Raw genomic sequence first — 92,477 nt, forward strand, 5'->3', positions numbered from 1 at the left:
GGCCGGAGCGGTAGTTGGGGGCCTGGCGCTCGTCGCTGTGGAAGGTGGAGCTCCACCGTACGTCGTGCAGGCCGTAGTCCTCGCCCTGGGTGGCCAGCACGATCGCGGTGAGCTGCTCGGGCGTGGGGGTGGCGCCGTCGGTCCAGTGCTCGTTGCGGTCCCAGGCGATGACCCGGTACCAGCCGTCGCCGAACGGGACGACGAAGGAGAAGCCGCTCTTGTTGGCGCCGACGGCGATCGCGTCGGCGGGCTCGCGCTCCAGCCGGACGTCGGCGAGCAGCACGGAGTCGACCACCGCCTCGCCGGGGAAGGGGATGCCGAGCAGGTCGCGGACGGCGGAGCGGACGCCGTCGGTGCCGACCGCGTACCGGGCGCGGTGGGCCTGCCCGTCGCGGGTCTCCAGGGTGACGCCCTCGGCGTCCTGGCGCAGGCCGGTGACCTCGGCGCCGCGCACGATCACGGCGCCGGCCTTCTCGGCGCGCTCCTGGAGCAGCCGTTCGACGTTGTACTGCGGGGTGATCAGGACGAACGGGAACCGGGTGGGCATCGCGCTGAGGTCGATCACGGCGCGGTTGAACATCCTCAGCGAGCCGAGCGGGCGGCCGGTGGCGATGAGTTCGTCGGCCAGGCCCCGGGCGTCCAGCAGCTCCAGGCTGCGGGCGTGCACGGCGAAGGCCCGGGTGAGGTTGGACTCGGCGGTGCGCTTCTCCAGGACGGTGACGCCGACTCCGGCGGCGGCGAGGTCGCCGGCCAGCAGCAGTCCGGTCGGTCCGGCGCCGACGATGATGACGTCGGTTTCGGTCGTCGGCTTCACGGCCATGTATCAGCTCCCGTTGTTCGGAGGGCGGTTGGACGCCGTTCCAGGCGTTCTCCCAGCCTCCATCATCGCGGGCCGCACGGGAGCTGTGAACCGCCGGTCCCCCGGTGGCCGATGACCACCGGGGGACCGGGACGCGCGGGGGGTGCCTCAGCTGTGCCGGCGGATCTCCACCGTGCGGAACCGGTTGGCGACGAAGGCGCCGTCGCAGTAGGCCGAGTTGGCGGCCGGGTTGGCGCCGGTGCCGTGCAGGTCGGAGAAGGCGGCGGTCTGGTTGGGGTAGACGCCGCCGGTGAGGTTGAGCGAGAGGGAGACGCCGGAGTCCAGCGCCGCCTCGACCAGCAGGGCCTCCACCTCGGGCGAGGTGGTGTAGCCGGAGGCCGTCATCGCGCCCTTCTCCCGGACGGTGGTGCGCAGCAGCTCCACGGCGGCGGGGGTGGACTCGACGGCGACGGCGAAGGAGACCGGGCCGAAGCACTCGCTGCGGAACACCGAGCGGTCGTCCGGCTTGTCGGCGTTGAGCTTGACCAGCGCCGGGGTGCGCACGGTCGCGCCGGGGAAGTCGGGCGAGGTCACCGCGCGCGGGGCGAGGGCGAGTTCGCCGTACTCGCCGCCGGCCGCGGCGGCCGAGCGCTGCAGCACGCCCGGGTTGACCACGGCGCCGAGGATGGCGGCGGCGCGGGCGTCGTCGGAGAGCAGGCCCTCGATGGCGGTGGCGAGGTCGGCGACCACCTGGTCGAAGGACTTGTCGCCCTGGTCGGTGCTGATGCCGCCGCGCGGGATCAGCAGGTTCTGCGGGGTGGTGCACATCTGGCCGCTGTAGAGCGAGAGCGCGAAGGCCAGGTTGCCGAGCATGCCCTTGTAGTCGTCGGTGGAGTCGATCACCACCGCGTTGACACCGGCCTTCTCGGTGTAGACCTGCGCCTGCTTGGCGTGCTCCTCCAGCCAGTCGCCGAAGGTGGTCGAGCCGGTGTAGTCGATCATCTTGATCTCGGGCCGCACGGCGAGGCCCTGGGCGACGGTGCCGCCCTCGTGCTCGGCGGCCAGGCAGACCAGGTTGGGGTCGAAACCGGCCTCGGCGAGCACCTCGCGGGCGATCGCGACGGTCAGCGCGAGCGGCAGCACGGCCCGCGGGTGCGGCTTGACCAGCACCGGGTTGCCGGTGGCCAGCGAGGCGAACAGGCCCGGGTAGCCGTTCCAGGTGGGGAAGGTGTTGCAGCCGATCAGCAGCGCGAGGCCGCGCGGGACGACGGTGAACTCCTTGGTCATCACCAGCGGCTCGCGCTTGCCCTGCGGCTTGGTCCAGCCGGCCTGCCGGGGCAGCCGGGTCTGCTCGGCGTACGCGTAGGTGACGGCCTCCAGGCCGCGGTCCTGGGCGTGCGGGCCGCCGGCCTGGAAGGCCATGCCGTAGGCCTGGCCGGTGGTGTGCATGACGGCCTGGGCGAACTCGTGGGAGCGGGCGTTGATCCGGTGCAGGATCTCCAGGCAGACGGCGGCGCGCTCCAGCGGGGAGGCGGCGGCCCAGCCGGGCCGGGCGGTGCTCATCGCGGCGATCAGCGCGTCCGGGTCGGCGTGCGGGTAGGTGATGCCCAGCTCGATGCCGTACGGGGAGGCCTCGCCGCCGACCTGGTCGCCGTCGGTGGGGTGGCCGTCGAGGGTGAACGGCTTGCCGAGCAGGGCGTCGAAGGCGGCCTTGCCGTCGGCCGGGCCGCTCTCGCCGTAGGCCTTCGGGAACTCGGGGTATGCGGACCAGTAGTCGCGCTTCGCGGCGGCGGCGAGCGCGGCGTCCAGGGTGGCCTGGTGGCGCTCGACCAGTTCGCTGACGAGGGGGTGGGTGACCGCTGCGGACATCTGTGCGCTCCTCAGAGGGGAGGACGGGACACGTCACAGAGTAACCGAACGATCGGTCGGCTCAAGAGGGTGCAGGGATCGTATTGCGGCAAAAAAACACGGGGGCGCGTCCTCGCCGGACGCGCCCCCGTGGGGGTTGCGGAACGCGGGGGTTACGGCACGCCCAGCTCGAAGATCACGTACCCGGCGTACCAGCCCGAGGCGACCGCACCGGTGCCCAGCACCGCGGCCAGCACCGGCCAGCTGAGCTTGCGCATCCCCACCGCGAGCGCGATGAACAGCGGGAACGCCGGCAGCAGGTACCGCGAGACGTTGCCGAAGATGCCCAGGCTCCCGAGCACCGACACGATCGTGGCCAGCGTGTAGGCGGTCAGCACCAGCGGCGGGCGCAGCCGGACCAGCAGCACGATCAGCACCGGCAGGCTGAACACGATCAGGGTGGCCAGCAGGTCCGGCACCGGGAAGGCGAAGGGGTAGTCGCTGCGGCCCAGCAGCACCCCGCGGATCGAGTGCCAGGTGCCCTGGCCCCAGTCGAAGTAGTGCAGCCAGGCGTCGTGCTGCAGCCGGAAGTAGCCGCCCCAATCGCCGGTCCGCCAGCCCACCCAGGCCACGTATCCGAGCAGGCCGACCGGGGCCAGCGCCATCGCCGCCAGCGGGCGCAGCACGCCGCTCTCCCGCCGGTACAGCTCCACCAGCGCGGCCAGGCCGACCGCGCCGATCAGCGCCGCCGAGGTCGGCCGGTTGAGCCCGGCGACCAGGGTGATCGCCCCTGCCGTGACCCACTGCTTGGTCATCGTGAAGTAGCAGGCCCAGGCGGCCAGCGCGACGAACAGGGAGTCCGAGTAGAGCGCCCACTCGGCGCCCGAGCCCGGGGCGATCGCCCAGATCCCGGCTGCGATCACGCCCGCCCGGGGGCCGGACGTCTTCTCCACCACCGCGTAGATCCCGGCGGCGGCGAACAGCGAGGCCACCACCGAGACCAGCATCCCGGCGCCGTACAGGCCGAGCCCGGTGACGTCCGAGGTCAACCGCATCAGGCCCGGGTAGAGCGGGAAGAAGGCGGCCGAGTTCTGCTCGATGGTGAAGCCGGGCTGTCCGCCCGGGACCGGGATCAGCGCCGGGTGGTAGCCGAACTGCGCGACCTGCTGGTACCACCAGCCGTCCCAGCTGGCCAGCACGTCCCAGGTGTTGGCGCCGCCGCCGAACCGGGCCGGCTTCTTGGCGTAGTCGCCGGCGAAGGAGAGCAGCTTCATGAACACGGTGAAGCCGATCAGCTTCAGCACCGCGTAGCACCACACGGCCGGGCCGAACCGGACCACCAGCGCGCGTGCGCGGTCCTGCCAGGTGCTCGGGACGCCCTCCGGCTCCTCGCTGCCCTGTTCGGGCACGTCGGAGGAGACTGCCGGTATTGCGTTCATCAGCGGTGGACCCCAGCCTGCTGGACGTGGACGATCGTCCGCCGAATTCTAGGCGGTTCGCGAACTCCCGCCCGCGTGGCGACGCCGGGTCCGGTACGGACCGAGCGTTCCGGCACGGACCGGCCGACCCGACCGCGTGCGGCCCGAGGCGGCCGGGGATACTCGGAGGATGGCCGATCACACCACGCGCACCGCCTACACCGTCGAGTCGCTGCTCGCGGTGACCGTCGACGTGTTCAACGAGCGCGGCTACGACGGCACCTCGATGGAGGACCTGTCCCGGGCGGCCGGGATCTCCAAGTCCTCCATCTACCACCACGTCCGCGGCAAGGAGGAGCTGCTGCGGCTGGCCGTCGGGCGGGCGCTGGACGGGTTGTTCGCGATCCTGGCCGAGCCGGCCGCGGTCGAGGGCCCTGCGGTGAAGCGGCTGGAGCACGTGGTGCGGCGCACCGCCGAGGTGCTGCTGGAGGAGCTGCCGTACGTGACGCTGCTGCTGCGGGTGCGCGGCAACACGGCCACCGAGCAGTGGGCGCTGGAGCGCCGGCGGGACTTCGACCACCAGGTCGCCGAGCTGCTGCGGGCGGCCGTCGCGGACGGCTCGCTGCGCGCGGACGTGGAGCCCCGGCTGGCCACCCGGCTGCTGTTCGGGATGATCAACTCGATCGTGGAGTGGTATCGGCCGGGGCTGAAGGCCGCCGACGGGGTCGGGGACGCGGTGGTGCACCTGGCCTTCGACGGGCTGCGGGCGCGCACCTGACGGCTCGCGCGCCCTGAGAGCGCCCCGGAGGCGAAGGGCGCCTAATCCGGAGGCACCTGGTCGGTCTCCTCGAACACCAGCATGGTTCGTGTACCGAGCACCTGTGGGATGGACTGGATCCGGTTGAGCACCAGCTCCCGCAGGGCGTGGTTGTCCGCGGTGTGCACCAGCAGCAGGACGTCGAAGTCGCCGCCGACCAGCGCGATGTGGGCGACCCCGGGCAGCGCCAGCAGCTGCTCGCGTACGGTGCGCCAGGAATTCTGGACGATCTTCAGGGTGATGTACGCGGACGCGCCCTGACCGGCCCGTTCGTGGTCGACCCTGGCGGTGAAGCCGCGAATGATGCCGTCCTCGACCATCCTGGAGATCCGGGCGTACGCATTGGCCCGGGACACGTGGACCCGCTCGGCCACCGAGCGGATCGAGGCGCGACCGTCCTGCTGCAGCAGCCGCAGGATCGACCGGTCGACCCGGTCGAGTCTGGACATCTGTTCAGCCGACATGACCCCCCACCCTCACCGATTGGACGCACTGCCACCAGTCGACCGCCGTACAGGCCGAATGTCCACCACCTTGTCACGCTTCTGGTCAAGATGAACAGACGACCGAACAATCGGTAGGGAGCCCCCGCCACCCATGGAGGTGCCCCGAGATGACCGTTCTCGACCACAGACACCACACGGCGGTGCCCGGCTGGCTGCCCGGGGCCACCGCCCCCCGCACCGATCCGGCCCCCCTTCTCCCGGACGTCTCCCCCGTCCGGGTGCTCGGCACCCCCGCGCTGGAGAAGTACGACCCGGCGCTGCTGCGCGAGCTCTACCGCCGCCTGGTGGTCGGCCGCCGCTACAACCAGCAGGCCACCACCCTCACCAAACAGGGCCGACTCGCCGTCTACCCCGCCTCCACCGGCCAGGAGGCCTGCCAGGTCGCCGCCGCGCTGGTGCTCGGCGAACGCGACTGGCTCTTCCCCAGCTACCGCGACACCCTCGCGGTGGTATCCCGGGGTGTCGACCCGCTGGAGGCGCTGACCCTGCTGCGCGGCAACGCCCACACCGGCTACGACCCGCGCGCCAGCCGCACCGCCCCGCTCTGCACCCCGCTCGGCACCCAGGCCCCGCACGCGGTCGGGCTGGCGCACGCCGCCCGGCTGCGCGGCGAGCCGGTGGTCGCGATGGCCATGCTCGGCGACGGCGGCACCAGCGAGGGCGACTTCCACGAGGCGCTGAACTTCGCGGCCGTGCTCCGGGCCCCGGTGGTCTTCCTGGTGCAGAACAACGGCTACGCCATCTCCGTCCCGCTCAGCGCGCAGTCCGCCGCGCCCAGCCTGGCCCACAAGGCCGTCGGCTACGGCATGCCGGGCCGGCTGGTGGACGGCAACGACGCGCCCGCGCTGCACTCCGTGCTCACCGAGGCGGTCGAGCGGGCCCGCAGCGGCGAGGGCCCGACCCTGATCGAGGCGCTGACCTACCGGATCGAGGCCCACACCAACGCCGACGACGCCACCCGCTACCGCACCGAGCCCGAGGTGGACGCCTGGCGGGAGCACGACCCGATCCTGCTGATGGAGCGCGCACTGCGCGAACTCGACGTTCTGGACGACCGGTTGGTGCAGGAGGCGGCGGACGAGGCGGAGGCGCTGGCGGCCCGGATGCGGGCCGAGTTCCACGCCGACCCGGAGCTCGACCCGATGGCGCTGTTCGCCCACGTCTACGCCGAGCCGACCCCGCAACTGCGGGAGCAGGCCGCCCAGTTGTCCGCCGAGCTGGCCGCCGAGGCCGAGGTGCAGCAGTAATGTCCCACCCGTCCCCCACCCCCACCCTTGGCGGAGCCGCTTCGCGGCACACCTCCAGTGTTTCCGCGCGCACGGCCAGCATGGCCCAGGCGCTCAACTCCGCGCTGCGGGACGCCATGCGCGAGGACCCGACGGTGCACGTGCTCGGCGAGGACGTCGGCCGGCTCGGCGGCGTCTTCCGGATCACCGACGGGCTGACCGCAGAGTTCGGCCCCGAGCGCTGCCTGGACACCCCGCTGGCCGAGGCCGGCATCCTCGGCACCGCGATCGGCATGGCGATGTACGGGCTGCGCCCGGTGGTCGAGATGCAGTTCGACGCCTTCGCCTACCCGGCGCTGGAACAGCTGTTCTCGCACGTCGCCAAGATGCGCAACCGCACGGCGGGCAAGCTGCCGCTGCCGATCACCGTGCGCATCCCGTACGGCGGCGGCATCGGCGGCGTCGAGCACCACAGCGACGCCTCCGAGGCGTACTACACCAGCACCCCGGGCCTGCACGTGGTCACCCCGGGGACGGTGGCGGACGCCTACGGGCTGCTGCGCGCCTCGATCGCCTCCGACGACCCGGTGGTCTTCCTGGAGCCCAAGCGGCTCTACTGGGGCAAGGCCGAGTTCGACCCGACCGCACCGGTCGAGCCGATCGGCCGGGCCGTGCTGCGGCGCACCGGCACCTCTGCCGTACTGATCACCTACGGCCCCTCGCTGCCGGTCTGCCTGGAGGCGGCCGAGGCGGCGAAGGCCGAGGGCTGGGACCTCGCGGTGCTGGACCTGCGCACCCTGGTGCCCTTCGACGACGAGACGGTCGCCCGGGTGGTGCGCTCGATCGGCCGGGCCGTGGTGGTGCACGAGGCGAGCGGCTTCGGCGGCACCGGCGCGGAGATCGCCGCACGGGTCACCGAGCGCTGCTTCCACCACCTGGCCGCGCCCGTGCTGCGGGTCACCGGCTTCGACATCCCGTACCCGCCGCCGATGCTGGAGCACCACCACCTCCCCGGGGTGGACCGGATCCTGGACGCGGTCGCCCGGCTGCAGTGGGAGGACTGAGGATGATGCCCGTCGTACGGGAGTTCCGGCTGCCCGACCTCGGTGAGGGACTCACCGGGGCCGAGGTGGTGCGCTGGATGGTCGAGGTCGGCGAGGTGATCGCCGTCGACCAGCCGGTGGTGGAGGTGGAGACGGCCAAAGCCGTGGTGGAGGTGCCCTGCCCGTACGGCGGGGTGGTCACCGCGCGGTACGGCGAGGTCGGCGAGGAGATCGCCGTGGGCGCTCCGCTGGTGACGGTCGCGGGGGCGACGGCGGAGGGGGCTGTTCCCGAGGCTCCGGCCGCTGCTCCCACCGCTGAAGTCGAGCGGCCGCTGGTGGGGTACGGGGTCGTCGAGAGCAAGGGTGGGCGGCGGCGCCGGGTGGGGGTGGCTTCGGCTGTGGCCGCTCCGATCGCTCCTGCTGCCCCGGCTGCTCCCGCTGCTCCCGCTGCTCCGGCCGCTCCGGTCGCTCCGGTCGCTCCGGTCGTGGTGTCGGTGATCTCGCCGCTGGTGCGGCGGCTGGCTCGGGAGCAGGGGGTCGATCTGGCCGCGCTCACCGGGAGCGGTCCGGACGGGCTGATCATGCGCGCGGACGTCGAACGGGCGGTCGCGGCCAAGGTGGCCACTGCGGCGCCTGCCGTGCCCGCTGCCGCGACCGCGGTTCAGGAGGGTGTCGTCCCGCTGCGCGGGCTGCGCAAGGCAGTGGCCGAGAAGCTCAGCCGCAGCCACCGGGAGATCCCCGCCGCGACCTGCTGGGTGGACGCCGACGCCACCGAACTGATGGCACTGAGGCGGCAGTTGAACGCCACGCCGGGGCCGAAGGTGAGCGTGCTGGCGCTGCTGGCCCGGATCTGCACGGTCGCGTTGGCGCGCTTCCCCGAGCTCAACTCCAGCGTGACGGAGGATGGTTCGGGCATCATCCGGCACTCGGCGGTGCACCTGGGCTTCGCCGCGCAGGGTGAACGCGGCCTGGTGGTGCCGGTGGTGCGCGACGCGCACATCCGCAGCACCGAGCAACTCGGCGAGGAGCTTGGCCGGTTGACCGATTCGGCGCGCAAGGGCTCGCTGACCCCGGCCGAACTGACCGGCGGCACCTTCACGTTGAACAACTACGGGGTGTTCGGTGTGGACGGCTCCACCCCGATCCTCAACCACCCCGAGGCGGCGATGCTCGGGGTCGGCCGGATCGTGGCCAAACCCTGGGTGTTCGGGGGGGAGTTGGCGGTCCGCGAGGTGACGCAGCTGTCGTTCACCTTCGACCATCGGGTCTGCGACGGCGGGACGGCGGGCGGTTTCCTGCGCTTCGTCGCGGACTGCGTCGAGCAGCCGGGGATGCTGCTGCGGCAACTGTGAGCGGGCGGCTGTGAGCGGGCCGGTCTGAGCAGGGCGCGGTCGCCCTGGGTGTGCTGCTCGGCACTCAGGGCGACCGCCGGTCGAGCGAGAGTAGCGCGTTCCGGGGCCGGGTGTCCGGGCTTCGCGCGATTTTTCGGATGAGCAGTTCGGGCGTGCCACGCTGCCTAGGCGTCAGCAGAGACAAGCCAGGTGGTGGCGCAGGCCGGCCGGAGGCGAAACGATTCTCTTGGGTACTCGAAACGTAGCGGTGAAGTCCCGCAGAACACTCCTGATCCGCTCCGGGCACGGCTCGGCGGGGGCCGCCTCCGTTCCGGGCCTGCCCGAGCTGTCGCCCGAACCGGTGGCGGCGGAGGCCCCGGTCGAGGCGCGGTCCGTCCGGCCGCCGATGCCGCTGGACCCGCCGGACCTCCCGACGCTGGTGGCGGCGGACGCGCCGACGGCCGTCCTGCCGCCGGTGCTGGAGGACGCCTCCCGGCCGAGCCCCGCGCCCGTCGTCAGCCCCGCGCCCGTCCCCCTGGTGATCCCCGATCCGCCGGCCCAGCCTCCGGCCATCCCCGCACCGAGCTACCCCGAGCCGCCCTCGACCACCGGCACGGCCCCCGCCTTCCAGCCCCTGTTCGCCGACGCTCCCAGCCTCAACTGGGCAGGGGTCGAGGACAGTTGGAGTGGCACCTGGGCCACTCGGTCGCCCGCCCGACACCTCCCGGCCGAACTGCCCGCCGCCGTGCAGACCAGCACAGTGCAGGCCAGTGCCGTGCAGACCAGTGCCGTGCAGGGCAGCGCCGTGCAGACCAGTGTCGTGCAGGGCGACACCGCCCAGGGCGGCGTCGCCGCCGAACTCCCGGAACTCCCGCTGACCGCACGGGACATCGAGCTGATCCGGACCAGCCTCGCCCTGGTCGAGCCGGTCGCCGACCGGGCCACCGCACACTTCTACGCGCTGCTCTTCCTGCACCACCCCGAGGTCCGCTCGCTCTTCCCGGCCGCCATGGACGTCCAGCGGGACCGGCTGTTCCGCGCCCTGCTGTCCGCCGCCCGCGGCGCCGAGGACCCGGTGGCGCTGCGCGCCCGGCTGAGCGCGCTCGGCTGCGGCCACCGCCGCTACGGCACCCTGACCGGCCACTACGCCCCGGTGGGGGAGTGCCTGGTGCAGGCGCTGGCCAAGTACGCGGGCAGCCGCTGGGACGCCGACACCGAGCTGGCCTGGCGCCGGGCCTACCGGCTGATCTCCACCATCATGATCGAGGCCGCCGAGCAGGCCGCCCGCACCTCGCCGCCCTGGTGGCAGGGTGAGGTGGTCCGGCACGAGCGCCGCACCCGGGACGTCGCGGTGATCACCGTCCGTCCCGACCAGGCCTACCCGTTCCGGGCCGGCCAGTACTGCAGCCTGGAGACGCCCTGGTGGCCGCGGGTCTGGCGGCACTACTCCTTCGCCGCCGCGCCCCGCCCGGACGGGCTGCTGACCTTCCACGTCAAGGCCGTTCAGGCGGGCTGGGTGAGCAGCGCGCTGGTGCACCGGGCCGCCCCCGGGGACGTGCTGCGGTTGGGCCCGGCGTCCGGGGCGATGACCGTCGACCACGCCGCCGGCACCGACCTGCTCTGCCTCGGCGGCGGCACCGGTATCGCGCCGATCCGCGCCCTGGTCGAGGAGGCGGCCGAGTACGGCCTGCCCGGTCGCAGCGTCGAGGTGTTCTACGGCGCCCGCGGCGCCGCCGAGTTGTACGAGCTGGACGGGCTGCGTGAGCTGGCCGCGCGCCACCCCTGGCTGACCGTATGGCCGGTGCTGTCCGACACCGGCCCGGCCGAGGGCATGCTGACCGGTGAACTGCCGGAGGTGGTGGGACGGTTCGGCTCCTGGGCCGGCCGGGACGCGGTGCTCAGCGGCCCGCCGGCGATGGTCCGCCGCGGCGTCGAGGCGCTGCTGCGCGCGGGCGTGCCGGCCGACCGGATCCGGCATGACCTGGTGGGCGACCTGGCGGCGGGCTGAAGGTCAGCCGAGGTCGGGAGCGAGGAGCGCGCGGATGCCCTCGATGTTGGCCGCCAGGTACGCCCGCAGCTTGGGCGGGACGACGTTCACCGAGGTCACGCCCTCGCGGGTGAACGGCAGTCGGACCACCTCGTACTCGCCGTTCGGGTCCGACACCTCGGGCCCGTGCCGTCGGCTGAGGTCCATCGAGGCCAGCCGGCAGGCGAAGAAGTGCTGCACCTTGACCCCGTGCGGGTGCAGCAGGGTGCCGTCGTCGTGGTGTGTGTGGCTGATGGTGTCGACGAAGGCGGGCACCACGTCCACGATCTTGCCGCCGAGTTCCTCGTCCACCTCGCGGTGCAGCGCCTCGACCACCGTGCGGTCCTCGCGCTCGACCCCGCCGCCGGGGGTGATCCAGTACGGATGCGGCGCCCCGGGCCGGACCCGCCGGATCAGCACGATCGAGGCCGGGCCGTACGGATCGTCCGGGTCCAGCTCCAGCAGGATCGCCCGGGCCGTGCGCTTGACGACCGGGCGCGGTGGCGGGGTTCGGTTGTCGGGGCCCATGGCGACCTCCGGGGCTGGAGCGTTGTGCGGGAGTCTCCCGCACCGGGAGGGGGTCGAAACGCCGACCCGGTCGGGTGCGTCCGTTTGGGATTCCGCTGTGCTCCAATGGTCAGCCATCGGGCGAACCGGAGCTTTCCCCCCACATGTCCATTCCGGGTGTGAACCGGACACGGACCTGTGCGAGGGACTCGGGCTCGGGGGCCGGGTGCGCCATGGATCACGTGGATTGCTTGCATAAAACCGTCGAAAGCAGGTACTGGCGCCATGCAGCACAGCACAGTCCAGGGGCACCTGGTGATGAACCTCGTGGTCTCGCCCGAGCTGTCCTTCAGCATCGTGGCGGACCTGGCGTACGAGCCCGGTGATCCGTACGCGGTCCGGTTCACCTTCCATCCGCCCGGCGACGCACCGGTCACCTGGGTCTTCGCACGCGAGCTGCTGCTCGACGGCCTCGGCGAACCGTCCGGCGAGGGCGACGTGCACATCCACCCGGTCGGCGGGGAACCCGCCGAGGTCCGCATCGTGCTGCACTCCCCCGGCGGGGACGCCGTGCTGCACGCCTCGGCGGCGCCGCTGATCGCTTTCCTGGCGCGCACCGACCGGCTGGTGCCGATGGGGCAGGAGATCATCGGGCGGGAGCTGGACGCCCGGCTCGCGGACATCCTCAGAGGGTGTGAGAACGCGGGGTGAGCGGCCCACGGGCGGCCGCCCGAGGACCGGAGGAACCGGAAGAAGGGCAGACGAAGAGGCCCGTACCGGGTGCAGCACCCGGGCACGGGCCCCTTTCGCGTCCGCGCACGGCGCCGCTCAGTCGTCGTCCAGGGCCAGGTGCAGGCCCCACGAGACCAGGCTGATGATCAGCGAACCGACCAGCGCGGAGCCGAAGTTGACCACGTGGAAGTCCAACGACAGCCTGGTGGACGCCCAGGAGGTCAGCATCAGCATCAGGGCGTTGATCACGAAGGTGATCAGGCCGAGCGTGAGGATGAACAGCGGGAGCGAGAACAGCTTCACCACCGGCTTGATCAGCCAGTTGATGACACCGAAGACCACGGCGACGGCGAGCACCGTCAGGGCCTTGTGCTGCCAGTCGGCCTTGCCCTCGCCGAGCTGGATGCCGCTGACGATCCAGGCGGCGACCCAGATGGCCGCCGCGTTGATCAGTGTTTTGATGACGAAACCCTTCATGCCGCCCAAGCCTGGCAGGCGCCCAGCCCGGGGGGAAGGTCCTGCCCGAGGAGTTGGTGTTGAATGCAGCTGGTCCACGCGGTGGACGGACGAGGGAGGACGTCAGCGGTGAAGCTGTTCCGGCTGGACGAACTGGACGCCGAGCGGGCGGCCAACGACGGCGCGTACCTGCGGTTCCTGCGCGAACCGCGGATGTCCGCCGGGCTGTACGCGCTCTCCCCCGGCGACACCGACCCGCAGACCGCGCACGACCAGGACGAGATCTACCAGGTGATCAGCGGCCGCGCCGAGTTGACCGTCGGCGCCGAGACCGCGACCGTCGCGCGCGGCACCGTGGTGTACGTCCCGGCCGGCACCCCGCACGCGTTCCACCACATCACCGAGGAGCTGCGGGTGCTGGTGGTGTTCTCCCCGCCGGAGGACTGACGCCGGGCGGCTAGGGTCGTTCGTATGACCCGTAGTCTCACCGACGAGCTCTGGGCGTCGATCGAGCCGATCTACGCCGAGATCCTCGCCCACCCCTTCATCGGCGGCCTCACCGACGGCACCCTGCCGCGCGAGGCCTTCCGCCACTTCGTCGTCCAGGACTCGCACTACCTGCGCGACTACGCCCGCGCTCTCGCCGTCTGCGCCGCCAAGGCACCCGGCGAGGAGGACGTCCGGGCCTTCGCCGACGACGCGGTCGGCGCGCTGGCCGCCGAGCAGGGCATGCACGCCGAGTTCCTCACCGCCTTCGGCGGCACCGCCGAGGAGGCCGCCGCCGAACCGGTGCTGCCCACCACCCGGGCCTACACCAGCTACCTGCTGGCCACCGTCTACGGCGGGTCCTTCGCCGAGGCGCTCGGCGCGGTGCTGCCCTGCTACTGGATCTACGCCCGGGTCGGCGAGGCGCTGCTCGCCCAGGGCTCTCCCGACCCGCTGTACGCCAAGTGGATCGCCACCTACGGCGACGAGGCCTTCCAGTCCGTGGTGCGCCGGGTGCTGGCGCTCACCGACCGGCTCGGCGAGGAGCTCTCCACGGCCGAACGCCGCAAGGTGGTCGAGCACTTCAGGACCACCTCGCGCTACGAGTGGATGTTCTGGGACGCCGCCTGGCGCGGGGAGCGCTGGCCGGTCTGACCCCCGTCCGGGGGGTGTCCGACCCCGACCTCTCGGGGGTTGTCCCGGGGGTCGGGGTCGGGGTGATCTCGGGGTTCTCTCCGGGCCGTTGGGCCTCGTTCCGGCGCTGCGGCCACCGTACGATCGAAGCATCGAAAGCAAGCGGGATGCGGCACCGGACGGCAGCCGGCCCGAGGGGAGAAGAGGAACCGACATGGCTGAGCTCTGGAAGTCGCTGCCCTCCTGGGTGCGCAACATCGTCATCCCGGTGCTGGTCCTGGTGCTGGCCTGGAACATCATCGCCTTCGTCTTCGGTGTGGTCGGCGCCCTGCTGAGCATCCTGATCAAGCTGCTGGTCGTGGTGGGCATCGCGGCGGCCGTGGTGATCCTGGTGAAGAAGGCCGCGAAGCACTGAACCCGCTCCGCCGCCCCGTCCGGGGAGCACGGCGGAGCACCTCCGGAGGCCCGGCACCCCGTCCGCGGGGGCCGGGCCTCGGCCTTTTCGGCCGCCGGCCGGGCCGCGCCGGCCGCGGTGCCGGATTTCCCTCCGAAGGCCGTCTGGACCTGCGGCGATCGGCTCGCTACCGTGTTGGGCGTCATGTGCAGGCAACACCGCCTGCGACGCGGGAGCTCGGAGCACCGGGCTGAGAGGGCGCTGACCGGGACGTCGACGGACGGACCGACGGCTGCGTCGACCGCAGGAACCTGACCGGGTAATGCCGGCGTAGGGAGTAGAGGTCAGATGACCACGTTCGAAGCACAGCCGCAGTCTGCCCAGGGCGCCCCCAGCAGCGAGCGCACCGGCTACCCCACCCCGGCCTGGCGCAAGGCCTACCGGGACGGGTCCCGCCCGGACCTGCGGGTGCCGTACCGCGAGGTGCAGCTCACCAACGGCAGGACCGTGCCGCTGTACGACACCTCCGGCCCGTACACCGACCCGTCGTACGAGCCCGACGTGCGGCGCGGTCTGCCCGCCCTGCGCGACCCCTGGATCCGCCAGCGCGGCGACGTCGAGGAGTACGACGGCCGCGAGGCGCGCCCCGAGGACGACGGGATCAAGCACACCTCGCCGCGCGGCGGCAACCTGCGCAACCTGGACGCGGTCTTCCCCGGCCGCCCGCGCCGCCCGCTGCGCGGTCGCGGTGGCGTTGCCGTCACCCAACTTGCCTACGCCAAGCGGGGCGTGGTGACGCCGGAGATGGAGTTCGTGGCGCTGCGCGAGGGCCTGGAGCCCGAGTTCGTGCGCGACGAGGTGGCCCGCGGCCGTGCCGTCATCCCGGTCAACGTGAACCACCCCGAGGTGGAGCCGGCCATCATCGGCACCAACTTCCTGGTGAAGATCAACGCCAACATCGGCAACTCCGCCGTCACCTCCTCGATCGAGGAGGAGGTGGAGAAGATGACCTGGGCCACCCGCTGGGGCGCCGACACCGTCATGGACCTCTCCACCGGCCGCAACATCCACACCACCCGCGAGTGGATCCTGCGCAACTCCCCCGTGCCGATCGGCACCGTGCCGCTCTACCAGGCCCTGGAGAAGGTCGACGGCAGGGCCGAGGACCTGAGCTGGGAGGTCTACCGGGACACCATCATCGAGCAGTGCGAGCAGGGCGTCGACTACATGACCGTCCACGCCGGCGTGCTGCTGCGGTACGTCCCGCTCACCGCGCGCCGCAAGACCGGCATCGTCTCGCGCGGCGGCTCGATCATGGCCGCGTGGTGCCTGGCGCACCACAAGGAGAACTTCCTCTACACCAACTTCGAGGAACTCTGCGACATCCTGGCCTCCTACGACGTCACCTTCTCGCTCGGTGACGGCCTGCGCCCCGGCTCGATCGCGGACGCCAACGACGAGGCGCAGTTCGCCGAGCTGCAGACCCTCGGCGAGCTGGGCCGGATCGCCCGCGAGCGCGACGTCCAGGTGATGATCGAGGGCCCGGGTCACGTCCCGATGAACAAGATCAAGGAGAACATGGATCTCCAGAAGGAAATCTGCGACGAGGCGCCGTTCTACACCCTCGGCCCCCTCACCACCGACGTCGCCCCCGGCTACGACCACATCACCTCGGGCATCGGCGCCGCGATGATCGCCTGGTGGGGCACCGCGATGCTCTGCTACGTCACGCCCAAGGAGCACCTGGGCCTGCCCAACCGGGACGACGTCAAGACCGGCGTGATCACTTACAAGATCGCCGCCCACGCCGCCGACCTCGCCAAGGGCCACCCCGGCGCCCAGGCCTGGGACGACGCCCTCTCCGACGCCCGCTTCGAGTTCCGCTGGGAGGACCAGTTCAACCTGGCCCTCGACCCGGAGACCGCTCGCGACTTCCACGACGAGACCCTCCCCGCCGAACCCGCCAAGACGGCCCACTTCTGTTCGATGTGCGGCCCGAAGTTCTGCTCGATGAAGATCTCCCAGAAGATCCGCGACGAGCACGGCGACGGTTCGACGGCGGTCTCCAGCGAGTTCGACGCCGACGCCGAGGCCGGCATGCAGGCCATGTCCGAGGAGTTCAAGGCCCAGGGCAGCCGGGTCTACCTGCCGCTGGCGGACTGACATCCGAGGGTGCCGTTCCGGGTCGGTCCACGTGCCCGGAGCGGCACCCTCGTGCGGTGGAACCGTTGCGACGATGCCCGGTGCCCCGCCCCTCGGCGGCGCGTGCGCACCGGCCCCGGGAAACTCGTCGAAGAAACCTCCGCGAACAGCGATGAGTTCTTCACGCGGTCCCGGTCTACCTCTGTGAAAGCGACAACGCGACCACGGAGGAGACACCGAGATGACCGAGAACCTGGGCGAGCTGACCATCACCCGTGAGCTGCCGGGCACCCCGGCCGCGGCGTTCCAGGCCTACATCGACCCCGAGCAGTTCGTCCGCTTCTGGGGCCCGGTCGGCACCCATGTTCCGCTGGAGACCGTGACCATCGAGCCGGAGGTCGGCGGGCGCTACGACAGCACCATGGTCATCGATGCCACCGGCGACCGATACCCCCTGAAGGCCGAGATCACCGACATCCGGCCCGGCGAGTTCTTCGCGATGGCGGTGGAGGGCACGGGCATGCGCTCCACCCTCACCTTCACCGACCTCGGCGACAGCCGTACGAGGGTGGTGCTGCACCAGACCGACGTGCCGGCGATGTTCCGCGGCCCGGAGGCCGAAGCGGGCCTCAACTCCAGCTTCGACCGCCTGGTCGAGCACCTCGCGGCCCGGCACTGACCCTCGACGCCGCACCGGAGACCCCGGCCGCGTCCAAGGCCCGGGGCGGCCGGGTCCACCTGCCGCCGGCGGGCCGACCCCGCCGCTCTGTCGGGTGCCGTCCCGGTCCTCCCCCGTGAGTCCGGGACAGCACCCTTGTCGGTGGGCGGCTGTCGGTGGGCGGCTTTTCAGTCGGTGGCGTCCTGGGGGTACCAGCGGAGTTCGACGGTGTTGCCGTCCGGGTCCTGGACGTAGAGGGAGGTGGCGGTGCCGCGGGCGCCGTAGCGGGGGCCGGGGCCGTCGAGGACGGTGAAGACGCCCGAGTCGACGACCTCCTGCCAGTCGAGGGGCTCCACGGTGAGGCAGATGTGGTCGACGTTGGACTCGTGCCGGGGGCGGTGGAACAGGTCGATGATCGTCTCGGGGCTGACCCGGACGGACGGGAACGAGACCTTGCCCGCCCGCCACTCGTCGACCCGCACCGGCTCCAGGCCGAGGAGGCCGGAGTAGAAGGCGAGGGACCGCTCGATGTCGGCGACGTTGAGGACCAGGTGGTCGAGGGCGACGACGCGCATGGTGATCGGCTCCGGTGTGCTGGGTTCGCTGTGGACGGGTTCAACGATCCTCCGGGCGGGCGTGATCATCAATGCCGGATCCCCGTACGATCGTTGAGCCGGATTAAACGATTTCGGGTTCAACGACGGGGCGGGTGGCGGCATGCTGGAACGGTTGGAGATCGAGGTCTTCCTCGCGCTGACCGAGGAACTGCACTTCGGACGGACCGCCGAGCGGCTGCGCCTCACCACCGGGCGGGTCAGCCAGGTGGTCAAGACGCTGGAGCGCCGGATCGGCGGGCAGCTGTTCGAGCGCACCAGCCGGTCCGTCCGACTCACCGCGGTCGGGCGGCAGTTGGCCGAGGACCTCGCCCCGGTGGTGGCCGCGTTGGAGGAGGCGCTGCGCCGGGCCGTGGACGCCAGCCGGGGGGTGACCGGCGAGCTGCGGGTCGCGTTCCTCGGGGAGTGGACGGCGCCGGTGCTGCTCAAGGCGGTCGCGCTGTTCGGTGAGCGGCACCCCGAATGCCGGGTGGACGTACGGGAGGTCCAGCTCTCCAACTCCCGATCCAGCCTGGAGGACGGTTCGATCGACGTCCTGGTCGCCTCCTACCCCTTCGACGGCATGGTCCTCGGCCCGGTCCTGCTCACCGAGCGGCGCGCCCTGGCGGTCCCGGTCGGGCACCCGCTGGCCGCCGAGGCCTCGGTGTCGCTCGAAGTGCTCGCAGACCACCCGGTGGTGCAGTACCCGGCCGTGACCTCGATCGGGTTCAAGCGCGACCGCACCCCTGACCGAACCCCGTCCGGCCGTCCCGTCCCCGAGGGGCCGTCCGGCGGGACCTTCTCCGAGATGCTCAGCCTGGTCGCCATGGGCCGGGGCGTCCTCCCGGTCGGCGAGCACTGCCGCCAGTACTACCCGCGCCCCGACCTCGCCTACGTCCCGATCCAGGACGCCCCGCCGATCGAACGCGGCCTGGTCTGGCGGCCGGGCAACACCACCGCGCGCGTCCGCGAGTTCGTCCGGGCCGCGGCCGAGGTGGCGGCCGCCGGTGCTGCCTCCGGTGCCGGCGCCGTTCGGTAGCTTGCCGGCAGGCCGAGCGCGGACCCGAAGGTGCTCAACCGGCCCTGCGGCGGCGGTAGTAGTGCACCGTGAGGACGGCGAGCACCGGGCCCCAGGCGGCGAGGGGGAGGTAGCTGACCCAGAATGCGGCGGTCTGCCAGCCGTGGGTGACGAGGCCGAATCCACGGTCGCCTCGGATGGTGAGGCCGCAGGCGAACATCGCCATCGCGTACGGGAAGACCATCAGGACGGTCGCGCCGAGGCCGGCCGGGATGACGGCGGCGAGGACCGGGATACGGCGGCCGCGTAGGGCGGGGATCCAGCGCGGCCACACCTCGCCCCAGCGGGAGACCAGGCCGGTGCAGAGCAGGGCCAGGGCCTCGCTGAGCACGCTGAGCGTGAGGATGTAGGCCCAGCCGTCCAAGGAGGCCGGGTCCCGGTCCGGTGGGATCGGGCCGTGTTCGAGCAGCGGCAGGTCGAGGATGAAGCCGCCGATCCGCCAGAGGCAGGACGGGAGCACCAGGAGGGAGATCGCGTAGGCGGCGCGGACCGCCCAGCGCGGTACGCCCTCGGCGGGTGCCCCGTGCAGTCGTAGGTTCATGGTTCTGCCTCCCGGCCGGGGCGGACGCCGGTCGTCCGCCGTTGGTCCGAGGATCGCGGGAGGGCGGGGTGCGGGGCGTCCGCAGCCGGGGTGAACCGGGTCCCCCTGGCGGGGGATGGGCGGGGAGGCGGAACCGGACGGACTGCCGTCGGCCGCGCCGGCGCCGGTCGTCCTCGGTGCCGCGCCGTTCGACGACGGCCGGCGGGCACTGGCGGCACGGCTGTTGGACGGTGGGGCGGTGCGGGCGCCGACGGTGCGGGCCGCGTCGTGCGGTCCGGGCGGGCTCAGCCCACGTCGTCCGGTCCGGTGAAGGACGGCGGGCTGTAGCCGGGCCCGGTGAAGTCGGGCGGGGTGAAGGCGGCGGGCCGGGGGGTGCGTCCCTCGGGGCCGGTGGGGCCGTCCGGTCCGGGGCTGGTGAAGGCGGGCGGGGTGTAGCCGGGGCTGGTGAAGTCGGGGCTGCTGAAGCCGGGGGCGGGGCGGCCGGGGACGGCGGGCAGGTGGGTGTGCAGGTAGGGCAGCAGCCCGCGCTCGCGCAGGGCGGTGCGCCATTCGCCGCGGGCGGCGGCGAGTTCGGCGGCCAGCTCCCGGTCGGTGCCGGGCGGGACGGCGGCGGCGCCGTCGCGTATGGCGGTGAGGAGCAGCCCGATGGTGCCGACGGCCATCGCGGCGACCCCGGCGGCGAGCGCCACCCAGCCGGCGGTGACCAGGGAGCGGGCGAGGGTGAGCCTGGAGTCGGCGGCGCGCAGCAGGTAGCCGATCAGCAGCAGGACCAGCGCGGCGGTCCAGGCGAGGATCGGGGTGAGCACGGTGAGGACGGGGAACAGCCCGGCGCCGCCGTTGGCGGAGCGCAGCTGGCTGAGCAGGCCGGGGGCGTAGGGCTCGGTGCCGGGCGGCGGCGGGGGCGTGCTGCGCAGGCTCTCGCGCAGTGCGGTGTAGTGGGCGTACTCGGTGGCGGCCGCGGCGTTGATGCCGTCGGCGTCGCGCAGCGCGCGGATGCGCAGCTGGTCGGCGGTGAGCGCGCCGGGGGCGCGCAGGGCGGTGAGAACGGTGCGGTCGCGCAGGGCTTCGTCGAGGAGGCGCTCGTACTCCGGGCGGTCATCGGCGAGCAGCGGCGGGGGGTTGGACATGGGGACCCCGTTCATGCGGACCCCGATCGGCATCGAGGAAGGACGCGCATCGAGGACGCGGGGACCCTCAGGACGCCGAAACGGGCGCGGAGGCTGGCCGCCGGACGGGCGGCCGGGTGTGGTGTGCCTCATGGTAGGGGCGGGTGCGGCTGTGCTGACAGTCGGTTTCCGGAATTTCGCGCCCCGGGCCGCGCGCGTTCGGCGGCCCGGGCGCCGGGAACAACTGTTCGACGCTAAAGCTCGGTTGACGGACGGTCGGATGGTCAGATCGGCAGCCGGGCGACCAGCAGTCGCCCTTCCATGGTGACCCCGCCGTCCATCGCCACCGCCAGGTCGTCCGCGTACACGTACGGCCCGGGGATGTGCGGCGGCTGCCCGTCGTCGGCGTGCACCGCGCCGGTGAGGTACGGGATCGGGCTGTGCCCGTGCACGATCCGGGTGCCGCCGTAGGTGTCGAGCAGCTCGTGGACGGCCATCGGCCCGGCGTCGCCGCGGAAGGCGAAGCGCTTGGTGAAGCGGCGGAAGCAGTCCCACCACTCGTCCACGCTGCCGTCGGAGAGCAGGCTGTGCACCGCGTCGTTGACGTCGGGGATGGACTCGCCGTACTCCAGGTAGGCGGTGGTGTCGGAGTGCAGCAGCAGGTGCCCGTCCTCCAGCGCGATGGCGGGCAGTCGGGAGAGCCAGCTGATGTGGTGCGCCTCCAGCCGGTCCAGGTCGGTCTGCTGGCCGCCGTTGAGCCGCCAGGCGGCGAGGAAGGAGGCGGTGCCCGCGGTGGACTGGACGGGCTCGTCACCGTACTTGGCGGCGCCGAGGAAGAGCAGTTCGTGATTGCCCATCAGGGCGCGGCAGTAGCCGCCGGCCGCGGCGGCCTCGGCGGCGAGTTGCATGACCAGGTCGATGACGCCGATGCCGTCCGGGCCGCGGTCGGTGAAGTCGCCGAGGAACCAGATCCGGGCCCGGCCGGCCGACCAGTGGCCGTCGGCGTCGATCAGGCCCTGGTTGCGCAGCTCGGCGCGCAGTTCCTCCAGGTAGCCGTGCACGTCGCCGACGACGTAGACCGGGCCCGGCGGCTCGTCGGGGCCGGGGGCCGGGTACGGGTAGGTCGGTGCGGAGGGGTCGGGCAGCGGCGGGCCGAGTTCGATGGTCGGCGGGTCGTCGCGGCCGGGGAGCTGGAGGGCGGGGGAGGGCTGGTCGGGGAGGGTGGGCTCGTAGCCGGCGCGGTCGTCGTAGCCGCTCCGGTCCTCGTAGGCGCCCTGTGCCTCGTAGCCGCTCTGCTCCTCGTAGGCGTCGACGCCGCCGTACCCGCTCTGTCCCTGGTGCGGGAACACCGGGGCTTGGTCCGTGCTGAGCCCCTGGGCGTGCACGGTGTGGCCGTGTCCCTGGCCGTCCGCCCAGTGCTGCTCCAGGTACCGCGCGCCGCCGTAGCCGCTGTAGGTCTCCGCTTCGTACGGCGTGCCCTGGTAGCCCGCGGCGGGCTCCGGTTCGTAGTAGGTGCCGTACGGCAGCACGTCGAGGTCCGGCTGGTGGCGGGGGCCTGAGTGGGGGTGCTCAGGTCCGGGGAAGCGGTCCTCGGGTGTCATTCGCCCATCATAGGAAGACCACTCTCCCGCCGTCGTCACCTGGTGGGTATCCAATCCTCCGGAGCGTCAGCCGGGCGGTCCCGCAGGGTCCGTTTTGTCCCGGCTCGGTATGGTCTCGTCAGCGCCTCGACAGGGTGTCGGCCCGGTTCGAGCAAGGTCTGGACCTTTGCTCGGGGGCGGGGGCTAGACCTCGCCCGGGGGCCGGGGCGGGCTGACGGTGGTGCGCGGACTCCGCCGCTGGGAGGAGGCGCGGACGATCAGCTCGGTGGGCATCAGGGTGCCCGGTGGCGGGCCGGTCCCGGCGGTGCGGAAGCGCGGCGGGAAGAGCCGGGCGATGTCCACGCCCGTCCCGGAGTCGACACCCTCGATGGCATCGATGAGCAGGTTGACCACGGTGGTGCCGATCTTGCGCGGCTTGAGCGAGAGTGTCGTGATCGGCGGTTCGGTGGCCGCGTAGACGTCGCTCTCGCTGCAGCAGACCAGCAGCAGGTCGTCCGGTACCCGCAGGCCGTAACGGCGGGCGGCGGCGAGCAGGTCGGTGCCGTTGGGGTCGAACAGTCCGTAGACGGCGTCCGGCCGGTCCGGGCGGGCGAGCAGCCGGTCGGCGGCGACCGCGCCGGCTGCCGGGTCGTGTGCCGGGTAGGCCTCGTACACCGGCTCCTGGCCGACCTTGGCGCACCAGCCGAGGTAGGCCTCGGTGGAGAGCCGGGTGTAGGTGTCGGTGCTGGTGCCGGTGAGCAGGCCGATCCGGCGGGCGCCGGCCTCGGAGAGGTGGTCCAGGATGCCGAGCACGGCGGCCTCGTGGTCGTTGTCGACCCAGGCGGTGACCGGGCAGTTGCCGGGCTTGCCGTCGCTGACCACCGGGACGCCGGACCGGTACAGCTCGCTGACCAGCGGGTCCTGGTCGGGCGGGTCGATCACCACGGTGCCGTCCAGGGCGATGTTGCCCCAGACGTCGTGCCGGGAGGAGGCGGGCAGCACCACCAGCGCGTAGCCGCGGCCCAGGGCGGCGCTGGTGGCGGCCCGGGCCATCTCGGCGAAGTACGCGAACTCGGTGAAGGTGAAGGGCTCTTCGCCGTAGGTCGTGACGGTCAGCCCGATCAGGCCGGACCGTCCGGTGCGCAGGGTGCGGGCGGCCGCCGAGGGGCGGTAGCCGAGGCGCTCGGCGACCTCGCGCACCCGGCTGCGGGTCTCGTCGGGCAGGCGGCCCTTTCCGTTCAGCGCGTCGGAGACGGTGGTGATCGACACTCCGGCGGCTGCTGCCACATCCCGGATGCCGGCCCGCTCCAGACGCCGTGAGGTGGTGGGACGCCGACCGCTCTGGTTGGCTGCTGCTGTCATGGCGGACCGATCGTATGGCTCCTGACAAGGGTCTGTGACCGGCGCATCGGGAGCCTTTGGAGATACGTTTCTCCACGAGTGAGCCGGGGTGCGCCCCTTCGATACCCGCCCGAAACCAGCCGTCTTACCTCTGACATGTGCCGTATGAACCGGGCAGAATGGCTGATCTGCGCCTGTAACCCGTCCGGGCATCTCACTCCTACGGGTGAGGGCCGGTCGGTATCGTGCAAGACACCCGACCGGGGTGGTCCGGGCGCGTTCCGAGAACCCGGAGCACGGCGGTGATCCCGACCGTGGCACGGCGGGCGGACCGGAGAGACACGAAGGAGTACGACCGTGAGCAGTGGTACGTCAGCGCAGGGCCCGCGCCTGCGGCCGACCCTGGACGGCATCCCCACCTACAAGCCCGGCAAGCCGGCCGGCGCCGACGCGTACAAGCTGTCCTCGAACGAGAACCCCAGCAGCCCGCTTCCGGGTGTGCTGGAGGCGGCCGTCGCGGCGGCCGGCTCGTTCAACCGCTACCCCGACATGGGCGTCAGCGAGCTCACCGCGGAGCTGGCCGCGCGCTTCGGCGTCCCGGCCGAGCACATCGCCACCGGCACCGGCTCGGTCGGCGTCGCCCAGTCGCTGATCCTCGCCACCGCCGGCCCGGGCGACGAGGTGATGTTCGCCTGGCGCTCCTTCGAGGCCTATCCGATCATCACCCAGGTCGCCGGTGCCACGCCCGTCCCGGTGCCGCTCACCGGGGGCGGCGACCACGACCTGGACGCGATGCTGGCCGCGATCACGCCGAGCACCCGGCTGATCTTCGTCTGCAACCCCAACAACCCCACCGGCAACGTGATCCACCGCGCAGAGCTGGAGCGCTTCATCGACGCCGTGCCGAGCGACGTCCTGGTGGTCGTCGACGAGGCGTACATCGAGTTCATCCGCGACCCCGAGGTGCCCAACGGCATCGACCTCTACCGCGACCGCCCGAACGTCTGCGTGCTGCGCACCTTCTCCAAGGCGTACGGCCTGGCGGGCCTGCGGGTCGGCTTCGCGATCGCGCACGAGCCGGTGGCGAACGCGCTGCGCAAGACCGCGGTCCCGTTCGGCGTCAGCCAGCTCGCCCAGGACGCCGCCGTCGCCTCGCTGCGCTCGGAGCAGGCGCTGCTGGAGCGGGTGGAGGCGCTGGTCGAGGAGCGCAACCGGGTGGTGGCCGGGCTGCGCGCCCAGGGCTGGGAGATCCCGGACTCGCAGGCCAACTTCGTCTGGCTCTGGCTCGGCGAGCGCTCGGCGGACTTCGCCGCGGCCTGCGCCGAGGCCGGCGTGATCGTCCGGCCGTTCCCGGAGGGTGTGCGGGTGTCGATCGGGGAGACCGAGGGCAACTCGATCTTCCTGTCGGTGGCGGAGGCCTTCCGCAAGGAGATCAACGGCTGACGTCCTCCGGTTCTCCGGTTCGCAGGGGCGCACTCCACAGGGGTGCGCCCCTGCGGCGTCTCCGGGCCCGGCCGTGTGAGGGCGCCCTGCCAGCCGTGTGAGGGCGCCCTGCCGGATGGCTGGGGATCGCTGGGAGGGTGCTGGGAGTTCGGCCAACGGCTGGCCACGCCCGGGCCAAGGTGCTCGTGCGGGGCAGGTGATATGTCCGTAATGCCCGGATCCGGCCGGTCAGTCTTCTCCCAGCCCGTGCCCAGGGCTCCGCAAGAGCGCCCGGCGAAGCTGTCCGGCATGAAGGTGCTCCCACGGCGGCGAGGTGCCGTCCTCGTCAACTCCGCGCTCGGCGTGGCCCTGCTGGGCGGTGCGGCCCTGGCGTACGCCACGGTCAACGGCAGCGGCGGCACGGCTGCGGCCAAGCCCGTCACCCGTACCGCGACCGTTACCAAGGGCACGGTCCTGGCCACCGTGTCCGGAACCGGCACCCTGGTCTCGCCGACCGACGCGGCCCAGGACTTCACCACCGGCGGGCGGCTCACGGCCGTCAAGGTCGCGGTGGGGGATGCCGTCAAGAAGGGGCAGATACTGGCGACCGTCGACACCACGGCGGCCCAGCAGCAGGTGGACGCCGCTCAGGCGGCCCTCACCACGGCCAACGCCAACCTCACCAAGGCGCAGGCCGGGGTCACCACGACGACCACCGAGCCGCTGCCCCAGGCCTCCGCCCCCTCTCCCGCACCCTCGGGTGCGGCCTCGGGCGGTGGCGGCGGTCGCGGGGCGGGCGGGAGCAGTGTGCCCGCCCCGCAGACCACCACCATCACCACCACCAAGGTCGACGACGCGGCCGTCGCCCAGGCCCAGCAGCAGGTCGCCACCGCGCAGACCAACCTCACCAACGCCCAGGCGGCGCTGGCCGGAACCACCCTGACCGCGACGATGAACGGAACGGTCGCCTCGATCTCGGCGAAGGTCGGCGACACCGTCGGGGCCCCCGCCTCCGGGTCCTCGTCCACTGCGTCCAAGTCGACCGGCACGAGCGCGGGTTCCAGCTCCCCCAGCGGCTTCATCGTGCTGACCAACCCGACCGGGATGCAGGTCACCGCCAACTTCTCCGAGCTGGACTCGCTCAAGCTGAAGAAGGGCGAGGCGGCCTCCGTCGCCCTGAACGCGCAGTCCGACACCAAGCTCAACGCGACCGTCCTGTCGGTCAGTTCGCTGCCGTCGAGCAGCGGAAGCGGTGCGGCGGGTTCGTCCGCCGTCCAGTACGCGGCCACGCTGCAGCTCAGCGGCGACACCAGCACCCTGCGCACCGGCCTCAGTGCGACCGTCCAGGTGATCACCGGCGAGGCGGACAGCGCGCTCTCGCTGCCGACGTCGGCGCTGTCCGGCACGGGCTCCAGCCGGACCGCGACCGTGGTGCACGAGGACGGCAGCACCGAGCGGGTCACCGTCGGCGTCGGCGTCGAGGGCGACAGCACCGTGCAGGTCGTCTCAGGCCTGAAGGAGGGCGACAAGGTCGAACTCCCCACCACCAGTGGCAGCAACGGCTTCCCGAACGGGTCCTTCCCGGGCCTCGGCGGCGGGGGCCAGGGCGGTCGGGGCGGCAACGGCGGTGCCGTCGGCATCCCGGGCGGTGGCGGCGCCGGCGGTGGCGGCGGCGGCCGGGGCGGCAAGGGCTGAGCATGCGTCACGTCATCGACAAGCGCGTCCCCGCGCATCCCGTACCGGTGATCCGGATCAGCCGGCTCACCAAGTCGTACGGGCACGGCGACGCCACCGTGCACGCCCTGCGCGGCCCGGACGACCCGGCGACCGGCGGCCCGATGGGCGTCAGCCTGGACATCGAGCAGGGCGACTACGTCGCGGTGATGGGCAGCTCGGGCTCCGGCAAGTCCACCCTGATGAACATCCTCGGCTGCCTGGACGTGCCGACCTCCGGCCGCTACCTGCTGGACGGCATCGACGTCGGCCACCTCGACGAGCAGCAGCTCTCGCTGGTCCGCAACCGCAAGATCGGCTTCGTCTTCCAGTCCTTCAACCTGGTGCCCCGCACCATCGCCCTCGCCCAGGTCGAGCTGCCGCTCGCCTACGCGGGTGTGCGCGCCGCCGAGCGGCGGCGCCGGGCGCTGGCCGCGCTGTCCCTGGTCGGGCTGGGTGAGCGCGGTGGGCACAAGCCCAACCAGCTCTCCGGCGGCCAGCAGCAGCGCGTCGCGGTGGCGCGCGCCCTGGTCACGGCCCCCGCGCTGCTGCTCGCCGACGAGCCCACCGGCAACCTCGACAGCCGTTCGACGGACGAGGTGCTGGCCCTGATCGACGGGCTCAACGCCACCGGCCGTACGGTCGTGCTGATCACCCACGAGGACGAGGTCGCCCGGCACGCCAAGCGGGTGCTGCGGCTGGTCGACGGGCAGATCGTGAGCGACGTCCGGCAGGCGCCCGCGGACGGGCCGCCGCCCTTCCTGCACCAGATGGGAGTGCCGGCGTGATCCTCTGGCAGACGCTCCGCTTCGCGGTCGGCGGCCTGGCCGCCAACAAGGTGCGCTCGGCGCTCACCATGCTGGGGGTGCTGATCGGTGTCGCCTCGGTGATCCTGCTGCTGGCGGTCGGCAACGGCTCGTCCCAGGCGGTGAAGGACTCCATCACCTCGCTCGGGACCAACTCGCTGACGGTCAGCGCGGGTTCGGCGGCCGGCGGCGCGCGGGCCACGTCCTCGGTGAAGAAGCTGACGATCGCCGACGCCAAGGCGCTGGCGAGCGACGGCGACTCCTCGGCGATCAAGTCGGTCGCACCGGTGGTCACCACGAGCGGGACGGCGCTGTACGGCAACATCTCGTACAGTCCCGGCTCGATCGTCGGCACGTACCCGGCGTACTTCGAGACCTCCAACCAGAAGGTCGCGCACGGCGAGTACTTCACCGATGACGACGTCCTGGGGTCGCGCAAGGTCGCGGTGCTCGGTGCCACGACGGCCAAGCAGCTGTTCGACACCGAGGACCCGGTCGGGAAGAAGATCGTGCTCGGTGGCACGCCGTTCACGGTGGTGGGCGTGCTGCAGGCCAAGGGCGGCAGCGGCTTCACCGACCCGGATGACGTGGTGATCGCGCCGCTGCCGACGGTGCAGAACGCGTTCACGGGCTTCGGGCCGGTCAACCAGATCCTGGTGCAGGCCTCGTCGGCCGACACGACGACGGCGGCGCAGTCGGAGATCACCCGGGTGCTGCTCGGGACGCACGCGATCACCGACCCGACCAAGGCCGACTTCCGGATCACCAACCAGGCGTCCCTGTTGACCGCCCGGGAGAGCACGACGAAGACCTTCACCGTGCTGCTGGGCGCGGTGGCGGCGATCTCGCTGCTCGTCGGCGGGATCGGGATCACCAACATCATGCTGGTGACGGTGACGGAACGTACGCGTGAGATCGGCATCCGCAAGGCGCTGGGGGCGCCCAGGGCCGTGATCCTCGGGCAGTTCCTGACCGAGTCGACGCTGCTGTCGGTGATCGGCGCGGGGTTGGGCGTGGCGGCGGGGATCGCCGGCTCGCACTTCAACATCGTCGGCATCAAGCCGGTGGTGATCCCCGAGTCGGTGTTCGGCGCGTTCGGCATCGCCGTCGCCATCGGGCTGTTCTTCGGCAGCTACCCCGCCAACCGGGCCGCCTCGCTGCGGCCGATCGACGCCCTTCGGCACGAGTAGGAGCACTCTTCGATGAATCACGACGATCAGGTTGCGCTCCTTGCCACTCCGCCGGACGCGCGGGACGTCAGCGGTGAGCTGGCCGCTCCGCCGCGTCGGAAGCTGCCTTGGCTGAGCCTGGTGCTGGCGGGCGGTGTGATCGCCACGGGTGCGTTCGCCGGTGGGGTCTGGTACCAGCAGGGGCAGGCGCCGAGCGGGAAGTCCTCCTCTCCTCGGGCTGCGGCTGCGGGCGCCCCTGCGGCGGGCGGCTACGGCGGGCAGGGCGGGCAGGGCGCTGGGCGCCGAGGTGGCCAGGGCCAGGGCGGGCAAGGGCAGGGCGGGCAGGGGCAGGGCGGACAGCCCGGCTTCGCGCGTGGCACGGTCAAGGCCGTGGACGGCTCGACCGTCTACCTGACCGACGCCAGCGGCAACACCATCAAGGTCACGACGGCGGACTCGACCAAGGTCCAGCTCAACAAGGAGGGCAAGGTCGCCGACCTCCAGCCCGGCCAGAGCGTGACCGTCGTCGGCACGCCCGACTCCAGCGGCGGCTACAACGCCAGCCAGCTCGTCGAAGGCGCCGCCGGCGGCGGTGGCTTCGGCGGTGGCGGCGGTGGTGGCGGTGGCTTCGGAGGGGGGAACCGGAACCCGTCCGGCGGCTAACCCGGAGCCGACGGACGCCCGCGAGGCCCTCGCCCTTCTTGGGCGAGGGCCTCCGCGTGTTCAGCTGCGCTCGTCGCTGTCGTTCGGGCGCGGCATCCTCAGGGTCGCGATCACGCCCAGGGCCACGGTGGCGATCGCGAGGGCCAGGAGGGCGACGAGGGCGGCGCCGACGAAGAACTTCACCGGGTCCACGCCTCGTTCCGGTCCAGGTCGCGGAGCAGGTGGAGGAGGTTGAGCAGAGTGCTCACGGGGGCGTTGCCGAAGTCGACCAGGATGCGGCCGTCGAGGGTGGTTTCGCGGGTGGAGGCGGAGCCCCAGAGGAGTCCGTACGGTCGGCCGCGCCTGTGCAGTTCACCCAGGAGGGCGGCGAGTTGGGGCTCGGTGTAGTCCCGCATCCGGGGGTCGTCCGGCGCGATGGGGTCGCGGGTCACGAGGCGAAGTCCAGCTCGTACCAGACGCTCTTGCCTCGCTTCTGCAGGTCGACACCCCAGCGGTGGGTGAGGCCCTCCACCAGCTGGAGGCCCCGGCCGGTCTCGGCGAGGTCTGCGGGGGTGCGCTGGTGGGGGAGGGCGTCGGACTCGTCGGAGACGGAGACGTGGAGGGTGCAGCCGAGGATGGAGAAGTAGACGACGGGGGCGGTGATGTCGCCGTGCCGCCAGGCGTTGACGATCAGCTCCGAGAGGGCGAGTTCGGCGTTGAAGATGGTCTCGGCGTCGCAGTTGTTGCGGGTCAAGGCGGCTCGGAGAGCCTGCTTGGAGAGCGTGAGCGAGGGGGTGTTACGGGTGCACACGGGAACCTCCGTGAGGAGATGCGGTGGGAGAGGCGGCGGATGCGTCGCCGTGAGCCAGGCCGGGCCAGGGCTGCTCTGCGGTGCGCGGGCAGCAGGCGCCTACTGCCCGAAATAGAGGCATTACTGACGATCCGTCGGATCGAGCGGAGGACGACGATAGCGCGGACCGCCACAGATTTGTGGCGGTCCGCGAGAAGTTCCCTCTAACGTGGCGCCGGCTGTCAGGCAGACTGGTCCTACGACCTGCAGAGAGGACGTCATGGCGCTTCGATCGAACCCGACTCTCCGCCAGCGGCGGCTGGGTGCCGAGCTGCGCAGGATGCGGGAGCAAGCCGGCCTCGGCGGCAGTCAGCTCGCCCGCGAGCTGGGCATCAACCCTGCCCACGTGACGCAGATGGAGAGCGGGAAGACCGGTATCAGTGTCGAACGCCTGCGCACGATCGCCGCGCTGTGCATGTGCGTCAACGAGCCCTTGATCGACGCTCTGGCCGACATCATCACAGAGCGGGAGAAGGGTGGTTGGTGGGAGGAGTATCGCGGAACTCTGTCAGAGGACTTTCGCGAGGTTGCGGAGCTTGAGAGCTATGCGCGAAGTCTTTCGACCTACTCAATCACCTTCATCCCCGGGTTGCTTCAGACCCGCACCTATGCATCAGCGATCTTCTCTCGATCGCATGCGCTGCTGCCCCAGCGCGAGGTCGATCTCAGGACGGCTTTCCGCCTGCGGAGGCAGGGCGTAGTCAAGGATGGGAAGGTGCCGTACACGGCATTCATCCACGAGGCCGCACTCCGCATGCAGTTCAGCGGTCCGGCAGTGCGCTCGGAGCAGTTGTCTGCTCTCATCGAGGATTCGGCGGCGCCGCACATCTCAGTCCGAATTCTCCCGTTCAATGTTGATTCCCTGCCGAGCCCTTTTGGGAACTTTACCTACGCCGAAGGTTCTATTCCTGACCTGAGCACAGTCCAGACGGACACCGGCCTCGGTAATCAGCTCATCGACGCGCCAGCCCATGTTGCGAGGTTCCGAGCGATCCTCGCGCAGATGGATGCTTCTGCCCTCTCGACAGATGAGAGTCGGGAGTTCATCCGATGCGTCAAGAAGGAAATGGAAGATGTCTAACCCCACATGGCAAAAGTCAAGCTACTCCGCCGCAAACGACGACTGCGTTGAGGTGCGTGGCGTTGCCGGAGCGATCGAACTCCGTGAGTCGGACGAGGGCGACGTCATCGTCCGTACTTCGTCCCTCAAGTTCGGCGCGTTCCTCCAGGGTGCCAAGGCTGGCGAGTTCGACCACCTGGTCCCCAACGCCTAGCCGTTCCGGCGGCCCCTTGCTCCTCGCAAGAGGCCGCCGGCGGCAGGCGCGGTTGTTCCGGCCGTTTCCCTGGGGTGGGTCTGGGCCCACCCCAGGTGTGGGGCCAGACCGGTGTTGGCCCGATCGTCTGCTCCGTAACGTCGTTACCACCACGACACGGAGGACAGAATCATGACGATGACCGCGACGGCGAACCTCGGCAACTCCCGCACCCAGCACGCCTTCACCACCGCGAAGAAGTGCATCACGCTCTTCGGAGCCGTCGGCGTCATCACCCTCGCGACCGTCGCCGTGATGGCCTCGCTCGGCCACGAGACGACGCCGTTCATGTGGATCCGAGGCGTCATCTTCCCCGCCCTCGCCCCGGTGCTCCTGCGCGTGACCGCCCACGCGGAGAACGGCTCCCCCAAGGCCTTCGGTCGTATCCGGACCATCTCCACCGTGATGCCGATCGCCATCATCGGCGTTGATCTGATCCCCGGCATCTGCCCGGCCTGGTACGCGGTCCTCCAGGGACTCTCCGCCCTCGCCCTGATCCCCGTCGCGATCCTCCTTCGTTCCTCCGCCTTCCCGAAGGCGAAGTGAGCACAGGAAGTCGGTCCACCCGACTTCCTCATGCTGTGACCGAGAAGGTTCACCGGGTCGGCGGTGGTGGGAGCCCGGCCCGCTGCCGCAGACGCCAGCCGTGTACCGGTTCCTGCGGGATCGGAGGGCTCGCCGCAACATCACGCCGCCCGAAGAGCCATGACATCACGTCAGTCGCACAGGACTGCCAGTTGCGCCTTCTTCAAGCCCTTGCTCTGCGGGAAGGGCAGCTCGCCCTTCAGGTCGGCCCCGAGGTCGTAGACATTGACGGCGAGGACCAGCTGTCGCTCACCGTCGGCGGTGGCGAGCGCAAGGCTGGTGAAACCGGGTCCGCCACCATCGGTCTCCCAGACGCTGATCGGTTTGGTGTTCGGCTCCGAGCCGCATGTGACGTCCTTGTGCTGCACGCCGAGTCCGTACGCCGGCGCGTCGGGGAAGTGCACCGTGGTCAGGAGTTCGCGCTGCTGGGCGGGGTGCAGCAGCTTGCCGGCGAACAGGGCCCGGTGGAAGTGGGCCAGGTCGTTGACCGTGGAGATCATGGCGCCGGCGGTCCAGTCGTACGACGGGCTGAATCGGGTCACGTCCTGTCCCTTGAGGTCGTAACCGTGCAGGTGAGGGCCGTGAATGGTCGGGTCGGTCAGCGCGAAGGAGGTGTCCTTCAGGCCGAGCGGGGCGAGAATCCGCCGATGGATTTCGGAGGGCGCGCTGTGATGTGTGACTGCCTCGATCACCAGACCGGCGAGTAGGTAGTTGGTGTTGGAGTACGACCAGCCGGCGCCGGGCGCGAACAGCGGCTTGTGCCGGACGGCGCGGGCGATCACCTCCCGCGGGGTGTAGACGTGGTCCCAGTCGTGGCGCTCCAGGTAGGGGGCGAAGAACTCCGGCTCGATGGCGGGGTCGTAGATGCCCGAGGTGTGGTTGAGCATCTGCCGGACGGTGATGGCCCGGCCATCGTTGCCGTTTCCCTGGACCACGCCGGGCAGCCACTTCTCCACGCTGTCGTCCAGCGAGAGCCGCCCTTCGCCCTCCAGCTGCAGGAGCACCGTCGACACAAATGACTTGGTGTTACTGGCAATTCGGAACCGCTGGTCCGGCCGGGCTCGCTCGTCGCTCGCCGTGTCGGCGAGCCCGGCCGCCATCCGTGACTCCCGCTCTCCGTACCTGGCGTACGCCACGACTCCCGGGAATCCGTCCGCGACCGTCTGCTCGATGCCCTCCATGAGGCTCGCGGGCGGCGGTGCCGGCATCTGCTCCGCAACGGCGGCCGTCGGGAGGAACCCTGACACCGCCACCGCGCACATTCCCACCCACAGTGCCGCAGGCCCCGTACGTGCCCTCATCGATCTCTCCTGTTTCCGGCGCCCGTCCCCGTTCATGCCCAGCGTGCCGGGCCGTCGCACCGGTCGCCCATCCTGCTGACACCCGGCTTGATGCGGGGGGTGTCCCCATGCCTCAAAGGACACCTCCGCCACACCCAATTGCTCCGCGACGGTTGGCGTGACTCCCTGGTCTTCGGCATCCTCGAAGACGAATGGCGACACGCCGCGCAGAAAGCCCCAGCACGAGTGACCCGGCCCGACGACAACGGCTGACGCCGTCCCGGTGGTTCATTCGGGCCCTGACCACTTCGCCCCGCCGAGATTGTGCTCGGCGGGGCGAAGTGCTGCGGAGCGCGGCGGAGTGGTTGACGTTGCATTGCCGAAAATGGGGCAGGAACTCCCATAGAACGGAAATCTAGCCGCATAACCGACAGGACAGGTGTCGTCATCGGCCGGGCGGGGAGGGCGGGGGCGCCCCACCGCTCCTGGGGCGAGCCGGGCGTCCCGGTGGAGCGAGTGGGTGACGGCCGCCCGTGCTGGGGCCGGATTGCCCGGACCGGCCGGACGCATGCAACGTTTCGCCCGCTCGCGGCATCAAAGAGATGACAGGGTCGCGGGAGGGGAGCGGCGCGCACGCGGGGTGGGTTGATCTGGTTCGGTCTGCCGAATTCCGTCATATTCGTCCAGTTCGTACACGACTCGACGTGTCGGAGTTGATTCCTGTGCCTGTTGCACAGCCGTGACAGTTGCGCGCGAAAAACCGTTCGACCGGCGAGGTTCAAGGGTTAGCATTCCGGAATGGAATCGAAGCTCCCTCCGATACGGAATTCGTCCGATGACGCGGATCTCCGCCCGCCCCGCAACGGGCCGCTTCGGCTGGCCCGCTTCGGTGCGACCTTCCTGGGTGTGAGTGTCGTGTCCGGTGTGCTGCTGGCGGGCCTCGCCCTGCCCGTCGCCGGCGGCATCGGGCTGACCGCCAAGAGCGCGGCTGAGGGCTTCGACGACATCCCCGACGACTTCAAGACCCCGCCGCTCACCCAGGCCACCCAGATCTTCGACGCCAAGGGCGGCCTGATCGCCAAGGTCTACGAGCGCGACCGCACCGTCCTGACCGCCGACCAGATGTCGCCCCTCATGCGGCATGCCCAGGTCGACATCGAGGACGCCCGCTTCTACGAGCACGGCGCCGTCGACCTCAAGGGCGTCCTGCGCGCGCTCGGCAAGAACGCGGAGAGCGGCACCGCCTCCCAGGGCGCCTCCACGCTGACCCAGCAGTACGTGAAGAACGTCAACGTGGAGAAGGCCGGCGACGACAAGGACGCCGTGCAGGAGGCCCAGCGCAAGACCCTGGGCCGCAAGATCCAGGAGCTCAAGGTCGCGATCAAGCTGGACGAGGAGCTGTCGAAGGATCAGATCCTCACCAACTACCTCAACATCACCTTCTACGGCCACCAGGCCTACGGGGTCGAGGCCGCGTCCCAGCGCTACTTCAGCAAGAGCAACAAGGACCTGACCGTCGCCGAGGCCGCCACCCTCGCCGGGATCGTGCAGAACCCGTCCCAGTACGACCCGGTGCGCTACCCCGACAACACGGTCAAGCGTCGCAACGTCGTCATCGACAAGATGGTGGAGAACAAGCACATCACCGCCGACCAGGCGAAGGAGGCGAAGGCCGCCCCGCTGGGTCTGAAGGTCAAGGACCCGCAGAACGGCTGCATCACCGCCAAGGCCGGCATGGGCTTCTTCTGCGACTACGTCCGCCACGTGGTCAAGCAGGACCCGGCCTTCGGCAAGAGCGCCGAGGAGCGCAAGAAGCTCTGGGACACCGGCGGTCTGAACATCTACACCACGCTGGACCCGGACAAGCAGGCCGCCGCCCAGAACGCGGTGAGCACCAACGTGAAGGTCACCGACACCGTCTCCGCCGCCGCCACCATGGTCGAGCCCGGCACCGGCAAGATCCTCGCCATGGCCCAGACCCGCCCCTACGGTCTGGTGACGGAGAAGAACCAGACCGTCGTGAACCTGAACGTCGACTTGGCGATGGGCGGCGGCAACGGCTTCCAGCCCGGTTCGACCTTCAAGCCGATCGTCGCGGCCGCGGCACTGGAGGCGGGCCTGTCGCCGACCCAGGAGTACAAGTCCCCGAACAAGCTCGAGTACCCGACGATGAAGACCTGCGAGGGGACCTGGAAGAACGAGGCCCGGCCCAAGACGGTGGTGCCCAACGAGTCCGCCGACGAGAAGGGCCCCTACCAGCTCAAGGAGGCCATGGCCCGCTCGGTCAACACCTACTTCGTGCAGATGGAGCAGGAGATCGGCCTCTGCGCGGTCAAGCAGATGGCCAACAAGCTCGGCATCACCACCAAGGCCAGCGGCAAGCCCCTGGAGGAGGTCCCCGCGATGGCCCTGGGCGTCGAGGAGATGAGCCCGCTGACCATGGCCAACGTGTACGCGACCTTCGCCGCCGAAGGCACGCACTGCGCCCCGGTCGCCATCAGCAAGATCACCACTGTGGAGGGCAAGGACGTCCCCGTCCCGGCCGGCCACTGCGAGAAGGTGTTCTCCGAGGACACGGCAGAAGCGCTGAACACCGTTCTGAACGGCGTGACCGAGAACAAGGGCACCGGCGCGGCGCTCCACCTGAAGGACGACCGGCAGATCGCCGGCAAGACCGGCACCTCGGACCACAAGAAGGCCGCCTGGTTCAGCGGCTACACCCCGCAGCTCGCCACCTCCGTCTGGCTCGGCGGCCCCGCCGGCGGCGTCGAGATGCGCGACATCACCATCAACGGGCAGTACTACCCCGAGGTGTTCGGCGCGACGGGCCCCGGACCGATCTGGCGGGACGCCATGGACCAGGCCCTGCGCGGCACGCCCGAGCAGTCCCTGCCGATGGCCGACATCCCCGACCCGGTAGTCAAGCCCGATCCGAGCAGCACCGGGACCGGCACGGGCACGCCGACCACCGCCCCGTCCGGCCCGCAGCACTGATCGCCCCTTTCCCCAAGCAGTGACCCCAGCACAGGAAGTCGGAGCAACCGACTTCCTGTGCACCTCTACCCGAACTGGGACCTCCCGGAGGACCTCTCCGACGCGCTCGAAGCCAGGTTCGACCAGGTGGAGGAGGAGACCGGCTGGTCGTACTGGTCCCACCGCTCGGTTGCCCCCGGCAGCAAGGTCGGCGGCCCCGACCTGGACCCAGGACCCGGATCCAGTGCCCGCCCGGCCTGATGCTCGGTGACACGGGCGGCATCTACCTCTTCGAATGCCCGAGCTGCCCCGACCGTCCTTTCGCCCACCGCTCCGACTGCAGCTGTCCGCGCCTCCTAGACTCCCGCCATGACCGCCATGACCGCCATGACCGCCATGACAGCCATTGACGCAGTGATCCGCCCAGCCGTCCCCGCCGACCTGGGTGCTGTGGCCGAGATCTACGGGCACTACGTCCGTGACACCGTGGCCACCTTCGACGAGACGCCTCCCCCGCCCGCCGTCTGGCAGCAGCGGTTCGAGGACCTCGCCGCCCAGGGCCTGCCCTTCCTGGTCGCCGAGGCGTCCGGCGAGGTCGTGGGCTACGCGTATGCCGCCCCCTGGCGGCCCAAGCCCGCCTACCGGCACTCCGCCGAGAACTCGATCTACCTGGCCCCCACCCACACCGGCCGAGGCCTCGGCGGCGCCCTGCTGGAAGCCCTGCTGGCCGCCTGCGCCGAGACCCACCTGCGGCAGGTGATCGCCGTCATCGCCGACTTCGGTACGGACGCCTCGGTCGCGCTCCACCGCCGGTACGGCTTCACCGACGCGGGCCGGCTGACCGCCGTCGGCTTCAAGCACGGCCGCTGGATCGACACCGTCCTGATGCAGCGGGCCCTCGGCTGAGCTCGGGCGGTCAGCCTGCGTCCACGGTGATGGCCTGCACCGGGCAGGCCAGCGCCGCTTCCCGGACCAGCGGATCGTCCGCCCGGGCCGCGCCGCCCGGGAGCAGCTCGACGACACCCTCGTCGTCCTGGGTGAACACCTCGGGTGCGTGCCGCGTGCACATGGCGGCGCCGATGCACCTGCCGGTGTCGATCTCGATCTCGATGTCCACCGGGCCTCCTACCAGGCGACCGGCAGCGTGGACATGCTGCCCTGCAGTACGTACGGGAGGTTGGCCCGCACCTGGTCGGCGGGTACGGCGAGCCGCAGGGTCGGGACGCGGCGGAGCAGGACGGTCAGCGCCGTCTCGATCACGGCCCGGGCGAGGTTCTGGCCGACGCACTGGTGGATGCCGTACCCGAAGGCGACGTGCCGGCCGGCCTTGCGGTCGATGTCCAGGGCGTCGGGCTGCTGCCAGGTGTCGAGGTCCCGGTTCATCAGCATCAGCGAGACGAGGATCCCGTCGCCGTCCCGGATGGTGTGCCCGGCGATCTCGATGTCCGCGGTGGCGACGCGGGGCAGTACGTCCGCGACGGTGGTGAGCCGGGTGAGTTCGTCGACCGCGCCGGCCATCAACTCCGGCTCACGACGTAGTCGTCGGAGCTGTTCCGGGTGTTCGAGCAGCGCGAGGGTGGAGGCGGCGATGGTGCTGGAGGTGGTGTCGTCGCCGCCGGTCAGGAGGATCGCGCAGAGTGCCACCAGCTGGTCGCGGTCCATCCCGCCCTCGTCCGGCTGTGCCGCCAGGAGGTCGTCGATCAGCCCGGTGCCGGGCTCCTGCTCCTTGCCCGCGATGAGCCGGCGCAGGCGGTCGAGGATCTCGCCGAAGGTCCGCTCGGCCTCCCCGGGGGCCTCCCCGCCGGTGGGGGCGAGGACCCGCCGGGTGCGCTCCGCGATGTAGCGGCCGTCGTCCTCGGGGACGCCCAGCAGGGCGAAGTTCGCCGCGCAGGCCAGCGGCAGCGAGTACGCGGAGACCAGGTCGGCCCGGTCGCCCCCGGCGAGCATCGCGTCGACCAGCCGCTCGGCGATCTCCTCGATGTGCGGGCGCAGCGCGGCGATCCGCCGGATGCCGAACGCGGGGATCACCATCCGCCGCTGGTGGGCGTGTTCGGGGTCGTCGACGCCGCTGAGCGGGGGCGAGAACCCGGCGTCCGCCTGTTCGGCGAGCTGCGGGGCCAGGGCGGGGAAGGACGGGTGCCGGACACTGACGGAGATCCGGGGATCGAGCAGCAGGGCGCGGCCCTCCTCGCCCCCCGAGACCAGCCAGACCTTCCGGCCGTCGTACAGCGTCACCCGCGACAACGGGCCGTCCGCGCGCAGCTGTTCGTAGCCGTCGGGCATCCGGAAGGGGCAGGTGCGCGCCATCGGATAGGCGGGGGCCTCGATCGAGCGGCTGCCGGTAGCTGTCACGATCACCAATCATGCCAGATGCTCCGTCTGCGAATGGCGGCATCGAGGTGACTCAAATGGTAGGTGAATCAATATGTTTGATGTTTCATCAGTTAATCCCACTCCCCTTCTCGGACGCTTCGAGCGGCCCAACTGACCTGCCCCGCCTCGCGGATGGCCGGTCCGCGCCCGCGGCACCCGGCCATCCGGCGTTTCCGGCGCGATGCTTACGCCGGGTGCTCGTGCCCGATCGCCCGCAGGACATCGGCGAGCCACACCAGGTGGTGGCCCAGCGCCCGGTCCTCGTCGGCCAGCACATCCTGCAGGTGCCCCCAGGACTCGGAGACCTGGCCGACCGTCGGCTCGCTCGCTGCCTTCACCATGTCGTAGGCCTCGTCGGGCGCCACCGCCCGGAAGTAGTCCCTCTCCAGGGTGATGCCTTCGTCCCCCGCGGCCGCCTCCACGTGCCGCAGCACCACATCGAACGCCCTGCGCAACTCATCGACGGACACCCGCAACGCTTCATCGCCCATGAGCCCCATCCTCGCCTGCCCTGAGCCCCAGGCATAGCGTTCACTTCACATTCATTGCAACAAACCCCATGTGTGTCGTTGCATTTGAATCACACCAGCTGCAACGATTTCCCTGCATTGACCTGTGCTGATGCTGCTTTGGCGCAACGGACCTGTTGCCAGATGCCTGAACGCAACGTAGCTTTTCCGTTGTCAGAAACGACGGGCCGACAGGGGCCCGCCGCCGGATGAAGGAGAAGCAACCATGTACGAGTTCGCCACCGCCGCTCCGATCGCCGCCGTCCTGGACGTCCCCGCCGGCCGCATCCAGGTCATCGCCGCCGACCGCGCCGACACCACCGTCGACATCCGCCCCGCCGACCCCGGCAAGAACCGCGACGTCCAGACCGCGGAGCAGACCGTCGTCAGCTACACCGACGGCGTCCTGCGGATCCACACCGGCGAGCCCCACAGCAAGCTGCTCGGCCCCGGCGCGATCGAGGTCACCGTCCAACTGCCCGCCGGCTCCCGCATCGAGGCCCGCACCGCAAGCTGCGAACTGCGCGCCGTCGGGCGCCTGGGCGACATCGACTTCGAAGGCGCCTACCGCCGGATCGAGATCGACGAAGCCGCCGCCCTGCGTCTGAGCGCCGTCGACGGCGACGTCAAGGTCGGCCGCCTCACCGGACCCGGCCGCATCACCACCACCCGCGGCGACATCCACGTCACCGAAGCCGTCCGCGGCACCCTCACCCTGCGCACCGAGGCCGGCCACATCACCGTCGCCGCCGCCACCTCCGCCACCCTCGACGCCGCCACCAGCCACGGCCGCATCACCAACACCCTGCGCAACACCGGCACCCCCGAACTCGACATCCACGCCACCACCAACCACGGCGACATCACCGCCAACAGCCTCTGAGCTCGCGAGAACGGGACCGGCGCACTGCCGACGACCGCACGACCGAGCCGTCATCCTCCGATTCGACCGCCTCCGGGCCGCGCACGGGCCACCCGCCCTCGCGCGGCCCGGAGGCGTTCCAGTGGGGACCGCACGGGTCGAAATGGAGCGGCTCGGTCGTGGCTCCGCCACTAGACTGCGGCGGCATTCCGCAGCCTTGCCGAGAGGACGGTGTCCGGCCCATGCGTTGGTCCCAGCTGTACGTGCCCACCCTCCGGGAGGACCCGGCGGACGCGGATGCGGTGAGCCACCGCCTGCTGGTGCGGGGAGGGTTCGTCCGACAGCTGATGGCCGGTCACTACTCCCTGCTGCCGCTGGCGGTCCGGGTGCGCGCCAAGATCATGGACATCATCCGCGAGGAGATGGCCGCGATCGGCGCCCAGGAGTTCGTCCTTCCGGCGATGCACCCGGCGGAGATCTGGCAGCGCAGCGGTCGCTGGGAGGTGATGGGCGAGGAGATGTTCCGGCTCAAGGACCGCAAGGGCGCGGACCTGGCGCTCGGCATGACGCACGAGGAGATCTTCACCGTGCTGTCGCAGGAGCTGCGTTCGTACCGGGACCTGCCGCAGCTCTGGTACCAGTTCCAGACCAAGTTCCGTGACGAGGCCCGCCCGAAGAGCGGGCTGTTGCGGGTGCGCGAGTTCACGATGAAGGACTCGTACAGCTTCGACGTGGAGCCCGCCGGCCTGGACCGCTCCTTCGATCTGCACCGGGCCGCCTACGAGCGGATCTTCGCCCGCCTCGGACTGCCCGCGATCGCCGTCCAGGCGTCCAGTGGCAGCATGGGCGGCAGTGCGTCGGTGGAGTTCATGAGCCCCTCGGAGGCGGGCGAGGACCTGGTGGTCCGCTGCCCCGGCTGTGACTACGCGGCGAACACCGAGAAGGCGACGTCCGCCCTGCCCGCCGTCGTGGACGGCCCGGGACCGGGCGCGCCCGAGCGGTTCGACACCCCCGAGGCCCGGACGATCGACGAGCTGACCCGTCGTCATGGCGTCCCGGCGGAGCGGCAGATCAAGACCCTGGTGTACGTGGTCGACGGCCGGCTGACGCTCGTCCTGGTCCGTGGCGACCACAGCCTGGTGGAGCAGAAGCTCATCGACACCCTCGCCGCCACGGCGGTGCGTCCCGCGACCGCCGAGGAGATCCGGGCGGCGCTCGGGGCCTCCCCCGGCAGTCTGGGCGCCGTCGGCGTCGCCGAACTGCCCGTCCTCGCGGACGAGGCCCTGCGCGGCCGTACCGACATGACCACAGGGGCCAACGCGGACGGCGTCCACCTGCGCGGGGTGTCGGTCGAGCGGGACATCGCCGTGCAGCGCTGGGCGGACCTGCGGGAGGTGACCGCGGGCGAGCCCTGCCCCCGGTGCGGTACGCCGCTGGAGGTGGTGGTCACCATCGAGGTGGGCCACATCTTCAAGCTCGGCCGCAAGTACACCGAGACCCTCGGCGTCTCCGTGCTGGGCCCGGACGGCGGGCGCGTCGTCCCGATCATGGGAAGCTACGGGATCGGCGTGGAACGGGCGTTGGCCTCGATCGTGGAGACCCACCACGACGACAAGGGCATCGTCTGGCCCGTCGCCGTGGCCCCCTTCGAGGTGGCGGTCGTGGTCCTCGGCGGCAGTGACGAGCGGGTGACGGAGACCGCGGAGGCCCTGTACCGGGAACTGCGCGGCGAGCGGGTCGACGTGCTGTTGGACGACCGCGACGAGCGGCCCGGGGTGAAGTTCCGCGACGTCGAGCTGATCGGCATCCCCTACCGGATCACGGTCGGAGCCCGCGGCCTCGCCGAGGGGACGGTCGAGGTCACCGCCCGGGCCACCGGCGAGACCCGGTCCGTCTCGGTGGTGGCGGCGGTGGAACACCTCCGGAAGCTGCTGACCGCCACGGTGTGAGCCACGGACGCGGCGGCCCCTCGCTCTTCGCGAAGGACCGCCGGCGGGAGGGGGTGACGGGGGACCGACCCGGCGTACGGGCCGACCGGGCGGGCGGCCTCACGCGGCCTGCCGGCCACGGGTGACGGCCAGGTCGCGGATGGCGTCGGCGACGGCGGGGGAGTCCTTGCGCGGGATCTTGGAGTGGTTGCTGGAGACCCTGGCGTGGACGCTGATGTGGGGGTTGCGGGCGAGGACGGGGGTGAGGTCGGCGCGCAGCTTCTCCATGGTCTTGGCGTCGGCGCCGAGGTTGCCGCCGCTGGCCATGACGTAGCGGGTGGGGACGCTCACGCGGTCGAGGACGGGGCCCAGGGCGTCGGGGGCGCACAGGTCGATGAGTTCGAGGTTGATCTCGGCGTGCTGGGCGGCGCTCATCCGGGCGGCCATGCCGAGGCGGCGGGCGACGGGGAAGATCGGGCTGAGGCGGCGGAAGAGCCCGCGGACCTGGGCGCGGGTGGCGTCGTCGATCGGGTCGGTGAGGTAGGCGCCGTCGACGGAGACCGCGCCGAGGGTGCGGTGGGGGTTGCGGTCGGCCCAGTGGACGGCGAGCAGGGCGCCGTAGGACCAGCCGACCAGGATCGGGCGCTCGACGCCGCGGGCGGTCAGGACGGCGTCGAGGTCGCGCAGACAGGCCTCGAAGGAGTAGTCGACGGCGGTGCGGGACTTGCCGCGGGCGCGCTCGTCGAAGGTGATGTGGCGGTAGCCGGGGCCGAGGTCGGCGATGACGCGGCGCCAGTGGGACTGGTCGGCGTAGGAGCCGTTGAGGTAGCCGACCGGGGTGCCGTCCCCGCCGGTGTCGGTGACGGCCAGGGCGGTGTCGTCGACCTCGACCGTGCCGGTCCAGGCGGGGGCGGAGTGCTGGGTGCTGGTCATGGCGGGGGCTCCTTCGCGATCACGGATGAGGGGTGGGGCGGGGGTTTCAGAGGCTGTTGGCGGCGTCGAGGGTGTCGGCGCGGTCGGCGGCGATGATCGGGATGCGGCCGGCGGGCCCCTGTCGGCCCGCTGTTTCCGATAGTGGAAAAGCTACGTTGCGTTCAGAGATATGGCAACATGTTTGTTGCGCCAAAACAGCATCAGCGCAGGTTGGTGCGGGGAAATCGTTGCAACTGGTCTGAATTGAATGCAACAAAGGCCAGGTAGCTCGTTGCAATGAATGAAGAATGAACGCTATGCTGAAGCCATCCGCCGATGCCACAGAGGAGGCCGCGATGCCGGGAGGCAGACTCACCCAGCAGGAACGCCAGCAGATCGCGCTGGGACTGGCCGACGGCCTCGCCTACGCGGAGATCGCCCGACGCCTGGAGCGTCCGACCTCGACCGTCACGCGCGAGGTGATGCGCAACGGCGGTCCCACCGCCTACCGCGCCGAACTCGCCCACCGCGCCACCGAACACCGGGCCCAGCGCCGGCGGCAGCCCGCGGCCCGGGGAGCGGGTGCGACACCGTCGGCCGACGGGCGCGATGTCGAGGCCGTGCGCGAGTACGAGGAGATGTTCGCCTCCGTCTTCATCCAAACGGGCCTGCCCAAGATGACGGCCCGGGTGCTGGCCTGCTTCTTCACGACCGACGAGGGCAGCCTCACCGCGTCCGAGCTCGTCCAGCGCCTCCAGATCAGCCCGGCGTCCGTCTCCAAGGCGATCGCGTTCCTGGAGACCCAGAGCCTGGTCCGCCGGGAGCGCGACGAGCGCCGCCGCGAGCGCTACGTCGTCGACGACGACGTCTGGTACCAGTCGATGATGGCCACCGCCCGCGCCAACGCCCACTTCGTCCAGATCGCCCGGCAGGGCGCCGGTGTCCTCGGCCCCGGCACCCCGGCCGGCGCCCGCCTGGAGAACGTCGCCCGCTTCATGGACTTCGTCTCCGAGAGCATCGCCCGGGCCGCCGAGCAGGCCCGTGAAATCCTCCACACGAAGCCCGAAGCGGCTTCTGATCGCACCGAGGGCAGCGCCGGCTGAGCGCGCCGCCGGATCCGCGCGGCGCAGGCGCCGGCCGCCCCGACGAGCACCCAGGCCGGCATCGTCCGCCGGCACTGCGGGGGCTCTGCGGGGGTACGGCGGGGACATCGCGTCGACGGCCGGGGAGCCCCTCCCCGGCCGTCGGCGTTCCCGGCGTACGCCCGGCGCCCGTACGCACACCACCGAGCCCGCCCCCGCAGGCTTGTCGCCCAAAAACCGGCCGATAAGGTGTTAATCCAACATTCATCCATGCCGCGTAGCCTGCGCGAGCTAGCCTCATGCTGAACGTCATCGTCCGACCGGGAGGCGAAACCCCCGTGCAAGGCACTGTCACCACACCGGGCGGCTCCGCCGTGGCCGGGGGCCAGGGCGAGGCCTTCCTCCTCGTCGTGGACGACGAGCCGAACATCCGCGAGCTGCTCGCCGCCTCGCTGCGCTTCTCCGGATTCCGGGTGGCCTCCGCCGCGAGCGGGACCGAGGCGCTGGAGCTGATCGCCGCCGAACGCCCGGACCTGGTGGTCCTCGACGTGATGCTGCCCGACCTCGACGGCTTCACCGTCGTCGCGAAGCTGCGCGAGCGCACCACCCGGGGCCAGATCGCCGGACCCGTGCACGGGCACCCCGGCGACCACCTGCCGGTGCTCTTCCTCACCGCCAAGGACGGCGTGGGCGACAAGGTGCAGGGCCTCGCCGCGGGCGCCGACGACTACGTCACCAAGCCGTTCAGCCTGGAGGAGCTGATCGCCCGCATCCGCGCGATCCTGCGCCGGGCCGGCGGGCCCGCCGAGGACGGCCGACTGGTCGTCGCCGACCTCAGCCTCGACCCGGTCGCCCACGAGGTCACCCGCGCCGGCACCCCCGTCTCGCTCTCCCCGACCGAGTTCAAGCTGCTGCACTACCTGATGGCCAACGTCGGCCGGGTGGTCTCCAAGGCGCAGATCCTCGACCACGTCTGGGCCTACGACTTCGGCGGCGACCTCTCCATCGTCGAGTCCTACATCTCCTACCTGCGCCGCAAGCTCGACTCCGGCCCGGCCCACGGCCCCAAGCTGATCCACACCGTGCGCGGCATCGGCTACGCGCTGCGCCGCCCCCCGCAGGGCTGACCGGACCCGCTCGTGTTCGCCCGCTTCTCCTCCAGGCTGTCGCTGCGCGCCCGGCTGCTGGTGCTCGCGCTCGCGCTGGTCACCACCGGGCTCGCGGTGAGCGACACCCTCGTGCTGGGCGCCGTACGGGCGCAGCTGGTGGAGCAGCTGGACGAACAGCTCCAGCGGTACGGGCCGCCGCTGTCCCGCAAGCCCCCCGGCCGGCTCACCACGCCGGACAGCGGCAAGCCCGCCGTCACCGGGCGGCGGATCAGCCTGCCCAGCCAGTACCTGGTGCAGTACCTGTCCTCCGACGGCAAGGTCCAGGCGTTCATGATCCAGCCCGTCTCGGACAGCGACCCGGCGCCCCAACTGGCCGGGCTGGACCCGACCCGGACCGCACCGGACGTCCCCTTCGACCTGCCCGACCAGCGCGGCCACCACAGCTGGCGGGTGCTGGTGCTGCCGCTCCAGGCCCCCCGCACGCCCACTCCGGGGATCGGCCCGTACGCCTCGCCGGCCACCACCCCGACCTACGTCATGGTGGCCGTCTCCCGCGAGGACATCGACGCCACCACCGGCAAACTGCGCACTTCCTTCCTTGCCATCGGCGGAGCCGTCCTGGTGCTGATCGCCGCGCTCGGCTTCTTCGCGGTACGGGCCGGGCTGCGGCCGCTGCGCCGGATCGAGGCGGACGCCGCGCGGATCGCGGCCGGGGAGCTGTCGCACCGCATGCCCGAGCTCTCCCCGGGCACCGAGGTCGGACGGATGTCGATCGCGCTCAACGGCATGCTCACCCAGATCGAGGCGGCCTTCGCCGCCCGCGCCGAGTCCGAGGCCCGGATGCGGAGCTTCGTCGCGGACGCCTCGCACGAGCTGCGCACCCCGCTGGCCGGCATCCGCGGCTTCGCCGAGCTGTACCGGATGGGCGCGCTGCCCACCGAGGCGGACGTCAAGCGGACCATGACCCGGATCGAGAGCGAGGCGGTCCGGATGGGCGCCCTGGTCGAGGACCTGCTGGTGCTCGCCCGGCTGGACGAGGAGCGCCCGCTCGACCTCGCCCCGATGGACCTGCGCACCCTCGCCGCCGACGCGCTGCACGACCTCACCGCCCTCGACCCGAGCCGCCCGGTCGCGCTCACCGGCCCCTCCGGCACCGGGGCGCCGGCCGCCGCGCCCGTCCTCGGTGACGAGGCGCGGCTGCGGCAGGTGGTCACCAACCTGGTCGGCAACGCGGTCAAGCACACCCCGCCCGGCACCCCGGTCCGGATCGGGGTCGGCGCCGGGGCCGACGGGGTCTGCCTGCTGGAGGTCGCCGACTCCGGGCCCGGCCTCACCGAGGAACAGGCCCAGCGGGTCTTCGACCGCTTCTACCGGGTCGACGCCTCGCGCAGCCGCGACAACGGCGGCGGAGGCGGCCTCGGCCTCGCCATCGCCACCGCCCTCACCCGCGCGCACGGCGGCACCCTCACCCTGGACACCGCACCGGGCGAGGGCGCCACGTTCCGAGTCGAACTGCCCACGAATGGCGACCGGGTTTCCTGAGGGTCAGTCGTCTCACCAAACCCCTCGATCGAGTGAACCGAGCGGCCTTCACCCGGTCAGCCCCTCGGCCGTGTGCGACCGTGCCTTGTGTCGGTGGCGTGCGGCTTGATCACGCGTCAGTTAGTCCGGTCCGATCGTTGAGGGGGGTGTCGGTGTCTTCGGAGGATTCGGGGTATGCGCGGTACACCTTCCGCCTGCGTGTGTCGTCCACCGCCCTCGCGCTGCTGAATGCCGAGTGGGGCCGGTGCCGGTGGATTTGGAACGAGTCCGTTGCCAAGTCCCGGCAGCGCCACCGGGAGAACCTCGCGCGGCCTGATGGTGCGCCGAAGGTGACCTGCGGTCCGGCGGAGCTGGACAGGATGCTGACCGAGGCCCGCGCCGCGAACACCTGGCTGCGGGAAGGTTCCTGCGTTCCGCAGCAGCAGATCATCCGGGACTTCGCGAAGTCCCGGGCGAAGGCGCACAAGGACATCAAGGCGAAGCCGTCCGTCAGGCAGCGTGCCGGGATGCCGAAGCACAAGAAGCTCAAGGAGTGCCGGCCGTCCCTGAACTACACGCGGCGCGGGTTCCGGATCACGGGCGGCCGCTTGCACCTCGCGGGCGGCATCGTCCTGACCGTCGTGTGGTCGCGGGACCTTCCCGCGGACCCGTCCTCGGCGCGGGTGTATCGAGACAGCCTCGGGCACTGGTATGTGTCGTTCGTCGTCCCCGCGCAGGCCGAGCCGCTGGCTCACTCGTGCCGGTCGATCGGCATCGACTGGGGCGTCAAGGAGATCGCGACCACCACGAGCGATGAACATGATCTCCCGCACGCGCGGTACGGGAAGAACGCCGCCGCCGCGCTCGCGAAGTACCAGCGGCGCATGGCCCGGCGCAAGCCCGCGAAGGGCAAGCCCGCGTCCAAGGGATACCAGCGGGCGCAGCGGCAGGCCGCGAAGGCGCACAAGAAGGTCGCCCGGCAGCGCCAGGACACCGGCCGCAAGTGGGCCAAGAGCGTTGTCCGTGACCATCAGCACATGGCGGTGGAGGACTTCCTCCCGAAGTTCCTTGCGAAGACCACCATGGCCGAGAAGGCGGCCGACGGGGCGATCTGCGCCACGAAGACGGCGCTGCTGGAGATGGCCCGCAAGCATGGCCGAACCGTGCATCTGATCAACCCCGCGCACACCACGATGGACTGCGCCAACTGCGGGGCGAGAGCCAAGCACCGCATGCCGCTGTCCGTGCGCATCTACACCTGCACCGCGTGCGGAGCCACGTCCGCCAGGGACAAGAACTCCGCCCGCGTCATGCTCATCCGGGCAGGTCTGAACCCGGCTGGCGTTGAGTGCGTAGGACGCGGCTGCCCGTAGGGCAGCCACGCAGCACGAGTCAGAAATCCCCCAGACGAAGGCGGAATCCCCCGCCCTTCAGGAGGGGGAGCTTTCAAACTGGACGGGAAAGGGGTGTCCGAATGAGCGCGTTTGCTGTTGAGGGGACCGACGTGAACCTGGACCAGGCACTTTGGGAAATGTGGAAGTCCATGGACGTACCCGAGGTCGTCCATGTGGAGATCATCGAGGGGTCGTTCGAGGTGTCACCCATCGGCGGCAGCCGCCACTTCAGCATCAACAGGCAGGTGCTCAGGGGCTTGTTCGACTACCTGCGCGAGAGTGCCTGGGAGCCGGGAAACGACTGCAATGTCATTCACGGGCTCAAGGTGCTCATTCCGGACGCATTCGTTGCCCCGAAGGACATCGAGGAGGTTGAGCACCCTGAGGGCCTGGGGCTGCTCGCGTCCGGAGTCCCCCTGGTCGTCGAAACCGTCTCGCCCGGAGCCGAAGCCCGCAAGCGCGACCACGTCCTGAAACACCGTGCTTATGCTGCCGCCGGTATCCCGGTGTACGTGATCATCGACGACTACGACGACGGTGGCGCTGTCACCATCCTCACCAGCCCTGACCCCGAGCGCCGGGCGTACGCCTCCTCGATCAGGGTCCCGTACGGCAAGGAGGCCGTGATCCCGGAGGGCCCGGCCAAGGGCTTCGTGATCGGCCCCGAGATCACCGGGGAGCGCCGTGGCTGACCCGACGGCCGTGTCCTTCAAGCGCGACCTGTCCGACTGGCGGATCGCCCTCGTCGCCTGGCGTCTGCTGGTGCTGCAGGCCGCCGACCCGGTGGTGGGGGCCGGTATGACGGAGCACTCCACGTACCGGGCGCATCCGTGGCGGCGGATCGAGCACACGCTGGGGAGCGGGCGGCGGCTGTTCTACCAGGACGCGGAGGCGTTGCGGCGGGAGGTCGCGCGGCTGGACCGGGCGCACAAGCGGGTCCGGGGGACGACGCCGGACGGGCGCCCGTACGACGCGCGGGACGCGGCGACCAGGGTGTGGGTCCTGCTGACGCTGTTCGAGTGCGTGGTCGCGATGCGGAGCCTGGGCGGGGACCGGTACGACGCCGAGCAACTGGAGCTGGTGTACGGGGAGTTCAGGGAGGCGATCGCGGCCTTCGGCCTGCCGGAAGAGGAACTGCCCAAGAGCGCAGTGGACTTGCCCTCCTACTTCGCCCGCTACGCCCGCGAGAAGCTGGAGTTCAACGAAGCGGCCCGCTACCTGCTGGACGGCATCCTGCGCGAGGCACCCCGCCCCGGCCGGCTCTGGTTCCTCGGGGACGCCGGGTGGCGGGTCACCCGCGGGCTGGTCGCCCGGGTGATCCGGGAGCTGACCGTGGCGGATCTGCCGCCGGTGGTGCGGGAGCGGTTCGGGCTGGTCGCCACCCGGCGGGGCGCGCTGCTGTCCGTCCTGCTGCACCGCGGCGCCGGTGCCGTCGTACCCCTGCTCCCGGACCGGCTGCGCTACCGCTCCCCCGAGGGGCAGCGCCCGCCGCGCCGCTACCGCCCGATGCGCCGGGACGCGCGCGGGCCCCGGGTGGACCGGTTCTTCCGCGAGGTGCTCGACCAGACCGGCGACGGCTACATCACCGCGCACGACCTGCGGGCGATGGCGCACAACGTGTGCTGGCAGCTCGACTTGGACGAGGCCGCCGAGGCCCGGGTGTACGAGGCGTTCGACGGCTGGTGGGAGCAGCTGCGCGCGGTGATGGACGCCGACGGGGACGGCCGGGTCGGTCGGGAGGAGTTCACGGCGGCCACCCTGGCGGGCTGCGACCGGGGCGAGGCCTACCTGGAGCAGGGGTTGCTGCCCGCGCTGCGGGCGGTGTTCACCGCGGCCGACACCGACGGCAGCGGCTTCCTGGAGTTCGACGAGTACCGCGCGGTGTTCGGCGGGCCGCGGGTCCATCCGGCCGAGTTGTCGCACGGTTTCCGCCAGTTGGACACCGACGGGGACGGGCGGATCACGGTGGAGGAGTTCCTGCGCGGCTTCACCGAGTTCTTCACCGCCCGCGCCGACTCCACCTCGGGCGCCCAGCTCCTGGGCCGACCGTAGTCACGGGCCTGTACCCGAAGCCCGGCACGCCCGCTTAGCACGCCCCGCTCGCCGAAGCGAGCGGGGCGCGCGCCTGTCAAGCGCCGGTTCGGCCAAGAGGCGCGCGCGGTCCGCCCGGTCGTTCGTTGCCCCGGCCCCCGCCGGATCCGCAGACTGTGCGGACCGCAGCGCAAACCGTGACGCATGGCACACGACTGTCAACCCCACCCCACCTGCAGTTCCGCCGTAAGGATGATGGATACTGAGGCTTGTGAACGTGTTCACGTTCACAAGCGGACAAGCTTGCGCGGTTGAGCAGCGGTCTACGGCTATGGACGAAGTTTGTCCGAAAACGCCCTGAGAGGGGCCGTTGGAGAGAGGGCGACGTGGAACTGGCAATCGCTCACGAGACCATTGCGCGATGGCAATTCGGCATCACCACCGTCTACCACTTCCTCTTCGTACCGCTCACCATCAGCCTCGCCGCGATCGTGGCCGGGTTGGAGACCGCCTGGGTGCGCACGAACAAGGAGAAGTACTTCCACGCGACCAAGTTCTGGGGAAAGCTCTTCCTCATCAACATGGCGATGGGTGTCGTCACCGGAATCGTGCAGGAATTCCAGTTCGGCATGAACTGGTCCGACTACTCCCGCTTCGTCGGTGACGTCTTCGGCGCCCCGCTCGCGATGGAGGCGCTGATCGCCTTCTTCTTCGAGTCCACCTTCATCGGCCTGTGGATCTTCGGCTGGGACAAGCTGCCGAAGAAGATCCACTGCGCCTGCATGTGGATGGTCTCGCTGGGCACCGTGCTCTCCGCCTACTTCATCCTGGCGGCCAACAGCTGGATGCAGCACCCGGTCGGCTACTCGATCGACAAGGCCACCGGCAAGGCGCAGCTCACCGACATCGCCAGGGTGTTGTTCCAGAACACCACTCTGACCGTGGTCTTCCACACCCTGACCGCCGCCTTCCTCACCGGCGCCGCCTTCATGGTCGGTATCGCCTCCTTCCACCTCTGGAAGGCCAAGCGCAGGCCGGAGACCGCCGACCCCAAGAAGACCGCCGTGATGCGCACCTCGCTGCGGCTCGGCCTGGTCATCGCGGTCGTCTTCGGCGCCGGCACCGCGCTCAGCGGCGACACCCTCGGCAAGGTCATGTTCGAGCAGCAGCCGATGAAGATGGCCGCCGCCGAGGCCCTGTGGGACACCCAGGCGCCCGCGCCGTTCTCGATCTTCGCGGTCGGCGACGTCGGCAAGGGCCACAACTCGGTCGAGCTGGAGGTGCCCGGGGTGCTGTCCTTCCTCGCCAAGAACGACTTCAGCTCCGCCGTCCCCGGCATCAACGACACCGCCGCCGCCGAGGCCGCCGCGCACGGCGGCAACCCCAAGGACTACATCCCGAGCGTCTTCATGACCTACTGGGGCTTCCGCTTCATGATCGGCTTCGGGATGACCTCCTTCATGGCCGGCCTGGTCGGCCTCTGGACGACCCGACGGAAGCTCTTCCTGCGCCCCGAGTTCCGCACCGGCGAGTCCGAGGTGCCCCGGCTGATGCTCACCCCGAAGCGGGAACTGGGCCCGCTGCTCACCAAGTGGAGCTGGCGGATCGGCATCCTGACCATGGGCTTCCCGTTGATCGCCAACAGCTTCGGCTGGATCTTCACCGAGATGGGCCGTCAGCCCTGGGCCGTCTTCGGCCTGATGACCACGGCGAGCGCCGTCTCCCCCAACGTCGGCGTCGGCACCCAGATCGGCGCGCTGGTCACCTTCACCGTGCTGTACGCGATCCTCGCCGTGGTCGAGGTCCGGCTGCTGGTCAAGTACGCCAAGGCCGGCCCGGTGGTGACCGAGCAGCCCCCGACCGGGGACCCGTCGCTGCGCGGCCCGTCCGCGGACGAGGACGCCGACAAGCCGCTCGCCTTCGCGTACTGACGTACCCCACCGTGGAACTGAGGATCTGACATGCAACTCCACGACGTCTGGTTCGTGCTGATCGCGGTCCTGTGGATCGGCTACTTCTTCCTGGAGGGCTTCGACTTCGGGATCGGCGTCCTCACCAAGCCGCTCGCCCGCGACACCGCCGAGCGCCGGGTGCTGATCAACACCATCGGCCCCGTCTGGGACGGCAACGAGGTCTGGTTGCTGACCGCCGGCGGCGCCACCTTCGCCGCCTTCCCGGACTGGTACGCGACCCTCTTCAGCGGCTTCTACATCCCGCTGCTGGTCATCCTGGTCTGCCTGATCGTCCGCGGCGTGGCCTTCGAGTACCGGGCCAAGCGCGACGGCGCCCGCTGGCAGCGCAACTGGGAGGAGGCCATCTTCTGGACCTCCCTCCTCCCGGCCTTCCTGTGGGGCGTGGCCTTCGCCAACATCGTGCGCGGCGTCGACATCGACGCGCAGAAGAACTACGTCGGCACCCTCTGGGACCTGCTCAACCCGTACGCCCTGCTCGGCGGCCTGGTGACGCTCGCCCTGTTCACTTTCCACGGCGCGGTCTTCGCGGCGCTCAAGACGGTCGGCGAGATCCGTGTGCGCGCTCGCAAGGCCGCCCTGCAGGCGGGCCTGGCGACCGCCGTCCTCGCCCTCGGCTTCCTGACCTGGACGCAAGTCCACAGCGGCAACGCCAGGAGTCTGGTCGCGATGGTGATCGCCGTGCTGGCCCTGCTCGGCGCGCTGGCGGCCAACCAGCGCGGCCGTGAGGGCTGGGCGTTCGTCCTCTCCGGGGCGACCGTCGTGGCCTCGGTCGCGATGCTCTTCCTGGCGCTCTTCCCGAACGTCATGCCGTCCACCCTGAACGACGGCTGGAGCCTGACCGTCAGCAACGCGGCCTCCTCGCCGTACACGCTCAAGCTGATGACCGTCGTGGCGGCCGTGTTCACCCCGCTGGTGCTGCTCTACCAGGGCTGGACCTACTGGGTGTTCCGCAAGCGGATCGGTGTCCAGCACATCCCCGGGCACCACCCGGCCGCCCCGCTCGACCAGGTCTGACGCCGTGAAGCCGGTCGACCCCCGACTCCTCGGGTACGCCCGCACCACCCGTGCCTTCCTCGCCGGATCCGTGCTCCTCGGCGGGGCGGGCGCGGCCCTGGTGGTCGCCCAGGCGAGCCTGATCGCCGAGATCGTCGTCCGCGGCTTCCAGCGCGGCGCCACCCTCGGCGAACTGACCACCCCGCTGGTGCTGCTCGCCCTGACGGCCGTCGGGCGCGGGCTGGTCGGCTGGCTCACCGAGCTCACCGCGCACCGCTCCGTCGCCCGGGTGAAGTCCACCCTGCGACTGGGGCTGCTCGACCACGCCACCGCGCTCGGCCCGTCCTACCTGGCGGGCCGGCGCACCGGCGAACTCACCACCCTCGCCACCCGCGGCATCGACGCCCTCGACGACTACTTCGCCCGCTACCTGCCGCAGCTGGCCCTCGCCGTGGTCGTCCCGGTGATCGTGCTGCTGCGGATCGCCGGCGCCGACTTCACCTCGGCCGCGATCATCGCCGGGACGCTGCCGCTGATCCCGCTGTTCATGGTGCTGATCGGGATGGCCACCCAGTCCCGGATGGACCGCCAGTGGGACACCCTGGCCCGGCTCTCCCACCACTTCCTCGACGTGGTCGCCGGGCTGCCCACCCTCAAGGTGTTCAACCGGGCCCGCGCCCAGGCCGCCACCATCGCCCGGATCACCGCCGACTACCGCCGCGCCACCCTGCGCACCCTGCGGATCGCCTTCATCTCCTCCTTCGCGCTGGAGCTGCTCTCCACCCTGTCCGTCGCGCTGGTCGCGGTCACCATCGGCTTCCGGCTGGTGGACGGCTCGCTCGACCTGGAGACCGGGCTGCTGATCCTCGTCCTCGCCCCCGAGGTGTACTTCCCGATCCGCCAGGTCGGCGCGCTCTACCACTCCAGCGTCGAGGGCCTGACGGCCGCCGACGAGATCTTCCGGGTGCTGGAGACCCCGCTGCCCGCCGCGGGTACCCGCCCCGCCCCCGAGCTCACCGGCGCCGTGATCACCGCCGAGGGCCTGACCGTACGCCACCCCGGGCGCGCCGTGCCCGCGCTGGACGGCGCCGCGCTGACCCTGCGTCCCGGCTCCAGCACCGCCCTCACCGGCCCGAGCGGGGCCGGCAAGTCCACCCTGCTGTCCGTGCTGCTCGGCCTCACCACCCCCGAGGCCGGCACCGTCCGGATCACCACCGCCGACGGGCGCGCGTACGACCTCGCCGAGCTGGAGCCGGAGAGCTGGCGGCGGCAGATCGCCTGGGTGCCGCAGCACCCCCACCTGTTCGCCGGGACGGTCGCCGAGAACCTGAGGCTCTACCGCCCGGCGGCGACCGACGGCCAGCTGTGGACGGTGCTGCGGGCCGCCCACGCCCTCGACTTCGTCACCGACCTGGACGCCCGGCTGGGGGAGGACGGTGCCGGGCTCTCCGCCGGACAGCGCCAGCGCCTCGCGCTCGCCCGGGTGCTGCTCGCCGACGACCGGCCGCTGGTGCTGCTGGACGAGCCCACCGCCAACCTGGACGGCGGCTCCGAGGCCGCCGTCGTGGACACCGTCCGGACCCTCGCCGAGGACCCGGCGCGCACCGTGCTGGTCGTCGCCCACCGGCCGGCGCTGCTGGCGGTCGCGGACGAGCGGGTCCGGCTGGCGGGGCCCGCTGCCGCCGCGGCCCCGGAGCCGGTCGCCCTGCTCGGCCACCCGGCCCCGCCCCGAACCGAAGGGCACGCCGGTGTCGGAGCGAAGAGCGTCGGCGCCGGGTCCGAGCGCCCGGAGGCGAGCGGGCGAGTGACAGTCCGGCCCACGCCCGCCCCCGCCGAGCCCGAGGAGCCCGGGACCGAGCCCGCCGCCCCCCGGCTGGCGCTGTCCGTCCTGCTCGGCTCGCTCGCCCTCGGCTGCGCCGTCGCCCTGATGGCCACCTCCGGCTACCTCATCTCCCGGGCCTCCCAGATGCCCCCCGTGCTCTACCTGATGATGGCCGTCACCGCGGTCCGCGCCTTCGGCATCGGCCGCAGCTTCTTCCGCTACACCGAGCGGCTGGTCTCGCACGACGCCGTGCTGCGCACCCTCGGCACCCTGCGGGCAGCCGTCTACCGGCGGCTGACCGTGCTCGCCCCGGCCGGGCTGCCCGCCTTCCGACGCGGCGACCTGCTCTCCAGGCTGGTCGCCGACGTCGACGCGATCCAGGACCACTACCTGCGCTGGCGGCTGCCCGCCGCCGTCGCCGCCGTGGTGGCGCTGGCCTCGGCAGTGGCGATGGGTGCCTTCCTGCCCGCCGCCGGACTGGTGCTCGGCCTCGGCCTGCTGCTCGCCGGCGTGCTGGTGCCCGCGCTGGCCGCCCGCTGGTCGGCCGGCGCCGAGCGGCGCCAGGCCCCGGCCCGCGGACAGCTGGCCACCACCGTGGTGGACGCCTTCACCGGCACCGCCGAGCTCACCGTGGCCGGCGCCCTGCCCGGCCGGCTGTCCGCCGTCCGCGCCGCCGACACCGCGCTGACCCGGCTGGCCGCCCGCTCGGCCGCCACCACCGCGCTCGGCACCGGGCTGATCGCGCTGCTCACCGGCCTGACGGTGGTGGGCGCGGCGGCCGTCGGCATCCAGGGGGTGCGTGACGGGGCGCTGGCGCCGGTCTGCCTGGCGCTGGTGGTGCTGACCCCGCTGGCCGCCTTCGAGGCCGTCACCGGGATGCCGCTCGCCGTCCAGGCCCGCCAGCGCAGCCGCGCCGCGCAGGCCCGGTTGGACGAGCTGCTGGACGCTCCCGCCCCGGTCACCACCCCCGCCGAGCCCGTCGCCCTGCCCGAGCAGCCGCTGCCCGTCGCGGTGCGCGGGCTGACCGTACGGCACCCCGGGCAGGCCGTGGACGCGCTCGCCGGGGTGGACCTCGACCTCGCCCCCGGCCGCCGGATCGCCGTGGTCGGTCCGTCCGGCTCCGGCAAGACCACCCTCGCCCAGGCGCTGCTGCGCTTCCTGGAGCCCGGCGCCGGGTCCGTCACCTTCGCCGCCGGTCGTCCACAGGCTGTGGACAGTCGCGCGCTCGCGGACGAGGACGTCCGCCGGGTGATCGGCCTCTGCGCCCAGGACGCCCACGTCTTCGACAGCTCCCTGCGGGAGAACCTGCGGCTGGCCCGCCCCGGCGCGGACGAGACCGAGCTGCGCGCCGCGCTCGCCGCCGCCCGGCTGCTGGACTGGACGGAGGGCCTCCCGGACGGCCTGGACACCATGGTCGGTGAGCACGGCGCCCGGCTCTCCGGCGGCCAGCGCCAGCGGCTCGCCCTCGCCCGGGCGCTGCTCGCGGACTTCCCCGTACTCGTCCTGGACGAGCCCGCCGAGCACCTCGACCTGCCCACCGCCGACGCCCTCACCGCCGACCTGCTGGCCGCCACCGAGGGCCGCACCACCGTGCTGATCACCCACCGGCTCGCCGGGCTGGACGACGCCACCGTGGACGAGGTGCTGGTGCTGGACGGCGGCCGGGTGGCCGAGCGCGGCCGCTGGTCCGAGCTGGTCGCCGACCCGGACGGGCGGCTGCACGCGATGTGGCGGCGGGAGCGGGAGGCGGACGGCCTGCTGGAGCCGGCGGGTCTCTGAAAGCTGCGTCTTCCTTCGGCTGAAAACCGTACAAACTAGGCTTTCTTCATGGACCCCACGCCAGACCTCCCCGAGGACGCTTCCGAGCCGACACCCCATCGGGTGCCCGAGATCGCCTCACTCGGGCTGGACACCCTGGTCACCGAGGTCGCGGAGCGCCTCCAGTCCGCCGCCGCGGTCACCGACCGGATGCAGCGCCTGCTGGAGGCGGTGGTCTCCATCGGCGCGGGGCTCGACCTGCACGCCACCCTGCACCGGATCGCCACCGGCGCCGCCGAACTGGTCGACGCCCGGTACGCGGCGCTCGGCGTGATCGCCCCCGGCGGGCACGGCCTGGCCGACTTCATCCACGTCGGCATCGACGACGAGACCGCCGCCGGGATCGGCGAACTGCCCGCCGGACGCGGCATCCTCGGCGCGCTCATCGACCGCCCCGAGCCGCTGCGGCTGGCCGACCTCGGAGCCGATCCGCGCTCCTCCGGATTCCCGCCGCACCACCCGCAGATGAGGACCTTCCTGGGCGTGCCGATCCGGATCCGCGACGAGGTCTTCGGCAACCTCTACCTCACCGAGAAGAAGGGCGGCGGCGCCTTCACCCCCGAGGACGAGCAGGTGGTGCACGCCCTCGCCGCGGCCGCCGGCGTGGCGATCGAGAACTCCCGGCTGTACGAGGAGGGGCGCCGTCGCGAACGCTGGATCGCCGGCGCCGCCGCCGTCACCACCGCGCTGCTCTCCACCGAGCAGGCCGAGGGCGCGCTGACCGTCGCGGCCGAGCAGGTGCGGGAGTTGGCGGACGCCGCGCTCGGCATGATCCTGCTGCCCACCGGTCCGGCCGGCGAGGGCGATGGCCAGATGCGGGTCGCCCACGCCTCCGGCGAGGCCGCCGAGTTCGTCCGCGGCGAGCTGCTGCCCGAGGACAGCTTCGCGTCCCGGCTGCTCGCGGGGGAGAGCGTCCACCTGGACGACATGTCCAGCGACCCGACCGTGGTGATCCGGCTCGCCCGCAGCTTCGGCCCGTCCATGGCCGTCCCGATGGTCGCCGCCGGGCGGGTGCTCGGCGGGCTCTGCGTCTGGCGCCCGCGCGGCGCGCTGCCGTTCACCGACTCCGAGAAGCAGCTCGCCGAGACCTTCGCCTCGCAGGCCGCCCTCGCCCTGCGGCTCGCCGAGGGCCAGCGCGACCAGCAGCGCCTCGCCGTCTTCCAGGACCGCGACCGGATCGCCCGCGACCTCCACGACCTGGTGATCCAGCGGCTGTTCGCCACCGGGATGATGCTGGAGAGCGCCGCCCGGCGCTCCGTCGTCCCCGAGGTGAAGGTCGGCATCGGCAACGCGGTGGACGAACTGGACGCCACCATCCAGGAGGTCCGCACCACCATCTACGCCCTCCAGCACGACAACCACGGCGACGCCCCCGACACCCTGCGCACCCGGGTGCTGCGGGAGGCCAGCCAGGCCGCGGCCGCGCTGGGCTTCAAACCCTCGGTGAGCTTCGTCGGGCCGGTCGAGAGCCTGGTCGGCGAGAACACCGGGCGTCAACTCCTGGCCGCGCTACGGGAGATGCTCTCCAACACGGCCCGGCACGCGCGGGCCTCCCGGGTCGGCGTGGAGATCGACGCGACCGTCCACCTGGACGACGGCGGCCGGCCGGTCGGCGGTGACCCCGAGTCGCTGGACCGGGGCGGGCGGCCCGGCGTGCTGCTCACCGTGACCGACGACGGGGTGGGCATTCCGGCGGGCGGGCGGCGCAGCGGACTGCTCAACCTGACCCGGCGGGCGGAGGCGCTCGGCGGGGCCGCCTGGCACGAGAGCGGGCCCTACCGGAAAGGGGCGACGGTGCGCTGGACGGCCCGGCTGTAGGCGCGCAACAAGCGTTAGGTGAAAGCTGAACGAGGGAGAACTTCCCGACCAACAGCGCAAGTTGTGAACGTTCTGGGCTTTCGGTGGTTCCGTGTGCACACATAGCTTGTCATCCGTCTCGGAGGGGAAACCGGACGGAGGGGGCAGTGAACGCTTCCGGCCGCGGTAATACCGCAGCAGGGGCAAGTCGAGGGGGGTTCCGGACCGAGCGCGCTCCGGACGGGCGCTACCGCTGGCAGCTGAAGGCGCCCAACGGCCGGGTGGTGGCGATCACCGCCGCGCTGTTCGATACGCCCGGCGAGGCCGAGCGGGGCTTCGACGGTCTGCGTGCCGGGGCCGCCGAACTGACCGCGCGGATCACCCATGTCCGCGACGGCATCGGATGGATCTGGGTCATCCCCGGATCGCGCAGCCTCCCCGAGGTGCGGTCCAGCCGCGCCTACGAGCGGTACGCGACGTGCCAGAACGCCTTCCGGCGCTTCGTGGTGCTGCTCGCCAAGCAGCCGGCCCGTGAACTGCCCGAGAGAGCCGTGCCGTCGAGACGCCCCGATGGCCGCTGAGCGGCGCGGACCGCGGCTGCTGATCCTGCCCGCGGCCGACCACTGTGTGGGCTGGGCACTGCGTGCTGCCAACGGGCGGCCGCTCGGGGTCGGCGTACGCGTGTACCGGAACGAGGAGGAACTCACCGATGCCGTGCGGGAGTTACTCATCGAGCGGGCCGCCCTTCGGTGTTCCGTCGCGCAGTCCGAGGGGCGGCAGTGGGTGTGGTCCGCCTACCTGCCGGTGCGCAGTACCCGGCCGGGCTCCCCCGGCGCCCTCCCGGTGGCCCGGAGCGCGCGCGGCTACCTGCGGCGCGACCAGTGCCAGGCGGGCGTCGAGGGCTTCCTGGCCGGACTGCAGTGGGTGGGCCAGGAGTTGCGGCGGGGCGGGCGGGACGGCCGCCGGTCGCTGTGATCGGCGGTGATCCGACGGCCGTCCGTGCGGTTCCGGTGAAGCGCAGGTTTCCGGCAACACCCCGAGCAGTCTCCTGGAGAAGAACGTCGGCGGCGCTCGGAGAGTCCGTTCCCGCCCTGTCGCGTCCACGCTGACCAGTGCCTAAACCTCGTCGAACCGATGAGCCGACACTACCGGGCCGAGCTCCACCGCCCTTCCGACGGAACCTCCGGGCCGGACAGGATCAGCACTGCCGGACGGGCCGCAGCGGACGCGGCCACCGGCCCCGAACTCCCCCCTCGGAGCACGGGTTCACGCGATGTACGTCTCTCCCATCGGAGGAACAGGAACATGCGCAAGACCGCTGCCAAGCTGCTCACCGCCGCCGCCCTGGCGACCTCCCTGGTCGCCATCGCCGGCGGCTCGGCCCTGGCCGACCCGACCGTCACCCCGGCCGCTCAGGACATCGTGGGCGTCGGCTCGGACACCATCCAGTCCGTCCTGAACCAGTTCTCGACCGACTACAACGCCTCCCTGGGCTCCGGCTCCACCGCGCCGCACCTGTACAGCTGGGACGCGACCGGCTCCTCGCCGATCACCACCAAGACCGGTGCCACCTCGATCGCCCGCCCGAACGGCTCCGGCGCAGGCATCAAGGCCCTGGTCGCCAACACCAGCGCGACCGTCGACTTCGCCCGCTCCTCGCGTGCCCCGCAGCCGACCGACGCCCACGGCCTGGACTTCGTCGTGCTGGCGAAGGACGCGGTGACCTGGTCCGCCCAGTCGGGCGGCAACGCCCCGGCGCAGCTGACCGCGGCCCAGCTCAACGGGATCTACACCTGCTCCATCACCAACTGGCAGCAGATCGACCCGAGCCTGGCGAACGCCACCATCAAGCCGTACCTGCCGCAGACCGACTCCGGCACGCGCGCCTTCTTCCTGAGCGCGATCGGCGTGACCACCCCGAACACCCAGTGCGTCGTCAGCGGCCCGGAGGAGAACGAGGGCACCGACACCGCACTCCAGGACGCGAACGTCGTCTTCCCGTACTCCGTCGCCCACTACATCGGCCAGACCGTCGGTGGCCACACCACGTCGACCGACGCTCCCAGCAACCTGACCCTGCGCAACGTCGTGCTCAACGGCGTCTCCGTGCCGCCGGTCGTCAACAACCAGATCAACATCGACATCGCCAACTCGCAGTTCGGCCGCGTGGTCTACAACGTCTTCCGGGACGCCGAGTGGAACGCGACCGACGCCCACGGCCAGGCCCTCCAGAACATCTTCGGCTCCACCGGCTGGATCTGCAACGACTCGGTCGCCGCCGCCGACCTGGCGAGCTACGGCTTCCTGGCCACCCCGGCCTGCGGTGTCGCCACCCTCACCTGATTCACCCCGCACCATCCGGTGGTCACGGGCTCCGCGTCCGTGGCCACCGGCCCAACGGCAGGTCTTCTCGAGGGGACCGGGGCATGCCGACCGGTCCTCGGACCGGTGTCCCACCCCCAGCGCGGAACCTTCCTCTCCCAAGGAGACTCGTATGTCCCGTACCACCGCCCGGTTCCTCGCCGGCGGCGTCGCGGTCGTTCTCGCCGTGACCGGCTTCAGCGGCCTTGCCGCAGCCGACACCGCGCCCGCCGCCATCCCCACCGGCAGCGCCGTAGTGATCGAGAACAACACGTTCCTGCAGAGCGCGGCCGGCAGCGGCGTGTTCATCGTTCCGCTGCCGAACGCCAGTGTTTCCTACGACACCACCAAGGGCCTGTCGACGACCCTTCCGGTGACCGGCGGCAGCATCAACCTGCGCGGCTACTACGGCAACGCGACACTGGACGGCAGCCTGCTCTTCGTCGACATCCAGACCGGCAAGAGCGTGCTCTTCAAGCAGCTCGCGTTCAGTGCCGACCGCTGGCGCCTCACCGGCGTGCCGGACGGCGCCACCGCGCCGGTCTCGCTGCTGCGGCCGGCCGGCGTTCAGGAGAGCGCCCAGAGCGGCACCACCCAGACCCTGGCCGCGAGCAACCTCACGCTGGACACCACCGGCGCGCAGTTCCTCGACGCCCAGCTGAACACCACCTTCTTCACCGGTGGTCAGTCGGTCGGTTCGTTCTCGCTCACCTTCAACGGCTGAGCACCAGCGCGACGTGATCGACGGGCCCGGGCCGGGTGGCACGGGCCCGTTCTCCATGGAGGCGCCAACTCCACCACAGGGGCGCCGCGTTGTGGTCCCGTACACGTGCGCGACCGGAGTCGGCCACCTATGGCTGGCCGAATGGATGCGTACCGGAATCGTTGGCCGCTCGCAGCCCGATCTCCCTGCGCCGCGCGTCTCGGCGGCGCGCAACCGCACGGAGGTGCCCGCCATGAGAGTCCGCCTGCCCGACCGGAGACATCCGGAGCGGTGGCGTCGCCGGATTCCGGCGATCGCGCTGGTGTGGTCGGTGGTAGTGGCGATCGGTGTGGTGCCGATCAGCCTCGGCGCTGTGCCGCAAGCCGCGGCGGAGGACTCCGCGGTCACCGTCGCGGGGCCCAAGCTCCTGCATCCGAAGGACGGCAAGACCGGCCCTGAGGTGGGGAGCGTCACTGTCGCCCAGACGAAGAACCTGGTCAACCAGGTGGTCCACGTCAGCTGGAAGGGGTTCACCCCGTCGACCGCCAAGAACGGGGACCTCTGGTCGAACGGGCCGGGCAGCCGACTCGAACTCCAGCCGTACTACCAGGTCCGGGTGTACCAGTGCCGGGGAACGGACCCGAAGGTCACGGACTGCTACGACAGCACCCTGTACAACGCCGACCCGGCGTCAGGCTTCGATCAGAAGACGCCGGTCGGCTATTCGACGGCGCCCGACTTCCCGACCAACATGGTCCTCGCGGTCACCGGGGCGGACGGCTCGGGCTTCGCGGACATCGAGCTCTTCACCGCGGACCAGAGTCCCACACTGGGCTGCGACGACAAGCACCCGTGCTCGTTGGTGGTGGAGCCGAACTACGGCGGCGACACACTCGGCTTCACCGACACGACGAGGAAGGGTGTGGTCAACTGCGAGAACCACACCCTGGACAGCGCCCTTGACATGCCCTCCAACGGCCGTCTTGAGGGTGCACTCAACAAGTGGACGAAGTTCAAGACGGGCGAGGAGTGCTCCTGGGGGCGTCGTGCCGTCGTACCCCTGGAGTTCGCGCCGACGGCGAAGGCCTGCCCGGACCAGCACGCCGCCTTCCGGGTGTCCGGCCTTGAGCCGGCGAAGCGGGCGATGGAGCAGTGGCAGGCCGGGTTGTGCCAGGGCAACGAGCCGATGTCACTGACGTACGGCTTCGCGAACGGTGACGCGCAGGCGCGGTCGGACTTCCTGTCCGGTGCCCAGGACATGGCGCTGACCGCCCGGCCGGACACCCAGGCACCGCCGCGGCCGTATGTGTACGCCCCGGTGGCGGCGTCGGGGATCTCCGTGGCGTTCCTGGTGGACGACCCGGCGGCAGGCCGACAGATCACCGACATGCGGCTCAACGCGCGGCTGATGGCCAAGCTGCTCACGCAGTCCTACTCCGGCGGAGGCGGTGTCGCCTCGGTCAGGGGCAACCCCAACTGCATCTTCGCCGACCCGGAGTTCCTGAAACTCAACCCGCTTCCCCCGGAGAGCAAGCTCTCCTGGCCGGCATCGTGCACCTACCAGGACTTCAGCCCCACGGTGTTCGGCGGCATCTCCGACCTGACGTACCAGTTGACGTCGTGGATCGCGTCGGATCCGGACGCCGTCCGCTTCCTGGACGGCGAGCCGGACCCGTGGGGAATGCACGTGGACACCTACTACCTGCGCCCGACGTTCTCCGGGTACCCGGTCGACTCCTTCGTCCGGCAGGACTCCTCCGGGATCGACGGCGCGAAGGAGGACTTCAACCAGCACGTGAAGCAGTACGAGTGGAACCCGATCGCCACCGGGCTGAAGGACGTGCTGCGAAGGATGTTGTGGCGCCAGCCCAACTGCATCAACTCCCAGCCGGAGAGCGACGGAAGCCACCTGGCGTGCCTTCCGCAGGCGCTCGGACACCGCAAGCTGATCTCGATCATGGACTCCGGCCAGGCCAAGGCCTACTCACTCCCCGAGGCCCAACTGCTCAATCCCGCCGGTGGTTTCGCCCCGCCGGACGGCCCGGGGTTCCAGGCCGCCGTCGCCGACATGACCGTCGACCAGGCCAGCGGTGTCCAGTCCCTGCCGTACGGCACGTCCGACACGGCCTTCTCCCGGGACCAGAAGGCCTACCCGCTGACCAGCGTTCAGTACGCGATGCTCCCGACCAGGGACGTCGCGGCCGACAAGGTGGCCGCGATGAGCACGTTCATGCGCGCGGTCACCACCACCGGGCAGGTGTACGGCCACGAGCCCGGCCACCTCGCCCCCGGCTTCCTCGCCCTGACCGCCGCCCAGCGGACCCAGGCGGCCGACGCCATCAGCCACCTGGAGGCGCAGGACGCCAAGTTGCCCGGCAACCAGGCCGCGCCGCCGAACCCGCCCGCGACCGGCGGCGACGGCTCGACCCCGGCCGCCGGCGGCCGGGGCGGCGGCGCCCCGAACGTCGCCTCGGTCACCCGGGTGGGCGAGGGCGCGGGCCCGGCCGGGGGCTCCGGGGACTCCTCGACCGGCGGCTCCGGCCTCGGCTCCACCGGCGGTCCGTCCGGCGGCGGCACGGGCGCCGGTGGCGCTGCCGGTACCGCGGCCGGCGGTGCCGGCGCCCCTGCTGCGGCCGCCCCGGCGGCCAAGCCCGGTGCGACCCCGAGCGTGCCCGGCAAGTCGCTGTCCGCCGCGCCCGTCGCCGCCGGTACTCCGGCGTCCGACCGCTCCGGCATGGCCCGGCTGCTCCTGCCCATCGCGCTGATCGGGGGCGGGGTGCTGCTGGTCGGTGGTCCGGCGGCCCTGGTCCTGGGCGGTACGCCCACCGGGGCGCGGGCGGTGGCCGGGGTGTGGCGGGGCTGGGCCCGGGTGCGCCGCCGCCCGTGACGTAGCACCGCACTGACCGCACCGCCGAACGACTCGGCGGGGCCGCCGGTCCGGCCCCGCCGAGTCTTCTTCGCGTGCGCCGAGTGGCCCTGTGTCGAAGCGCGTTGATCTCTGGAATGGAACGAGCCGGCGGTCGGACCGTGCCTGATGTGACTCAAGTCACGCTTCATTCAAGTGAGTTGATGTCAAGGACCACCGCGGCCGTGTCATTCGCCGGCCGTCCCGAGCCATCTGGAGTTCCCAACTCCACTACGCAGTCGCGGCGTTGGGCCCTCGTACACACGGTCGACCCGATCCGGCCACCTCCGGCTGGCCGAATGGGTGCGCACCGGATCCGCCCCCGCAGCCGAGCACGGAGAGCAGACCATGACATCCGCCGCCGAGCCCGCGGCACCGTACGCCGGGGCGCCAGGCCAACCCGACCACGGGCCGGACCGGGACGTCCCGCGCGTCATCACCGCCCCCGCGACCCCGGGCGACCGGGTGTTCCGGGGGGTGCTGCGGATCGCGGGGCTCTCGGTCTTCGCGATCATGGGGCTGATCGCGTTCTTCCTGATCCTCCGGGGCGCGGACGCGCTGCGCGCCGTCGGCCCGTCCTTCCTGACCGAACAGAAGTGGCAGACCGCCGCCCACAACTTCGGCATCGCCGCCGTCCTGCCGAACGGCCTGCTGATCGCGGTGATCGCGCTGGCGATCGCCGTGCCGGTCGCCCTCTTCACCGCGATCTTCATCTCCGAGTACGCGCCGGTCCGGCTGCGCGCGGCGCTGATCTCGCTGATCGACCTGATGGCGGCGATCCCCAGCATCATCTACGGCCTGTGGGGGCTCTTCTTCCTCCAGCCGCGCATCATCGGCTTCGTCCGCTGGCTCACCAATCACCTCGGCGACGCGATCCCCTTCCTGAAGGTGCGCACCGGCGACATCGGCACCTCCTACACCTCGTCCACCTTCATCGCGGGCGTGGTCGTCGCGCTGATGATCATCCCGATCGTGACCTCGCTCAGTCGGGAGGTCTTCTCCCAGGCCCCGCAGGGTGAGCGGGAGGGCGCCTACGCGCTGGGGTCGACCCGCTGGGGGATGGTGCGCACGGTGGTGCTGCCGTTCGGCAAGGGCGGCGTGATCGGTGCGATCATGCTGGGCTTCGGGCGGGCGATGGGCGAGACGATCGCGGTCGCGCTGATCATCTCGCCGAGCTTCAAGACCATCACGCACATCCTGGAGAACGGCGCCAACTCGATCTCGGCGCTCATCGCGCTGCGCTTCGGCGAGTCGGACGCGCTCTCGCTCTCCGCGCTGATGGCGGCCGGCCTGGTGCTGTTCGCGCTGACCCTGCTGGTCAACGTGGCGGCCGGCTTCGTGATCAACCGGTCCCGCTCCGGGGCCTCCACCGCGGACTGAGGCGGCGTACCGCCATGGCCGGCCCCGCCCCGACCCCGTCGAAGGGAACCACCCGATGACCACGCTCGACCTGCCACCGGTCGCCGCGGCCGAGCCCCCCGGCTCCCCCGACGCGCCCGCCGAGGCCGCGCCGTCGTGCCCCGAGACCAAGGTGCGGCTCGGCGGCGTCACCCGCGAGGACGTGTTCACCGTGGCCGGCTCGCTGGTCGGCTCGCTGGCGCTGAACTGGATGCTGTACGAGCGGGTGCTGCCGTTCAGCGGCGTGTTCGGCTTCCTGGTCTGCTGGTACGTCCTGTTCCTGGCGGGCTACTTCACGCTCGGCCGGCTGCAGTGGGGCAGGCTCATGGTGCGCGACCGGCTGGTGTCGGTGGTCGCCTGGAGCTCCGGGCTGCTGGTGGTCGCGCTGATCGGTGACCAGATCGGTTACGTGGCGAGCCGCGGCTACGAGGCGGCCCAGCACCTCAACTTCTTCACCGAGTCGATGGAGCGGACCGCCGCGCTCTCCCCGATCACCTCCGGCGGCGCGCTCAGCGCGATCGTCGGCTCGCTCGAACAGCTGGGCCTGGCCACGCTGTTCGCGGTGCCGCTGGGCATCGCGGCGGCGATCTTCATGTCCGAGGTCGGCGGCCGGCTGGCCAAGCCGGTGCGGACGCTGGTCGAGGCGATGACCGCGCTGCCGTCCATCGTAGCCGGGCTGTTCATCCTCGGCGTCTTCATCATCACCTTCGGTGCCGAGAAGAGCGGCTTCGCGGCCTCGCTCGCGCTGACCGTGATGATGATGCCGATCGTCACCCGGGCCTCCGAGGTGGTCATCCGGCTGGTGCCCGGCACCCTGCGCGAGGCCTCGTACGCGCTCGGCGGCAGCCAGTGGCGCACGGTGTGGAACGTGGTGCTGCCGACCGCCCGGCCCGGCCTGGTGACGGCCGTGGTGCTCGGCATGGCGCGCGGCATCGGCGAGACCTCCCCGGTGCTGCTGACCTCGGGATTCACCTCGCAGTTCAACGCCGACCCGTTCCACGAGCACCAGGTGTCGCTGCCGCTGTACATCTGGAACTACGTCAAGCAGCCCTACCCCGAGATGGTCGCCCGCGCCTTCGCGGCCGGACTGACCCTGATGGCACTGGTGCTGATCCTGTTCGTCACCGCGCGCGTGCTCGGCGGGCGCAAGCCGGGCGAGTTGACGCGGCGCCGGAAGCGCCGGATCGACCGGGAGGCGCGCCGCGTCGAGGCCGGCGCGCGGGCCGCCGGCCCGTCCGGCTCCGTCCGCCCGGCCGTGGCCCGCACCGCCCCGGTGCCCGGGCCGGTCGCGACGCGGCCGGGGAACAGCTGATGACTCACCCGACCCCCTTCCGCCCCAGAGGAGTTCCCATGTCGTGGGAGGCTGCCGGCCGCCCCGTGGCCCGCTGGCTCGCCCTGCTGATGTCCCTGTTCCTGCTCGCGGCCGCCCCGCTGCTGGGGCCCGGTTCGAAGGCCTACGCGGCGTCCGTCGCGCTGAGCGCCGACGGCTCCAGCTGGGCCGGTCCGGCGATCGACCAGTGGCGCCAGGACGTCGGACCGCAGGGCATCCAGATCAGCTTCAATCCGATCGGCTCGGCGGCCGGCCGCAACTCGTGGCTGCTCGGGCAGGACGACTTCACCGCCTCCGACGTGCCGTTCCGCACCACCCAGGACTCCGGTGTGAACTCGGCGGGCCAGCGCACCGGCACCGGTGGCGTGGAGACGATGACGTACGGCTTCTCGTACATCCCGATCACCGCCGGTGGCACGACCTTCATGTACAACCTGGTGGTCGGCGGCAAGCAGGTCCGCGACCTGCGGCTGTCCCCGCAGACCATCGTGGACATCTTCACCAGCAAGATCACCAACTGGAACGACCCGAAGATCACCGCGGACTACGGCAGGACGCTGCCCAACCTGCCGATCACCCCGGTGGTCCGCTCCGACGGCTCCGGCGCCACCGCGCAGTTCACCCGTTGGATGGAGCACACCCACAAGGACCAGTGGGACGCGTACTGCGCGTCCGTCAACGGCGTCTCCTGCGGTGATTACACCGAGTTCTTCCCGCCGTCCGGCCGGATGGTCGCCCAGAACGGCTCGGACGTCGTGGCCGGCTACATCAAGGCGCCCTCCGGCCTCGGCACCATCGGCTACGACGAGTACGCCTTCGCCAAGCGCAGCAACTGGCCGGTCGTGAAGGTGCTCAACCAGGCCGGCTACTACTCGCTGCCGACCGCCTCCAACGTCGCCGTGGCGCTCACCGCCGCCAAGATCCGCGGTGTGGACGACAACACCCCGTCCACCGACCCGAACTACCTGCAGCAGAACCTCGACGGCGTCTACACCATGGACGACCCGCGCTCGTACCCGATCTCCAGCTACAGCTACGTGATCGTGCCGCGCGCGGGTGCCGCGCTGCCCCCGCCGGGCCGCTTCAACGACGGCAAGGGCGCCGCGCTCAGCCGCTTCCTCGCGTACGTGCTCTGCGAGGGCCAGGGTGAGGCCGACGGCCTCGGGTACTCGCCGATCCCGCGCGGCCTGGTCCGCGGTGGGCTGCTGCAGACCAAGTCGATCCCCGGCAACGCCAGCCCGGTCGACCCGGACACGCTGTCCCACTGTGCGAACCCGACCATCGACTCGGCCGGTGCGCTGACCGTCCTCAAGAACGCGCCGATGCCCAGCCCCTGCGACAAGCAGGGCCAGCCGCTGGACTGCACCGTGCAGAACGGCCAGCCGGTCAAGGGCGGTTCGGGCGGCTCCGGCGGTTCGGGCGGTGGCGGCGCGGCCGGCGGGACCGGTGGCACGGGTGGCACCGGAGGGTCCGGCGGCAACGGTCACGGCGGCACCGGCGGCTCCTCCGCGGGCGCGGCCGGCGGCGGGGGCGGTGGCGGTGACGCGGGCGGCGCCGGGGGCGCCGGGGGCGCCGCGGCGGGCGGCGACCCGAACGCGGCGGGCGGCGCGGCGGCCGGGGATCCGAACGCGGCCGGCGGCGCGGGTGGCGACCTTGCCGAGAACGTGGTCGACCCGCAGACCGGGCAGGTGGTCGCCCGCAGCCGCGGCGGCTCCACGGAGGTCGCCGCCAACGTGGTCGAGGTGAGCGGCAAGCCCGAGGACTGGACGCTCTCCACCCTCACCGCGGTGGAACTGCTCGCCGTGGTGCTCGTCCCGCCGCTGCTGGGCCGTCGGCTGCTGCGTCGGCACAAGGGCTCCGGCGGTGGTTCGTGACGGCCCCGGTCCTGGAGGAGCCGGCCGTCCAGCCGCCGGCGCCCGTGGTCGAGGAGCCCCCCGCCCGGCCCGCCGTCACGCCCGCGCGGCGGCGGTTCCTCCAGGGCGCCTGGGCGGTCAGCCTGTTGGCCGCGCTGGTGCTGGGCTTCGTCGGCTACCTGTTCACGCTCTCGCACGTCCAGGAGCGGCACTACCAGTCGGCCGCGTACAAGACCTTCCGGGACCAGCTCGCCCGGGCCGTCGCCCCGACCGGCTCGGCCGACGACGGTGACCCGGTGGCGCTGCTGGACATCCCGGCGATCGGTCTGCACCAGGCCGTGGTGGTCGAGGGCACCACCGGCCGGGATCTGATGCGCGGCCCCGGCCACCGGCGGGACACCGCGCTGCCCGGCCAGGGCGGGGTCGCGGTGGTGTTCGGGCGCGGCGCCACCTTCGGCGCGCCCTTCGCCGAGCTGTCCAAGCTGCGGGTCGGCGACAGGATCGAGGCCACCACCGGGCAGGGAAAGTACACCTACACCGTCAACGTGTACGGCGACGGCGACCACCCGATCACCGACCCGGTCCGCAACCGGCTGGTGCTGGTCACCGGCGACTCCGACTGGATCCCCGGCTCCACCGTGATGATCGGCGCCCGCCTGGAGGGCGACCCCGAGCAGAACCCCGGCGGCCGCCCCGCCACCGTCGCGTACGACAAGGCGCTGGCCGCGGACAAGGGTGCGCTCGCCACGCTGCAGCTGTGGTCGCTCGCGCTGCTGGGCGCGGTGGTCGGCGCGCTGCTGCTGGCCCGGTACTGGCGGCCGTCGGCCGTCTACCTGAGCTTCGCGCCGGTGGTCGGCGCGCTGCTCTGGGCGGTCTACGAGAACGCCGCCGCCCTGCTACCCAACCTCTACTGACGCGCGCCCGGAGGACCGTACCGATGACCGACACCACCCAGCAGCCGTACGACGCGGCGGCCGACCGGGCCGCCGACACCCTCACCCTCCCGTCGGTCACCCCAGTGGCGGGCCCCGGCGACGGCCCGCTGGCCGGGCTGGAGACCCGGGACGTCTCCGCCTGGTTCGGCAGCCGCAAGGTGCTGGAACGGGTCTCGCTGGCGATGCCGGCCGGCGGGGTCACCGCGCTGATCGGCCCCTCCGGCTGCGGCAAGTCCACCTACCTGCGGATCCTCAACCGGATGCACGAGATGGTGCGCGGCGCCGCCCTGGCCGGCGAGGTGCTGCTGGACGGGGACGACGTCTACCGGCCCGGCCGGCGCCCCGCCGAGGTGCGGCGCCGGATCGGCATGGTGTTCCAGCGGCCCAACCCGTTCCCGGCGATGTCCATCCAGGACAACGTCTCCAGCGGGCTCAAGCTGGCCGGGATCAAGGTGTCCAAGGAGGAGCGCCGACACCTGGTGGAGACCAGCCTGCGCCGGGCCGGGCTCTGGGACGAGGTGGCCACCCGGCTGCAGACCCCGGGCGGCGCGCTCTCCGGTGGCCAGCAGCAACGCCTGTGCATCGCACGGTCGTTGGCCGTCTCGCCGGACATCCTGCTGATGGACGAGCCGTGCTCCGCGCTCGACCCGACCTCCACCCGCCGGGTCGAGGAGACCATCGCCGAACTGCGCGGGCGGCTGACCATCGTGATCGTCACCCACAACATGCAGCAGGCTCAGCGCGTCTCGCAGAGCTGCGCGTTCTTCCTGGCCACCCACGACACCCCGGGCCGGATCGTCGAGGCCGGGCCGACCGGGCAGATCTTCGGGAACCCGCGCGACCAGCGGACCTCCGACTACGTCAACGGCCGCTTCGGTTAAGGGAGTTGCCGGGCTACTGGGTCCTACCGGGGCAGGAACCCCTCCAGCACGGCCGCGACGCCGTCCTGCTCATTGCTCACGGTGTGCAGCGACACCGCCGCCAGCACCTGCGGGTGCGCGTTGGCGACGGCGTACGCGGTCCCGGCCCAGGCCAGCATCTCCAGGTCGTTCGGCATGTCACCGAAGGCCACCACCTCACTGCGGTCGATCCCGTGCTCGGCGCACCAGCGGGCCAGCGTGCTGGCCTTGGTGACGCCGGACGCGCTGATCTCCAGCAGCGGGATCGGCGCGGAGCGGGTGATCTCCGCCAGGTGCCCGGCGGCCGTCCTGGCCTCGGCGAGGAAGGTGTCCGGGTCGAGGTCCGGGTGCTTGGCCAGCAGCTTGAACAGGCCCCGCACCGGGCCGCCGTCCGCCAGCAGCTCCTCGGCCGGGCCGATCGCGCGGACCACGTCGTCGCCCCACATCAGCACCTCGTACTCGGGCTCGCGGGCCCACCCGTCCGCGTACTCGAAGGCGAAGGCGGTGCCGGGCAGCTTGGTCCGCAGCGCCTCGACCACCGCCAGCGTGGTCCCGGCCGACATCGGGAAGTACTCCACCAGCTCGCCGCGCCGGACGTCCACGATCGCGCCGCCGTTCGAGCAGATCGCCACCCCGTGGCCGCCGATGTGCGGGCTCACCTGCTGCATCCAGCGCGGCGGCCGCCCGGTCACGAACACCACCTGGATCCCGGCCGCCTCGGCCGCAGCCAGGGCCGCGGCGGTGCGATCGCTGACGGTGCCGGCAGCGCAGAGCAGGGTGCCGTCCAGGTCGGTGGCGATGAGGCGGGGGGTGGTGCGGGGTTCGGTCACCGGTCCATCTTGACCCATGGGCGCCGCCGGGTCACCGCCCGGGGCGGCGGCCGGAACCCGTGACCGTACGGGCGGGTTCCGGCCCTCCAAGCGCCGTTTCCGGCCGATTCGCCCCTGTCCGGGGTGTCGGTGCGGGTCGAACGGGCAGGAATGATCACGGTCACCCCGTCGGCAGGAAGAGCCATGCCCACAAGCCAGCTCCGAGACGAGCCGCCCCCGACCCGCCGCCCCACCACCGCCTACCCGGACGAGCCGGACGAGCCGGACGCGCCCGCCGCCTCCCGCGAACCGGTCCTGCTCGGTGAGGTCCTCTTCCACACCCTCGCCGAACTCGCCCGCCGCACCCCGGCCCCGGTCCCCGCCCTTCCCGCCCAGCGCACCCGCCCGCACCCGTGACCGCCCTGCGTCACCGCTCGGTGCGCCGCACCCAGCGCACAACGCGAGTGCTCCTGGTGAAGCACAGCGACGAGTGCATCGCCATGCCGCACGGCGGCGAGGGTCTCGGGCTCGGGCGCACCGGACTGTACCCAGGCGTACAGCGCTCGCCCTGGCATGACTGCCGTCGCGGTGGCCCTTGACCCGACAAGATGAACTGGCACGACAGCGGCAGATCTTGATGTTGTGGTCAGCCGCGATGCAGGGCTGCGGGCGGGCCCGCTCCGGCGGTAGGCGTCAACTCAGCTGGGCGAGGCCCTCGGTGGCGATCTTCTCGAAGACGGCGAGGTCGTTCTCGAAGATGGAGTCCGGGACGGGCCAGTGGATCACCAGCTCGGTGATGCCCAGCTCCTTGTACGTGCCCGCCCAGTCGACGAAGGCGTCCAGGGAGGCCAGCGGCTGCTCCGCCGTCGAGCCCTGGAGCAGCATCTTCTCCAGCTCACGGACGTCCCGGCCGCGGGCCTCGCAGGCGGCCGTCAGCTTCTCGATCTGTGCGGCGATCACCCCGGACGCCTGCTCCACCGGCACGTCCGCGGGCCCCTTCGGGTCCCCGTACGTCACCCAGCCCTGCCCGTACTCGGCGGCCAGCCGCATCCCGCGCGGGCCGGCGGCCGCCACGTAGAACGGCACCCGCGGCGTCTGCACGCATCCGGGGACATTCCGCGCCTCGACCGCCGAGTAGTACGCACCCTCCCGCGTCGTCGCGTCGCTGCGCAGCAGCTCGTCCAGCAGCGGCAGGAACTCCCCGAACCGGTCCGCCCGCTCCCGCGGCGACCAGGCCTGCTGCCCCAGCGCGGTGGCGTCGAAGCCCGTCCCGCCGGCCCCGATCCCTAGCGTGACCCGCCCGCCGGACACGTCGTCCAGCGTGATCAACTCCTTCGCCAGCGTCACCGGGTGGCGAAAGTTCGGCGAGGTCACCAGCGTGCCCAAGCGCAACCGCTCGGTCGCCGTGGCAGCCGCCGTGAGGGTCGGCACCGACCCGAACCACGGCTCCTCGCGGAACGACCGCCAGCTCAGGTGGTCATACGTGTACGCCGCATGGAACCCCAGCTCCTCGGCCCGCCGCCAGATCTTCTGCCCCTCGCCCCACCGGTGGATGGGAAGGATCACCGTACTCAGTCGCATGCCCCGACCCTACGCGTCGACGCAGGTGCACCAGAGCGGAACATCGGCCAGCCGGGAGCCGTAGCCGCCCGGCCGGCCACGCCGTCACAGGAGGCAGCCTGCGTGTTCTGTTCCGCGTCTATCGGGAGAGCCTCCGGAAATCCGCAATGGCACACGCCAGGTCGTCCCGGACGGGATCAACCTCCGAAAGCCTGCTCAGTTCACCTTCCGAAAATGAACTCACGGCAGCGAGGAGGGCGCCGATGAAGTCCGGCACCGACATTCGCCCGATCTCTCCTTGCTCGCCGACGGCGGTGACAACTCCCTTCGCCACCGTGAATTTCACCTGGAACGACGAGTCGACGCCGCAGAATTCGACGGTCCCCCGGCCGGACGAGACTGGCTGGCGGACCTGGTCCAGCAGAAGGCTCAGGGAGGGAAAGATCATCATCCCTTGGTCCGGGAGTTTCCCGACGGAACTCACGGATGAGCCGTCTCCGGAGATCTCGATGTCTCCGAGATCGAAGCCACTCGGCGTCCCCTGGGACGGCCTCCGGGAGAAGTTGAATGTGATCACGGCCGGTAGCTCTTTCCAACCGGGAAGAAAGTGACGACTCGGTTGCCATCATGCGAGTCGACCAGTACTCGATACCTTGCGCTCATGCCGTTCACGGTCATCCTCTTCTCGTACAGCTGCATACGTCGGCCCGGGTCGGATATTCGTTGCCCTCGCTTCACCACTTTCTCCACGGCGGCCTGGACGTGAGCCCGTGTTGTGGTGGGTGGCATCAGGTCGCCGTGGCCCTGGGCGCTGGTGCCTGAGATGTGGCGTTCATCGATGTGCTGCCACCCCTCCCTCTCGTTACCGTTCTCGATCCTGGGCCTGGTGCGGTGTGGGGACAGCCCCAACGGGTCCGTCCAGGTCAGCGGGTTGTGGACGTAGGTATCCGGGTTCGGGGCGGGAACCAGGCCGAGGGGGTCGGGGGTGATGTAGCGGGCGGTCTCGGGATCGTAGTAGCGGTGGACGTTGTAGTGGAGGCGGGTCTCGGCATCGAAGTACTGGCCGGGAAAGCGCAGCGGAGTGTAGGTCGCGCTGTCCCTGGGCCAGGTCGTGTGTCCCCAGAGGGTGGACACGGCGCGCCAGGCAACGGTCGCGGTGGCCGGGTCGACGAGTTCGGTCGGCGTGCCGACGAGATCGGTGACGATCGCGAAGAACCTGCGATCCACACACTGCTGTGCTACGCCGCCGGGGTCGATCGCTTCGGACTGGGCTATCGGTTGGACTCCGTTGTGGTCCCAGGTCAGGGTGTGCGGTCCAGGAAGATAGGGCGCACGGGTGGTCTGCTCGGTCAGGTTGGAGCCGTCCCAGGCGAAGTCGCTCTGCTCGACCACGGTGGTTCTGTCGGAAGCGAGCCGCTGTTTGGCGATGCGACGACCGAGAGGATCGTAGAGGTAGTGCCAGCGCGTGCCATCGGGTGTGATGACATCCGTGAGGCGGTCGCCGGCGTCCCACCTGTAGTGCCAGGTGTCAGGCTTCCTTGAGAGCCGGGTTACCTGGCGGAGCGTGGTGCGTCCGGCGGCGTCGTGCTCGTAGCGGACGCGGCCGGCGGCCGCGAGTTGGGTGCCGTCGAAGACCCGCGACCCCAGGGATGCCCGGGTGGCCCCGGTCGCCGGCCAGTCGGCCTCCACCAGGTCGCCACTCGCGTTGTACCGGTAGGTCTCGCCCCGTCCGACGGCCTGCACACCGGTGATGCGGCCTACGGAGTCCAGGTTGAAGGTGCGAGGACCTGCCAGGTGGTCATCGATGCCCACCAGGTGGCCGTCGGCTCGGTAGGAGTAGGCGCGGCCTTGCACGACTGCCTCCAGGCCACGGAGGGTCTGGCTTGTGAGGCGGTGTCGGACGTCCCAGGTGCTCGTCAGCTCGAGGCGACCACCGACGGTTCGGGTGAGCTCCCGACCGAGTGCATCGTAGGCGAAGGAGAGGCTGCCTGAAGTCGTTTCGAGGGAGATGGGCTGGCCACTGGCGGCGTAGTGCCATGAGCTGACGTGTCCGCTTGGAGTGGTTCGCCGGGTGACGCGGCCGAGGGAATCCCGTTCACGGGTGACAGCGTGTCCGTTGACGCTCTCGGTCAGGACATTTCCGAGAGCATCAACCGTACGGATGAGCACGGCATCCTGGTTCGAGGCCTGGATCAGATGCCCGGCGTCGTCGTAGGAGTAGGTGGACACGAGGCCATTCGCATCCAGCGTCGTGGTCCTGCCCAGCACGTCGTAGGTGTAGTGGGTCTCCTGTCCGAGCGGGTTGACATGGCAGATCAGTTGACCGGCGCCGTCGAGCCGGTAACTGATGGTGCGTCCGTGGAAATCACGCTCCTCCACCAGCCGTCCCGCTGCGTCGTATGCATAGCTCCAACTGTGGCCCAGCGCATCGGTGACGGTTGTGAGCTGCATGTCGGCGTCGTAGGCGAAGGCGAGGCGGGCGCCATCGGGCCCGGTTCGGGCAGCAAGGCTCTCGAAGTGCGTGTACTCGAACGTGGTGATCCGACCGAGCTCGTCGGTGTGGCTGAGGAGGTTGCCTTCACCGTCGTACGCCCACGCCTCCGCACTGCCGTCTGCGGACACGCGCGACGCCATGAAGCCTTCGACCGTCCACGTCGTACGGGTGGCCGATCCGAGAGCGTCGGTAACGGTCACTCTGCGGCCGAAGGCGTCGTACTCAAGGTGTGTGGTGCCGCCGGTGGGGTCGGTGATCTCCAAAGGGAGGCCTGCGGCGCTACAACGGACGAGGGTTGTCTGGCCGAGGGCATCGGTGACGGTGGCCAGGTGGCCGTGCTCGTCGTAGGCGAAGTGGGTGGTAGCGCCCAGCGGGTCGGTGAGGCTGCTCCTGAGACCGTTGTCGTCGTACGCCTGCAGCCAGGTGGCGCCACCCGGTTCGATGATGGATTCCAGCAGGCTGAGCCGGTCATGGTAGGTGGCGGTGCTCCTCCTCCCGTCCGGGCGCGTGATGCGCACGAGGTCACCGGCGCCGTCGTACTCGTAGTGGGTGGTGCGACCGAGCGGGTCGGTTTCGGTGAGTAGACGGTCGTACTCGTCGCGTTCGTAGGTGGTGGTGTTGCCGAGGGGGTCTGTCTGGGCGGTGATCTGGGCGTCGTCGTTGACCAGGTAGGCCGTGGTGTGGCCGAGGGCGTTGGTTTCGGTGTGGGTGCGCAGGCCGGTTTCGGGGTCGGGGGAGCCGTAGGTGAAGTGGAAGCGCAGGGCGCCGTCGGCTCCGCCTTCGTCGACCACGCGGTCGAGGTGGTCGTAGGTGTAGAGGTAGCGGGAGTCGTTGCGGTCGGTCCAGGAGAGGATGCGGCCGGTGACGTCGTTGGCGAAGCGCATGGGCTTGCCGCTGGAGTTGTAGACGGCGCTGAGGTGGCCGTCGGTGTAGCTGTAGCGCAGCAGGAGGGCTTCGCCGCCGGTTTCGGTGGCGTTGGCGAGGCGCAGGGCGGTGATGCGGTCGGCATCGACGGTGACGCGCAGTTCGTAGCCGCCTGAGTGAGTGATGGACTGCGGGACGCCGTCCTCGTCGTAGGCGAGGGTGTAGTGGCGGCCGTGGCGGTCGCGGACGCGGGTGAGCAGGGCTTCGGTGCCGCCGGCGGCGATGGTGAACTCGCGGGTGAGGCCGGTGGAGTGGTCGCGGAGGTGGTACCCGCCTGTGGCCAACCGCAGTTGGCGGCGCTCGCCGGCGCTGGCTTCGACGGTCTCGCCGGGGTTGGGGTGGGGGTATGCCTGGGTGATGCGGTCGGCGCGTATGTGGACGACGCCCTCGGCGTCGATCTCCAGGCGTTCGTCGAAGGTGCAGACCCACTTGGGGCCCATCCACCGACCCGCGATGTAGCCGGATTCGAAGTTGCGGGTGAAGAGCAGCGGGAGGGAGCCGGGGAGGGAGGCGTCGACCTGGTCGATGTACATCCGGCCGGTGGCCATGTCGACGGGCTCGCCCCCGCCGCAGCGGGAGTCGTGAGCCCGGCCTTCGGTGCGGGGGTCGCTGGCCTGGTCCCGGCCGCGGCCCTTCGGATGGGAGTCACCGCTGCGGGCGCCGCTGCCGGAGCCGGGGTGGGGCATGTCCTTGCCGCCGCCCTTGAGGAGCTTGTCCATCTCGGCGGCGTGCCTGGCCTCGGCCTGGCGGGTGTTGTGGGCGACCTGCTTCAGGTTGTTGCCGGTCTTGTGGTAGAAGCCCTTCATCGCCTTGCCGGCGTCGTCGGCGAGGGTCTTGCCGAGCTTCTGGGCGCTGTGCTGGAGGGCTTTGACGATCGGGTTGCTCATTCGAAGCTGACCCCCGCGACCTTGGTCTGGAACGTTTGGGCGTGCCCGGCGACGGCCTGTGCGTGCTCGTGCATGGTGCGGGCGTGGGCCTCCAGGGCTGCCGGGTCGATCTTGTAGCCGCTGCCGGCGCTGTTCGCGCCTGCGGCGGCCGCCTCGAAGACCAGCCCGGTGACGGCCTCGGAGACCGTGTCGATCAGCGGGCTGATCGCCGCCTCGATGACCTCGGCGATGATGTGCTGCTCCAGTTGCTGCACCAGGGCGTTGACCAGGCGCTTGCCGGCCTCCTCGATCGCGATCACGCCGGCCTCGGCCAGGCCGAGCGTCGCCACGGCGGCGGCCTGGTCGGCGATGAACGCAGCTGCGAGGACGGTGAGTTCGGCGATCGTCGCGATCTTCGCCGCCACGATCGTGTCCGCTGCGACGTCCAGCGCGGTCGCCACCGTGTGGCACGCCTGCACGATCTCGTCGAAGTGGTCGTTCGAGGCCGCGGCCCACTTCTTCGCCAGCGCTTCGTACGACTCGCCCTCGTACGAGTCGCCGACCTGCTTGACCGTCGCGCTGGAGTGCCCGTGGGTGGCCTCCACGTCCTTGGCGAACTGCCGGACATGGTGCGCGAAGTCGCGGACCTTGTCCTCGTTCACCGTCGGCCACTTGATCCCGATGAAATTCAGGAGCGTCACTACGTCATGCGGTAGCTCGATCGCCATGCCATGCCCCCGTTATTGCATGCGTATGCGTCATTGAAGGACAGCAGCATGGCTCAACAGGTTCCCGTTCACGCAAGGGAGGTCGAGAGGAACAGGAGCTTCCCCTTCTGGCATCCTGCCCGCCGTAAGGGTCCGTCTCGGTACCACCACAGGTCAGACGCGGGCTGGGGCTTGCGACGTGGCATCGCATCGTGAGTCGGAACGAGGGCTGAGGGTGAGGCATGTCACCTCGGGTGGCGAGGGGGCGCCCCCTCTTCCCGATGACGGAACGTCGATTGGATGTGGATCCGTCCGCAGGTCGGCTGCGGTGGGTGAACGATGATTGACCGAAGTCACGAGCGTGCCGAGCCGGATCCGCTCGGTCGCCGTCGCGGCGGCGGTCAGCGTCGGGACCGACCCGAACCACGCCTCCTCCCGGAAGCTCCGCCAGCTCAGGTGGTCATAGGTGTACGCGGCGTGGAACCCGAGGTCCTCGGCCCGCCGCCAGATCTTCTGTCCCTCGCTCCACCGGTGGATGGGGAGGATCACCGTGCTCAGACGCATACCACCGACCCTACGGTAGCGGTCAGCGGCCGGCGCCCTCTGACGTGACGAGGCACTACCGGGGGCCGCTCACCCAGTTCCTGCCGGATCTGTCCACCTGGCGGATCGAGTACCCGGTGTTCGCCGTTGACCGGCCCGACCCGCCGGTGCGGACCGGCTCCCTGTCGGATTCAACGCTGCAGCCAGCTCAGTAGGGTCGTCGCCGTGAACACCGTGCCCGACGCCAGACAGACCGCGCGCGGGGTCAGCCACCCGGGGCCTTCCAGGACAGGCCCCGGGGGTTGGGACTGCGGGACCGGAGCCAGCAGCGCGTCTGCGAAGGCCTGGGCGGTCGGCGGTCGGTCCGCCGGCTCGACGGACATCGCGGCCCGTAGCAGCAGGGCGACGTTCGGTGGGAGCTCCGTTCCGGCTGGGAGCGTCGGCAGCGTCGAGGCGGTCGGCTGGTCGGTCATCAGGGCTGTGGCGCGTCCGCCCGGGCCGAACGGCTTCTGCCCGGTCAGCAGCTCGTAGGCCACGACGGCCAGCGCGTACACGTCGGCCCTCCCGTCGAACCCGCCGGTCTGGAAGGCTTGTTCCGGTGCCATGTACGCGGGCGTGCCCGTGGTCACCGTCAGCCCGGATGCGTCGGCCAGTTGCTTCGCGCTGCCCAGATCCGCCACCAGCACCGCGGCGGGCGCAGGGCCGGTGGCGAGCAGCAGGTTGGACGGCTTGACGTCGCGGTGCACCACGCCCGCCTCGTGCAGGACCTGGACCGCGTAGCCCGCCTCCGCGGCCAGCCGCAGCGCCTCCTGCGGGTCGCACCGCCCGACCCGGTCCGCCAGGGTGCCGCCGCGTACGTAGTCCATGACGAAGTAGGGCCGGTCCTCCTGCACCCCGACGTCGTGCACCCGGACCACCCGCGGGCTGGCGATCCGGCGCAGCAACCTCGCCTCCACCAGAAACCGCTCGCGCACATCGGCGTTGGCGGCCCAGTTCTCGGCCAGCACCTTCACCGCGACCTCGGTGTCGAGCTCCGGATCGTAGGCCTTCCAGACCGTCGCGAAGGAGCCGGCTCCGAGCCGCTCCAGGAGGAGGTAACGGCCGAGCTTGCGCATGTGGCAGCATTCTGCCGGAGTCGGGGGGAGTGCGGAACTCCCGTTGACGGGTGGGATGCCGGGCGGGACGGAACGGGGGATCCGGGTGTTCGAGGAAGGCGAGCTGGAACGGCTCGTGGCGGCTGCTCAGGCGGGGGACCCGGGGTCGACGGAGTACCTGCTGGCCAAGCTGCGGCCGGTGGTGCTGCGCCGCTGCTCGCGCTTCCTGCCCCACCACGCCGACGCGGAGGAGGCCGCGCAGGACGCACTACTGTCCATCAGCACGCACCTGGGCGAGTACGGCGGCCACGGCTCCTTCCTGGGCTGGGTGACGGTGATCGCCTCGAACGCCGCCCGGTCCACGTACCGCTCGATGCGCCGGCGCGCCGAGGACAGCCACGCCGACCTCCCCGAGTCCGTCGACCCGCGCACCACCAGCGTCATCGCCGGGACCAGGCTCGACCTGATGGAGGCACTGGCCGCGCTGGAGCAGCAGCACCCCACCCTGGTGGAGTCCTTCGTGCTGCGCGACCTGGGCGACCTGACCTACGTCCAGGTGGCCGAGGCGCTGGACGCCCCGTTGGGCACGGTCAAGGACCGTATCCACCAGGCCCGCCGCTTCATGCGCGAGCGCCTGGTCACCGGTCTGTGAACGGCGGTCCCGCGGCGGGCGGCGGCCACGCCGTCGTCCGGCGCCGGTCCGCCGTCGCCGCCCTGGTGGCAGCCGCCGCGCTCGGGCTGGCGACCGGCCGGTTCGTCCTGCCACCGCCGCCCGGCGTGTCCGTCCCGCCGCCCGCGGCCTCGGCCTCCGCCTCCGCCTCGCCGACCGGTGCGACCGGTGCGACCGGTGTGACCGGTGCGACCGGGCCGGTGACGACCGCGAACCTTCTGGAACCCGCGGCGTTCAGCCCGGACGTCGGCGCCGGGCAGATCCGCGTCACCGACCGGTACGGCGACGGGGTTTACGCCAACCCGGCCTGTACCGGCGAGAAAACCCTCACGCAGACCCTGGGCGGGCCCGGTGCCCACTTCCGCGGACTGATGACCAGCTCCCGCACCGGCCCGGGCGACCCCACGCCGGCCGCCGACCACGTCGACCAGGTCGCCCGCGAGGTCGCCGCCGAGGCCCTGAGCCCTTCCCTGGCGCAGAACTTCACCGATCGCCTACTGCTGGAGGAGGTGCCCTGCCAGGAGGAACCGCCGGGGCACTGGGTCTACGGAAGGACCACGACGCTGCAGCTCGCCCCGGATGTCACCGCGAGCTGGATGGGCGCCTACCAGGGATCCCTCAACACCACCGGCGCAGCGCCCGTGGGCAAGGAGCCCTGCGGCGGCATCGCCGTGCTGCGCAGCGGCAACCACTACGGGGTGCTGGAGGTCGATGCCTGCCTGGGGACGGCCGCGATGGACCGCGTCGTCAGGACCGCTCTGTCACAGCTGTGAAACAGCCGGTCAGGGCTCCAACTTTCCCTCCGCCGGCGGCATCTCCCCGGTTGTACGAGGACGCAGCAGGCGTCCCGACCAGCAGGGGGACCAGATGACCGAGAACCAGACCGTCCAGCAGAAGTCCGTTCGCCGCAACCGACTCGCCGCCGCGGCCTGCTTCGCCGCCTCACTGATCACGGTCAGCGTCGTCGGCACCCAGTCGGCCACCGCCGACGGGGCCGCGCACAACGCCGCCCACCCGGCTGCGGTCGCGGTCGCCGCACCCGGACTCGGCTCCGCCGACCTCGTCCAGAGCGAGGACTTCCAGCAGGGCCTGAACCCGGTCGGCGCGACCGTTTCGCTGACCGGACGCCAGGCGCTGTCCGCGTGCTCCGGCGAGGAGACGATGCGCGACCTGGCCAAGGACAAGGCCACCGCGTACGCCTCCGCGACCTGGACCCTCGACACCGACGGCCGACTGACCGAGTCGGTCGCGAGCGCCCCCACCGGGGCCGAGGCCGCCACCTGGGAGAAGCAGCTCGTCGCGCTCGTTCAGGACTGCCAGGACGAGCCCGCCGGCCACTGGCACTACGGCGCGGCCCACACCCTGACCGTCACCGGCGGCACCGCCCGCTGGTACCCGGCCTACAACGGCGACGGCACCGTCAGCGGCGGGGCCGCGGTCCTGCGCAGCGGCACCAAGGTCGCCATCGTCGAGCTTGTCGGCCAGCCCACCGACGCCCCGACCTACGTCGAAGGCATCGCCACCGCAGCGCTGAACCGCCTCTCCTCCTGAACGGCAGCCCGGCTCCGCCCTCGCCGCCGGGCGGAGCCGGCCCCGAACATCGAAGAGGCTCGCACGCCCAGTGGCCGTGCACCCCCACCTACCAGGAGCTGGGCATCGACGAGGTCGTGCTGCACTGGCCGGTGCCCGGCCTGCCGCCAGATCTTCTGTCCCTCGCTCCACCGGTGGATGGGGGGGATCACCGTACTCAAGCGCATGCCATCGACCTTACGTGCCCGAACTCGCTGAGCGACGTCTCAGACCTGCGGGACCGGCGGCCGACCGGCGTCCTCCCAGCCCACCGCGGACCGGGCGCGGCAGCTGCCGAACACCCTGAGCCGCTCGTTGTAGTAGGTCCACGGGACCGCTCCGCAGAACGGGCCGATCAGCTGGAACTGCTGCACGGCCTCGGCGTACCGGCCGACGGCCTCCAGGGCGTAAGCGAGCATGTGCCGGACTTCCGGCAACCGGTGGTGTCCCGCAGGCGCCTTGACCACCGCACGCCACGCGGCATCCACCGCGGCAGCCGTGGCGGGCAGCCGGTAGACCTCCTCGTAGTTGTCGTCCTTGTACTCCTGCTCGAAGACGGCGAACAGCGGCAGTGCCACCAGCAGGTCTCCGGGCGGCGCCGATGCGGCGGCCTGCCGGGCGAACTCGTGCATCAACTCGTGGGAGCCGCGCCACTTCGCGCACCAGTACTGCAGGGCGGAGCGGTGCGCGCCGAAGTGGAACGGCGCGCGCGAGACGATCTCGGCCCACAGGGCCTGGAAGCGCTCGTGCGACCAGCCCAGGCCCATGGCGATCGAGATCTGGGCGATGTACGGGCTCGGGTCCGCCGGAGCGAGCTCGGCGGCCCGCCGGCAGGCGGCCTCCGATTCGGCGAGCACCCGGTGGAAGGCGTCGAACTGCTCGCGCGTGGTGTGCTGGGCGCCCTTGGCACCGCGCAGCTTTCCGGCCAGTGCCACCAGGGCGTCCGCGTGCACCAGTGCGGCGCTCGGGTCGTTCGGGAGTGCGGCCTGCCAGGCCTTGACGAAGGTGTCGTCCTCGGAGGCCACGTCGGCGAGGACGCCGAGTCGGTACCACCGCAGGTCCCAGTCAGAGCCGGCCGCGTCGAGGTAGGCGGCGGCCGTCTGCCAGTCACCTGCCAGTGCGGCCGCCCGCACGGCGCCGACCTCGGGGTCCGCGGCGGCGGCCCTGGTGGTGTCGATCTCGTTGCCGGGAGGGAAGTTGTAGTCGGCGTTGTTGATCGTGCGCACGCCACCGGCCGGAGCGGGTGCGGCGGCACGCTGGGCGCGACGGGACTTGCGGTAGGCCGATACCGCGGCGATGGCTATGACACCGGTGCCACCGCCGAGAGTGCTGAGAAGGTCCATGGTGCAGTCAGTTTCTGCTAGCAGGGGATGATGCTGATGATCAGCGGGGGGCCAGGGGGAGGTTGAGGCCGGCGTCTGCCAGCAGGGCGCGCAGCGGCTGCCCGTCCGGGGTGTCCGTGACCAGGGCGTCGACCGCGGCGGGCAGACCCTGGGCCAGGGCATCGGGCATTCGCAGCCGCATCGGCTGGGCCCAGGAGACGTCCCAGCCGGCCAACCCGGCGTCAGCCAGCGCGATCAGGACCAGGTCGGACAACGCGGTCCGCAGCACCGGGCGGGCGAACTCGCGGGCGACCCGGCCGGTGGCGGCCCCGGCCTGCGGGCTCTTCGGCAACCGGTCGGCGATCTCCCAGATCGGACCGGTCGTCAACTCGGCCAGCAGAGCGGCCGCCGGTAGGTCCAGGCCGACGGCCTGGCGCAGGGCGCCCGCACCCGCGGCATGCCGAGCCCGGCCGGTCAGCCGGGCCAGCTCCGGCCAGTCCAGTCGGCTCATGGCTGCGGAATCCGGCCGCAGAGTGACGGCCTCGACCCGTGCGATGGTCTCCTCGGGGAAGGCCAGCAGACCCAGGGCAGGTCCGGAGCGGTCCATCGGGCGTCCGTCCGGCGGTAGGGCCTCGATGGTGGCGATCCGGGCAGCGAGCGACGGGTGCGAGTCGTAGGGGCCCTGCTCGGCCTCGGGCACTTCCAGCTCCAGCCGGGCCAGCTCCTCCCGACGCGCCGGTTCGGCCAATAGGTGGGCCAGGCCGCCGTAGACCTGCCCGGGCAAGGGAAGCAGTCCGGCCTCCCAGCCGATCATCGCGTAACGGCCCAGGTAGTAGTCCAGCACCGAGTCGAGCACCGGGAGCCGGCGCAGGGCCGATGCCGTCGCGTCACGGCCGGCGAGCTTGACCGCGGCGAGGTCGGCGGCGAGCTCCTGCCGACGGCTCACCGCGCTGGAGACGGTGAAATACAGCCTGGCGTACGCCGTGAAAATCCGGGCCAACACCTGGTCGACGCCGCCGGACGCCTCCGGTGTCCGTACCCGCTTGCCCTTGGCACGCCGCTCCGCTGCCAAGGCCGCGAGCTCGGCGGCCTTGGCGGCCTTGTTCCGGGCGGCACGCTCACCCAGTGCACCGACGGTGTGCACAAGTGCCCGTCGGCCTGCATGGGTCAGCCCACCCAGTCGGGTGTCCCGGTTGCCGAAGTGGCCCAACTCGTGGGCGATCACGGCGTCGAGCTCCGCCGCGGTGAGACCGATCAACAGCGGGACCCCGAGCTCCATTCGCCGTCGCCCGGGCAGCAGCCCCAACAGCCGGCCGTCCTCGCAGACCTGGGCGTTGGCCTCCGCGACAAGCCTCACCTCGTCCGGTGCACGGGTGCCGGACTCCTGCGCCAACTGCCGTACTCGCGCCCACAGCGTCGGCTGCTCAGCCGGGCTGACCGGCCACCCCTGCGGTGGCTCCGTGTCGGACCCGCGACGAGTAAGGAACACCGTGCGCAGCACCGGGTACGCGAGGACCGCGCTCAACGCGTAGACCTTGAGCCCGCCAAGGCCGAACGGGTGCGCCGAGTCGACCGCGAGAAGTACGTCGACGGTGAGGAGACCGCCGACGATACCGAGGGCCAACAGGTAGAAGCCGACAAGCAGCGCCAGAGCCAGCAGACCGCGTGCCAGGAGCCCGATGCCAGCGGTCGGCAGGTGGTCGGCCGTACCGGTGACCGGCTGCTGGGAACTACCCATGGTGATACTTTCTCGCCGGGACCGGACAAATCCTTGGACCGCAAGCACGGAGTGTGACGGTCGGCGGTGATCGTATCCACCGGGCGTTCCGTTGGAAAGCCGCCCTCACAGCCGGGGCATGTGACAACGCAGCGGGGGGGGGCAGGGCGTCCTTGAGTGGGTGCCCCACCGGCATTCACCGGTATCGGCCTCCGAGGTCGCCGCTTTAGGTTCGAGGAGATCGCCATCAGGGCCTGCCGCATGCGAGTTTGAGCGACTCCGAACCACGGCTCGTCCCGGAACGACCGCCACGACAGTGGTCATAGGTGTAGGCCGCGTGAAACCCGAGCTCCTCGGCCCGTCGCCAGATCTTCTCGCCCTCGCCCCATCGGCGGATGGGGAGGATCACCGTACTGAGACGCGTGCCCTCGACCCTGCGCGTACGCTCCGGCGGGTGAGGTTCGGGCAACCCGCGGTGACGTCACCTGCGTGACCGCTAACGTGGCGCGACCGAGATCGCCCGGGCCGCGCTCCACCTGGCCGCCAGTCAACCCGAACTGGTCTTCCGCAACCCCGAGAAGATCGAGCAGGGGTGGGAGTCGATGCGGGCGGACCGGGCCACATTCATCGAGTTCTGCGGCAGCGACGAACTGGTCCTTCCCCCGGCCGAGGTCGAGGAGAAGCTCAACGCCTACTACCGGCACCAGCAGGAGGCCGCAGTCGCCGAGCGGCCCGACCGGGCGCGGGGCAGGCGGCTCCCGGGCCTGGACTTTCCGGCCTTCGAACTGCCGCGAGAACTTGCGGACTCGGACACCGTCGGCGTTATCTACGACGAGGTCGACGGGCTCAACTTCTACCCGGACTACGGGATGTTGCGGGACCTCTTCGCCGACCCGGCCCGCGCGGGCCGTAGGCAGCACCAGGACCTGTTGCGCACGTACCTGCGCGAGGAGTCGATCACGCCACTGCCGATCCGCCGCCTCGCCGCCGCCTACCCGGAGACCGTCGACACGGTGTTCCGGAAGCTGCTGCGGAAACCCGGATTCACCTGGAGTGAAGACGGCGAGGCCCTGCTGCACCGACGCAAACCCCGGTACTACGCACAGGAGCCCCGCCCCGGCGCCTCCGTGATCGGCGAGCGCCTCAGCGAACTCGCCGCAGGTAGCCGAGGACGGAAGTTCGCCAGGGCACGGCGCGTGCCGCGCCAGCCCGGTCACCCGTAGGAGCGAATTCGACCTTCACCGGTAGGTGCTTGCCTGAGTTGCAAGCTTCTCCGCAACTCGGGCAAGCACCTCCGCCGGCCCTGCTGCCTCTCCTGCGCACAGCTTTCCAAGGGGAGCTGTTGGCCCGGCTGTATCTGCATCCGCAGGAAGAGACCTCACTCGCCGAGATCGCCTCGCGCTTCGGCGTCTCGAGTGCGACCGCGATTAGCGAGTCGGACCGGTTGGTCGGGGCAGAACTGATCACCGAGCGGCGACACGGAAGCCTCCGCCCCCTGCAGGCCAACATCAACGGGTGCCTGGCGGGTTCACTGACCGAGCTGTACGCACTCACCTACGGCCCGATCGCCGTGCCCGGCGATCTGCTGCTGCCACTGGCCGGGGCTGCGGCGTTCGTACGCCGACGCGGCCGACAACCTCAACCCGCTTACCCGCGCCCACAACGCCGGCACCGACGTGCTGCCCACCGCGGTCCGGTACGCCGCCGTGCACAGCCCGGGAATGCCCCGGCCGCATCGCCGACTGTACGAAATCGTGACCCGTTCGGACCTCGACGAACCGCTGGGGATGCGAAGCGTGGGGCGCGAACTGAGGATGGCCAGGGCGGGCGGCGAAGGCGCCAGGATCCCCGCTCCAGATCACCCATCCGAAAGGGAAGTTATGAGTCCGATCACCGAAAGCCCTACCCGCGAACAGGTTGGGGCCCAGGATGTCCTGCTGGCGGCGTTGCTGGCCGGTCGTGGGGAGCGCGGCGAGGAGGGCGGCGAGAGTGTCATCGAGCACCCCCTGCTGCTGGCCGCGCTGGCGCGCCGCCGTGAGGAGGGCGGCGAGAGCATCATCGAGCACCCCCTGCTGCTGGCCGCGCTGGCGCGCCGCCGCGAGGAGGGCGGCGAGAGCATCATCGAGCACCCGATGCTGCTGGCCGCACTGATGCAGCGCCGTGGCGAGCGTGGCGAGCGCAGCGAGAACATCATCGAGCACCCGCTGCTGCTGGCCGCACTGATGCAGCGCCGCAGCGAGCGCGGCGAGAGCATCATCGAGCACCCGCTGCTGCTGGCCGCACTGATGCAGCGCCGCAGCGAGCGCGGCGAGAGCATCATCCAGCACCCGCTGCTGCTGGCCGCACTGATGCAGCGCCGCAACGACCGTGAAGAGCGCGGCGAGAGCATCATCCAGCACCCGCTGCTGCTGGCGGCACTGATGCAGCGCCGCTAGGAGCACGCTTACCCATCCACTTGAAGGGCCTGCACCCCAGTCCGGGGCGCAGGCCCTGCACCGGCAACCAAGGACTTGAGGAGAGCATCATGGCAGCCGAGCGCGGCGAAGAACCGGAACGGGATCCGGTCCAGGCCTTCATTGACGAAGCCTTCGAGGAGATGATGCGGGAGATCAGGATCCCGCATAAGACATCGGCGAAATACGGCAAGGATCCGTTGGCCTCGGCTCTGGTCGAAGCGGCCGCGGCCGCGTTGTCGCAACCCACCACCTCCCGGATGTCGGAGTTGGAACGGGTGCTGTTCGCGCAGACCCTCGCCACTACCCTGGCGGACGCGCTCGCGCCCGCACTGGCGCAGGCGCTGTCCGTGGAAATCATGAAGGTTCTCGACCGCCAAGCCACCTCCGAAACGGGCGACAAGGAGTTCGCCGAAAGCTCCCACGACGCTCGCGGTTCGGACAAGAAGGAGGCCCGCAAGAGTTGAGCCGCTGAAGAGAACCGCCGAGTTCCTCGTCCGCCGCCTCCACAAGGCGCGGCCTCCGTCGGCGGGGCTTGGCACGGACCGTCGGCCACGGCCTCTTCGCCCGCGCCGCCATCTTCCAGGAGGTCGGCGGCCTGCCCGCCTTCACGGTGCTCGACGATGTCGCCTTCGGCTATCGGCTCACCCTGAGCGGCATCCCGGTCGACAGCCTCCCCTTCACCATCACCGTGCCGGCGGCCGAATACCTTCCGAAGCTGCTGTCCCGCTGGTTCCGGAGAACTGGAAGGCGATGCCGGTGGCCAATGAGTCCGGTGACGGCTCGGCACTGGCCGACCACGCGGCGGGTGAGCAACTGGAGATCCTGCGTGCGAACCTAGGCGCCCTGACTGGCGCTGGGTTCGTGGCCAAGGGGTCCGTCGATCACCGGATCCGGAGCATCACGGTGGACGGGAAGTTGGCAACCCTGGTGGACTGCGTCGACGTTGGCAAGTGGATCCAGTACGAGGCGCGGAGCGGAAGAGTTCGGCCCGGCCAATTGACGGACCGTCCGAAACGACTGGCGAGTTACACCCTCGCGCCCAGGGATGGCCGCTGGCCGGTGACACGGAGCGAGGTGCTGTCGGAGTGCTGAAGGCGGACCAGGGGTGGCTCCCGTGATGCCGCGGTTCCAACTTGGCTGCGTTGTCAGACGATCGCCTCCAACCCCCTTGCGTCTCAACGACATCCGATAGGTCATGCTCTTCCTGAGGGCACCATCGAGGAGGGGGCACCATTGACCACGACGACGATGAGCGCTGACGACGACATCGCCCAGCCTCTTCCGTCACCCCCGCCTGCCCGGTCGCGGGCCGCGCGGCGGCGGAGGGTGCTGCTGGGGGTGGCGCTGGCCGCCGCGCTGGTGGCGGTGGGCGGGGTGGGGGCGGCGACGCTGGTGAAGTCCCCGGCGGAGCGGGCCGCGCAGACCGCGCCACCGCCGAACAGCCTGCTCACCGCGCCGGTGGTCAGCCAGGTGCTGACGCCCTCGGTGGCCGCCCGCGCGGTGGTGTACCCGCCCGCGCAGTACAACGTGGTCCCGGCCGCCGCCTCGACCGAGGTGACCGCGTTGTTCGTCTCCAAGCTGGGGGTGAAGCAGGGGGACACCGTGACGGCCGGGAGGCTGCTTGCCGAGGTGTCCGGGCAGCCGCTGTTCGCCTTACCCGGGCCGGTGCCCGCGTACCGCGACCTCAAGCCCGGCAGCACCGGCCCCGACGTGGCCGAACTCCAGTCCGCACTGGCCGGGTTGGGGCACGGGAGCGGCGAGGACGACCAGGGCTCGTACGGGCCCGGCACCGCCGCCGCGGTGGCGGAGTTCTACCGCGGGCTCGGCTACCCGGTGCCGACCACCGGCGCCACCACCCAGCAGGCCGTGGACACCGCACAGAAGGCGGTCGACACCGACCGGCAGACGGTGGACAACCTCACCGCGCAGAAGAAGGCGGGCGCCACCGCACCCCAGACCCCGCCCCGGACCCCGCCACCGAACCAGCAGCCCCAGCAACCCCCCACCGGCGACCTCGACCAGCAACTCGCTACCGCCAAGAAGCAGTTGGCCACCGACCAGGCCGCCCTCGGCAAGGCCGAAGCCGCCAACGGCCCTATGGTCCCGGCCGCCCACGTGCTGTTCCTGCCCACGCTCCCGGCCACCGTCACCGCCGTCAACGGCGCGGTCGGCTCGCCCGCCTCCGGCACCCTGCTGTCGCTCACCAGCGGTGGCCTGGCCGTCACCGGCCAGCTGACCCCGACCCAGGCGGCGGGCGTGAAGCCGGGCATGGCCGTCGAACTCCTCGCCGAGGACACCGGCACCACCGTCCGCGGCACCGTCACCGAGGTCGGCGCCCCGACCACCGCTCCCCCGGCCGGCAAGGTGATCACCCTCGGCGGCGCGGCGGGGGGCGGCAAGGACGCCGGGCCCGGCGCCGCTGGCCCGGCCGCCGGAATGCCCGACAACCAGCCCGGAGGCCAGAGTTACGTCCCGGTGGCGATCACCCAGGACACCCCGCTGCCCGCCGCGATGAACGGCAAGAACGTCCGGCTCACCGTCCTCAAGGCCAAGGCGGGAGCCCCCGTCACCGCCGTCCCGGTCGCCGCGATCTCCACCAACGCCGCGGGCCGGACCTCCGTCACGACGGTGGACCCCGCCGGGAACCGCACCACCGTCCCGGTCACCACCGGCGTCACCGCGGACGGCATGGTGGCCGTCGCCCCGGCGGACGGTGCCGAACTGCGCGCCGGCGACCAGGTGGTGGTCGGCAAGTGACCGCACCCGCCGCCGAGGCCGCCGACAAGCCCGTGATCGCCCTGCACGGCGTCGGCCGCACCCACCCCGGCCGCCCGCCCGTCGTCGCCTTGCACCCCACCGACCTGGCCGTCCACCGCGGCGAGTACCTGGCCGTGACCGGCCCCTCCGGCTCCGGCAAGTCCACTCTGCTGCACCTGCTCGGCCTGCTCGACACCCCCACCACCGGCCGCTACGAGCTGGACGGCATCGACACCGCCGGCCTGCGTGACCGGGACCGCTCGGCCCTGCGCGGGCACCGGATCGGCTTCGTCTTCCAGTCCTTCCACCTGCTCCCGCACCGCACCGCCGAGGAGAACGTCCTCCTCGCCCAGGTCTACAACCGCACCCCGCGCCGCACCCGCCGCGCCGCCGCCGTGGACGCGCTGCGCCTGGTCGGCCTCGGCCACCGCACCGACGCGCTGCCCGGCACCATGTCCGGCGGCGAGCGCCAGCGGGTGGCGATCGCCCGCGCCCTGGTGAACCGGCCCAGCCTGCTGCTGTGCGACGAGCCGACCGGCAACCTGGACTCGGCCAATGCCGGGGCGGTGCTGGACCGGTTCGAAGCCCTGCACGCCCAGGGCTTCACCCTGGTCGTCATCACCCACGACCCGTCGGTGGCCGCCCGCGCCCAGCGCCGGGTGAGCATCCACGACGGCGTGCTCAGCGAGGCGGGAGCACCCGTCCGGTGATCCGCATCCGACGACGCGGCGGGGCCGTGCTCCCCGAGCCGCCCTCCCACCTGAGCGCGCGCGACCTGCTCTCCGAGGCCCTCTCCGGCATCCTCCAGCGCCCCGGCCGCTCGGCGCTGACCCTGCTCGGCACCGTGCTGGGCATCGGCGCCTTCGTCGCCGTCCTCGGCCTGACCGCAACCGCCACCGGCCAGATCGGCGAGCACTTCAGCCTCACCAAGGCCACCACCGTCACCGTGACCGACCAGCCGCGCGCCGACGGCGTCGCCCCCGGCGCCAACCCGCCGAGCGACTTCCCCGCCGACGCCGACCACCGGATCGCCGCGATCGACGGTGTCCGGGCCGGCGGCGTCTGGTGGCCGGTGCCCGGCTCCCCGACGCTCTCCCGCCGCCCGGACGGCCCCGACGAGGGCACCGGACTGTCCGTCCTGGCGGCGACCCCGGGCGCAGTCGCCGCGATGGAGCCCACCCTGACCGCCGGGATCGGCCTGGACGAGTTCGTCCAGAAGACCGCGCAGCCGGTGGTGCTGCTCAGCGAGGCCGCCGCCAAGCGCCTCGGGGTGAGCCGCCTGGACGCCCAGCCGGCCGTCTTCATCGACCGCGTCCCGTACACCGTCGTCGGCATCTACACGGACGTCCAACGCCAGCCGGGCGCCCTACTGAGCCTGATCATCCCGGCCAACACGGCACTTGAGCACTTCGGCAACCCCTCCCCGCAGCCGGACCGAGGCGCCCAAGGGCTCGTCGCCACCAGGGTCGGCGCGGCACCCGTGGTCGCGACCCAACTCCCGCTCGCCCTACGCCCGGACGCCCCACACGCGTTCACCGTCGTCCCGCCCCCAGACCCGCACAGCCTCCAGGACAACGTGACCTCCGACCTCACCGGGCTGTTCCTGGCACTGGCCGGGATCTGCCTGCTGGTCGGCGCGGTCGGAATCGCCAACACCACGCTGGTCGCCGTCCTGGAACGGACCGCGGAGATCGGCCTGCGCCGCTCCCTGGGCGCCCGCACCGGCCACATCGCCGCCCAGTTCCTCACCGAGTCGACGGCCCTCGGCACCCTCGGCGGGCTGATCGGCACCGGCCTCGGTGTGGTGACGGTGGTCGGGGTGGCCGCGGCCCGCGAGTGGACCGCCGTCCTGCAGCCCGCCACCACCCTGCCCGCCCCACTGATCGGCACCGTCGTCGGCCTGCTGGCCGGCCTCTACCCGGCCCTCCGCGCCGCCCGCACCGACCCTCTGAAGGCCCTCAGGAGCACATAGGCGGGGGCAGCGGTAATGTCCCGCACATGTAGGAAGGACTTGACTCCGTCGACCGGGCCCGGCCGGGGCACAACTACGGGTCGGCTGAGGACACGCCGGTCTTGTTGCGCCGATGCGCAGGGCCGGACATCGAGGACGCGCAGGAAGCAGCCGCAGAACTGGACAACCTGCTGTTCCATCAAGGCGGCTGGGTCTGCGGCGCCGCCGCTGCCGCGCTGCCGCCTGATCAAGGCCGACGGCCTGGACCTCCACGTCGAAGACCTCGACGCGGTCGACGGCACCCCGGTCCTGGACGTGAAGCCGTGGTTTGCCGAGATGGGGCCGTGCGGAGAGCACCGCCAGGCCGACTGGACCACCATCATGCTCCGCGACTACTTCGCGCCGGCAGTCAGCGACTGACAGGACTCCGTTGGGAAAATCGCAAAGCGACACCCGAGTGGCCGGCAGGCTGACATGATCGCCTTGTCTGTCAGTGGAAGGGGGCTGGGTGTCGCT

84 protein-coding genes, 2 pseudogenes and 1 riboswitch (1 of these 87 running past the window's edge) are annotated in these 92,477 nt (G+C 71.4%); of the genes and pseudogenes, 57 read left to right on the forward strand and 29 right to left on the reverse strand.

Features of this window, described 5'->3' with window-relative positions; genetic code table 11:
• The 3 genes from ABZW30_RS01415 to ABZW30_RS01425 all read right to left on the reverse strand — a co-directional run.
• On the reverse strand, positions 1-820 hold the 5' portion of the coding sequence (locus tag ABZW30_RS01415) for an FAD-dependent monooxygenase (protein WP_355668954.1). Its footprint begins 668 nt before the window's first position; only the first 820 of its 1,488 coding nucleotides appear in the window; the start codon lies at positions 818-820; its stop codon lies off the left edge, out of view.
• A 147-nt stretch (positions 821-967) separates the two neighbouring features.
• On the reverse strand, positions 968-2,668 hold the full coding sequence (gene paaN, locus ABZW30_RS01420; RefSeq protein WP_355668955.1) for a phenylacetic acid degradation protein PaaN: 1,701 nt from the start codon (positions 2,666-2,668) through the stop codon (positions 968-970).
• Between the two features lie 152 nt (positions 2,669-2,820).
• Entirely contained in the window at positions 2,821-4,086 is a 1,266-nt protein-coding gene (locus tag ABZW30_RS01425) for a hypothetical protein (RefSeq protein ID WP_355668956.1), read from the reverse strand.
• Between the two features lie 169 nt (positions 4,087-4,255).
• Between ABZW30_RS01425 and ABZW30_RS01430 the strand changes: the two genes are divergently transcribed.
• The gene (locus ABZW30_RS01430; protein ID WP_355668957.1) at positions 4,256-4,843 is read left to right on the forward strand and encodes a TetR/AcrR family transcriptional regulator; all 588 of its coding nucleotides are present in this window, start codon (positions 4,256-4,258) and stop codon (positions 4,841-4,843) included.
• Positions 4,844-4,884: 41 nt separating this feature from the next.
• On the opposite strand, the gene ABZW30_RS01435 is transcribed toward ABZW30_RS01430, so the two are convergent.
• Entirely contained in the window at positions 4,885-5,331 is a 447-nt protein-coding gene (locus tag ABZW30_RS01435; protein WP_355668958.1) for an Lrp/AsnC family transcriptional regulator, read from the reverse strand.
• A gap of 164 nt (positions 5,332-5,495) precedes the next feature.
• Here ABZW30_RS01435 and pdhA point away from each other — a divergent pair, with 164 nt between their 5' ends.
• The 4 genes from pdhA to ABZW30_RS01455 all read left to right on the forward strand — a co-directional run bounded on the left by pdhA (position 5,496) and on the right by ABZW30_RS01455 (position 10,996).
• Positions 5,496-6,635, forward strand: coding sequence for a pyruvate dehydrogenase (acetyl-transferring) E1 component subunit alpha (pdhA, locus tag ABZW30_RS01440; protein ID WP_355668959.1), 1,140 nt, complete (start codon positions 5,496-5,498; stop codon positions 6,633-6,635).
• A gap of 80 nt (positions 6,636-6,715) precedes the next feature.
• Positions 6,716-7,678 (forward strand): alpha-ketoacid dehydrogenase subunit beta, encoded by a 963-nt coding sequence (locus ABZW30_RS01445; RefSeq protein ID WP_355669044.1) that lies wholly within the window; start codon positions 6,716-6,718, stop codon positions 7,676-7,678.
• Positions 7,679-7,683: 5 nt separating this feature from the next.
• On the forward strand, positions 7,684-9,009 hold the full coding sequence (locus ABZW30_RS01450; RefSeq protein ID WP_355669045.1) for a dihydrolipoamide acetyltransferase family protein: 1,326 nt from the start codon (positions 7,684-7,686) through the stop codon (positions 9,007-9,009).
• Positions 9,010-9,256: 247 nt separating this feature from the next.
• A complete protein-coding gene (locus ABZW30_RS01455; protein WP_355668960.1) occupies positions 9,257-10,996 on the forward strand; it encodes a globin domain-containing protein in 1,740 nt (579 codons plus the stop codon).
• A 3-nt stretch (positions 10,997-10,999) separates the two neighbouring features.
• Here ABZW30_RS01455 and ABZW30_RS01460 read toward each other — a convergent pair whose 3' ends face one another.
• Positions 11,000-11,542 (reverse strand): NUDIX domain-containing protein, encoded by a 543-nt coding sequence (locus ABZW30_RS01460; RefSeq protein WP_355668961.1) that lies wholly within the window; start codon positions 11,540-11,542, stop codon positions 11,000-11,002.
• A gap of 264 nt (positions 11,543-11,806) precedes the next feature.
• On the opposite strand from ABZW30_RS01460, the gene ABZW30_RS01465 reads away from it, so the two are divergent.
• A complete protein-coding gene (locus tag ABZW30_RS01465) occupies positions 11,807-12,232 on the forward strand; it encodes an SsgA family sporulation/cell division regulator (protein ID WP_355668962.1) in 426 nt (141 codons plus the stop codon).
• Positions 12,233-12,349: 117 nt separating this feature from the next.
• Here ABZW30_RS01465 and ABZW30_RS01470 read toward each other — a convergent pair whose 3' ends face one another.
• The gene (locus ABZW30_RS01470) at positions 12,350-12,730 is read right to left on the reverse strand and encodes a phage holin family protein (RefSeq protein ID WP_355668963.1); all 381 of its coding nucleotides are present in this window, start codon (positions 12,728-12,730) and stop codon (positions 12,350-12,352) included.
• A gap of 108 nt (positions 12,731-12,838) precedes the next feature.
• Here ABZW30_RS01470 and ABZW30_RS01475 point away from each other — a divergent pair, with 108 nt between their 5' ends.
• From ABZW30_RS01475 to ABZW30_RS01495, 5 genes are all read left to right on the forward strand, one after another.
• Positions 12,839-13,156, forward strand: coding sequence for a cupin domain-containing protein (locus tag ABZW30_RS01475; RefSeq protein ID WP_355669046.1), 318 nt, complete (start codon positions 12,839-12,841; stop codon positions 13,154-13,156).
• A gap of 24 nt (positions 13,157-13,180) precedes the next feature.
• Complete coding sequence (gene tenA, locus ABZW30_RS01480) at positions 13,181-13,849, forward strand: thiaminase II (protein WP_355668964.1); 669 nt, start codon at positions 13,181-13,183, stop codon at positions 13,847-13,849.
• 193 nt (positions 13,850-14,042) lie between these two features.
• Entirely contained in the window at positions 14,043-14,243 is a 201-nt protein-coding gene (locus ABZW30_RS01485; RefSeq protein ID WP_355668965.1) for a DUF5326 family protein, read from the forward strand.
• A gap of 198 nt (positions 14,244-14,441) precedes the next feature.
• A riboswitch (TPP riboswitch) is annotated at positions 14,442-14,576 on the forward strand.
• Entirely contained in the window at positions 14,571-16,385 is a 1,815-nt protein-coding gene (gene thiC, locus ABZW30_RS01490; RefSeq protein ID WP_355668966.1) for a phosphomethylpyrimidine synthase ThiC, read from the forward strand. Its footprint overlaps the riboswitch before it by 6 nt.
• 220 nt (positions 16,386-16,605) lie before the next feature.
• Positions 16,606-17,043 (forward strand): SRPBCC domain-containing protein, encoded by a 438-nt coding sequence (locus ABZW30_RS01495; protein WP_355668967.1) that lies wholly within the window; start codon positions 16,606-16,608, stop codon positions 17,041-17,043.
• A 167-nt stretch (positions 17,044-17,210) separates the two neighbouring features.
• Here the strand turns inward: ABZW30_RS01495 and ABZW30_RS01500 are convergent, their stop codons facing one another.
• Positions 17,211-17,597, reverse strand: coding sequence for a VOC family protein (locus tag ABZW30_RS01500; RefSeq protein ID WP_355669047.1), 387 nt, complete (start codon positions 17,595-17,597; stop codon positions 17,211-17,213).
• Positions 17,598-17,739: 142 nt separating this feature from the next.
• Between ABZW30_RS01500 and ABZW30_RS01505 the strand changes: the two genes are divergently transcribed.
• The gene (locus ABZW30_RS01505) at positions 17,740-18,654 is read left to right on the forward strand and encodes a LysR family transcriptional regulator (protein ID WP_355668968.1); all 915 of its coding nucleotides are present in this window, start codon (positions 17,740-17,742) and stop codon (positions 18,652-18,654) included.
• A gap of 34 nt (positions 18,655-18,688) precedes the next feature.
• On the opposite strand, the gene ABZW30_RS01510 is transcribed toward ABZW30_RS01505, so the two are convergent.
• The 4 genes from ABZW30_RS01510 to ABZW30_RS01525 all read right to left on the reverse strand — a co-directional run bounded on the left by ABZW30_RS01510 (position 18,689) and on the right by ABZW30_RS01525 (position 23,282).
• On the reverse strand, positions 18,689-19,234 hold the full coding sequence (locus ABZW30_RS01510; protein WP_355668969.1) for a hypothetical protein: 546 nt from the start codon (positions 19,232-19,234) through the stop codon (positions 18,689-18,691).
• A 284-nt stretch (positions 19,235-19,518) separates the two neighbouring features.
• Positions 19,519-20,361 carry a hypothetical protein gene (locus tag ABZW30_RS01515; RefSeq protein ID WP_355668970.1) on the reverse strand — a complete coding sequence of 281 codons (843 nt, stop codon included), beginning with the start codon at positions 20,359-20,361 and terminating at the stop codon, positions 19,519-19,521.
• Positions 20,362-20,624: 263 nt separating this feature from the next.
• Positions 20,625-21,689 (reverse strand): metallophosphoesterase, encoded by a 1,065-nt coding sequence (locus ABZW30_RS01520; protein ID WP_355669048.1) that lies wholly within the window; start codon positions 21,687-21,689, stop codon positions 20,625-20,627.
• A 435-nt stretch (positions 21,690-22,124) separates the two neighbouring features.
• Complete coding sequence (locus ABZW30_RS01525) at positions 22,125-23,282, reverse strand: LacI family DNA-binding transcriptional regulator (RefSeq protein ID WP_355668971.1); 1,158 nt, start codon at positions 23,280-23,282, stop codon at positions 22,125-22,127.
• 336 nt (positions 23,283-23,618) lie between these two features.
• Between ABZW30_RS01525 and hisC the strand changes: the two genes are divergently transcribed.
• From hisC to ABZW30_RS01550, 5 genes are all read left to right on the forward strand, one after another.
• Positions 23,619-24,704: a histidinol-phosphate transaminase gene (hisC, locus tag ABZW30_RS01530; protein WP_355668972.1), complete on the forward strand. Its 1,086-nt coding sequence runs from the start codon at positions 23,619-23,621 to the stop codon at positions 24,702-24,704.
• Between the two features lie 288 nt (positions 24,705-24,992).
• Positions 24,993-26,378 carry a biotin/lipoyl-binding protein gene (locus tag ABZW30_RS01535; protein WP_355668973.1) on the forward strand — a complete coding sequence of 462 codons (1,386 nt, stop codon included), beginning with the start codon at positions 24,993-24,995 and terminating at the stop codon, positions 26,376-26,378.
• 2 nt (positions 26,379-26,380) lie between these two features.
• The gene (locus tag ABZW30_RS01540; RefSeq protein ID WP_355668974.1) at positions 26,381-27,184 is read left to right on the forward strand and encodes an ABC transporter ATP-binding protein; all 804 of its coding nucleotides are present in this window, start codon (positions 26,381-26,383) and stop codon (positions 27,182-27,184) included.
• Positions 27,181-28,392, forward strand: a complete 1,212-nt coding sequence (locus ABZW30_RS01545; RefSeq protein ID WP_355668975.1) for an ABC transporter permease — start codon at positions 27,181-27,183, stop codon at positions 28,390-28,392. Before ABZW30_RS01540 ends, ABZW30_RS01545 begins: the two co-directional genes overlap by 4 nt.
• A gap of 12 nt (positions 28,393-28,404) precedes the next feature.
• Entirely contained in the window at positions 28,405-29,034 is a 630-nt protein-coding gene (locus tag ABZW30_RS01550; RefSeq protein ID WP_355668976.1) for a hypothetical protein, read from the forward strand.
• 60 nt (positions 29,035-29,094) lie between these two features.
• Here ABZW30_RS01550 and ABZW30_RS01555 read toward each other — a convergent pair whose 3' ends face one another.
• The 3 genes from ABZW30_RS01555 to ABZW30_RS01565 are packed head-to-tail and all read right to left on the reverse strand — an operon-like array spanning position 29,095 to position 29,824.
• Positions 29,095-29,217, reverse strand: a complete 123-nt coding sequence (locus ABZW30_RS01555; RefSeq protein ID WP_355668977.1) for a hypothetical protein — start codon at positions 29,215-29,217, stop codon at positions 29,095-29,097.
• Positions 29,214-29,465 carry a hypothetical protein gene (locus ABZW30_RS01560; protein ID WP_355668978.1) on the reverse strand — a complete coding sequence of 84 codons (252 nt, stop codon included), beginning with the start codon at positions 29,463-29,465 and terminating at the stop codon, positions 29,214-29,216. Before ABZW30_RS01560 ends, ABZW30_RS01555 begins: the two co-directional genes overlap by 4 nt.
• On the reverse strand, positions 29,462-29,824 hold the full coding sequence (locus ABZW30_RS01565) for an ATP-binding protein (protein WP_355668979.1): 363 nt from the start codon (positions 29,822-29,824) through the stop codon (positions 29,462-29,464). The genes ABZW30_RS01560 and ABZW30_RS01565 overlap by 4 nt, the downstream gene beginning before the upstream one ends.
• A 259-nt stretch (positions 29,825-30,083) precedes the next feature.
• Between ABZW30_RS01565 and ABZW30_RS01570 the strand changes: the two genes are divergently transcribed.
• The 3 genes from ABZW30_RS01570 (at position 30,084) to ABZW30_RS01580 (ending at position 31,722) form a co-directional block, all read left to right on the forward strand.
• On the forward strand, positions 30,084-30,944 hold the full coding sequence (locus ABZW30_RS01570; RefSeq protein WP_355668980.1) for a helix-turn-helix transcriptional regulator: 861 nt from the start codon (positions 30,084-30,086) through the stop codon (positions 30,942-30,944).
• Positions 30,937-31,137, forward strand: a complete 201-nt coding sequence (locus ABZW30_RS01575; protein ID WP_355668981.1) for a DUF397 domain-containing protein — start codon at positions 30,937-30,939, stop codon at positions 31,135-31,137. The genes ABZW30_RS01570 and ABZW30_RS01575 overlap by 8 nt, the downstream gene beginning before the upstream one ends.
• A gap of 171 nt (positions 31,138-31,308) precedes the next feature.
• Positions 31,309-31,722, forward strand: a complete 414-nt coding sequence (locus tag ABZW30_RS01580) for a hypothetical protein (RefSeq protein WP_355668982.1) — start codon at positions 31,309-31,311, stop codon at positions 31,720-31,722.
• 170 nt (positions 31,723-31,892) lie between these two features.
• On the opposite strand, the gene ABZW30_RS01585 is transcribed toward ABZW30_RS01580, so the two are convergent.
• Positions 31,893-33,062, reverse strand: a complete 1,170-nt coding sequence (locus ABZW30_RS01585) for a serine hydrolase domain-containing protein (protein WP_355668983.1) — start codon at positions 33,060-33,062, stop codon at positions 31,893-31,895.
• Between the two features lie 885 nt (positions 33,063-33,947).
• Between ABZW30_RS01585 and ABZW30_RS01590 the strand changes: the two genes are divergently transcribed.
• From ABZW30_RS01590 to ABZW30_RS01600, 3 genes are all read left to right on the forward strand, one after another.
• Positions 33,948-36,035 carry a transglycosylase domain-containing protein gene (locus ABZW30_RS01590; RefSeq protein WP_355668984.1) on the forward strand — a complete coding sequence of 696 codons (2,088 nt, stop codon included), beginning with the start codon at positions 33,948-33,950 and terminating at the stop codon, positions 36,033-36,035.
• Positions 36,036-36,092: 57 nt separating this feature from the next.
• Positions 36,093-36,275, forward strand: coding sequence for a hypothetical protein (locus ABZW30_RS01595; protein ID WP_355668985.1), 183 nt, complete (start codon positions 36,093-36,095; stop codon positions 36,273-36,275).
• Positions 36,276-36,410: 135 nt separating this feature from the next.
• Positions 36,411-36,920 carry an N-acetyltransferase family protein gene (locus ABZW30_RS01600; protein ID WP_355669049.1) on the forward strand — a complete coding sequence of 170 codons (510 nt, stop codon included), beginning with the start codon at positions 36,411-36,413 and terminating at the stop codon, positions 36,918-36,920.
• Positions 36,921-36,930: 10 nt separating this feature from the next.
• Here ABZW30_RS01600 and ABZW30_RS01605 read toward each other — a convergent pair whose 3' ends face one another.
• The 3 genes from ABZW30_RS01605 to ABZW30_RS01615 all read right to left on the reverse strand — a co-directional run bounded on the left by ABZW30_RS01605 (position 36,931) and on the right by ABZW30_RS01615 (position 38,878).
• Entirely contained in the window at positions 36,931-37,125 is a 195-nt protein-coding gene (locus tag ABZW30_RS01605; protein WP_355669050.1) for a ferredoxin, read from the reverse strand.
• Between the two features lie 14 nt (positions 37,126-37,139).
• Positions 37,140-38,366 (reverse strand): cytochrome P450, encoded by a 1,227-nt coding sequence (locus tag ABZW30_RS01610; protein ID WP_355668986.1) that lies wholly within the window; start codon positions 38,364-38,366, stop codon positions 37,140-37,142.
• A gap of 206 nt (positions 38,367-38,572) precedes the next feature.
• Complete coding sequence (locus ABZW30_RS01615) at positions 38,573-38,878, reverse strand: hypothetical protein (RefSeq protein WP_355668987.1); 306 nt, start codon at positions 38,876-38,878, stop codon at positions 38,573-38,575.
• Between the two features lie 244 nt (positions 38,879-39,122).
• On the opposite strand from ABZW30_RS01615, the gene ABZW30_RS01620 reads away from it, so the two are divergent.
• Positions 39,123-39,779, forward strand: a complete 657-nt coding sequence (locus ABZW30_RS01620) for a DUF4097 family beta strand repeat-containing protein (RefSeq protein WP_355668988.1) — start codon at positions 39,123-39,125, stop codon at positions 39,777-39,779.
• 221 nt (positions 39,780-40,000) lie between these two features.
• The gene (locus tag ABZW30_RS01625) at positions 40,001-41,707 is read left to right on the forward strand and encodes a proline--tRNA ligase (protein ID WP_355668989.1); all 1,707 of its coding nucleotides are present in this window, start codon (positions 40,001-40,003) and stop codon (positions 41,705-41,707) included.
• A gap of 99 nt (positions 41,708-41,806) precedes the next feature.
• On the opposite strand, the gene ABZW30_RS01630 is transcribed toward ABZW30_RS01625, so the two are convergent.
• Complete coding sequence (locus tag ABZW30_RS01630) at positions 41,807-42,619, reverse strand: alpha/beta hydrolase (RefSeq protein ID WP_355668990.1); 813 nt, start codon at positions 42,617-42,619, stop codon at positions 41,807-41,809.
• Positions 42,620-42,954: 335 nt separating this feature from the next.
• On the opposite strand from ABZW30_RS01630, the gene ABZW30_RS01635 reads away from it, so the two are divergent.
• From ABZW30_RS01635 to ABZW30_RS01730, 20 genes are all read left to right on the forward strand, one after another.
• Positions 42,955-43,701, forward strand: coding sequence for a helix-turn-helix domain-containing protein (locus tag ABZW30_RS01635; RefSeq protein WP_355668991.1), 747 nt, complete (start codon positions 42,955-42,957; stop codon positions 43,699-43,701).
• 317 nt (positions 43,702-44,018) lie between these two features.
• Complete coding sequence (locus ABZW30_RS01640; RefSeq protein WP_355668992.1) at positions 44,019-44,807, forward strand: response regulator transcription factor; 789 nt, start codon at positions 44,019-44,021, stop codon at positions 44,805-44,807.
• 12 nt (positions 44,808-44,819) lie between these two features.
• A complete protein-coding gene (locus ABZW30_RS01645) occupies positions 44,820-46,331 on the forward strand; it encodes a HAMP domain-containing sensor histidine kinase (RefSeq protein ID WP_355668993.1) in 1,512 nt (503 codons plus the stop codon).
• A 152-nt stretch (positions 46,332-46,483) separates the two neighbouring features.
• Entirely contained in the window at positions 46,484-47,683 is a 1,200-nt protein-coding gene (locus ABZW30_RS01650) for a transposase (RefSeq protein ID WP_355668994.1), read from the forward strand.
• Between the two features lie 101 nt (positions 47,684-47,784).
• Positions 47,785-48,396 (forward strand): Uma2 family endonuclease, encoded by a 612-nt coding sequence (locus ABZW30_RS01655; protein ID WP_355668995.1) that lies wholly within the window; start codon positions 47,785-47,787, stop codon positions 48,394-48,396.
• Positions 48,389-49,756 (forward strand): EF-hand domain-containing protein, encoded by a 1,368-nt coding sequence (locus ABZW30_RS01660; RefSeq protein ID WP_355668996.1) that lies wholly within the window; start codon positions 48,389-48,391, stop codon positions 49,754-49,756. The genes ABZW30_RS01655 and ABZW30_RS01660 overlap by 8 nt, the downstream gene beginning before the upstream one ends.
• A gap of 365 nt (positions 49,757-50,121) precedes the next feature.
• A complete protein-coding gene (locus ABZW30_RS01665; RefSeq protein ID WP_355668997.1) occupies positions 50,122-51,666 on the forward strand; it encodes a cytochrome ubiquinol oxidase subunit I in 1,545 nt (514 codons plus the stop codon).
• Positions 51,667-51,696: 30 nt separating this feature from the next.
• Positions 51,697-52,722 (forward strand): cytochrome d ubiquinol oxidase subunit II, encoded by a 1,026-nt coding sequence (cydB, locus tag ABZW30_RS01670; RefSeq protein ID WP_355668998.1) that lies wholly within the window; start codon positions 51,697-51,699, stop codon positions 52,720-52,722.
• 4 nt (positions 52,723-52,726) lie between these two features.
• Positions 52,727-56,302 (forward strand): thiol reductant ABC exporter subunit CydD, encoded by a 3,576-nt coding sequence (gene cydD / locus ABZW30_RS01675; protein WP_355668999.1) that lies wholly within the window; start codon positions 52,727-52,729, stop codon positions 56,300-56,302.
• 189 nt (positions 56,303-56,491) lie between these two features.
• The gene (locus ABZW30_RS01680) at positions 56,492-58,159 is read left to right on the forward strand and encodes a GAF domain-containing protein (RefSeq protein ID WP_355669051.1); all 1,668 of its coding nucleotides are present in this window, start codon (positions 56,492-56,494) and stop codon (positions 58,157-58,159) included.
• Between the two features lie 146 nt (positions 58,160-58,305).
• Positions 58,306-58,719 carry a hypothetical protein gene (locus ABZW30_RS01685; RefSeq protein ID WP_355669000.1) on the forward strand — a complete coding sequence of 138 codons (414 nt, stop codon included), beginning with the start codon at positions 58,306-58,308 and terminating at the stop codon, positions 58,717-58,719.
• Positions 58,709-59,113: a hypothetical protein gene (locus ABZW30_RS01690; protein ID WP_355669001.1), complete on the forward strand. Its 405-nt coding sequence runs from the start codon at positions 58,709-58,711 to the stop codon at positions 59,111-59,113. Before ABZW30_RS01685 ends, ABZW30_RS01690 begins: the two co-directional genes overlap by 11 nt.
• 330 nt (positions 59,114-59,443) lie before the next feature.
• Positions 59,444-60,481 (forward strand): substrate-binding domain-containing protein, encoded by a 1,038-nt coding sequence (locus tag ABZW30_RS01695; RefSeq protein WP_355669002.1) that lies wholly within the window; start codon positions 59,444-59,446, stop codon positions 60,479-60,481.
• 151 nt (positions 60,482-60,632) lie between these two features.
• Positions 60,633-61,223, forward strand: coding sequence for a hypothetical protein (locus ABZW30_RS01700; RefSeq protein ID WP_355669003.1), 591 nt, complete (start codon positions 60,633-60,635; stop codon positions 61,221-61,223).
• 232 nt (positions 61,224-61,455) lie between these two features.
• Entirely contained in the window at positions 61,456-64,089 is a 2,634-nt protein-coding gene (locus ABZW30_RS01705; RefSeq protein WP_355669004.1) for a hypothetical protein, read from the forward strand.
• Between the two features lie 366 nt (positions 64,090-64,455).
• A complete protein-coding gene (pstC, locus tag ABZW30_RS01710; RefSeq protein WP_355669005.1) occupies positions 64,456-65,487 on the forward strand; it encodes a phosphate ABC transporter permease subunit PstC in 1,032 nt (343 codons plus the stop codon).
• Between the two features lie 55 nt (positions 65,488-65,542).
• Entirely contained in the window at positions 65,543-66,817 is a 1,275-nt protein-coding gene (gene pstA, locus ABZW30_RS01715) for a phosphate ABC transporter permease PstA (protein WP_355669006.1), read from the forward strand.
• A gap of 38 nt (positions 66,818-66,855) precedes the next feature.
• Positions 66,856-68,709 carry a substrate-binding domain-containing protein gene (locus tag ABZW30_RS01720; protein WP_355669007.1) on the forward strand — a complete coding sequence of 618 codons (1,854 nt, stop codon included), beginning with the start codon at positions 66,856-66,858 and terminating at the stop codon, positions 68,707-68,709.
• Complete coding sequence (locus tag ABZW30_RS01725; protein WP_355669008.1) at positions 68,706-69,602, forward strand: class E sortase; 897 nt, start codon at positions 68,706-68,708, stop codon at positions 69,600-69,602. Before ABZW30_RS01720 ends, ABZW30_RS01725 begins: the two co-directional genes overlap by 4 nt.
• A gap of 23 nt (positions 69,603-69,625) precedes the next feature.
• Entirely contained in the window at positions 69,626-70,504 is an 879-nt protein-coding gene (locus ABZW30_RS01730; protein WP_355669009.1) for a phosphate ABC transporter ATP-binding protein, read from the forward strand.
• 23 nt (positions 70,505-70,527) lie between these two features.
• Here ABZW30_RS01730 and ABZW30_RS01735 read toward each other — a convergent pair whose 3' ends face one another.
• On the reverse strand, positions 70,528-71,370 hold the full coding sequence (locus ABZW30_RS01735) for an HAD family hydrolase (protein ID WP_355669010.1): 843 nt from the start codon (positions 71,368-71,370) through the stop codon (positions 70,528-70,530).
• A gap of 165 nt (positions 71,371-71,535) precedes the next feature.
• Between ABZW30_RS01735 and ABZW30_RS01740 the strand changes: the two genes are divergently transcribed.
• A complete protein-coding gene (locus tag ABZW30_RS01740; protein WP_355669011.1) occupies positions 71,536-71,748 on the forward strand; it encodes a hypothetical protein in 213 nt (70 codons plus the stop codon).
• A 276-nt stretch (positions 71,749-72,024) separates the two neighbouring features.
• Here the strand turns inward: ABZW30_RS01740 and ABZW30_RS01745 are convergent, their stop codons facing one another.
• The 6 genes and pseudogenes from ABZW30_RS01745 to ABZW30_RS01770 form a co-directional block, all read right to left on the reverse strand.
• Positions 72,025-72,912 carry an LLM class flavin-dependent oxidoreductase gene (locus ABZW30_RS01745; protein WP_355669012.1) on the reverse strand — a complete coding sequence of 296 codons (888 nt, stop codon included), beginning with the start codon at positions 72,910-72,912 and terminating at the stop codon, positions 72,025-72,027.
• 118 nt (positions 72,913-73,030) lie between these two features.
• Entirely contained in the window at positions 73,031-73,468 is a 438-nt protein-coding gene (locus ABZW30_RS01750; protein WP_355669013.1) for a hypothetical protein, read from the reverse strand.
• Positions 73,465-77,196 (reverse strand): RHS repeat-associated core domain-containing protein, encoded by a 3,732-nt coding sequence (locus tag ABZW30_RS01755; protein WP_355669014.1) that lies wholly within the window; start codon positions 77,194-77,196, stop codon positions 73,465-73,467. The genes ABZW30_RS01750 and ABZW30_RS01755 overlap by 4 nt, the downstream gene beginning before the upstream one ends.
• Positions 77,193-77,876, reverse strand: coding sequence for a WXG100 family type VII secretion target (locus ABZW30_RS01760; protein ID WP_355669015.1), 684 nt, complete (start codon positions 77,874-77,876; stop codon positions 77,193-77,195). Before ABZW30_RS01760 ends, ABZW30_RS01755 begins: the two co-directional genes overlap by 4 nt.
• A gap of 336 nt (positions 77,877-78,212) precedes the next feature.
• Positions 78,213-78,446: pseudogene (locus ABZW30_RS01765) on the reverse strand (LLM class flavin-dependent oxidoreductase); the annotation flags it as partial.
• Positions 78,447-78,616: 170 nt separating this feature from the next.
• Complete coding sequence (locus tag ABZW30_RS01770; protein WP_355669016.1) at positions 78,617-79,540, reverse strand: serine/threonine-protein kinase; 924 nt, start codon at positions 79,538-79,540, stop codon at positions 78,617-78,619.
• Between the two features lie 85 nt (positions 79,541-79,625).
• On the opposite strand from ABZW30_RS01770, the gene ABZW30_RS01775 reads away from it, so the two are divergent.
• The 3 genes from ABZW30_RS01775 to ABZW30_RS01785 all read left to right on the forward strand — a co-directional run bounded on the left by ABZW30_RS01775 (position 79,626) and on the right by ABZW30_RS01785 (position 81,740).
• Positions 79,626-80,171, forward strand: a complete 546-nt coding sequence (locus ABZW30_RS01775) for an RNA polymerase sigma factor (RefSeq protein WP_355669017.1) — start codon at positions 79,626-79,628, stop codon at positions 80,169-80,171.
• Positions 80,168-80,962: a hypothetical protein gene (locus ABZW30_RS01780; RefSeq protein WP_355669018.1), complete on the forward strand. Its 795-nt coding sequence runs from the start codon at positions 80,168-80,170 to the stop codon at positions 80,960-80,962. Before ABZW30_RS01775 ends, ABZW30_RS01780 begins: the two co-directional genes overlap by 4 nt.
• A 94-nt stretch (positions 80,963-81,056) precedes the next feature.
• Positions 81,057-81,740, forward strand: a complete 684-nt coding sequence (locus tag ABZW30_RS01785) for a hypothetical protein (protein WP_355669019.1) — start codon at positions 81,057-81,059, stop codon at positions 81,738-81,740.
• A gap of 245 nt (positions 81,741-81,985) precedes the next feature.
• On the opposite strand, the gene ABZW30_RS01790 is transcribed toward ABZW30_RS01785, so the two are convergent.
• From ABZW30_RS01790 to ABZW30_RS01800, 3 genes and pseudogenes are all read right to left on the reverse strand, one after another.
• A complete protein-coding gene (locus tag ABZW30_RS01790; protein ID WP_355669020.1) occupies positions 81,986-83,101 on the reverse strand; it encodes a hypothetical protein in 1,116 nt (371 codons plus the stop codon).
• Positions 83,102-83,141: 40 nt separating this feature from the next.
• On the reverse strand, positions 83,142-84,818 hold the full coding sequence (locus tag ABZW30_RS01795; RefSeq protein ID WP_355669021.1) for a M48 family metalloprotease: 1,677 nt from the start codon (positions 84,816-84,818) through the stop codon (positions 83,142-83,144).
• 257 nt (positions 84,819-85,075) lie between these two features.
• Positions 85,076-85,266, reverse strand: a pseudogene (locus ABZW30_RS01800) (hypothetical protein); the annotation flags it as partial.
• A 133-nt stretch (positions 85,267-85,399) separates the two neighbouring features.
• Between ABZW30_RS01800 and ABZW30_RS01805 the strand changes: the two are divergent.
• From ABZW30_RS01805 to ABZW30_RS01840, 8 genes are all read left to right on the forward strand, one after another.
• The gene (locus ABZW30_RS01805; protein ID WP_355669022.1) at positions 85,400-86,020 is read left to right on the forward strand and encodes a hypothetical protein; all 621 of its coding nucleotides are present in this window, start codon (positions 85,400-85,402) and stop codon (positions 86,018-86,020) included.
• Between the two features lie 657 nt (positions 86,021-86,677).
• Entirely contained in the window at positions 86,678-87,232 is a 555-nt protein-coding gene (locus ABZW30_RS01810) for a hypothetical protein (RefSeq protein ID WP_355669023.1), read from the forward strand.
• Between the two features lie 89 nt (positions 87,233-87,321).
• Complete coding sequence (locus tag ABZW30_RS01815; protein WP_355669024.1) at positions 87,322-87,717, forward strand: hypothetical protein; 396 nt, start codon at positions 87,322-87,324, stop codon at positions 87,715-87,717.
• Between the two features lie 292 nt (positions 87,718-88,009).
• A complete protein-coding gene (locus ABZW30_RS01820) occupies positions 88,010-88,345 on the forward strand; it encodes a hypothetical protein (protein ID WP_355669025.1) in 336 nt (111 codons plus the stop codon).
• 156 nt (positions 88,346-88,501) lie between these two features.
• Positions 88,502-90,010, forward strand: a complete 1,509-nt coding sequence (locus ABZW30_RS01825; RefSeq protein ID WP_355669026.1) for a peptidoglycan-binding domain-containing protein — start codon at positions 88,502-88,504, stop codon at positions 90,008-90,010.
• Entirely contained in the window at positions 90,007-90,720 is a 714-nt protein-coding gene (locus ABZW30_RS01830; RefSeq protein WP_355669027.1) for an ABC transporter ATP-binding protein, read from the forward strand. The genes ABZW30_RS01825 and ABZW30_RS01830 overlap by 4 nt, the downstream gene beginning before the upstream one ends.
• Positions 90,717-91,982, forward strand: a complete 1,266-nt coding sequence (locus tag ABZW30_RS01835; protein WP_355669028.1) for an ABC transporter permease — start codon at positions 90,717-90,719, stop codon at positions 91,980-91,982. Before ABZW30_RS01830 ends, ABZW30_RS01835 begins: the two co-directional genes overlap by 4 nt.
• A gap of 39 nt (positions 91,983-92,021) precedes the next feature.
• Positions 92,022-92,381, forward strand: a complete 360-nt coding sequence (locus ABZW30_RS01840; RefSeq protein WP_355669029.1) for a TrmO family methyltransferase — start codon at positions 92,022-92,024, stop codon at positions 92,379-92,381.
• The last annotated feature ends 96 nt before the right edge of the window (positions 92,382-92,477 follow it).

The organism is Kitasatospora sp. NPDC004669, from assembly GCF_040609455.1.
GTDB lineage: Bacteria > Actinomycetota > Actinomycetes > Streptomycetales > Streptomycetaceae > Kitasatospora.

What these genes read in the sequence shown, in the direction of transcription:
- paaN (WP_355668955.1), bottom strand. Translation starts at nt 2,668, where the DNA reads ATGTCCGCAGCGGTCACCCACCCCCTCGTCAGCGAACTGGTCGAGCGC.
- ABZW30_RS01425 (WP_355668956.1), bottom strand. Translation starts at nt 4,086, where the DNA reads ATGAACGCAATACCGGCAGTCTCCTCCGACGTGCCCGAACAGGGCAGC.
- ABZW30_RS01430 (WP_355668957.1), top strand. Translation starts at nt 4,256, where the DNA reads ATGGCCGATCACACCACGCGCACCGCCTACACCGTCGAGTCGCTGCTC.
- ABZW30_RS01435 (WP_355668958.1), bottom strand. Translation starts at nt 5,331, where the DNA reads ATGTCCAGACTCGACCGGGTCGACCGGTCGATCCTGCGGCTGCTGCAG.
- pdhA (WP_355668959.1), top strand. Translation starts at nt 5,496, where the DNA reads ATGACCGTTCTCGACCACAGACACCACACGGCGGTGCCCGGCTGGCTG.
- ABZW30_RS01445 (WP_355669044.1), top strand. Translation starts at nt 6,716, where the DNA reads ATGGCCCAGGCGCTCAACTCCGCGCTGCGGGACGCCATGCGCGAGGAC.
- ABZW30_RS01450 (WP_355669045.1), top strand. Translation starts at nt 7,684, where the DNA reads ATGCCCGTCGTACGGGAGTTCCGGCTGCCCGACCTCGGTGAGGGACTC.
- ABZW30_RS01460 (WP_355668961.1), bottom strand. Translation starts at nt 11,542, where the DNA reads ATGGGCCCCGACAACCGAACCCCGCCACCGCGCCCGGTCGTCAAGCGC.
- ABZW30_RS01465 (WP_355668962.1), top strand. Translation starts at nt 11,807, where the DNA reads ATGCAGCACAGCACAGTCCAGGGGCACCTGGTGATGAACCTCGTGGTC.
- ABZW30_RS01470 (WP_355668963.1), bottom strand. Translation starts at nt 12,730, where the DNA reads ATGAAGGGTTTCGTCATCAAAACACTGATCAACGCGGCGGCCATCTGG.
- tenA (WP_355668964.1), top strand. Translation starts at nt 13,181, where the DNA reads ATGACCCGTAGTCTCACCGACGAGCTCTGGGCGTCGATCGAGCCGATC.
- ABZW30_RS01485 (WP_355668965.1), top strand. Translation starts at nt 14,043, where the DNA reads ATGGCTGAGCTCTGGAAGTCGCTGCCCTCCTGGGTGCGCAACATCGTC.
- thiC (WP_355668966.1), top strand. Translation starts at nt 14,571, where the DNA reads ATGACCACGTTCGAAGCACAGCCGCAGTCTGCCCAGGGCGCCCCCAGC.
- ABZW30_RS01495 (WP_355668967.1), top strand. Translation starts at nt 16,606, where the DNA reads ATGACCGAGAACCTGGGCGAGCTGACCATCACCCGTGAGCTGCCGGGC.
- ABZW30_RS01500 (WP_355669047.1), bottom strand. Translation starts at nt 17,597, where the DNA reads ATGCGCGTCGTCGCCCTCGACCACCTGGTCCTCAACGTCGCCGACATC.
- ABZW30_RS01505 (WP_355668968.1), top strand. Translation starts at nt 17,740, where the DNA reads ATGCTGGAACGGTTGGAGATCGAGGTCTTCCTCGCGCTGACCGAGGAA.
- ABZW30_RS01510 (WP_355668969.1), bottom strand. Translation starts at nt 19,234, where the DNA reads ATGAACCTACGACTGCACGGGGCACCCGCCGAGGGCGTACCGCGCTGG.
- ABZW30_RS01515 (WP_355668970.1), bottom strand. Translation starts at nt 20,361, where the DNA reads ATGTCCAACCCCCCGCCGCTGCTCGCCGATGACCGCCCGGAGTACGAG.
- ABZW30_RS01525 (WP_355668971.1), bottom strand. Translation starts at nt 23,282, where the DNA reads ATGACAGCAGCAGCCAACCAGAGCGGTCGGCGTCCCACCACCTCACGG.
- ABZW30_RS01535 (WP_355668973.1), top strand. Translation starts at nt 24,993, where the DNA reads ATGAAGGTGCTCCCACGGCGGCGAGGTGCCGTCCTCGTCAACTCCGCG.
- ABZW30_RS01540 (WP_355668974.1), top strand. Translation starts at nt 26,381, where the DNA reads ATGCGTCACGTCATCGACAAGCGCGTCCCCGCGCATCCCGTACCGGTG.
- ABZW30_RS01550 (WP_355668976.1), top strand. Translation starts at nt 28,405, where the DNA reads ATGAATCACGACGATCAGGTTGCGCTCCTTGCCACTCCGCCGGACGCG.
- ABZW30_RS01570 (WP_355668980.1), top strand. Translation starts at nt 30,084, where the DNA reads ATGGCGCTTCGATCGAACCCGACTCTCCGCCAGCGGCGGCTGGGTGCC.
- ABZW30_RS01575 (WP_355668981.1), top strand. Translation starts at nt 30,937, where the DNA reads ATGTCTAACCCCACATGGCAAAAGTCAAGCTACTCCGCCGCAAACGAC.
- ABZW30_RS01580 (WP_355668982.1), top strand. Translation starts at nt 31,309, where the DNA reads ATGACGATGACCGCGACGGCGAACCTCGGCAACTCCCGCACCCAGCAC.
- ABZW30_RS01585 (WP_355668983.1), bottom strand. Translation starts at nt 33,062, where the DNA reads ATGAGGGCACGTACGGGGCCTGCGGCACTGTGGGTGGGAATGTGCGCG.
- ABZW30_RS01600 (WP_355669049.1), top strand. Translation starts at nt 36,411, where the DNA reads ATGACAGCCATTGACGCAGTGATCCGCCCAGCCGTCCCCGCCGACCTG.
- ABZW30_RS01615 (WP_355668987.1), bottom strand. Translation starts at nt 38,878, where the DNA reads ATGGGCGATGAAGCGTTGCGGGTGTCCGTCGATGAGTTGCGCAGGGCG.
- ABZW30_RS01620 (WP_355668988.1), top strand. Translation starts at nt 39,123, where the DNA reads ATGTACGAGTTCGCCACCGCCGCTCCGATCGCCGCCGTCCTGGACGTC.
- ABZW30_RS01625 (WP_355668989.1), top strand. Translation starts at nt 40,001, where the DNA reads ATGCGTTGGTCCCAGCTGTACGTGCCCACCCTCCGGGAGGACCCGGCG.
- ABZW30_RS01630 (WP_355668990.1), bottom strand. Translation starts at nt 42,619, where the DNA reads ATGACCAGCACCCAGCACTCCGCCCCCGCCTGGACCGGCACGGTCGAG.
- ABZW30_RS01635 (WP_355668991.1), top strand. Translation starts at nt 42,955, where the DNA reads ATGCCGGGAGGCAGACTCACCCAGCAGGAACGCCAGCAGATCGCGCTG.
- ABZW30_RS01655 (WP_355668995.1), top strand. Translation starts at nt 47,785, where the DNA reads ATGAGCGCGTTTGCTGTTGAGGGGACCGACGTGAACCTGGACCAGGCA.
- cydB (WP_355668998.1), top strand. Translation starts at nt 51,697, where the DNA reads ATGCAACTCCACGACGTCTGGTTCGTGCTGATCGCGGTCCTGTGGATC.
- ABZW30_RS01680 (WP_355669051.1), top strand. Translation starts at nt 56,492, where the DNA reads ATGCAGCGCCTGCTGGAGGCGGTGGTCTCCATCGGCGCGGGGCTCGAC.
- ABZW30_RS01690 (WP_355669001.1), top strand. Translation starts at nt 58,709, where the DNA reads ATGGCCGCTGAGCGGCGCGGACCGCGGCTGCTGATCCTGCCCGCGGCC.
- ABZW30_RS01695 (WP_355669002.1), top strand. Translation starts at nt 59,444, where the DNA reads ATGCGCAAGACCGCTGCCAAGCTGCTCACCGCCGCCGCCCTGGCGACC.
- ABZW30_RS01700 (WP_355669003.1), top strand. Translation starts at nt 60,633, where the DNA reads ATGTCCCGTACCACCGCCCGGTTCCTCGCCGGCGGCGTCGCGGTCGTT.
- ABZW30_RS01705 (WP_355669004.1), top strand. Translation starts at nt 61,456, where the DNA reads ATGAGAGTCCGCCTGCCCGACCGGAGACATCCGGAGCGGTGGCGTCGC.
- pstC (WP_355669005.1), top strand. Translation starts at nt 64,456, where the DNA reads ATGACATCCGCCGCCGAGCCCGCGGCACCGTACGCCGGGGCGCCAGGC.
- pstA (WP_355669006.1), top strand. Translation starts at nt 65,543, where the DNA reads ATGACCACGCTCGACCTGCCACCGGTCGCCGCGGCCGAGCCCCCCGGC.
- ABZW30_RS01720 (WP_355669007.1), top strand. Translation starts at nt 66,856, where the DNA reads ATGTCGTGGGAGGCTGCCGGCCGCCCCGTGGCCCGCTGGCTCGCCCTG.
- ABZW30_RS01730 (WP_355669009.1), top strand. Translation starts at nt 69,626, where the DNA reads ATGACCGACACCACCCAGCAGCCGTACGACGCGGCGGCCGACCGGGCC.
- ABZW30_RS01735 (WP_355669010.1), bottom strand. Translation starts at nt 71,370, where the DNA reads ATGGGTCAAGATGGACCGGTGACCGAACCCCGCACCACCCCCCGCCTC.
- ABZW30_RS01740 (WP_355669011.1), top strand. Translation starts at nt 71,536, where the DNA reads ATGCCCACAAGCCAGCTCCGAGACGAGCCGCCCCCGACCCGCCGCCCC.
- ABZW30_RS01745 (WP_355669012.1), bottom strand. Translation starts at nt 72,912, where the DNA reads ATGCGACTGAGTACGGTGATCCTTCCCATCCACCGGTGGGGCGAGGGG.
- ABZW30_RS01755 (WP_355669014.1), bottom strand. Translation starts at nt 77,196, where the DNA reads ATGAGCAACCCGATCGTCAAAGCCCTCCAGCACAGCGCCCAGAAGCTC.
- ABZW30_RS01770 (WP_355669016.1), bottom strand. Translation starts at nt 79,540, where the DNA reads ATGCGCAAGCTCGGCCGTTACCTCCTCCTGGAGCGGCTCGGAGCCGGC.
- ABZW30_RS01785 (WP_355669019.1), top strand. Translation starts at nt 81,057, where the DNA reads ATGACCGAGAACCAGACCGTCCAGCAGAAGTCCGTTCGCCGCAACCGA.
- ABZW30_RS01790 (WP_355669020.1), bottom strand. Translation starts at nt 83,101, where the DNA reads ATGGACCTTCTCAGCACTCTCGGCGGTGGCACCGGTGTCATAGCCATC.
- ABZW30_RS01795 (WP_355669021.1), bottom strand. Translation starts at nt 84,818, where the DNA reads ATGGGTAGTTCCCAGCAGCCGGTCACCGGTACGGCCGACCACCTGCCG.
- ABZW30_RS01805 (WP_355669022.1), top strand. Translation starts at nt 85,400, where the DNA reads ATGCGGGCGGACCGGGCCACATTCATCGAGTTCTGCGGCAGCGACGAA.
- ABZW30_RS01810 (WP_355669023.1), top strand. Translation starts at nt 86,678, where the DNA reads ATGAGTCCGATCACCGAAAGCCCTACCCGCGAACAGGTTGGGGCCCAG.
- ABZW30_RS01815 (WP_355669024.1), top strand. Translation starts at nt 87,322, where the DNA reads ATGGCAGCCGAGCGCGGCGAAGAACCGGAACGGGATCCGGTCCAGGCC.
- ABZW30_RS01825 (WP_355669026.1), top strand. Translation starts at nt 88,502, where the DNA reads ATGAGCGCTGACGACGACATCGCCCAGCCTCTTCCGTCACCCCCGCCT.